Consider the following 93492-nt stretch of genomic DNA (forward strand, 5'->3'; position numbering starts at 1 on the left):
TGAAGAGTCTATCAACAAGTCGCCTAGCTTATTTTGCAGCTTGGACTTATTGGATTGTTCACGTTCCTTACTTGGCACAAAAACCACAAACAATTCTGATCGGATTTAGTTGGTTATTCCAAAACAATGGTGATTTCGTTAACCAAACTCCTTCATATATTGTTCAAGGATTGAGTTTAGTACTATTCCTTGTCTTTGTTTGGATGGCCTCTCGTGGTGTTGCAACTCTTAATAGAATTGCTAGTATCGCAGGAACTGGTATGTTCATCATGTCAATGCTCTTCATCGTATTAGGCGTGACTGCTCCTTTCATTACAAACACACCTTTTGCTACAGCTAACATGAACCAAGTTAGCACATATATTCCGAAATTTAATTTTAACTATTTCACAACAATTTCAATGTTAGTTTTCGCCGTTGGTGGTGCTGAAAAAATATCACCATACGTTAACAAGACTAAGAATCCTTCAAGAGAATTCCCTCTTGGTATGATTATGTTAGCAATCATGGTTGCTATTTCAGCTATTATGGGATCATTTGCAATGGGTATCTTATTTGATGCAAATAACATTCCTACTGATTTAATGGCTAATGGTGCCTATGAAGCTTTCCAAATGTTAGGTAACTATTTCCACATTGGTAACTTACTTGTTTGGCTATTCGCTATCTCTAACGTTCTTACAAGTGCTGCTGCGTTAGCTATTTCAATTGATGCTCCATTACGTATCTTCCTGAACGATGCTGATGATAATTACATTCCAAAAGCTCTATCATTTAAGAACTCACGTGATGTTGCCGTTAATGGTTACAAATTAACTGCTCTACTTGTATCAATCATTATCATCGTTCCTGCTCTTGGTATCGGTGGAATGAACGACTTGTACACATGGTTAATGAACCTTAACTCAATTGTTATGCCTATGCGTTATCTATGGGTATTTGCAGCTTACATGTTATTACAAAAACAAATTAAGAACTTCAAGTCTGATTATGTTTTTGTTAAGAACCCTAAAGTTGGATTCATGTTTGGTCTTTGGTGTTTCCTATTCACTGCCTTTGCATGTATTCTAGGAACAGTTCCTAAGATGGATTACTCAGCTAACCCAACAACATGGTGGTTCCAACTTATCATGAATATTGCTACACCTCTTATCTTCATTGCGTTAGGATTCATCCTTCCAATGATTGCAAGACGTCAAAAGAAAACAGCTTAATACATAATAAAAAGACCTCGCATTGCGAGGTCTTTTTTGATTGACTAATATTTATTACACTACCAAGCTCAAGGCTAAAACAATAACCAATCCAACTACGGAAATAATTGTTTCTAATACTGTCCAAGTTGATAATGTTTCTTTAACTGAAAGATCAAAGTATTCTTTGAACATCCAGAATCCAGCATCATTAACGTGTGATGCGGCTAAACTTCCGGCACCAATTGCTAGCACCATTAGTGATGGATCTACTCCAGCTGATTTCATAAGTGGTAATACTAATCCAGCGGCTGTAAGAGAAGCAACTGTGGCTGATCCTAAGGCAATTCTTAGAACAACTGCAATCAACCAACCTAGAATTAATGGAGACATGCTTACGCCACTAAATAGTTTAGTAACAGCATCACCAACTCCACCATCAATCAAGATTTGTTTGAATGCTCCACCACCACCAATTACTAGTAGTAACATGGCAATAGATTTAATAGCATCTTCTAAAGTCTTCATGATTTCTGGTGTTTGAATACGACGAGCCCAGCCCATTGTATACATAGCTACAAATAATGAAATTGTCATTGAAATAGCGGGTGTACCGATGAAGGCAATAATACTATCTAAAGTTGATGGATTCTTTGGAAGTGCTCCACCGTTGAATGACATTTGATAAATAGTTGTAATTGCCATCAAAATTACAGGGAATAGTGATGTTAAAACACTAACACCAAATCCAGGTGTTTCTTCAAGTTTGAACTCTTTTTGTTTACCTAAGGCTTTTAGATTACCTTTACGATTAAATGCGTCAGGAACCAATTTACGCGCAACACGAGTGAATATTGGTCCAGCTACAATAACTGAAGGGATTGCTACGATAATTCCGTATAGCAATACGTGACCAGCATTAGCACCTAATGCAGCTGTAATAGCTGTTGGTGCTGGATGTGGAGGTAAGAATCCGTGAGTTACTGATAAAGCAGCAGCCATTGGAATACCTAGATACAAAATAGGAACTCCGGCTTCCATTGCGATAGCAAAGACGATTGGTACTAATAAAACCATACCTACTTCAAAGAACAAGGCAATACCAATAATGAATGAAGCTAGAACAATCGCCATTTGAAGACGTTTCTTCCCGAATTTTTCAATCAAAGTATGTGATATACGGTAAGCACCACCGGCATCGGCAACTAAACGACCAAGCATAGCACCAAAACCAAATACAATTGAAAGTTCACCCAATTGGCCACCAATACCTGCCTGAACACTGGTTGCTACATCAGGTAGCGGCATTCCTAAACCAATTCCGACAAGTATTGCAGTAATAACTAATGATACAAAAGTGTTAATTTTGAATTTAATAATCAAAACTAGTAGTAATATAATTCCCAACAATAATACTAATAAATCCATATTTATTCTCCCATCGGCGCTATGTCAGCGCTTGCATATGATATCTTATAAAAACTCGCTATTGCGAGTCTTTTTTGTTCCCAATATGTTTACGCTGAAAATCAGCAATATCACTATAGTGGCTCCCCAATGATTTAGTAAGTCTAATCCAAATTGGTAATAATTCACGATATACTTCGAAATTATCTTCGTTTGGTTTGTGAACGTTAGTAACACCAATCATATTCTTAACTTCTGATAAATCATCAATATAACCTAAGCTATACATTCCAAGAACGGCAGCTCCTAAACATGAGCTTTCAAAACTCTCTGGAATAGTAACGTCTTGTTCGAATACATCAGCTAACATTTGACGCCATAATTCTGATTGAGCAAAACCACCAGTAGCTTGGATACTCTTAGGCTTACCAGCTACTCCTTCAATCAATAGCATAACCATATATAAGTTATACACAATTCCTTCAAGAGCTGATCTAACCATGTGCGCTCTAGTATGTTGACGAGTAAGACCAAAGAATGATCCACGAGCGTCAGCATCCCAAATTGGTGCACGTTCGCCACCTAAGTAAGGATGGAATAATAATCCATCAGAACCAGCTGGAATTGTACCAGCAATCTGCGTCAATAAATCATAACTAGAGATCTTCATTTGATCAGCAGTGATTTTTTCTGGTTCGAATAATTGATCACGAACCCAACGGAAAACAATTCCCCCATTATTAACTGGTCCACCGACAACCCATTTGTCCTTAGTTAATGCATAACAGAATAATTTACCGTTAGGATCAACCATTGGTTTGTCGACAACCACACGTACCGCACCAGATGTACCAATAGTTACTGCTACAACACCAGGGTCAATAGCATTAACACCAAGATTTGAAAGAACTCCATCACTAGCACCAAAAACAAAAGGTGTATCCATTGGAATGCTAGTAACTTTGCTAGTTGTCATGTTCATATTAGTAATCTGATCAGTTGGTTCTACAAGATCAGGCAACTGATCTCTTGTAATACCAGCAACTTCAAGTGCTTGTTCATCCCAATCAAGATTAAAGATATTAAATAATCCTGTTGCTGAAGCAATTGAATATTCCATCTTATATTCTTGGAACATTCTGAAATAGATATAAGTCTTAATATCTATGAACTTCTTAGTTTTATCAAACAAGTCTTTATGTTCATTACGTAACCAAATAATTTTTGATAAGGGTGACATTGGATGAATTGGTGTTCCTGTATGAGAATAGATTTCTTGTCCAACGCCACTAGCTAATAATTCTTCACTATATTTAGCCGCTCTATTGTCAGCCCAAGTGATAACTCTTGTTAATGGACGATCATTTTCATCCATCAAAATTAAACTATGCATAGCTGAAGAGAAGCTAACCCCTTTTAATTCCCCAGGCTTTACGTTACCTTTACGCATTATTTGGAATAATGCATCTGTAACGGCATTAAAAATTTCTTCAGGATCTTCTTCTGCCATATCAGGAGTATCTTGATATAGTGGATATCCAATATTAGCGTACGCTTGTACGTTTCCTTTTAAATCATATAAAACGGCTTTGGTACTTGTAGTACCAATATCAGCCCCAATAAAGTATTCCATTACAAATATCTCCTACTATTTCTTATCTACGGCATGTCCACCGAATTCATTTCTCAAAGCAGCTACCACTTTACCAGTGAAAGTATCATCTTCCATTGAGCGATAACGCATCATAATTGAAGCTGAAATAACTGGTGTTGGCACCTGTAATTTCAACGCTTCTTCTAATGTCCATTTACCTTCACCTGATGAATGCATAACCCCTTTAATTTCATCAAGTTTTGCATCTTTAGAAAATGCTGATTGTGCTAATTCCATCAACCAACCGCGAATAACTGAACCATTACTCCAAACTTTAGCAACAGCTTCATTATCATAATCGAATTGACCGTGTTCTAGAACATCGAAACCTTCCGCAATAGCTTGCATCATTCCATATTCAATCCCATTATGTACCATCTTCAAGTAATGACCTGAACCAGCCTTACCTGTATATAGGTACCCATCTTTTTGAGCAATTCCTTCAAATACAGGTTTAAGATACTTATCAAAGACTTCTTTAGAATCTCCACCGATCATGAAGTTCCCATCTTTGTTAGCACCACTCATTCCACCAGATGTTCCAGCATCAAAGAAGTTAATGTTCTTTTCTTTCAATATTTCATTATGGCGAAGTGAATCTTCGAAGAATGAATTACCACCATCAATCAAAATATCTCCTGAGCTCATTTTTTGAGCTAGTGTATTGATTGTTTCATCAGTTGGCTTGCCAGCAGGTAACATACTCCAAACAATCTTAGGTGTATCTAGTTGATTCAATACATCATCTAAATCAGTTGCAGTTGCAGCACCTAATTGTCCAGCTTTAGCAACTGATTCCTTATTTAAGTCGAAGGCAACAACTTCATTATTATTTCTTAAAAGATTCTCTACAAGATTCAAACCCATCTTGCCTAAACCAATCATAGCTATTTTCATTAATATTTCCTCTTTGCATAATTCTTTTTAAGCACAAAAACATTATATGAAAAAGTTTTTCACATTGCAAGCGTTTACAGGAAAAAGTTTTTCATGTACTATATAACTATACTAATTAACGAATGGACAGAATAATGGTAGAAAAAATAGATTCCCTAATTAAGTCATATTACGACAGCTTAAACGGTAAATACTTACAGATAGCAGATTTCTTATTAAATAATCAGTTTGATGAGAATTTATCAATTCAACGTCTAGCCAAAGATTGTGATGTCTCTCCGGCAACGATTTCTCGCTTTGTAAAAATTTTGAACCTTAAGAACTTCCAATCATTGAAATTAGCGTTATTGAATCGAAAGATTAATTTCCCTATCTATCATGGGATTGATAAAGATGACTCATATCTAGAAATTGCTCAAAAAACTTTTTCAGCAAACATTGCGGCCCTTAACTCTACTATTGCCCTATTAGATGAAAAAAGTCTTGAACAAGCAGTTTCCTGCATTATTAATTCAAATGTTGTCGCTCTATTCGGTCTAGGTGCTTCTGAAATTGTAGCCCAAAACGGTTATCACAAATTATTGAGAACTGCTACAAATGTAACTCACGCAACTGACTACCATATGCAACTAATGCAGGCTACTCGACTTCAAGAACGAGATTGTGCAATTATCATTTCTCACTCGGGCGAGAATAAAGATATTTTAGAAATAGCAAAAGTATTACATGATAATTCAGTGCCAATGATTGTGATCACCAGTTTTGGAAATTCCGCTATTACTAAATATGCAACTTTCACTTTATTATCTATTTCAGAAGAAAAGAATTTCCGCGTTGATGCCCTACATGCATTAATTGCTCAAATGAGTATTATTGACAGTCTCTTCATGATGATTGCTGTTCGAAGTGGCAAAAAAACAGATGAAGTATATCAATCTATTCGTGCCGAGATTAATAAAACACGCAATAAAAAAGAAGCAGAATAATTTCTGCTTCTTTTTTTATATAACTTTATTCAAATCTGGTTCTTTTTTAGCATTCAATGCAATTCCAGCCACATCTTCTGCTCCATCATTTAAGATGAATTCATCTGTTGCTTTGCATCTTGGACAAGCTAGTTCAACTTTATATTTCTTTGAACCATCTTCATTTACTTCAAGTTCTTCTTTCTTGGTAATTAACATTGCCGGATGATCACATTTATAACAAGCAAATTTAAGCATCCTACGTTCCACAAATTCATCTGCAAAAGCCATACTTCACACCCCTTATATTTTTTTAATAACTTAATAATAGTACATTAAGCTAAAAAATCATAATAATATATTTCCCGGGTAATATAGTTTCACGTGAAACGACTAATTATCCCAAACATTTGCTTTCAATAATGTTTGAGAACGATTAGGTCCCACCGACACTGTTGCGATTCGAGCATTAGTAAGTTTCTCTAGTGTTTCTAAGTATTTCTTAGCGTTTATTGGTAAATCTTCGTAATTTTTAACATTAGTAATATCTTCTGTCCAACCAGGGACTTCAGTATATACAGGTTTACATTTAATTAATTCATCAACAGTAGCTGGATAATAGTTTATTTCTTTTCCATCTAGTTCATATGCAGTACATATTTTAATACTATCGATACCAGTTAAGACATCTAATACATTAAGCGCAATATCAGTAACCCCTGAAACACGGAATGCATGACGTAACACAACAGTATCTAACCAACCTACACGACGTGGACGTTTTGTAACAGTACCGTATTCATGACCACGCGTTCTGATGTAGTCACCGGTAGCATCATCTAGTTGTGTTGGGAATGGTCCATCACCAACTCGAGAAGTATAGGCTTTTACTACGCCGACAACTCGATCGATTTTATTGGGACCAACACCAGCTCCAATTGATACTCCGGCAGCAGGGTTTGAAGATGTAACGTATGGATATGTCCCTTGGTCAATATCCAACATTATTCCTTGGGCACCTTCAAATAATACGTTTTCTTTGTTATCGATGGCTTCATTTAAAACAACTGAAGTATCTACTACCATGTCTTTAATCAAAGCAGCATATTCACTGTATTTAGTATATATTTCATCAAAATCAAGCGGTTGACTTTGATATAGATCAATAAATTCTTTGTTTTTTCTATCTAAAGCTATTCTTAATTTCTCTTTAAAAATAGTAGGATTAATTAATTCAGCAACTCTGATACCAGTACGCGAAGCTTTGTCCATGTAAGCAGGACCTATTCCACGATTGGTTGTTCCAATCTTATCATCACCTTTAGCGGCTTCTTGTAATTCATCTTCCTTAATATGATAAGGGAAAATAACATGGGCACGGTTTGAAATCTTCAAATTAGAAGTATCAATTCCTTGCTCCTTTAATTTCTTCAATTCAACTACAAGTGATTCCGGATTGATAACAACACCATTTCCAATAACGGTTGTTTTGTCTTGATAAAGTATTCCTGAGGGAATCAAACGTAACTTATACACTTTCCCTTCTACTTCAAGCGTATGACCAGCATTATCCCCACCTTGGTAACGAGCAATAATATTAGCTTGTTCACCTAAAAAGTCTGTGATCTTACCTTTTCCTTCGTCTCCCCATTGACTACCTACAATAACAATTGAACTCATAAAATCCTCCTTTATATCCGAAATAACTTTACCATGAATAAATACTTTTCTCAATATTTCCGAACATTATTTTATTTAAAAATAAAAAAGCTATTTAAATGCGAATTATTCCGCATAAGTAGCTATGTTTGAGAATTTGTTATAAGACTTAACAAATAGTAACTTCACTGTTCCACGAGGACCTGAACGGTTCTTACTAATGATAACTTCAACTTCACCAACATCTTGGTTTCCAGATTGTTCTGGCTCATCATCGTCATCACCTTCTTTATCATCGTAATAATCATCACGATATAAGAAAGCAACAATATCAGCATCTTGCTCAATGGATCCAGATTCACGGATATCAGAAAGAACCGGTCTTTTATCTTGTCTTTGTTCAACTCCACGAGATAGTTGAGAAAGAGCAATAACAGGAACATGTAGCTCTTTAGCAAGTTGTTTCAAAGAACGAGAAATCGCTGAAACCTCTTGTTGTCTATTCTCTTGGCCTGTACCTTCAATTAATTGAAGGTAATCAATAATTATTAAATCTAAATTACCTGTTTCTTTAGCTAAACGACGACATTTTGCACGAATTTCAGCAATTTTAATACCTGGGGTATCATCAATATAAACATCTGTTTTTGATAAACTCCCCATGGCTACAATCAAATTCTTCCATTCATTCTCGTCAAGTTGACCAGTTCTCAAATGGTTAGCGTCAATGCTTCCTTCAGAGCAAAGCATACGATTAACTAATTGATCAGCACTCATTTCTAAAGAAAATACTGCAGCTGTCCCTTTGCTCTTGGTAGCAACATTTTGTACGATATTTAACGCAAATGCTGTTTTACCAACAGCAGGACGGGCAGCTAAAATAACAAGCTCATCATCATGTAGTCCTGTTGTTATCTTATCTAATTCCTTGAAACCTGTTGATAACCCAGTAACTTCAGATTTGTTATTAGCTAATTCTTCAATTTCAGTTAATGATTCACCAACAACATCAGCAATCTTCTTGAAACCACCCTGTTTAACATCTTCAGAAACATTCATAATGTTTCTTTCCGCGTTTTCTAAGATAGCATCAATGTCTTCGTTCTCATCAAACCCTTCAGTAACAATGTCTGAAGCTGTTTGAATAAGATTACGTAAGATGGCCTTATTTTTAACGATCTTGGCGTAATAAGCCACGTTAGATGCTGTAGGTACAGCTTCTGCTAATTCAGCAATGTAACTTGGTCCACCAACATCTTCTAATTCATTATTCTTATTTAATTCATTAACGATTGTTACTGTATCAATTGCTTCATCTTTTTCATTCAAAACCATCATAGCTTTGAATATAAGCTGATTAGCACGTTGATAGAAGTCTTCCGGGAGTAAATATTCAATAGCATCAATAAACGCCCCAGAACTCAAGAATATCGCACCTAGGACTGACTGTTCTGCAGCTTTGTCACTAGGTGGCATTCTATTACCAAAATCATTACTCATAGTAGGTATTCCCTCTTTATTATTACTCAGTTATCACATGCACACGAATTGTAGCCATTACATCATTATGTAATTTCACTTTAACGTTAGTATACCCCAAGACACGGATCGGTTCTTTCAATTCAATCTTTCTTTTATCGACTTCAAGATTAAACTGTTGTTTCAATGATTCAGCGATTTGTTTACTAGGAATTGAGCCAAACAATCTGCTGTCATCACCTGCTTTTGACTTGATTTCAACAATTGTTTTTTCATCTTCAATTTTATCTTTTAGATCTTTAGCTTCTTGTAAATCTTCAGCTTGTAACTTTGCTGCCTTTTTTTGTTTACCAGCAACTTCACTAATAGCCTGTGAATTAGCCACTTTGGCCTTACCATTCTTGATTAAAAAGTTTTGTGCATATCCATCAGCAACATCTTTAACTTGGCCTTTTTTTCCTTTGCCTTTAACATCTTCTAAGAAAATAACCTTCATTTTATTACCTTCCTACTTCTAATTATTTAGTATTTCTTTAAGTTGTTCTGCAACTTCTTTTGTATTAACACTCTCAATTTGAGTAGCAGCATTTGATAAATGGCCACCGCCACCCATCTTCTCCATCGTTACTTGAACATTAATTGATCCTAGACTACGTGCAGAAATCCCGACAACCTTGTCAGAACGACGAGCAACAACAAATGAAGCCTCAATATCACTTAATGATAGCAATGTATCTGCAGCTTGCGCAACAATAACTGAATCATAAATATCATCATCAGCAACACAAATTGCAACCTTATCATTAAACATTTCAACAGATTCGATTAATTTATTCTTTTTAATGAAATCATCGATATTTTCTTTAAGTAACTCTTGAACTTTAAGCTCACTAGCCCCAATTGAACGTAAGTAACTAGCTGCATCAAACGTTCTTGTACCAGTTCTTAATGAGAATGACTTGGTATCAACAGTAATACCTGCAAGCATTGCTGTTGCTTCTATTTTACTTATCTTAGTATTTTCTTTTGGTTGATACTCGAGCATTTCTGTAACTAATTCACATGTTGATGAAGCATATGGTTCAATGTAGGCAAGCATCATGTTAGCAGGGAACTCTTCTCCTCTACGATGGTGATCGACCAATACAATGCGACCGTTAGCTTTATCGATTAAATCAGGGTTTATCGACATACTTTGTTTTGAGTGATCCACAAGAATTAATAGACTGTTGTCATCGAACTGCTCATTAGCTTGTTCAATACTAATGATGCTCTTATCGATTTCTTTGTCCTCTCGTAGCTCCTCTCGCAACCTCTTAACGTCGGTATGAATATTAGATTCATTAAAAACGATCGAACATTCTTTACCATTCATTTCAGCAATCTTACGAATTCCTAAACTAGCACCAAAAGAATCCATATCTGATCGTTGATGTCCCATTACAAAAACTTTATCAGAATTAATAAGCACTTCTTGTAATGCCTGACTTATCATACGTGCACGAACTCGAGTACGTTTTTCAAGAGGATTAGATTTACCACCAAAGAAACGTGCTTTATCATCTTCAGACTTAATAACAACTTGATCACCACCACGTCCCAATGCAAGATCTAGATTACTTTGAGCTTGTCTTGCTAAGTCGATCAAGTCATCAGTACCGTAAGAAATACCAACACTTAATGTTAATGGTGAGTTTTGTTTTAATGTTTCTTCACGAATCGTATCTAGAATACTAAATCCATTATCTTCTACAGCCTTCAAATCTTTCATATATGAAATGAAGAAATAACGGTCTGCACTCAAACGCTTAAGATAGAAATTATATTTATTAGACCAATTGGTAAGTTGATTAGTAACGAAGTTATTTAAGTTTGATCTAGTACGATCAGACATATTTTGAGTAACTTCATCATAATTATCTATAAATATTTGTCCAATTGAAATACGTGTTGCTTCAAAATTCTTCGCAATTTTATTATATTTAGAAATACTATACAAATATACTGCTTTTAATTCTGAATTAACGAAAGCTTGATACCCTTCATCATTAATACTGATTTCTACAACATCGCCAAAGTCTTCTGAACTAGTCATTTCGCCAAGATCTGCACTTAGATCTTTTAATTTAACATCAATTAAATCTTGATCAGCGAAGAAGCTTTGAAATCTTGGATTGACCCATTGAATTTTTCCATAGTTATCGTATAAAGCAATTCCCAAAGGCATATTAACAACCGCTTCTTGTTCACCGCGACTTAAACGATACGATATATCAGAAGCTATATGTTTAATACTCTTCTCCATAAGGTAGTAGAAGTAGACACTAACAAAAGCCATTAAGAAACTAATAGCTGATAAAATAACTCCTATTAAATTATTAACAAATAATCCAATTACGGCAGAAATCACAGTTATACTAAAAATTATAATAACTGACCATAGTAATGACGGTGAATTTCTCAGTAAATTCAAATTATGTTTTTCTAAAAATTTATTCATGAGTGACCCCATTTTTTCCTATATATACTTTATAATTTTAACATAAATTGATATATCTGATGGCATATAAAAAGGATTGTACAAATGTACAATCCTTTTTAATATTTATAATTAACCTTCTGCAACGAATGGCAATAGTGCCATGATTCTAGCACGTTTGATAGCTGTAGTAAGTTTTCTTTGGTTCTTAGCACTTGTACCTGTTACACGACGAGGTAAGATCTTACCACTTTCAGAAATAAATCTTTGTAGTAATTCTGTATTCTTGTAGTCGATGTAATCAATGTGGTTAGCTGCGATGTAGTCTACCTTACGGCGTCTACGTCCACCACCGCCACGTCTTTGTTGTTGAGCCATGTGTTTATCCTCCTATAATAGAAGCACTGAAATTAAAATGGCAAATCATCATCAGAGATATCAATCGGTTGACTATTATCTGCAAATGGATCTGTCTTTTGTTCAAATGAATTTTCAGGCTTGCTTGTTGGTGTTGTTTGTCCATTATTATTGTTGAAAGAATTATTAGTGTTGTTTGCTGGTGCTGAAGGAGCTGAGGATGTTCTGTTCTCACTTGTTGAACGTGATTCAAGTAATGAGAAGTTATCGACAACTACTTCAGTAACATAAACTCTTTGACCTTGTTGGTTATCATAAGATCTAGATTGCAAACGTCCATCAATTCCAACTAATGAACCTTTTTTAGTAAAGTTGGCAAAATTTTCTGCAGCTTTTCTCCAAATGACACAGTTAATGAAGTCTGCTTCCCTTTCACCTTGGGCATTGGTAAATTGACGGTTTACAGCGATAGTAAAACTACCAACTGCTGCGCCACTGGCAGTATATCTTAGTTCAGGGTCACGTGTCAGACGACCAACTAATATTGTTCTATTAATCATAAATATCTGCCTCCTTAGTTAAATGTTTCATGTGAAACATTGTGTTATTTTTCGATTTTAACAATCATGTGACGAAGAACTGAATCATCGATTTTAGCTAGACGGTCAAATTCACTTGTAGCTTTTGTATCGTCAGCGTTGATGTTTGCAATGTGGTACAAACCTTCACTGTAGTTAGCGATATCGTAAGCTAGGTGACGTTTTTCCCAGTCTTTTGAATCAATAATTTCAGCACCGTTGTCTTTAAGAATCTTGTCGTACTTATCAACAACTGCAGTTTTAGCTGCATCATCAAGATCTGTCTTAATGATATATGTAATTTCGTAATGTGCTGCCATTTTGGCACCTCCTCTTGGTCTAATGGTTCTTAACTAAATAAGAACAAGGAGTACGAACCTTTAAGTTCTAATACTCACAGTAAAAAATGATACCATAGTTTTTACTTTTTTTCTACAAAAAAATCATAAATACGCTGACACGTGATACTAAATTAAGTACACATATCTATTTACGCATTTATGATTATTTTTTAACTATTATTTGTCGTCTTCTGATGTATTAACATTTTCAACTGTTTCAGTTGTTGTTTCTACTTCTTCTGGTTCTTCTTCGGCTGCAACTTTGGCCATTGTAGATACCACAGCATCGTCATCGACTCTGATTAATCTAACACCTAAAGTAGCACGTCCCGTTTGTGATACGTTCTTAGCATGGAATCGAATCATAACACCCTTATTAGTAATAAGCATGATATCTTCATCACCTTCTACCACAGTTAATCCGGCAAGAGGACCATTTTTTTCTGTAACATTCACAGTCTTGATACCTTTACCACCACGACCCTTAACAGGATACTCAGAGGCTTTTGTACGTTTACCGTATCCATTTTCAGAGATAACCAATACTTCTGATTCAGGAGTCAAGATTGACGATCCAATAACATAATCGTTTTCTCTTAGACGAATACCACGGACACCTGAAGCAGTTCTACCCATAGCACGGACATCAGTCTCTTTAAATGTAACTGCATATCCTAAGTGTGTACCAATAAAGATTACTTGATTGCCATCTGTTAGGTAAACATCTTTCAATTCATCTTCATCTTTTAAGGTAATTGATCTCAATCCGTTAGTACGAATATTTTGGAATTCGTTAACTGAAGTTCTCTTAACTGTTCCTTGTTCTGTAACAAAGAATAAGAATTTCTCATCATTATCAGAATCCTTAGGAATATTGATAACAGTCTGAACTTTTTCATTAGAATCAACACCTAATAAGTTAATGATTGGGATACCTTTGGCTGTACGGCCATATTCTGGTATCTCATAACCTTTTGATTTATAAACCTTACCTGAGTTGGTAAAGAATAATAATTGATCATGTGTTGATGTATAAATCAAATGTTCAATGAAATCATCATCATGGATACCCATTCCTTGAATACCACGACCACCACGATTTTGTACTTTGAACTCATCCGCAGATAGACGTTTAATATATCCATTATGAGTAAGAACAATTAAGATGTTTTCTTCTTCAATTAGGTCTTCATCTTCAAGACTTAATACTTCACCAACTAATAATTCAGTACGTCTCTCGTCACCGAATTTTTCTTGGATTTCTAGAAGTTCCTCATAAATGATTTTGTCGATACGTTCTGGTTTTGCCAAAATATCTTTCAAATCAGCAATTTTCTTAACTAATTCATCATATTCAGCTTCAACCTTGTCTCTTTCAAGACCTGTCAAACGAACCAAACGCATATCAAGAATAGCTTGTGATTGTTTATCAGAAAGTTTGAATTGTTCCATCAAAGAATTCTTAGCAATCTCTGAAGTTTGTGAACCACGAATCACTTTGATAATGGCATCAATATGATCTAAGGCAATTCTTAAACCTTCTAAGATATGAGCACGAGCTTCAGCTTTTTTAAGATCAAATCTCGTTCTACGCTCAATAACTTCTTCTTGATGGGCAATATATTTTAATAGCATATCTTTAAGTGAAAGTAACTTAGGAGCACCTTCCACGATTGCTACCATATTGAACCCAAATGATGTTTGTAGTGATGTTTGTTTGAATAGATTATTCAGAACAACCGTTGCACTTGTATCTTTTCTAATTTCAATAACAATGCGCATACCTTCACGGTCTGACTCATCATTTAGATCAACAATTCCTTCAACTCGTTTGTCACGAGCTAATTCAGCAATTCTTTCAACTAAACGAGCTTTATTAACCATATATGGAAGTTCAGTAACAATAATTCTTTCACGTCCTGTTTTTGAAGTTTCCACTTCTGTTTTAGCACGTAAAATTATTGAACCTTTTCCAGTTTCGTAGGCTTTTCTTATTCCTGATTTACCCATAACCAAACCACCCGTTGGGAAGTCTGGTCCTGGTACTGCATTCATCAAGTCAGCAGTTGTAGCTTCAGGATTATCCATCAAAATATGAATAGCATCGATAATTTCATTTAAATTATGTGGTGGAATATTAGTCGTCATACCAACAGCAATACCTGTAGCACCATTAACTAATAAATTAGGAAATCTTGCTGGTAGCACACGTGGTTCACGTTCTGATCCATCATAGTTTTCTTGGAAATCAATTGTATCTTTGTTGATGTCTCGTAACATTTCTAGCGTAATCTTACTCATACGAGCTTCGGTATAACGCATAGCAGCTGCAGGGTCACCATCAATTGAACCGAAGTTACCATGACCATCTACAAGTAGATAGCGGTAACTAAAATCTTGAGCCATACGAACCATTGATTCATAAATGGCACTATCACCGTGGGGGTGATACTTACCCATAACATCACCAACAATACGGGCTGATTTCTTATAAGGTTTATCTGGTGTCACACCTAATTCATTCATTCCGTACAAAATACGACGATGAACAGGTTTCATACCATCTCGAACATCAGGCAAGGCACGAGCAACAATAACACTCATGGCATAGTCCAAGAATGAGGTACGCATGGTTTTTGATAATTCAATTGTATTAATTCGTTGATCTAATTCATCACTCATTACTATTCCCCTCCTATATGTCCAAGTTAGCTACGAATACAGCATTTTCTTCAATAAATTCTTTTCTTGGTTCTACTTTGTCACCCATTAACATTGAAAATACTTTGTCAGCTTCAACAGCGTCTTTAATTTCAACTCTATCTAAGCGACGTCTTTCTGGATCCATAGTTGTTTCCCATAATTGTTCAGCGTCCATTTCACCAAGACCTTTGTAACGTTGAATTACAGGTTTAGGACTCGGTTGTAAGCTACCAACAACTTCATCAAGTTCTTCATCAGAATCAATATATTTCATCATCTTACCTTGGCGAACTTGATACAAAGGTGGTTTAGCAACGTAAACATATCCCGCTTCTACAACTGGACGCATATATCTGTATAGAAGTGTCAATAGAAGTGTTCTGATATGAGCACCATCGACATCGGCATCGGTCATTAGAATCAATTTGTGGTAACGAGCTTTTTCAACATTGAACTCTTCACCAAAACCGGTACCCATAGCAGTAAATAATGAACGAATTTCTTCGTTAGCGAGGATTTTATCCATACTTGCTTTTTCAACGTTCAAAATCTTACCTCGAATAGGCAAAATAGCTTGAGTTAATCGTGAACGACCAGACTTAGCTGATCCTCCAGCGGAATCACCCTCAACGATGAATAATTCTGAAATTTCTGGATCTTTACTTGAATTATCAGCCAATTTACCAGGTAAATTACTAATTTCAAGTCCTGATTTTTTACGAGTTACTTCACGAGCACGTTTAGCAGCTAAACGTGCTTTTGAAGCTAAGCTACCCTTATCAACAATTTGTCTAGCAACTGTAGGATTTTCCATCATGAAACGCATGAAAGTATCACTAAATGTCTTATCAGTTACTGAACGAGCATCAGAATTTCCAAGTTTTGTTTTAGTTTGACCTTCAAATTGTGGATCAGGATGTTTAACAGAAACAACTGCAGTCATTCCTTCACGAACATCATCACCAGACAACTTCTCATCACCTTTAAGAATTGAATTCTTTTTGGCATAGTCATTGATTACACGAGTTAAGGCAGTCTTAAATCCTGATTCGTGTGTTCCACCTTCATAAGTGTGGATATTGTTAGCAAAAGTCATTAGATTTGAATGATAATCATTAGTATATTGAAGTGCTACTTCAACATTAATACCGTCTTGTTGTCCTTCAACATAAATTGGTTCAAGAAATAGTACTTCCTTGTTCTCATTCATGAATTCAACATAACTCTTAATCCCACCTTCATAGTGGAATTCAGTTAGTTCTGGATTTTCTTGACGCATATCTTTAAAGGTAATCTTTAGACCTTTATTTAAGAATGCTAATTCTCTAATTCTTGTAACTAAGACTTTATCATCATAAACAGTTGTTTCTGTAAAGATATCTTCATCAGGAACGAAATGCACCTTAGTACCATGTACGTGTTCGGGAGCATCACCAATAACCTTCATTGGTGTCTTAACTTTTCCTAATTCAAAATCAATGTAATATTGTTTTCCATCTTTAGTAACAACGGCATCAAGTGTTTTAGATAAAGCATTAACAACTGAGGCCCCAACCCCATGAAGTCCACCAGAAACCTTATAACCGCCACCGCCGAATTTACCACCGGCATGAAGCACAGTAAAAACAGTTTCAAAAGCTGGTTTACCAGTTTTTGCTTGGATATCAACTGGAATACCACGACCATCATCAGTAACAGTTATACTGTTATCTTTTTCAACTACTACATCAATTCTAGAAGCAAAACCTGCTAAGGCTTCATCAATACCATTATCGATAATTTCCCATACTAAATGATGTAGTCCTTGTGAAGCAGTAGTACCAATGTACATACCTGGACGCTTACGAACAGCTTCAAGTCCTTCTAGGACTTGAATTTGACTGGCATCATATTCTTTAGCTTTTTCTTCTTTTTCTTCAATTAATTCTTCATCAGAAATATTTGATTTATCTTCAGCCATTTTATCTTCCCTCTTCTAGTTTTTTTACAATTTGACCATTTTCAACGTTATAAATTTTGGGATTTTTCACTATTTCGCGATTAATTCCCTCAATGCTAGTTGTCGTAATAAAAGTTTGAATATTATCTTCAATTGCCTTTAAGAGCTTTGTTTGTCGAATTTCATCAAGTTCAGACAATACATCATCTAGTAATAAGACTGGATAATCCCCAATTACACCTTTTATTAATTCAACTTCCGCAAGTTTGATACTTAAAACAACCGTTCTTTGTTGTCCTTGTGAGCCAAAATCAGCTACATTATGATTATTAATAAGAAAAGCAATATCATCTCTTTGTGGTCCAAATAATGTTGTCCCAGCTCTTATTTCCTTATCATAATTTTGTTGATAATTAGCTTTTAGGTTTTCATAAATATCATTCTTTTCTGTTAAAGAATCATCAAAACTAGTTGTTAAATAAGTTATTCGTAATGCTTCTTCATTATTAGTAAGACCTATATGAACTTTTTGCATGTAGGCTTCTAGTTTTTTCAAAAAGCTTTGTCGCTCAACAATAATTTCTGTGCCTAGTTTTGCTAATTGTTCAGTCAATACGTCTAAATATATTTTGTCATCCGTTTTTCTTTTTTGAAGTTGCTTCAAATAATTATTACGTTGACGCAATATTTTCTTGAACTGACTGAAGTTAGCTAAGTAACTTCGACTAATCTGCCCTATTTCCATATCTAAGAATCGTCTTCTTTGAGTAGGGTTACCTTTGATCAAATTAAGATCTTCTGGAGCAAATAAAACTATGTTCAAATTACCAACATAATTAGAAAGTTTCTTTTGTTCTAGTTTATTGATACGAGCGCGTTTACCGGCTTTACTAACAACTAATTCTAGTTTTTCATTGCCCAATTCTTTAACAACTTTAGCGTTGATTTTAGCAAAATCTTGATCCCACCTAATTAAGTCTTTATCGTCAGTAGTTCGATGGCTTCTAGCCAAAGCTAAAACAAAAAATGCTTCTAACAAGTTAGTTTTTCCTTGCGCATTTTTTCCGATAAAAACATTCACATTTGGTGAGAACTCAACAAGTAAAGATTCGTAATTACGAAAATTATGTAAAGCAACACTTTGGATGAACATGATTATTGACTAACAATCTTAATTGTTTTGTCCAAAACCTTCACTTCATCGTTAACTCTGATTTTTTTTCCACGACGATTTTCGAGCTCACCATTGAAAAAAACTTCATTTTCTTGTAAGAAATATTTTGCTTGTCCACCAGTTGAAATAGCTCCAACTTCTTTTAGTAATTGACCAAGCGTAATAAATTCTTTATTAAGTGCGAATTCTTGCATTTTTTACCTCATTTTTTTGGTCGAAATAGTAAATAACGTTCTCTTATATTATAGTCGTTTTCAATTATAAAAACAATCTTATAAGGGACATATAAGCTTTTTAAGGCAATTAATAGTATTTTGGGGTAAATATACTTAGAAACAAAAAAACTGCTGAAATCAGCAGTTTTTTTTATTTAATTAAATTAGTATGTACGAACTGGTGTAATTAATTGAATGAAATCTTCATCATTATTTAGAGGTTCGATTGTAAATGGATGTAATGGTGAAGTGAATTTCATAGTAATTTCAGTTGAGCCTAACACCTTAAGTGAATCTTTTAAGTAATCAGGATTGAAAGAAATTTCTAAATCTTCACCAGTAATATTTGTAAATGGCACATTTTCTTCAACAGTACCAACTTCTGGAGAATTACCGTAAATAGTAATTAGATTATTGTTTGAACTAATTTGAAGACGGATAACATTATTACGACTTTCATGTGAAAGTAATGATGCACGTTCAACCGAAGCTAATAAAGCAGAAGCATCAAAAGTTACTGTCGTATTAGATGTTTCAGGAATTAAACGATCTGTTTCTGGATAATTTCCTTCTAGTAAACGTGAGTAAAATAATGTATCACCAAAACTAAATAATACTTGGTTTTCTGAAATTGACATTTTAACTTCAGAGATATTTTCATTAATTGTTCTAGTTAATTCAAGCAAGCTCTTACCTGGAATAATGAAATCATAGTCACTAGAACTATCAATTTTAACATTACGTTGTGATAATCGATGACTATCAGTAGCAACAGCTTTTAAGTTACCTTCTTTGATATTTAAGTTAACACCTGTAAGAATTGGACGACTTTCTTGATTAGAAACCGCAATTACTGTTTGATTAACAACTTCTTTTAATAATTCTGTTGATAGAGTAATTTGACTGTCAGTAGCAACTTCAGGTAAATGTGGGTAATTAACTGCATCAATACCGTTAATTGTAAATTCTGATTTACCAGCAGAAATAATAGTTTGTTTATTATCTAAAACATTAATTGATAATGTATCACCTGGTAATTTTTTAATAATTTCACTAAAGAAGCGAGCTGTTAAAACAATTGAACCAGTTGATTCAATTGTTAGATTATTGTCAGCATCACTTTGATCAATGAAAGTTGTGATAGAAATATCAGCATCGCTACCAGAAATTGTTAATCCTTCAGATTTAAGATCTAAGTAAATACCTGAAAGTATTGGAATAGTTGTTTTAGAACTAATAGCTCTTAAGACTGTATTTATATTGTTTACAAATTTTGATTTATCAATTGAAAATTTCATAAGGAAACTCCTTTATATATATATTAATAATAAAACCTAGTAATAGTAGTAGGCCCTGTTAATTCTGTTGAAAAGTAGGCCAAGCCAAGTGGTAAAAAGAAAAAATGGTGTTAATAACCAATGTGGATAACTAGTGGAAAACTGAACTCTTATCCACAACTAGTTTTTTAAATCATTCTTCAAGTCGTTAATTGTTCGTTGCAAATCATTGTTGATTTTTAACTCTTCATTTATCTTCTCAAAAGAATGCATAACCGTTGTATGATCTTTGCCACCAAATTCTTGACCAATTTGAGGTAAGGACTTTTCTGTGAGTTCTCTTGCTAGATACATTGCAATTTGTCTTGGGATTACAATAGAGTGAACTCTTTTTTTACCCTTAATATCCTCAACAGAAATCTTATAGTATTTAGCAACACGATCTTGAATCCTACTAATAGTAAGACCTTTTTTCTTTTTAGATAATTTCAAGCCTTTCATAGCTTCAGCAGCTAGAGTGGTATTGATATCAGACTTATTCATTGCTGAGTAAGCTTGAACTCTAACCAATGCCCCTTCAAGCTCACGAACATTACTATCAATTTGAGCCGCAATATAAGAAAGTGTTTCGTCAGGAATTTCTAGATTTTCGTAATCAGCTTTGTTGCGAAGGATTGCGATTCTAGTTTCTAAATCAGGGGCCGTAATGTCAACTGAAAGTCCCCATTTGAAACGAGAAACCAAACGTTCTTCTAGTTTAGGTATATCATTTGGCAGACGATCTGATGTAAGAACAATTTGTTTCTTATTATTAAAGAGTTCGTTGAAAGTATGGAAGAATTCTTCTTGTGTACCTTCTTTATCAGCGAAGAATTGAATATCGTCAACCATCAATAGATCTACGGTTCGATAAGCATTTCTGAATTCATTTTGTGTTTGATTTTGAATAGAACTGATGAAATCATTGGCAAATGTTTCTGAAGTTACGTATTTTACATTTGCATCTGGATTTTTTTTGAGCAATTGATGACCGATAGCTTGCATCAAATGGGTTTTACCTAAACCAACGCCACCATAGATGAATAACGGATTATATAAAACTCCTGGTTCTTCAGAAACAACTAATGCAGCAGCATGTGCCATTTGGTTTCCAGATCCAGTAACAAATTTTTCAAATGTGTATTTATTATTAAGAGCCGCAGGTTTTCGGTCAGAAATATTTGGAGAATTATCATTTGTTTGAGTAGCTGGAATTACTTCCGACTCGAGTTTAATTACTGGAGTTATGTCTGTTGAGTAATGTTCAAAAGCGACTTCAACAACTTTTTGAGCAATATTTTTTTCCCAATAATTTTGAGCAACAGCATTGTTAACTTCGATGATAATACGATTATCTTCAAGAGCTACAGGCTTAGCAGACTTTACCCAAGTATCGTAACTAACAGCTTCAAATGTAGATTTAAGTTTTTCTTCTATAAAAGACCAAAACTCATTTAAGTCAATATTTTGATTATCTTGCACAAGGTTCCTCCGAATTGTTTAAGAGAATATTAAGATTTGTAGCAATAAGTACTCTTTATTCTAGCATTCAGTAAAAAGGTTTTCCACAGATTTCAGAAATAATTATTAACAAAAAACACAGGTAGGTGAATAAATAAAGAAAAAAGAGTGTTTATACTGTGGATAATTTATTTTTTGAAAAGATATTAACAAGGATAAGTGAACAAAAAGCTTAGAAATAATAATAATTAACATAGATATCCACAATAATTCATTATGTGTGGAAAAAATAATTCACAGCTTGTTGTTTTGTGGAAAAGGTGGGGATAACATTGTGTATTCTTCTCAAAAATATTGATCAAATGAAAAGTTATGCACAGAAGTTACTTTTAAAAAGTGAATAACTTGTTGATACAACGCTGATTTTTTTGAAATTTTTGTTTAACTTTGATTACTTTCGTGATAATATATATCAGTAATTGTCTTAGAGATTAATTTACGTAACAATTAATTATTAAAAGATAAATAGGTAATGGAGGCAAACAGATGAAAACTAAAAGAACATTCCAACCAAAGAAACGCCATCGTGAACGTGTACATGGCTTCATGAAAAGAATGAGTACTAGCAACGGTCGTAAAGTTTTAGCACGTCGCCGTAAAAAAGGTAGAAAAGTTCTATCAGCATAGACTACTGATAATCAGTGGTCTTTTTTTATAATTTCATTTTGAGTATGGTGATTATTTAATGAAAAAAAGTTACCGAATTAAAAAAGAAGATGAATTTCAAAAAGTTTTCTTCGGTGGAAATTCAGTAGCCAATAAGAACTTTGTACTTTATCAATTGGAAAAACCAGGACAAAAGCATTTTCGAGTGGGACTTTCAGTTGGTAAAAAAGTTGCTTTAAGAGCTAACAAAAGAAATCGAATTAAAAGATATGTTCGACAATCTTTGTTTGAATTGAAAGAACAGATACCAGCCGAAGTAGATTTTTTGATAATTGCGAGAAAGCCTTCTATCGACTTAGATATGTTTGAAACTAAAAAAAATATCCAACATGTTCTCAAATTAGGTAAGATAATAGAAGAAACTGAGTAAGGATTGGTTTGAAAAGTGAAAAATATTAAGAAGAATAAATGGTTACTACTGGGATTATTACTAGTATTTATGGTTGTTTTAACTGGTTGTTCACAAAACTATTACAATGAACCAATTACTAGTTCTACTCCAGGATTTTGGAGTCACTATGTTGTTTATAGTTTTTCAAGATTTATCCTTTGGTTAGCTAGTCTAGTTGGTAATAGTTATGGTTGGGCAATTGTCTTGTTCACTATAATTATTAGAATTGTTTTACTTCCTTTGAATTACTATCAAATTAAAAGTATGAACAAACAACAAGCTCTACAACCTCAAATTAAAGAATTACAAAAGAAATATCCTGGCAAGGATATGGAATCTCGTCAAAAAATGTCTGAAGAACAACAAAAATTATATTCAGATGCTGGGATCAATCCATTTGCTAGCTTATTGCCAATGTTAATTCAATTACCAGTTATGTTTGCTTTGTATCAAGCAATTTTCAAGACACAAGAATTGCGTACAGGTAGTTTCTTGTGGATGCAACTTGGTAAGCCAGATCCATATTACATTATGGCTATCTTAGCTGCCCTATTTACATTGTTGAGTACTTATATTTCAAGTATTTCTCAACCAAATCAAACGGGTATTACTAAGATTATGATGTTTACAATGCCATTAATAATATTCTTCCCGGCATTGACATTTGCAAGTGCAATCACAATTTATTGGGTTGTTACAAATGCATTCCAAGTGTTACAAACTTTGATTTTACAAAACCCCTTCAAATTCCGTCGTGAACAACGTGAAAAAGAAGAGGCAGAAAAAGAGAAACAAAAAGCTATTCGTAAAGCTAAAAAGAAAGCTTTTAAGAAGAAATAATTGACGAATAGTCAATAAGTGGTTATTATCTAATTAATTAAATATACAAAAGCGGTGAAAGTGCTTTGAATCTATGTAGACAATTACGTCTATTGTGATTTAATTGCGCTTTTTTTATTGGATTACATTAGAAGGAGTAATTATGAGTATGGTAACTGATTACGATACAATTGCGGCAGTTTCAACACCACCAGGTGAAGGAGCAATCTCAATTGTGCGTCTATCTGGAGAACAAAGTATTGAAATTGCTAATAAAATATTTAAAGGTAAGAATTTAGCAACAGTAGATAGTCACACAATCAACTACGGCCATATTATTGATGATGATAAAACAATCGATGAAGTTATGGTTAGTGTAATGCGTGCGCCTAGAACCTTTACTATGGAAGATGTGGTTGAGATTAATACTCATGGTGGAATTGTAGCTACTAATGAAGTATTACAGCTATTAATAGAACAAGGTGCTCGCCTTGCAGAACCCGGAGAATTCACAAAACGCGCTTATTTAAATGGACGTATTGATTTAACTCAAGCTGAGTCTGTAATGGATGTAATTCGAGCAAAAACAGATAAAGCAATGCAAGTTGCAGTTAATCAATTAGAAGGTAACTTATCAAAATTAATTAAAAATTTGCGTCAAGAAATCTTAGATGTTTTAGCTAATGTTGAAGTTAACATCGACTATCCAGAATACGATACGGATGAATTAACGACAAAAATGTTGTTAGAAAAAGCTAAGCAAGTAAAAACAAGTATCAACGGATTACTAAAGACATCACAAAACGGTGAGATTCTTCGTGAAGGATTAGCGACAGCAATTGTTGGAAAACCTAACGTTGGAAAATCTAGTATTTTAAATACATTATTAGATGAAGATCGAGCTATTGTTACTGATGTGGCCGGAACTACACGTGATGTAATTGAACAATTTGTTAATCTTGATGGAATTCCTTTACGATTGATAGATACCGCCGGAATCCGTGAAACAGATGATAAAGTCGAAAAAATTGGTGTTGATCGAAGTAAGAATGCTATTGATACCGCCGATTTAATCGTTTTGGTGCTTGACGGTAGTCGTGAAATTATACAAGAAGATACAGACTTATTAGAGCTAACAAGCAGTAAGAAACGTATCATTATTATTAATAAAAACGACCTAAGTGAAAAAACTGATAAAGCATCACTATCCAGTTATATCACCGGTTCAGACGTGTTGATTTCGACGTCAGCAATTACTAATGACGGTATTGATGATATCAAAGAAGCTGTTAAAAAGTTATTTATGCTAGGTATTGAAGATAGTAGAAATGATGTACTAGTAACAAATGCCAGACAAGCAGGACTACTGCGTCAGGCACGAGTTTCATTAGATGAAGTTATTAATGGGATTGAAAATGAAATGCCAATTGATTTAGTTCAAATAGACATGACTAATTGTTGGGAAAAACTCGGTGAAATCACCGGTGAGAGCTATCCTGATGAATTAATTACACAGTTGTTTAGCCAATTTTGTTTAGGGAAGTAAGAAAATGAAAGAATACGAATCAAATAATTATGATGTAATTGTAGTTGGTGCAGGACATGCTGGATCAGAAGCAGCATTAGCAGCTTCTCGCATGGGTGAAAAAACTCTCTTGCTTACAATTAATCTAGATATGGTTGCCTTTATGCCTTGTAACCCATCATTAGGTGGACCGGCAAAAGGTATTGTTGTCCGAGAAATTGATGCCTTAGGCGGACAAATGGGTAAAGCAATTGATGCTACCTATATTCAGATGAGAATGTTAAATACTGGTAAAGGCCCTGCTGTTCGTGCTCTACGTGCGCAAGCAGACAAGGAACTTTATCACAGTGTTATGAAAAATACCTTAGAGAATCAACCTAACTTAACACTAAGACAAGGAATTGTTGAAGAGTTAATTGTTGAAGATGGAGTATGTGTTGGTGTAGTTACTAACACAGGAGCTCGTTATCGTGCAAAAAGCGTCGTTTTAACAGCTGGAACTTCTTCTAGAGGGAAAATCATCATAGGTGAATTAATGTACTCCTCAGGTCCTAATAATTCGATTCCTTCAATTAAGTTATCTGAAGATTTGGAAAACCAAGGATTTAAATTAACACGTTTTAAGACGGGAACTCCACCACGTGTCAATAAACATACGATTGATTTTGATAAGACAGAAGAACAACCTGGTGATGAAGAACCTAATCATTTTTCATTTGAAACACCTGATGAGAATTATTTGAAATTAAAAGAACAACTCTCATGTTGGATGACTTATACAAATGCAAAAACTCATGAAATCATTCAAAATAACTTAGATCGTGCTCCTATGTTTTCCGGCGTCATAGAAGGAGTTGGCCCACGTTACTGCCCTTCTATTGAAGATAAAATAGTTAGATTTGCTGATAAGCCAAGACACCAAATATTCTTAGAACCAGAAGGTCGTAATACACAAGAATATTATGTTGGTGATTTTTCTACATCAATGCCAGAAGAAGTTCAGCTTGATATGATCCATTCTGTTGAAGGACTAGAGAACGCTGAAATGATGAGACCTGGTTATGCCATTGAATATGATGTTATTGAGCCATGGCAATTGAAATCTACTCTTGAAACAAAAATCATTGATAATTTATTTACAGCTGGACAAATGAATGGAACATCTGGTTACGAGGAAGCAGCCGGACAAGGATTGATAGCGGGAATTAATGCGGCATTGAAAAACCAAGATAAAGATCCATTTATCTTAGGTCGTGATGATGCCTATATCGGTGTTTTAATAGACGATTTGGTTACTAAGGGAACTAATGAACCTTACCGTTTGTTGACTAGTCGCGCAGAGTACCGCTTAATCTTAAGACATGACAATGCTGACATGCGTTTAACTGAAAAAGGTCATGACTTAGGATTGATAAATGAAGAACGTTATAACGCTTTTGTTAACAAGCGAAACGATATAGAAAACGAATTTAATCGATTAAGCAAAACAATGATAAAACCAAATGATGATGTACAATCATTCATGGTTGAGAACAACTTTAAACCACTACAAGATGGAATTCTTGCTGCTGACTTATTGAAACGACCAGAAGTACATTACGGTGATATTGAGAAGTTCATCGGTGTTGTTAATGTAGATCGACGAGTAAAAGAACAAGTAGAAATTATCATTAAGTACGAAGGATATATTAGAAAGGAAAAAGCTAATATTGAACATCTACGTAAAATGGAATCAAAAATGATTCCTGAAAATATTGATTATCGTCAAGTTACTAACTTAGCAACTGAAGCCATTGAAAAATTAGAAAAAATAAATCCTCGAACAGTTGCACAAGCAAGCCGCATTAGTGGGGTTAATCCAGCTGATATTGGAATATTAAGTGTTTATATTGAACGTGGAAGAATAGCAAAAAAGGAAGCTCATTAAGAGCTTCCTTTTTTATTTAGTCCTTTAATATCACCGGTTATTAGAGTTTTGCAGCAGCAGCTTCATCAACAATAATTGTTACATCTGGATGGTTTTGTAATGCTGATGCTGGAACATCTTCAGTAACAGGCCCATTAACCATATTACTAATTGCTTCAGCTTTTGCGTCTCCATAAGCTACTAATAAGATCTTTTTAGATTTCAAAATTGAGCCAATTCCCATTGAGTAAGCAAACTTGGGAACATCTTCTTCTTTATCAAAGAAACGTGTATTAGCTTCGATAGTTGATTGTGTAAGTGAAACCTTTGATGTAAGAGCATCAAAAGATGATCCTGGCTCATTGAAGCCAATGTGGGCATTACGACCTAGGCCAAGTAATTGAAGACCGATAGGATTTTCTTCAATAATCTTATCGTAGTCTGAAGTTGCTTTATTAGCATCTGGATTTGAACCATCAGGAACATAAGACTTTTTGAAAGGCTTAGCATCGAAAAGATTTTTTTGCATAAAGTAGTGATAACTTTGTTCGTTATCGGCTGTTAGACCAACATATTCATCTAAGTTTACTGATACTCTATCAGAAAAATCTAGATCACTTTTGGCAAGATTTTGATATAAGGTAATTGGTGAAGAACCAGTAGCCAAACCGAAAACTTGAGTTCCGTTGTTTAATGCTTCTTTGAAGATTTCAAATGCTTTTAGGCCACCTTCATTGGCATCTTTTACTTTTATAATTTTCATCGTAAAGCCTCCATAAATTTTCTTTTGGTATAGTCCAATTTATAGTAAAAACATGTTTTTGTCAAGAAATGACAACAAAAAAAGCTTATCTTTTTAAGATAAGCTTTTTTATTATAATTTTCCTTTTGCAAGAGCAATTTTTAGATTACTTACTTCTAGTATTGACTTGTCTTTTGAGAAGTTCTTAGCGTGAGCTGCCATACCACCTTTGGTCTTGAAGTGGCGACCACCGATAATCATATCAGCGATACCAGTATGTTGACCAAGAGAAGCAATAGTACCTAATGATTTGTATACAAATTTCTCAGGGTTTGTATTTTTGATTGAAGCAACAATATTTTTAGCGGCAACATCAGCTTGAGCAATAGCTAGTTGAGCTGTTGTTGGGTATGGGCGATTTGATTCAGGATCCATAGATGCTGATACATCACCGAGAACGTAGATTTCAGGGTTAGATTCAAGATTTAAGTAATCTGTAACAACAGCACGATTTCTCTTAACATCGAAACCAGATTCTGTCATAACATCACTACCACTTACACCAACTGTCCAAATGATTGTATTTGCTTCATCCTTATGTTCATTACCTTCAGTATCATCATAAAGAACACCATCTTTTTGGATTTCTTTAATTTTTGATCCTGTTTTTAGGTTAATGTTGTTTTTCTTTAAGTATTCAACAGCATAATCAGCTAATTCTTCATCAAACATTGGCAAGATACGAGTTGCCATTTCTAAACATGTAACGTTAATTTCTGGTGTACCATATTTCTCTTGTAGTTTCTTAGTTGAATCAATTAATTCTCCAAGAATTTCTACACCTGTAAAACCGGCACCACAGACAACAATGTTTAAATCTTTTGGATCATTTGATGTCTTGTAGTTAGCAACATTTTTTTCAATAGTTTCGAATATTTTTTCGGCTGTTGGAATATCTTGAAGTACTAATGAGAATTCATCAGCACCAGGTAGACCAAAGTTTTCAGAACGGAAACCAAGACCGATAATTAGATAGTCGTAAGACATATCTTCATGATCTGAGAATGAAACAGTTTTTTCGTCTTTGTTAATTTTTGTAACAGTTGCTTGAATGAAGTTAACCTTATCAGTATTGATTGAATCTTTAATAGGAAAACTCATTGATTTAACCGTTGATGTACCTGCAGCAATTTCGTGTAGAGACATCTTTTCAACGTGATCTGTGTTTTTATCAACTAAGTCAATAGTTGTATCCCCAGGAACTAGTTTGCTAAGTTTCTTAGCACTTCTGATACCAGCATAACCAGCACCTAAAATAAGAATATGAGTCATAAATATAAAACCTCCCAAATAATTGTGAATAATGGCTACAAGCCTATTATACATTTGATTTGGTAAATCACAATCATAAAAGAAAACGGTTTATTTATGATTGGATTTTCTTAATATTGCATGACGTAAGATTAAAGGCGCTAGAAGCGTCGTTAAGACAACTGCAAAGATAATGGCAGAATAATACTCTCTACTCATTAAATTGGCTGAGAAGCCTGCTTGGGCGATAATTAGGGCCATTTCACCACGAGAGATCATTCCAGAACCAATTATGTATGAATCATCAAGTGAAAAGCCTGATAGTTTGGCACCGAATCCAGAACCTAATAGTTTTCCTAAAATACCGATAACGGTTAATGAAATAATTAAGAATAGATCTTTACCTAGACTATCAAATGAAATGTTAAGTCCGATACTAACGAAGAAAATAGGAATAAAAATTGAATAACCAATAGTTTGAATTGAGTTATTAATCTCTTCTTTATTCTTAACTTCCGAATACGCAATACCAGCTAAGAATGCGCCTAATACAGCATCAAGACGAACCCAATCAGCTAAGAAAGCCATTAAGAAACAAATTGATAAGGCGGTAATAATGGTAGATTGAGAAGCAATCATTTTAGATCCAACATGATTTAAATATGGAATGAGTTTGACGATGGCAAAATATGAGAGTACGAAAAATACTACCCAAGATAAGACCATGATAATCATTCCGGTAACGGATAATGTTCCTGTTAGGCTACCAGTCATTACACTTAGTAGGAAGATAGCCATAATATCATCAGCAACGGCAGCACCTAAAATAGTTGTGGCTGCAATAGTTGATAGATAATTTAAACTCTTTAAAACTTCAACAGAAATTGAAACGGAAGTTGCGGCAAAAACTATTGCAACAAAAATGTTCTCTTTTAATGAGAAACCGAAGAAGTAGTTAAAAATAAATACACTACCAAGCGGTATAACAACCCCTAAAATAGCAACAATCATGCTAGGTCGGAAATATTTCTTTAAAAGTTTAAGATCACTTTCGAGTCCGGCGATAAACATCAGTAAAATAACACCGATTTCGGCAAAGACTTCGATTAAGTGTGTTGGTTTAATAATATTAGTGACACCAGGTCCTAATATGACACCTAAGACTAGAATTCCTAGAACTGCAGGAACACCAATCTTATTGAATATGTGACTAATAAGTAGAGATGCGATCAAAATAATAATAATTGGAATAAGTGTTTCCATGGTACCTCCTATATTGAAAAAGGATACACATTGATTAAATCAACAAGTATCCTCATTAATTAAATTAAAGCTTTTGGTAATTTTTCACTGTTACTTTCATAAGCAGTTTCAGTTATAACTGAAACATTAATATCACGATCAGTAATATCTTCAATAGATTGTAAGTCATCTTGATTAGTTACTAAAATATCATAAATTAAAGGTTTACTGTGTAATAAAGCTCGGATACGACCGATATTGCTATGAACGTTGTCCAAGTATACCAATGTTTGTGCATTTAATTCTTTATCACTTGATAAATTCTTAAATACTTCATCGGTTGGATCCCCAATTAGAACAATATTTTTGAATTGCTTAGTGGTGTTTTCAAACCACCATTTGATTAATTGGAGTTCGCTACTGAAGACATTAGTTTGTAACCCATCTTCGTCAAATAATTGAATAGATGTTAATTGTTCACTTTCGAACTGTTTAGTTAAAACTGTACTACCATCGGTACGATAGTAAGTTTCTTCAGTGATAGATTCTTTATCATTGAAGAACTTTGTAAGTGAAAGAATACCATCTTTGTTATAAAAATTAGTTTTATTTAATTTGTCGTCAGTGAAGTAATTGATAGATGAAATTAATTGATTGTCGAAGAAAACAGTCATAAGTAACTTGTCGCTATCGTCATATATTTTTGTAACGCCTTCTTCTTTGACTGTTTTCCAACCTTCCTTGTCTTGGATAGAGACACGTTTGTTAGTTGGCTTAGAACTTTGTTGAAGATCATGATATAAATCAATTACATCAGAAATGTTAGACAAGTTATTAAAAGGTTGACTAGTTAGAGTGAGAACCTTGTTAGAAGATTTATCTGAAACAAAGTCATATATATCACCGGTTAGATTACCTGTTGTATCATTACTTGATTGTAAAATAGCGTAAGTTTTTTCTTGGTCAAATTCAACATCACGAACCAAATGATTAGAGTTGAAAGTAGTTTGAATCTTATTATCCAAGTTTTTAATGTTTTTATTCGTAGTTGTTAAATGATTGTTAGCTGCAATCAATTCATTTTCAACGTTTGATAATTGTCCAGTAAGTTGTGAGATTGTTTGAGTACGTTTTTGTGAATTATCATGAATTTGACGTTCTAATTGAGAAATTTGAGCTTTAATTTGTGATGCTGTGGAATTAGTCTCATTAATATTAGAAAGTAATTGTTCGTTTTCTTCTGACAATTCTGCTTTTTTAGATAATAAAGAATCACGTTGATGATTAAGTTGTTCGCGTTCTTCATATAAGTTAGCCACGGCCTTTTTTTGGTTATCCATTAAGGCGTACATTTTTTTCAAATCAGTTTCATTCTTGATTTCTTCAGAAAGACTATCTTCGGCTTGCTTATTACTATCTAAAGATGAGTTAACTTTAGTTAATGCTGCTTCATTAAGTTGTAACTCTTCTTCTACACCGTTATTTTGTTCTTTATATTTCTCGGCTAATTCAATCTGGTTTTCTAATTGTTGCTTATCGCCAGCAAGTTGATTTTTAAGATTAGAGTCATCTTGAGTAGACAATTCGTTTTTTTGTTCAGTGTATTGAGATTGACGGTTGGTTAAGTCGGCTATATGTTGTTCTGTCTTCTCTTTATCAGTTACAAGAGTATCGCGTTCTGAGAAAAGACTGAACTTTAATGAAGAACGTAATTTACTGTATTCAGTAGCAAGCTCTGTCATTTTTTTCTCAATAACTATGCTATTTGCATGATTATCTTCTGGTTTATTGTTGTTCATTTTAATTTGTGTTTCCTCGTTATTATTTTTCTCGTCAACGGTGATATTACTAGGTTTATCACTATTCTTTTCGTCGACAAAGAATTTATTTAAAAAATTCATAAAGGCCCTCCATGTGAACCAAACTAATAACTAAATACTAACATTATGGATTAACTCTGTCAAAGCTTGTAATAACACCGATTACACAGGTTTTTGTGTTTAAAAAATAACTAAATTAATAAACTGTTTATTAAAGTAAATTAGAAAATGTTATAATGTAATCGCTAACAATCAAGAATGATATGGAGTATAACGATGGTAAAAATAATTTCAATTAATGCAGGTAGTAGCACTTTGAAATGGCAGCTATTTAATATGCCGGAAAAACAATTGATTGCTAAAGGTATGATCGATCGATTGGGCAAAAAGAATGCTGTTTTCACTGCGAAATTTGGTGATGGTAAAAAATTCAAACAAGAAGAACCGATTGAAACTAATGAAGTTGCTGCAACTTTGATACTTACTCGATTAAAAGAATTAAAAATTGTTGATAAGTTTGAAGATATAAAAGCCGTTGGTCATCGTGTTGTGGCCGGAGGAGAAATTTTCAAAAAATCTTCAATCATCACGTCTAGTTCATTAGACGATATTAAACGACTTAGTGAATATGCTCCACTACATAATCCAGTTGAAGCGTACTATATTGATGTATTTAGCAAACTGTTACCAGAAGCAATTCAGGTTGCGGTATTTGACTCATCATTTTTCAGTACATTGAGTGAAGTTAACTACTTATATAGCATAGATAAGAAATATTATGATAAATATGGTGTAAGAAAATATGGTGCACATGGAACTAGCCATCGCTTTGTAAGTCAAAGAGCTGGGCAATTATTAAGTGAAGAATCTCAAAAACGTGTAATTACATTGCATTTGGGAAGTGGTGCATCAATTAGTGCAATTAAAAACGGCCAAGCAATTGATACTTCAATGGGCTTTACTCCGCTAGCAGGAATTACTATGAGTACACGTAGCGGTGATATAGATGTGTCATTAATCCCGTATATGATGAAAAAACTTAATATCTATAATGTTGACGAATTCATAGATATTCTTAATAAGAAATCTGGTTTACTTGGTATCTCAGGAGTTTCAAATGATATGCGTGATTTAGAAGAAATTGAAGATACTAATGATAGAGCTCAATTAGCATTGGATATTTTTGTTAATCGTGTAGTTAAGTACGTTGGAGCTTACGTTGCTGAACTTGGTGGTCTTGATGCGTTAGTATTCACCGCTGGAGTTGGTGAAAATGGTGTAGAAATGCGTGAAAGAATTTGTCAAAGACTTGGGTTCTTAGGCATAAAAATAGACCCCGAAAAAAATAATGTTCGAGGTCAAGAAGTCAAAGTTAACGCAGACAATGCTCCTGTTGATATATTTGTTATTCCAACTAATGAAGAATTAATGATTGCTATGGATACTTACGATTTATTAGGAAAAGTTACAAATCAAAAAGATCAATTAATTGAAGAGTAGTCCAATAGCAAAGCTAAGAACTTGGGCAATCATAATAACTCCTAAATTTTGAGCGATACGGGGAAAAGCCGTTCGCTTATTTTGATTATGGAAGATAAATTTGGTATTCCTATAAACAAGAGGAATTATTAAAAGAGTTAATAATAGAGATGCTGGCATAAAATTCAAAATAACAGCCACGATTAAAAATGCAAAACCGGTGATATAACTGAATGCTAGGAGTTTTAATGCGGCAGGTTTTCCAATGAAGTAGACTAATGTTTTTCTCTCTAATTCAATATCTTCTTGTTCATCACAAATTGTGTTTGCAAGCAACATATTCGAGATAGCAAACATAGTTAATCCAGATGAGATAAAAATAGGCCAAACAAATTGCCAAGATAAAGAATATGAATGATAAGTATTAACATAAACGGCAATTAAAAAGATAATAAATCCCATTGTGAATCCGGAAACCGGCTCTGCAAAAGGAGTTCTGTTGATTGGATAAGGGCCAGACGCATAAAAATAACCAATTAAAAATGAAAAGACCCCTAAGGCTAATAATGGCCATCCAGTATTAATAACAAGAATTATTCCTAAAACGGTAGAAATTAAAAACAAAATGATATTAATTGTTAAGACTAATTTTGTATCTAGTTTGTTGACACCAACTACGTTAGTTTTAGTTCTGAAGGTTTCAGATTTGTCGGCGTTCAAATAATCTTGGAGGTTATCATGCACGTTAACTGCCATATGAAAAAGTACCGATGCTATTAAAAAAATAATGAAGTTCTTCCAGTCAATTAGACCATAACGGAAATAAGAATAAAAACTTCCAAGAATTACTGGTAAAATTGAGGCTGTTAAAGATTGAACTTCAATTAATTCTAAAAATACTGGCAAACGCATAAACATAATTTCCCTTTATAATTTATTTATATTATTATTAAAATAATAACAGACTTACGAGGTTTTATAACTGTGGTAAATAACATTTGGCAACCATATCCCAAATTAAGACGAAGTTTAGAAGAGACTCAAGCCTTTGTTTTGTCTAAAGTTGATGTGCGTAACAAGGAAATAGCTGATTTAATAGCAGATTTAGTTAAAGCTGGTGGTAAGATGACTAGACCGGCTTTTTTCTATTTATTCAGTGAGTTTGGTGATTCTAAGGTTGATCTAGTTGAAGGTTCGGCAACGTTAGAGATTTTACACTTAGCAACTTTGATTCATGATGATGTCATTGATAACTCGCCATTACGCCGTGGTGCGCAAACTATCCATACGAAGTATGGAATGCGAAACGCAATATATGCAGGTGATTTGTTATTTACTATTTATTTTGAACTATTAACACAAATCGCACCAAATAGAACAGATATTTTAATGAATTCCCGCAGTATGCATAGGATTCTGCTGGGTGAACTCGATCAAATGCTAATTAATGATAATCCCGATGCAACAGTGAAGATGTATCTTCGTGAAATTAGTGGTAAGACAGCTGAACTTTTTTCTTTAAGTGCTATATTCGGTGCTGTAATGGGAAAAGCTGATGAAAGTATCATTAAAAAAGCAAAATATATTGGACATGATATTGGTATGGCTTTTCAGATTATTGATGATTTGTTAGATTATTCCACATCTAAAAAAACAGGAAAACCTGTGTTAGAAGATTTGTCCAATAAGATATATTCACTGCCAATAATTCTCGCTTTAAAAAATGATTCAGGTGAATTACGAGAGCTATTAGAAGAAGAAGTATTAAACAACGAACAAAAGAAACGAGCTGTTGAATTAATCGAACAAAATAATGGTCTTGTTGAAACAAAGAAAATAGCTGATCATTATACAATTCGTGCTTTAGATCGTATTAAAACATTGCCGGATAATGAAGCAAAAAAAATTCTAATTAATATAACCAAGCAAATGCTAAAAAGAGGTAAATAAAAAAAAGACGTCTTAGACGTCTTTTTTATTTACCTTGATCCATTTTGTATAGTTCTTGGAAATGTTTATTTGTTTTATATAATTCAACCGGATTACCTTGCATCTCAATTTGTGAATCTGACAAGAAAATGACTTTATCAGCGTGATTAATGCTATGTAGATGGTGAGTTACCCAAATTATAGTTTTGTCGCTTAAAACGTCAAATAGCGTCTCTAAGAGTTTGTTCTCTGTAATTGGATCTAAACCAACTGTTGGTTCGTCTAACAAGACGATTGGAGTGTCTTGCAAGAGAATACGAGCTAAGGATAGACGTTGTTTCTCTCCACCAGAGAAACGCTGACCTGATTCCTCAACCAAAGTGTCATACTTTTGTGGAAGTTTTTCGATTGTTTCTTTCATGCCGACTCGTTGAATGGCTTCTTTGACTTGTTCTTCAGTAGCGTGTTCGTTACCTAGTCGAATATTATTCATAACTGAGGTATTGAATAAGAATGGATCTTGATTCAATACCGAAAAGAGTTCTGTACGCTGGTCTTGCAACTGTAAGACATCAACGTCATTAATAGTTATTTTACCCTTAATGGCTTGTAAGTCTCCCATTAACAACTGCAAAATAGTTGTTTTTCCAGAACCACTAGGGCCAATGATTGCTAATTTATTACCATTAGGAATAACTTGGCTGAAATCAGTAATTAATTCTTTAGATTCTGATGAGTAATTGAAAGAAACATTATCTATTTTTATATCAGTTTTATCTAAGTCAATTGTTGTTTGTGCAGGTAATTGTTGATCTACAGTTTGGATACCATTTAGTCGTTGTATAGAATCTTTATATTCAGGCCATTCTTCAAAACCTTGACTCACTGGGATCAATGAATCTGACAATGGAAGTAATCCCAAAGCAAATGCAGCTACCCAGTTTGCTTGTTCTTGGTTTCCAGTGAAATATAAGTTTGTAAAGATTAGTAGAGTTACTATCATTATTCCAAAAACGACATTCAATAAGAAATCTCGACTTTGAGTAAATGACATGCTTTGTATTTTAGAAACATTCAATTGATGAATGTTATCGTTTGTTAGATTCTTAAAATCAGCTTGTCGATTAGCAATTATCCAGTCATTAGCGCCCAAGATATTATCCGTTAGTTCGGTATATAACTGTGCCTTGATTTGTTTCTGGTGAGCCTTACGAGCTGACTCGACAGCAACCGATACTAAAGGAACTAAGACTGTTTCAACTACAAGCAATAACAAGATTAATAAGCCGAACCAAATGTTGAAGAAGCCAATTCCTAAACTAACAAGAATGACTACGATATAGCCAATAATGGCTGGAAATACGGTACGAAGAAAGAGATTTTGGATATGGTTAATATCTTCTGCCAATAAACCAAGGATTTCACCTGATTTATGTTCTTCGTTAAAATAACTAGCATCTTTTTCTAACGTCTTATATAACCTAGTTCGTAAATCAGAAGTAACTTTAAGCACCCAGTTATGGCTACGAAGTCTTTCTAAGTAACGAAATACAGGACGACCAATACCAAATGCTCTTGTGAGTAGGACTGGCACATAAATTAAAAGAATGTTATAAGGGCGAGTTGCTGACTTATCAATAGTGTAGCCAGATGTAAACATCAAAGCGCCACCACAAAAGACAGTTAGAGTTCCTAAAATAAATATCATTCTCAATAGAGGTTTATATTTTTTTAAGTAAGGTTTCACCCAAGTGTCATTTTTTATCATAGGTTCTCACCTCGCATTTGATTGATCAGTTGAACATAATAACCATTGCTGGCCGTTAAATCATCAGGAGTTCCCTGTTCCACAATGGCTCCGTCTTTCATAACCAAGACATAATCCATTTCGTTAATCCAATGTAATCGATGAGTTGCAAAGACAACTAAATGATCTTTGAAAGCTTGATTGAAGGTTTTCTTCAATTCGTATTCAGTTTCAATGTCTAAATGAGCAGTAGGCTCATCAAGGAGGATAATCTTTCTTGAATTATCTAATACAGCTCTTGCAATCATAATACGTTGAGCTTGCCCACCTGAGATACCACGACCACCTTCACCGACAACAGTATCCAACCCGTTAGGGAGTGAATCTATGAAGCTAGTTAAGTTAGCGGTAGCAACGGCAGAATTAATCTCTTCAAGAGAAGCTTCTGGTTTATAAAAGACAATATTATCTTTTATAGTTCCAGAGAATAAATAGGGTTTTTGTGGAATATATGAAAACAGTTTTTGCCAGTTTTTTTGTGCGAAGTTCGGTATTTGATGATTATTAACTGTGATATTTTGTCCGCTAGATGAGTTAAGAAAACCACCCAGTAAATTAATTAAGGTTGTTTTACCTGACCCAGATTCACCGATAACACCAATCTTATTAAAACCGGATAATTCAAAGTTTACGTCATGCAGATCTGCATCAGGTTGAGTATCATCATAGTTGAAATTTAAGTTCTGTACTTTTACTGTACTTGATATTTCCCAGGAAATAGCCGGAAGCTCGTTGTTATCTTCGTTATCAGGAACTTCAAGAATATTAAGTAGATTATTCATAGCATTTTTACCATCTAATGTTGCATGATAGTCGTTAGAAAAATCTCTTAATGGTAAGAAATATTCAGGAGCTAAGATAAGACTAATTAAAGCAGGATATAGTGTGATATTCCCGTTGATCAAACCTAACCCAAGAAAGACAGCAAGTATGGCAATTGATAAAGTAGTAATCCAATCAAGAGCAAAGGTTGAAAGAATGGCTACTCTTAGTGTACTAATTGTACTCTTACGATAGTCTTCACTGACCTTATAAATATTCTTAGTATATCGCTTGCTTAAACCAAGCATTTTTAGAGTTGGAAGTCCACGAAGTGAATCTAAGAAATGATTTGATAATACAGTGTATTGAGCATACTGACGATCAGCCTTGTCTTGAGCAGCATAGCCTAGAATAATCATAAAGAGAATAATTAAAGGAACCAAAATAGTTAAGATTATTCCAGATTTAATATCTTGGAAATACACATAGACTAGTAATACTGGCGGAATGATGGACATATTCATCATTTTTTCTAGTACTAGATTAATATAATTTTCAGCTTCATCCATTCCATCAAGAGCGGTAGTAACAAGGTTACCAGTTCCTCTTTTACCGATCATTTTGGGGCCAGTAGTGTATATCTTATCAAGTAATGATGAACGTAAATCATCAGCTATTTTTTGAGCGTGAACATGCAAGTAACGACGCTTGATAAGTGTCGTTAAATGTCTAATTAAAAACACCACAAAGAAAAGTGTCGTTGGAAGAATTATAGTATTAAGTGATTTTTGCTCCCAGGAATTCACAAGCGCACGCGATAAGAACGTAGCTTGTAATAAAATAACAAATGCTTGCAAGACTGTTAGCCCTGCAAGCATCGTAAGCAACTGTTTAATTCCTGGTAAGCGCATGAGACGCTTATCAATCATTTATTTCACAGCTTTCTAATATTTATTTTCGCCTTCAGTACTTACACGTTTTCTAAAAATGTAGTATGACCAAATGAAGTATCCCAACATAATTGGTAATAATACACAGGTTACAACTGTCATAATAGTTAATGTATAAGGTGAGGCAGCAGCATCTTTAATTAAGATACTGTGTGCAGGGTTTGTAGCTATCATAACACGTGGGAACAAACCATTGAATAGTAAGATCACGACAAAAGCTAATGACAAACCACTGCCAATAAGAGATATTCCTTCTTTATTTTTCAATGTTCCGAAGTATCCTAGTAGACTCGATACTACTATCAATAATGTGATAATTAATGAAGATACGAATCTTTCAGTGAAGAAGTCTGTTTGGAAGTAAACCAATACTGCAAAAACAACTTCACCAGCGAATAGTACGGGATAAAGAATTTTATTTAAATCTAAAGCGCGTTTTCTTAAAACACCGGTAGTTTTTAGACGGATAAAGTTAAGTCCGTGCACAAGTGATAATAAGGTACCGGCAACTCCTCCAACAATTGATAGAGGATTAACAACTTGACTAAAAGTAACAAAAGCATTACCTTGCGCGTCCATTGTAACGCCTTGAACCATGCTTAAGAACATCATGCATAGTAAGAAAGGAGCAGCTGTACTTCCGATAAATAACATCCATAACCAGAAGTTTTTGCCTCTTTTTGTTTCAGCGTGAGCAGTGAATTCGAATGAAACACCACGCAAAATTAAAGCAGTTAAAAATAGTAGTAAAAGAATATAGTAGCCTGAAAATAGTGAAGCATACCACATTGGTAGTGAAGCAAACATTGCTCCACCAGCAGTTACTAACCAAGTTTCATTACCGTCCCAATGAGGTCCGATTGATGACATTAAAGCCAATCTTTCTTCTTGGTTTTTTGCGATTAAGCGAGTTGACATTCCGACTCCGTAGTCGAATCCTTCTAAGAAGAAGAAACCTACGAATAATACACAAATCAGAATGAACCATAATAGTTGTAAGGCTGTCATTATTTAAATGCCTCCTTATTTAAAGGATCAACATTCAAAGTCTCAGATTCTCCATCAAAACTTGGTCCGTGATTAAGAGTTTTCTTAGAATACCAAATCATCACGCCACCTAGTAAAGTGAAGAGTGAGAAGTAAAGAATGTTACTAAATAGTAATTGACCGGCAGTTGATGTTGGTGAAACTGCATCGGCAATTGTATACAATCCGTAAACAATCCAAGGATATCTGCCTAGTTCGGTAACTAACCAACCAGCTGTATTACCAATAAATGGAAGCCAGATAGTGAATCCAAGAACGTAAAGCCACCAACGTTTAGTTTCAACATTATCAGTTTTTTTACGGTTGAAGTATAGACCTAGAATTGATAGTAAGAAGAATAGAGAACCAATTCCAGTCATAACACGGAAACTCCAGAATAGAGTCTTTGGTGGTACGTAGTAGTCTTTTATTTTGTGACCAAACTTAGCATCAAACTTTTCGTGTAGTTCTTTATTAATAGTATTCATACCTTTAACTGAACCTGATGGTTTGTGATAAGTAAGAATACTTAATACGTAAGGAACTTCAATTTTTGCGCCAACTTTATGATTCTTTGAGTCTATTGTTTGTACAATAGCCCAAGGTGCAGGGTCACTGGTATCTTCGTAGATACCTTCTGTAGCAGCGAATTTCATTGGTTGATCTTTGATAACTTGTTGCATCTGAAGATCACCAGTTATTAAAGTGATTGCTGAAGCAAACATAGCAACCCACATAGCAACGCGCATTGATTTCTTATAGAAAGGAACTTCTTGTTTCTTCAAGATTCCCCATGCACTCATACCAGCGATTACAAAAGCTGCTGTAGCAAAAGCCGCAATAATCAAATGCGGAAAGACATTCCATAATTGTGGATTTTTAAGAACTGCTGAGAAATCTAGTAGCTTAACTCTTTGGGTAACTGTATTAATAGCGTAACCAGTTGGATGTTGCATAAAACTATTAGCAGCTAAAATCCAAATAGCTGATAACATTGTTCCAATTGATGTTAGCCAGATAAATGATAAATGAAGACCTGGTTTCACACGATCCCAAGTAAACATCCATAAACCTATAAAAACAGATTCCATAAAGAAAGCTAATAAAGCTTCAATGGCTAAAGGAGCCCCAAAAATATCCCCCATAAAACGTGAATAATTTGACCAATTCATACCGAATTGGAATTCTTGAATAATACCAGTAACAATACCGACAGCAAAACTAAGTAGGAAGATTTTTCCCCAAAATTTTGTCATCTTTTTATAAACATCATCTTTTTTGACTACATACAGTGTTTCCATGATAGCGATGATGAATCCCATTCCGATTGAAAACGGAACAAAGAAGAAATGGAAAATCGTTGTCATCGCAAATTGGAAACGAGCCAAATTGAGAATGCTAAGTCCAAGACCAAACATTATTTATATCCTCCTTTTTTATACTTTCAATAGTAAGTTTACGAGTGACAATGTATATAATCAAGGGGTTAACAGAATTTATACAGTAAAAAAAAGAATTCGACGAAGTTCGACCACAAAAGGTATGTAAACGTGTACAAAAATAAGTTTTCATCGTTAACTTTATGCGCGAAAATCTGATGTTTTCTTCATATATATGCTTGTTTAAAATAATAAAAAAAGCAATGAGTTTATACTCATTGCTGAAGATGTGATTATAATTTTACAAAATGGTTAATTGGACCAAACTTATGACCAACAGCTATTTCATTTTTAATGGCTGCATGTGTGAATTTTTTAGCAGTAGCAACACTATCAGCAATTGAATTACCTTTAGCAATTTCTGACACGATACAAGCTGCTAAAGTATCGCCGGTTCCATTAACGCGATCTGTTTTAATGTATCCTTCAGAAAGCCAAGTTGTTTCGCCATTTTCTAATAGAAGTAAGTCACGGACCTCAGTTTGTGAGTCGTCATTATGACTACCTTTTAGTAGGACGTTCTTAACTCCCATAGCTTGCAACTTCTTGGCAGCGATTAACATATCTTCATCGTTAGTTATTTTCATGTCAGCTAATTTTTGAGCTTCAAAGAAATTAGGAGTAATCATATCGGCTAATGGAAGCAGTTGATTTACAAGTGTTTGATAAGCAGATTCCTCTAATAACATATTACCGTGTTTAGTGATGATAACAGGATCTAATACAAAGAAACCGAAATCATACTTTTGAATATTTTCGACAACTGATTCAATAGTAGCTGTGTCAGCTAACATTCCAGTTTTAAAAGCTGAAATTGTAAAATCTTCAGCTAAGGCAGCACATTGAGCGTTGATAAATTCAACGGGCATTACATGGCTGGCAGATATTTGATAAGAATTACCAGCAACAGCTGCAGTTAGTACCGACATACCGTAGGTATCGCGTGCCATGAAAGTTTTTAAGTCAGCCTGTGCTCCGGCGCTTCCATCACAGTCAGAACCAGCAATTGTGAGAACCTGAGGATATGAAATCATAAAGTTACTCCTTTTAATTGTATTTACAAGTTGAATAATACCACAATTACGAGTAATAGTTTATAGTAATAAAAAAGGTAAGTTAGGAGCAAGTGATGAAAGTCGGATTTATTGGTGCCGGTAGTATCGGCGGAGCTATGATTAAAGGGTTAATTAATTCTGGTGTGGACCCTGAAGACGTATTAGTTAAAGGTGGGCATTCAAATCGCGCGCAAGAATTACAAAAAGAGTTGCAATTTAATTTAATAACTAATTACGATGAACTTAAAGTAACAGATATAATTATTGTGGCAGTTGGTAGCCCAGCTTTAGATGGTGTTTTCTCAGAATTGAAGAAGATAGTAAAAGACCAACCAGTAGTGTCAGTTTCGGGTGGATCAACTATTGAATTTATGCATAATTACCTTCCTAACTATTCGGTTGCTCTCGCTATTCCGAATACTCCAGTAAGTATTGGTGAAGGTGTGACAGGAATTTCTTATGCTGAAGAATTTACGCAAGAACAACGCGACATTGTGAAATCGGTTTTTGAGAAAATGGGACAATTGATTGAAGTTCCAGAATCACAATTAGGAATTTTTGGTACAGTTGCTGGATGTTCACCCGCGTTTATTGATGTATTAATAGAAGCACTAAGTGATGCAGGTGTGTTAAATGGATTACCTAGACAATTGTCGTATGATGCGGTTATTCAAATGTTGATTGGTTCAGCTAAGCTTGCTCAACAACACAACGGTCATGTTGCTGAATTAAAAGATCAAGTAACAAGTCCCGGTGGTAGCACTATTCGAGGAGTTGCGGCATTAGAAGAAAATGGATTTAGAAATGCTTTGATCAAAGCGGTAGATGCAGCGCAAAATGGATAACAAAAAAGGTCGCCAGATGGCGACCTTTTTTGTTTGGCTAGAGCCTATTTCATAATGACAATTAAAGGTATAAGAGCGGCAATAATAATTATTATGATAGGTAATATTATATAAATTGATGATAAAGTTTTAATATTTAAATCTTTAATAATTAGTTTATTAAACGAAACAAAAGTTATTAAGGTGCAAATAAGAGCAGCGAATTGCATCACAGTTTGAAAAGTAGTGATTGGTTTGAAAAGTGTAACTACATAATTTACTGTTATTAAAGTTAGACAATTCAATATTAAAAAGTATTTTTTCATGTTAAGTTCCTCATCTATATTAATTTACGTGGCATCACTTTCATATTATTAGATAAAGAACGTTAAAAATAAAAGAAATAATTGATTGCTTTTATTGTTGCGAAACTAACAACGTGAATAACCGTTGCTATATGTGTCTTATGGGCATTGTAAAAATACTGAATGTAAATTATTTATTACGTAGTACTTAATCAATTATAGATAATAAATTGGTAGTTAAATAATTGAAATCGTACTAAATCCTAAAAATTCAGTAATAAAAATATATATAACAAAACAATTATACAAAATAGCACAGATACAGATTATATTTATTAATTTATAAAACGTGTTATTTTTTTTATTTTTAAGTAATAAAAACGGAACTATAACAAGACCTAAAGGAGCGACCAGAAATTGTATACATGCAAGTAAAAGTAGAAAAAAACTCTCATCGTTTCTCTCAGGAACAATATTTTTGGATTTTGGTAATCTTGAAGTTGTCTTAATCTTAGGTGTCAAAATTAATTGTTGAATATCACAATGATATAGCTCACTTAGTTCGCTTAAGATATCAAGATTGGGAGTGATTTTACCGATTTCCCATTGGGAAATAGTTTGTCTAGTTACGTGTAAGTGTTCAGCAACGAATTCTTGTGTGAGTTTTGATTTTTTACGATACTTTTTTAAGTTCTCTGAAATTTCCATTACATACCTCTTATATTTCGCATTAATAGCATACAAAAAGACTAGTCGAATGACTAGCCTACTTCTTTGTATCTTTTTTATCGGAGTCGGAATTCTTTGTTTGTTTATTTGTTTCTTTTTCAAGCTTGTTGTCAATATACTGATCAATGTATTTAGTGGCATCACGACTATCTAACTCATTTAAGTTAGGTAACTGTTTGATAGTCAACTTAGTATCTTTTAATCCAAACTCAGGTAAATCATTTTCAATTTTTGATATTTCCTTTTTTGAAAGGCGTTCACCGGATACTGTGAGTGTAAGTGATTTTTTATCTTCATTATATTTTTGATTTAAGACAATATAATCTGAGAAATCATTGTCTATCAATTGATTAATTGCTGTAGTACGAATGCTTTCTTGTACCAAATTTGATGCGGAGAAAACACTTGGAATAACAATTAATAAGCTGATAATAACAAGAAGCTTTGTTAATTTTTTGTTTTCGTCGGCACTGATTTTTTGATGTAGGGGAAAGCGCATGAATCTAACCCCGATAAATGTGGCGGTAACGATGAAAGCACAGTTAATAATAAATAAGTAAGAAGATCCTAGAAAATATGACAAGTTTCTTGTGGCAATAGAATATCCAATCGTACAAACTGGTGGCATTAATGCGGTGGCAATAGCAACGCCAGGGACAATGTTATTACTACCTTTTTGTCTGGCACCGATAATTCCGGCTAATCCACCAGCAAAGGCAATGATTACGTCCCAGATAGTAGGGTAAGTTCTCGCGATGATCTCACTACTTGCGTAAGTGATAGGTGAGATGGCGAAATACAACGAAGAAACTATTAAGCTGAAAAAAACTTCGACTCCTAATAGACTTAATGCTTTACGCAAAGTTGAAGAATCAAACGTTGATAGTCCATAACCAATCCCTAAAAGTGGAGTCATCAACGGGGATATTAACATAGCACCAATGATCACCGGAATTGAGTTCATATTTAAACCAATTGAGGCAATTAAAATGGCACACATTAAAATAACTGAATCACTAGCTTTTAATTTTAAGTCAGCTCTAATTTTTTCTCTGAATTCAGATGCTGAGAAGTTATAATCTTTTTGCATACGGTTTCCCCTTTATATAGTTATTAATAATGAATGAAAATTAAAATTATTTCAATATTAATAACAAATAAAAAGCCCACTGAATAGTGGGACTAGTCTATTAAGGACGTCTATAAATATCATGTGCAAGAAATAAAAGTAATATCCCAACTAAAAGGTCAGACAATTTATGTAATAAATCGCAATTATCAGTTAATGAAAAAAAGCAGAGCATAATACCTATAACAACGTTAAAAACAATAGTGAATTTTTTAATCATATTAAGTTATTTCAATATCCTCCATAGATTTATACTTAGTATGACGTAACTAAATCTCGGTTGTAAGCAACTAAGTGTTTGCTAGCTAGGAGGACAACGGTTTGGGACATAAATGTAAGGCTATTGTTGCGTAAAAATAGGTCTATTTATCAGGTTTTTCTATTTTGTACTTATACACGGTCATGAAAGTTCCATCTACTGATGAAGTTTCATCCCACTTCTCTACAAAGTGCATACCCATTTTTTGCATTACTTTTCCTGAATTAGGATTGTTTTCGGCATGGTATCCGTATAATTGCGTAACTTGTAAATTTTCAAAGGCGTATTTAATTAGGGGGATTCCGGCTTCAGATGCGTAACCTTTTCCCCATGCTACTTGTCTAAGGGCATAAGTTATATTTGGCTCATCGCTATCGAAATGAAATTCAAAAAATCCAATAAGTTCGTTGGTTTGTTTTTCAGCGATTGCAAAAACTTCTGAGTTATTTAAAAAATGATTTTGAAAAGCCTCATCAAAATCTTCATCTGTGTTAATCATCCTATATCTGACGTAAGCCATGGCTGTTTTATCATATACCAGTTGTTTTAGTTCAGGTTTATCTGAATTTTCAATTGGTCGTAATATTAATCTATCTGTTGTGATTGTTGTCATGTAAGAATCTCCAATATTTAACTAAGTCAAAATATTTTACAACTATAAGAGAAAATAAAAAAGCATAGCGCTCACTATGCTTTTTTGTGTGTATTTAGTATTTTATTTAAGATAATTACTGCGATTAATGAAATTACCGCATAGATTGTGCTACCAAAACCGATGCTTGTAAGTCCTAAGTTGCTAACAATTAGGCTACCTGTTGCCGATCCAATTGAGATACCTAGGTTAAAGAACACAGGATTAAATGATGCAGCTAAGACCATTGATTGAGGATAAGATTCTTCAGCAACGTCGAAGAAATGAACGGTAATTGAGGCACCTAACAATCCGGTAACTAATTCAAAAGTTAATATTACACCGACACTGAAAACAGAATTATGATACGAAAACGGCATGAGCATAAACAAGATAATTTCTGCGGTTAAAATATAAGGAAATAATTTCAATCCACCATGAGTAGCAACGACTGCTGCTAATTGACTACTTATTATAGAGATAACTCCAATTATGAATAGAATAAAACTTAATTCCATGTTATTAAAATCGATGAGTCTGGTAAAAATAGGTGCCATGAAAGTATTGAAAACGTGTGTGGCAGAAGCTACAAAAACTGGAATTAATAATCCAATAATGATTCTTTTATCTTTGAAGATAGCCAACTGATTACTACCATTTTTTGAAGGAGCAGATTTCAAATCCTGAGGCAAGGATAGAATAGCTAAGGTTAAGGTCACAGTTGATAAAGCAATAATCACCCAAAAAGCAATATGCCAACTAGAGATTGTACTGATATAAGTACCAACAGGAACTCCCACTACTGTTGCGATGCTAAACCCAGAAAAAATCCAGGCAATAACTACGGGCCTTTTTTGCGGAGTGGAAATTGCGTTTCCGTAAGTAAGAGCAATTGAAATCAAAGATCCAGAAACAGCGGCAGTGATGACACGTGAAATCACAAGCATTGAATAGTTAATTGAAGTGGCGCTTAAAATGTTGCCGAGGATATAAATTAACAAAAGAACAATCATTGCATGATAATATTTGAACTTGCTAATTAACATTGTGATTAAAGGCGTACAAATTGCGTAAACAAAAGCAAAAATAGTTACTAATAGTCCAATAGTAGAAACAGGCTTAGAAAATTCGAGAGCAAGGTCGTTAAGAATACCAACAATTAGGAATTCACTACAACCAAGAGTAAAAGCAATTAAGATGAGTACCGCAAACCGTACATTAAATGATTTCATATATTAATCCTCGTTTATTCAATTTAAATAGATTATCAAACTGAGCTAATAAGTAAAGCAATTAAGTTTATCATTAGATAGATGGTAGAGTTTAGTGAAATTTGGTAAGATTGAAGATAAATTTAAAAGGAGATTACTGATGGACAAATCAAAATCATATAAAATCGCTATTCGTGGAATATTAATCGCAATTATTATTGTTCAATCTTTAGTCCCTTTGCTAGGTTATTTACCGTTAGGATTTGTAAATGTCACAATTATTCATATTACAGTAATTATAGCGGCAATAGTTTTAGGCCCGGCTGATGGGGCTTTGATTGGATTGATTTGGGGAATTGCGACTGTGATTAGAGCAGCTACTGCCCCCACATCACCACTAGATCCAATTGTTTTTGTTAATCCGATTATTTCAATATTACCAAGAATTTTGGTTGGATTATTTGCGGGCTGGACATATCGAGGATTGAAAAAATATTCGAACAAAATCTTTGCAATGGGAGCTGCAGGTGCTGTTGGCTCGATAACTAATACTGTTTTGGTATTAGCATTGATGAGAATAATGTACGAAGGATTACTTGCTAGCACTTATAAAGTTAGTACCGGAGCTTTAAACGGAGTATTAATGGGTATTGTTGGTGCTAATGGTATTCCAGAAATGATTGCTGCGATTATCTTGGTACCATTAATTGCTATGGCAATTTTAAGAACTAATAAATTCTTAGATAAATAAAAAAAGCATTCACGGGAGTTAAACGTGAATGCTTTTTTATTATAAGGAAGATTGGATTCATTAATCCATCACCAATTAGTTGTGTTTAACTGGTGATAAAAGATATTACGCAAGGTTAGTGAAAAGTGGCTTTTTAATTATACAATTCAACAGACAGTAGTAAAGCTAATTTGTCTCTAGAGTTATTTATTTCTAACCCAGTCAATCTTGTAATTTTTTTTAAGTTGTATCTGAGAGTATTTTCGTGGATAAAAAGTTCTTTAGCAGTATCTTTAACGGATTCGTTATTTTTAAAATAAACTATTAAAAAATTAAATAAATTGTTAGTTATTAATTTGTGTTTTGTTTTAATGATATACTCATACGCATAACTATCAACATTAACATTATTAGATAAATCTAAAAATAGTATTTCTAAAACTGAGGGTAAGTAATTTTTATATTTATGAGATTTCATATATTCTGACAATTTTGATACTTGAATAAAATTGTAATAAGAATCATTTGGATTGCCGGCATTAATAGTTGACCCATAAATAGTTATATTTCTGATTAAAAATGATTTTAAAATATCGTTAAATAATGAATTCACATCTTGTTCTGAAGATTTATTTTCTAGTTGATTTTTGGAAAAGAATATAAAGTAGATTATTTTTTTACCTAAGTTCACATTGAAATGATATTTTATTCTATTTTGATTTTTAAAAATTTCTAAGTTTTTGTAGGTATTTTGAATAAATTCAAATTGTTTTAGTTGAGGGTCACTATCATCAAATTCAAATGAATATTCTTTCATTAAGGTGTCGTTTAAATCAATATCAGCTAATGTTGATAATATATTAACTCCTTGATTGTCATTATTTAAAAGCATATTTGTTAGTTCATATTTGATTAAATTACTTTTGCTTTTTGAATCAAATAGAACTGTGTTTACATCATTCATAAGTTTGGTGTAATTTATGTCGTTTCTTATTTTTAAAATAGGAATATCAAATTGAATAGAAAATTTTTTAACATTATCGTTTAATTTATAATCAGTAGCTGTTGGCTTTGTTGCCAGAGCTGCTATTTTTTTATCTGAAAAGATACCAAAATAATACTCTAAATGTTTGACGTTTATTTTATCTAGGATTTTGTTATCTATTAAAATTATTTCACCACCTTGAACCCAATCATTAAAATTAAACGTTTCAATAATAGTAATTGAGGAAACAACCCTATATTCAGTATTTATTGTGGTTAAATTTTCCAATTCATTATCAATGGCGGTTAATAGATTGTTTAAGTATATCATTGTTTAAACACACAACTTTCTAGATTAATAATTGTTTGTTTCTACATAACAATTAATGTTAATTTATCATAAAATAAAAGCGCTTACAAATATTAATTTAGCAACTTTTTAGAAGGAGATTTATTATGGTGAAGAAAGAAAATGCCACTAACGGGATTGTAATTCCCGCTGAAGGTACAGAGGAATTTGCGAAGCTGAATAAAATGGCAAAAAAAGCAATTCCGCTTGTACTTATTATTTTTATTTTTGGTATTTTAGAGCAACAAGCTTTTGGTATGATTTTTGTTAATATTGGAAAGGAGTTAGGGCAACCTGCTCTTTCATCTTTAATTACATCGCTTCCAGGAATTGTATTGGGAGTGATTTCTGTGATTTATGGTTCACTTGGAGACTTCGTTTCATTAAAAAGAATGACATTAATTGGTATTGGTATTTTTGCAATTGGATCAATTATCGGGTTTATGTTTTCTGGTAATATTTGGGCAGTAATCATTGCACGAATACTACAATCAGCAGGTGGTCAAGTGCCGGGTTCAGTGTTCTTAGTCCTTGTGTCGAAATATATTGAGAGTAAAAATAGAGTGGTTTATTATAGTATTTTTACTGCGGTGTTTAGGTTGTCAGCAGCCGTTGGAGTTTTAGCAGCTGGATATATTATGAAGTTAGATTGGCGTTGGTTATTTTTAATTCCATTAATCTCACTTTTATTTATTCCGTCTTTGTCAAAAACTCTACCAGATATGAAGGCGTCAGGAACTCGTGTTGACGTAAGCGGATTAGTTATCGCTGCCTTATTTGTAGGTTCATTAACCATGTACTTCACAAATATGAATTGGATATGGTTGATATGTGCTGCGGTATTCTTAATTTCTTTTGTTCTATACATCAATAAAGCTAAAGATCCATTTATTACTCCAAAATTCTTTATGAATCCTGCTTTTGTTATGACTATGGTTGTTATATTTGTTGGATACTTCTTTAGTTATACATTGAATGCTGGAGTTAATGCTATTGGTTTGAATGTATTCCACATCGATTCTGCAGAAGTTTCAAATTTATTGGTATGGTCTGTACTATTAGCGTGTGTGCTTGGTTTTGTAAGTGGAGCAATTATTAAAAAAATCGGCAAGACAGCTTCAATTATTGGAGCCCTAACATTTATGGGGCTAGGATTAATTGCAATAGCTGTATTGATACCGTATGGTAAAGTTATGACATTAGCAATTGCACCATGTATTTATTACTTTGGGACAGCATTTTTCTATTCTCCAATAGTTGATACTGCAGCGAAAACTGTACCCGCAGAAGAATCTGGACGTGTTCTTGGTTTTAATGATTTAATCCAAGCAATGACAGGATCAATTGGAGTTTCAATTTTTGGTAATATGATGGCAAATAATGCTTTTAGTGGTGGAAGTATAGTTAATACCACAAAGGGTGCTACATCAACGTATGCAAACATTTTCTTAATTGGTGGGCTAATTGTCTTAGCTGCAATGGTAATTTTTGTTGTATTCAAAAAAACAATATATAGTAAAGAAAGAAGATAAAAGGTGTAGAAATGGAAAAAGTTATTTATGATTGTGACCCTGGTCATGATGACGCTGTTGCGTTAGCGATTGCAATTGAATCAAAAAATATTGACTTATTAGCTATTACTACAGCTGCTGGTAATCAATTACAAGAAAGAACATTTAACAATGCTCGATCACTATTAAAGTTATTTAAAAGGACAGATATTCCTGTTTATAAAGGAGCTCCTAAACCTTTGTTAAGAGATTTGATTATTGCTGATTATGTACATGGCAAAACTGGAATTGACGGTACAACTTTACCATCTAATGAAGATATACCTAAAACTACTGATAGTGCTAATGATGCAATGTTTAATATCATTTCTAATTCAAAAGAAAAAATCACTATAGTTGCTACAGGTCCTTTAACGAATGTTGCAATTTTGTTGCTTTCGCATCCAGAAATAAAATCAAACATTAAACAGATTGTATTTATGGGAGGCGCTGCATTTGGGGGAAACTATACACCTAATGCTGAGTTCAACATTTACGTTGATCCAGAAGCGGCTGAAATTGTTATGCAATCTGGAATACCAGTTTATATGTTTGGATTAGATACAACAATGAAAGCACAATTTTACACTAAAGATATTGAAGACCTTGATAAAGCAGGCTATGTGTCTAAGAAATTTGCTGACTTGTTGAACTTTTTTAAAAAGAGTAATACAGTCCCAATTTTTAATGAGGGTGAAGAAGAAGGAATTCATATGCACGATCCTTGTGCTATGGCTTTTCTAGATAATCCTGATATATTTAAAATGTATAAATTATATGTTTCGATAGATAGAGATGCAGGACAGTCGTTAGGAATGACTGTGGTTGATTACAATCAAACAACAGGTAAGGAACCTAATGTTCATGTTTCGTTTGGTTTAAAGAATGAATTGCTAATAGATTTAATTAAAAAATCTATGTTTGAGTTGGATAAAGAATATTAGATAGAGAAAATGATGAAAAAAATAAAAAAAGATTTCACATTACTTGCCATATTACTTATTCCTGTCTCAGTTGCTATTAATATAGTGGGGTTTCAAATTTGTCAGCTGTTGAGACTACCTATTTTTTTGGATTCTATAGGAACAATCCTAGCCGGAGCAATTGCAGGCCCATGGGTAGGAATGGCAACAGGTATATTAACTAATTTAGTTAATGGAATTTTTAATCCTATATTTCTAGCATATATGCCAACGTCTATTTTTATTGGTTTGATAACAGGGTTTCTGGCAAGAAATAACTTTTTCAAAAACATTTTTACATTACTTATTTTAGGATTGGTATTGTCGGTTGTATCTGCCGTTTCATCAGGAATTATAACAGCTATTGTATTTGCGGGAGCTACTGGGACTACTGGATCTATTGCAACGGGAGTTTTGCTTGCTGCCGGTAATAATATAATGGTTAGTGTTTTCTCAGTTCAAATAATACAAGAACTAGCTGATAAATTTTTAGCGGTCATAATTGTTAAGTTGGTTATTTCCAGTATGAGTATTAGATATCTTTCAAAAATGAAGAATGGTATGAAGTTCATTAAGAAGGAAGACTTATATGAGTAAAATTAAATCATTATATCCAAGCACTAAATTAGTATTACTTTTAACAATAGGAGTGAGTCCTTTTATAATTGAAAATCCATTCGTTGGGTTTATAACTTTTGGATTGATAACAATAATTTCTATTTATAATGGTATTGGTATTAGGTTTTTAAGAATAATTAGGAATACACTTTTAATATTGGCTATATTTATGTTAATTATGCGTTCATTATTTATTGTTGGGGATGATCTTCACTATGTATATCAAATAGCATCATTAAAGATATCAATTGAAGGTATAGTTTCAGGACTATACATGAGCGGAAGGATGTTATCGCTAGGAAGCTCCTTAATATTGTTTTTTGAAATAACATCAACCCAAGATATTGTTGCGAATTTGAAGAATACCGGAGTAAATCCTAAGGTAACATATGTGATGTTAGCCTCATTACAAATGATACCTGAAATGAAAAAACAGTCGAATACTATTATGGAAGCACAACAATCAAGAGGTATAGAAACTACAGGGAATATTATAACTAGACTGAAGGCATTGATACCAAGCGTAACACCACTAGTTTTATCTTCTATTTTGAATACGGAAGAAAAGGCTTTAACTTTAGAAGCAAGGGCTTTTACTATAAAAGGTCCAAAGACAAGTTTGCATAAAATCTATAAAAAGAGATCCGATAAAAATATTTTTTGGATATGCTTATTGATTATTTTGATTTTAATAATAATGAAGGTGTTTATATGGTGAATGTAAGATTAGAAGGTGTTAGTTTTAGGTACTTAATAGCAAAGAACGATGTCTTAAAGAATATCTCATTGGAGTTGCATTCTGGTAAATTAACATCGATTATAGGCCCTAATGGGGCTGGCAAAACAACACTTGCAGAAATTATTCGAGGGTTTATTCCCGCTTATTTTCAAGGAGATTTGAGAGGTAAACTTTATTTTGATGAAAATGTAATTTCTATTAATGAAGAAAATGTAGCTGAGTATTCTAAAAAAATAGGTTTTATTTTTCAAAATCCTTTTACACAAATTACAGGATCTACTGATTCAGTGTTCGAAGAAATAGCTTTTGGTTTGGAAAATATTGGTATTGCTGAAGAAAGAATAATTGATAGAGTAAGTGAAATTCTAAGGCTAACAAACTTATCTGAATTAAAAGACAGAAATCCGATGGATTTATCTGGTGGGCAAAAGCAAAGAGTGGCATTTGCCAGTATACTCGCTATGGATCCCGATATTTATATTATAGATGAACCAACTTCTCAGTTAGATCCTGCATCAACTGAAGAAATATTTATGATAATTTCTGCTCTAAAAAAAATGCATAAAACAATATTGTTAATAGAAAACAAGATAGAATTAGTGGCAGAGTATTCTGATTATGTTGTTGCAATGAATGAGGGTGAAGTAATTGCTTATGGGACACCTCAGTCTGTTTTTTCTTCAGAAAGGATTAAAGATACGGATGTTGAAATTCCCGTTTATACTAAATTATTTAAAGAAATGGGAAAAACTGAGGGATTACCTGTCACAAAGAAGGAATCTATATCGAAATTAAAAGGTGATTAATATGAATTTCATTTCAATCGATTCAGTTTTTTTTGAATATGATAATGGTTATGAAGCACTAAAAAATATAAATATGGAATTTAATCTAGGTGAAAAAGTAGCTATAATTGGACAAAATGGGGCCGGAAAAACTACGTTGTTAAAACTTATTAATGGACTTAATAAACCGTCTAAAGGGAATATAATTATTAACAAAGTTAACATTAAAGATAAAACAACGGCTGAAGTCTCTAAAGATGTTAGTTATGTCTTTCAAAATCCAGATGATCAAATTTTTAATAATGACGTATATTCTGAAATAGCATTCGGACCGAAAAAAAATGGAGTAAAAGGTAATTCTCTTAAAAAAATTGTTTATGAAGCTGCAGAATTGTGTGGTTTAACCGATGATTTGAAGAAGAATCCATATGATCTACCATATGCAACAAGGAAATTTGTTTCTATTGCATCTGTATTAGTAATGCAGTCAAATGTATTCTTACTTGATGAACCTACGGCAGGTCAGGATAAGATAGGGATTGAAAAATTACAGAAAATAATTGACTATTTAATTAAAAAGAACAAGATTGTAATTACAATTACTCATGATATGGAATTTGTTGTTAATAATTTTGATAGAATTATTGTAATGGCTAATGGTCAGAAGATTATTGATTCAAATAAAAAAGAAATTTTTTGGGATGAAGAAATTCTAAATGTTGCACGTTTAAAACAACCATATATTAGTTCTTTGGCTAAAGATTTAGGGGTGCCAGGACAGCCTATAACTATTAAGGAATTTATTAAACAAAAAAGTTCAGACCTTTATGCCTGAACTTTTTTGTTTTCTAGAATTTTATCAGCAAGTGCATTAGCGATGTTCATGTTTTTGAGAAGTGGTCCATGAGAATAACTACCAATAGTTGACTTGTACATCATGCCTTCATGGCCTTCGTCAGGATTATTTCCGTAGCCTTCAACCATCTTACCGAAGAATGAAAGTTTATCCTTGTCATCGAAGTAAGTACGGCCACTATGGTTTTCGAAAGCTTCAACAGTACCCCACTTTGTTTCATATTTAGTATCGCCAATCATACGACTATCAGCTTTAAATACTGTATGGAACGGAAGAATATTTAGGCCTTGTATCTTCTCACCGGCACTTGTTAAATAATATTCACCAAGAAGTTGATAACCACCACAGATACCAAGCATTGGCTTATCAGCTTCGATATATTCAGATAATGTTTTTTTGTGACGTTGTAGGTCGACAGCAACAACAGATTGTTCAAAATCTTGTCCGCCACCAAAGAAAACAAAGTCATAATCAAAAGCATTGAACTGATCGTCAATACTTATGGTGTCGACAGTAGTTGTGAAACCACGTTGTTTAAAAATGTATGACAGTATCTTGATATCGCCACTATCGCCGTAAGTGTTCATTAAGTCTTCATATAAGTATGCAATTTTTACGTTTTGAGTTGTCATGACTATCCCCGAAAATGTTTTTATTGTATTCTAATATATAGTAAAAGATGGAGTAATGCTATGAATAAAGAAATTAATAACCAAAACTTATCAAAATTCAAATCAGATTTACAACAAACAGCTCAAAACGAAGTTTTGAAGAATGCAGTTAATAATCTTGGAGTGAAAAAAGTTGCTCAACAATTTAGTGACTCTCATTTAGATGACACATTTTCTTTAGAATTAGAAACAGGAAGTGTTAGTAATCAAAAAAGATCAGGACGTTGTTGGTTATTTTCAACACTAACCAATCTTCGTACTGAGTTTGCTAAAGAATATAAGGTCAAAGATTTTGAATTATCACAAAATTACTTGTCATTTTATGACCGACTAGAAAAAGCAAACTTCTTCTTTAAGAATGTAATTGAAACAGCTCATTTACCAAAAACAGATCGCAAAGTTGCTTTGGTATTTCAGTATGCTAATGATGACGGTGGACAATGGCAATACTCAGCTAATTTAGTTAAAAAATATGGTGTAGTTCCATCATACGTAATGCCAGAAACTTATAACTCAGAGAACACTAGTGAATTCAGTTCAGTAATTAGTACATTCTTAAGAAAAAAAGGAATTGAATTACGCAGTTTAATAGCTAACAAAGCTAATGACGAAGAGATTAGTAATTTTATTGCTGAGAATATGAGCGAGGTTTATCGTATTTGTGTATATGCCTTTGGTGAACCTGTACAGAATTTTGATTTGATGATTCGTGATGACGACAAGAAGATAATTGAAGAAAAAAATCTTACACCAAAATCATTCTTTGAAAAATACTTTGATATGAATCTTGATGATTATGTATCAATTATGAACACTTCACAAGAAGGCAAGGAATTCAATAAAACATACACTATTGAAACTCAAGGTAATATCGTTGGAATGACCGATGAGAAGTTCTTGAATAAGCCAATTGAGCGATTGAAAGAACTAGCAATTAAGCAAATGCAAGCAGGCGAAACAGTCTGGTTTGGCAACGATGTTGGAGCACAATCACTTCGCAAAGAAGGGGTGTTAGCTGGCGAACTGTTTAATTATGATGCTGTTTTTGATATTGACACTAATATGAACAAAGCTAATCGTTTAGATACCCGTGAAGGTGAAGTTAGTCATGCGATGGTGCTAACTGGAGTTAATATTGATAACGAAAAACCTACTAAATGGAAAGTAGAAAACTCTTGGGGTGAAAAAGTAGGGAACAAAGGTTACTTTGTAATGGATGATAAATGGTTTGAAGAATTCGTCTACGAAGTTGTTATCAATAAAAAATATCTTACTGATGAAGAAATTGAACAATTTAATGAAGAACCTATTGTGTTACCAGGATGGGATGCAATGGCATAATGAATTTACAAGAATGAATAACATTTTTAGACAATATATTTAAATTAACGCGTAGAAGAAGGGCTTATTTAAAAGAGCCCTTCTTTTTATTTACAAAAAAAATAAAAAAATCTTGTAATTTTATTACAGATATAATAGATTATAAATGTAACCGGTTACATGGAGAGTGATAATGAATATATTGACGGATAAGGAACGAGTAAAAAGATTTGAAAATTATGGATTGGGACTATTTATTCATTGGGGGTTATATTCAATTATAGGTGCCGGTGAGTGGGTTCAAGAAATTCACAATGTTCCCGTTCAAAAATATCAATCGCTAACAACAGAATTTGATGCTAATAAGTTCAATGCAAAAGAAATAGTGAAAGCTGCGAAAGATATGGGTGCAAACTATATTGTATTTACAGCAAAACATCATGATGGATTTTGCTTGTTTGATACTCAAGGAATTACCAAATATGATTCTGTACACTCCCAATCAAATCGAGATTTTATTAAAGAATTATCAGATGAATGCCATAAATCAAATATTCAATTATTTATTTATATGGCATTATACGATTGGCACGATTCTGATTACGATAATGATTTTTCGAAATATCTCAGTAATTTGAGGAAAATGATTAAAATTCTTTCAACAAACTATGGAGAAATTGGTGGCTTTTGGTTTGATGGAGCTTGGGATAAACCAAATGCCAATTGGGAATGGACTGAATTAGTTAACGTAATTCGAGAAAATCAACCAAATAGTATTATTACAAACAATACTGGGCTTGAAAATCGTGGCAAATTAGACAATCCAGGTATTGATGTTGTTACTTTTGAACGTGGAATGCCTGATAAGGTTAACCACAATATACTTCCTGACAAATATAATGCCGGAGAAATATCTCTAACTTTGAATAAACATTGGGGATCAGCTGTTAATGATTTTGATTATATTTCTATGCGAGAAGTAATTGAATCATTGACGAGTGCTAAAAAGGCAGAAGCTAATATTTTAATTAATATTGGATTAGAGGGTTCAGGAAATATTAACTCATTTCAACATGAGATGATGAAGATGGTTGGTAATTGGATTTCATATACGAAAGAAGCCTTTTTTAATTCTGAGGTACTCTCTCAAAACGGAAAAGACTTTATAGTTCGCTCTAATGTCTCTAATCTAAAATATGCTTTTATTCATGATTTGAAAATCGCTGGTAATAAGAATGTTGTTCTCGGTGGTGAAGAAGAACAAGAAAAAGTTTTTGATAACATCGTTACTGAACCTCATTCAATTTACTGGCTAGATACTAACGAACCTATCAAGTTCAAATATGATTCATTAAATCAACAAGTAACCTTATTAACCAAAGGCTTTGACTATGGTAGTGATTATGTAGTTAGGGTTTGTGCTTTTAATTAATTAAAAAGGAGATTTTACTATGAATGTTTTACTTTCTTGTAGTGGTGGTATGAGTTCTTCATTGATTGCAGAAGCTATTAAAGATGAAGCAGAAAAAAATGGAATTACTGCGGTTGTTGATGCAACAGGTACTGAAGAAGTTGGTGATGATTTAAATAATGGATCATACGATGTCGTATTATTAGCTCCGCAGGCAGTTTATAGAAAAGATGCCATCGAAGCAGAAGCTAAAGACCATGGTGTACCCTTTATTATGATTCCTAGAGATTTATATAATCCACTAGGTGGTCCAAAGTTATTGGAACTGATTCAAGCAGAACTTAATTAATAAGTTGAAAGGATATATAAATTATGAAATTTAATTCAGATGCAATGGCTGGTAAAATGGCCAGTTTAGCAGGTAACAGATATTTAACAGCTATTCGTGACGGTATGTCAATTATTATTCCTGTCTCAATTGTAGGTTCATTTTTTACTATTATTTCTCAACTACCAATTGAAGCGTGGACAAAGTTTATTGCACCATTTACAGAAGCTTTAGCAGTTCCTGTTAGTTTTTCTATTGGGTTTATGTCTTTATATGCTTGTTATGGAATTGCTGCAAGCTTAGCAAATACATATAAGCTCGACAAAATTTCTAGTGGTACTGTTGCAACAATGGTTTATTTAATCCTTGCTATTTCACCAAGTACGATTACTCCAGCTGGTGCAAAAGCAACAGGACTTTTAGCTGGTTCGGCATTCCCTGGAGCTAATTTTGGTGCCAAAGGATTATTCACTGCGATGTTTGCCGCAATTATTACAGTTGAAGTTATTCGTTTCTTTAAAGAAAGAAATATTGTTATTAAAATGCCGAAAGGTGTTCCTTCAGCTGTTTCTAACTCATTTGTGGCTTTGATTCCAGCGGCAGTATTAATCATTGCAGCTTGGTTACTTAAAGAAGTAGCCAATTTCGATGTAAATGCTGGATTACAAACATTGTTTACTCCATTGGGATATTTTGCCAAAGATAATTTTGGGTCGGTTGTTGTTCCTATTTTAGTAAATTCTGTTTTCTGGATATTTGGTGTTCACGGGGCAGCTATTGCGACTCCAATTTTCTGGCCATACTGGTATCCAAACTTAACTGCAAATATGACAGCTATTTCTCATGGTGCCACAGCTGCCACAGTACCTCACTTTATGACAGAACAATTTTTCCAATGGTTTGTATATATCGGTGGTGCTGGTAGTACATTAGCAATTTGTATTTTATTAACATTCTTTTCAAAATCTTCACTTGGTAAAACAATGGGGAAAGTTACTATTATCCCAGGTATCTTTAACATTAATGAGCCTATTATGTTTGGATTGCCAATTGTTTTGAATCCTTACTTTGTAATTCCATTTATTCTTGCACCACTTGCTGAAGGGGTTATTACATATTTGGCAACAATTATGAATCTTGTTAACAAAACTGTGGCTCTTGTTCCATGGACCTTACCTGCACCAATTGGAGCTTTCATGGCTACTGGATTCGACTGGCGAGCAATTGTATTAGTTCTAATTAACATAGGAGTATCATTAGCTATTTACTGGCCATTCTTCAAAGCATGGGATAAAAACCAAGTTACTAAAGAAAAAAATGCAGAATTAGAAGAGGCATAATTAATGTTAGGAATTTCGATTTATCCAACTAAGTCTTCTATAGAAGACACTATAAATTATATTGATTTAGCAAGTAGCCTAGGGTATAGACGTATTTTTACAAGTATGCTTGAAGTTACTAAAGAAAATAAAAATGAAATGATAGATACATTTACTAAAGTAATTCATCACGCGAAAGATAAGGGAATGTATGTCAGCTTGGATGTTAATCCTCGATCGTTTGATGTTTTAGGAATTGATTATTTCCATTTACAGTTGTTAGAAGACATGGGAGCTTCTGCGATTAGACTAGATGCAAACTTTGATGGTATGACAGAATCGCTTATTAGTTTTGGAGATACTAATTTAAATATCGAATTGAATATCAGTTCTGATACAAAAATTATAGAAAATATTATTTCATTTAAATCAAACATGAGAAAACTTTCAGGATGTCATAATTTTTATCCCCAAAGGTATACAGGATTAGATTTTGATTTCTTTATAAAATGTTCAAAAATGTATAAAGATATGGGATTGAAAAATGCTGCATTTGTAAACTCTCAAGCGGCTAATATTGGCCCACATGCATATGATGAGGGATTACCGACCTTAGAGATGCATCGTGATTGGGATATCGTCACTCAAGCTAAGCACTTATTTGCCACAGGACTAATTGATGATGTAATTATTGGTAATGCTTTTGCAAGTGAAGAAGAATTAAAAGCACTGGCTAAAGTTAACGCTGATCAAATTGAATTTAATGCTATATATGAAGAATTAACGGAATATGAATCGGATATTTTGTTTAATCACCAACATTTTAATCGTGGAGATATTAATTCATACAGTATTCGTTCAACCTTTGTAAAGCTTGAATATAAAGATAAGTCAATTCCGGCACATTTAACTCCAACTGAACTACATCGTGGTGACATTACTATTGGAAATGATAGTTTTGGGCAGTATAAAGGTGAAGTTAATATTGTTAAGAAAGATATACCTAACAATGGTGGGCTTAAGAATGTTGTTGGCCATATATCTGATGAAGAATTATTCTTAATTGACTATATTAAACCTTGGTCAAAATTCAAATTTAATAAATAGTATGGAGATGAAAGTCAATGGATGGTTTAGAAAAAGTAGCTTTTGATATTATTAGTAATACTGGAGAAGCCAGATCAATATTAATGAATATCATTAAAGAAGTTGAAAAGGGTAATTTTGATAGCTACGAAGAAGAATATAAAAAAGCTAACGACTGTTTAAAAACAGCATCTAAAGTCCATTTGCAATTAATTAGTTCTGAAGCACAACAAAAAGAGGTGCCATTTAATTTGTTATTGGTGCACGCTGAAGATCAAATGATGGCTGCGGAACTCGTTAGAGATTTAACAGAACATATAGTTCATTTAAACAAAGAACTATATGCGTTAAAGGAGGATAAAAAGTAGCCGGTTGGCTGCTTTTTTCTTTGAAATGGAAAATAAAAATTGTGTGATTGGTTTGGACTGTGGAGGAACTCATACAGAAGGATATTTGTATGATGATAAGGGGAATTCACTCCAAAAAATTAGTGGAAATAGTGGGAATGTATTAGTTGACTATAGAAATTCTGTCAAAAATATAAATAGTGTAGTTAGCAAACTAATTGGACTTGCAGATGCTAATGAACTAGAAGTGAAGTTCATTATGTTGGGAATTGCTGGGCTTAGTTTTATAGATGATAAAGAACGATTAGCTCGAGATATTGGTATTGATAGTTATAATTGTAAATTGGTAAATGATGCAGAATTAGGATTATTCAGTGAATTTGGTGATGATGATGGATGTATTGTTATTGCAGGTACTGGATCAACTATTTTATCTAAAAAAGATGATCAAATCTTTCGGGTAGGCGGTTGGGGTCATATGCTTGGAGATGAAGGAGGAGCTTATTTTATTGGAAAACAAGCGTTTAAAGTGGCTCTAGATGAATATGACAAAGGAGTAAATGGAATCTTTAAAAATAATTTATTGGATTATTTAAAGATAGAAAATATTTTTGAACTAGTTAATTATTTTTATAAAGCAAATAAGAAAGAGATTGCATTAATAGCCGAATTTGTTTTTAGGCAAGCAGATAAAGAGAATAATATAACTGCTCAAAAAATTATTAATATTGCGGCTGAAGAATTAACAAAACAAATAAGAATAAGCCTTGAAAAATCCCGCCTTGATGAGACTCAACACGTCAAAGTTGCTTTTTCTGGAACACCTATAGAAAAAAACGAAAACTACCGTAATTTAATTATAAAGAAGTTGGATATGAGAAATATAAGTTTCAGTCTGAAAAAATCTGAAAATAATGCCGTTGCAGCCTATAAATATTATTTCGGTATGGAGAGAAAAAATGGAAAGTAGCAAACTAACAACAGAGCAAAGAAATGAAGCGTCAATGAATTTGGATGAAATGAGTGTTATTGATATTGTTTCACTGATGAACAGCGAAACCACAAATATAATGACCGCTATTGAAGAAGTTAAGCATAATATTGTAGATGCAGTCGACCTAATTATTTTGAAAATGAAAGAAGGCGGAAAACTTTATTATGTTGGAGCTGGAACAAGTGGCAGATTAGGGATTCTCGATGCATCTGAGTGTGTCCCTACATTTGGGACTGATCCTACGGAAATTCAGGGAATAATAGCGGGAGGAAAAACCGCAATTATTGATGCTGTAGAAGGTGCTGAAGATTCAGTAGAATTAGCAGATGAAGATTTTGATAAGTTAAAAATCACAGATTCCGATGTAGTAGTAGGAATAGCCGCAAGTGGAAGAACACCATATGTAATAGAATTTCTAAAAAGAGCAAAAGAAGTTTCAGCGGCGACTGTGGCAATTTCCAACAACAAAAAATCTCAAATTGGAGATATTGCAAATGTAAAAATTGAGGTTGAAGTAGGTCCTGAAGTATTAACAGGCTCTACTCGATTGAAATCTGGTACAGCACAGAAGATGGTATTGAATATGCTTTCAACCATTTCACTAGTGAAAATGGGTAAAGTCTTTGAAAATTTAATGATAGATGTACAACCTACTAATGAAAAATTAGTAAATCGTGCAATTAATATGGTAGACACTGTTACTAATATAGGTAAAGAAAAAGCCACTCAACTGTTTACTGAATCCGGAAAACAAGTCAAAGTGGCTATCGTTATGAATGCTTTACATATAAGTCGTAATGAAGCTGAAGATAAATTGAAAAAGAACAAAGGTTATGTGAGAGAAGCTATTCAAAATTATTAAACCAATTAAAAACTAGGCAGATATCTTTAGACCATGAGGACCATGTGTGATCACCGCTAGTAATTTCATAAATATTTGTGGAGTTGGAAATGCTGGAATATAAAAAATCATTTTTTCCAACCGTAATTTTTATGTTGGAATGAACTTTAGATAGTGAAATACTTCTTTCCTCAGCTATTTTAAGATTATTGAAAATAGCAAAAAATTCACTCTCTGACATGGGTGATTGAGGATTATTAATGAAATCAACAAGATTCATAACGGGAGATAAAGCAGCAACAGCTTTAAATTTTTCTTCGTTATTTAAATAGAAATTGAGCACCCCATACCCACCCATTGAGGCGCCGCATAAAAAGTTTCTTTTGGATGAGCTTGAAAGATTAAATAGATTTTGTATATAAGGGATAAATTCGGACATAAAAAAAGTGTAATAATTATATATAGGTGAGTCAGTATAAAAACTGTGCATTCCTTCGGGCATAATGATAATATAACTATGCTCATTTGCGAGAGCTTCAATAGTGGTATTGCGTAACCAAGAGCTTTCATCGCCGCCATAACCGTGAAGCAACCAAACTATTGGTGCTTTGCTACGATCAACAATATCATCAGGAATAATAACATTTGCTTTATGATTAATTTTCAATATTTCTGAGTAGTGATTAATGGTTATAATTGCCATGAATTCTCCTTATACAAATTACTGTAGTTATTATTTTACAGTTCAAATAAAGGGATAACAAATAATATTTGCTTGGGGTAAGTAATTTGAATATCAAACTTTTAATATTAAATTCATTAAATATGTTTTCTAATTCAGAAAAGATTGTTGCTAATTTTGTGATGGAAAATCTAATCGAAATTCCCAATATGTCAACTAATGAATTAGCAGAAAAAGCCAATGTAAGTGTAGCTACTGTTAATAGATTTTCTAAAAAACTATACCCGACAGGTGGATTCCCACAATTGAAGTTAGAAATAGCGATGGATAGCAGTTCAAATGGCAATTCAATATTGAATGAATTTGAACCGGAAGATAATTTATCAGAAATCAAAGAGAAATTAGCAAGTAGATTTTCGTATACAATTCAAAGAACTAAAAAACTAGTTGAAGAAGATAATATCCAAGCGGTTATAGACTGTATGAAACAAGAAAAAATTATTTTTACGTTTGGTTCAGGGTCTTCAGAATTAGTAGCAAATGATATTCGACAAAAATTTTCGCGCATTGGTAGAAATATTGTTCAAATTCATGATCCCCACCAATTGGTTGTAGGTATGAGTACGCATAAAAAATCGATTTTGATTGCTATTTCTAATTCAGGAGAAACTAAGACCGCTTTAGATATGGCGAGCGTTGCTAAAGAGTTTGATTTTGAAATCATTGCATTAACCAGTAATAAAAATAGTACATTGGCAAAAAAATCAGACTATGTCTTACAATCAGATAGTACTGGTGAAGGAGCTTTATTGAGAAGTTCAGCTACAACTTCTCTGATTTCTCAATTATTCTTAGTTGATTGTTTATATTATGCTGCAATTAAAAACAACTTTAAAGAAAGTGTAGAATTGATTAAAACCACAAAAGAAATAACGGACGGATTGTACAACCAAAAGAAAAAATAAAAACATCTTCGATTTTTGAAGATGTTTTTATTTTGAATCTTAATCAAATGCGGATAGAGAATAAATTTAAACTATCTAATTTTTAATATTCTTCTTCATTCGGACGCTTAAAATTCTTTGGAAAATCTTTAGGATACCCAATTATCTCATTTCCTGGAAGAGGAATTGATGCTAGAGAGCCTGATTTCATAGGGATATTATAGTCTTTTCCACATGACTGGAGTTCGGTTAAGAGACCGAGTTTTTTAAAAATCACTTGTTGATATGCAATTTTTGCATTCCATTCTAATGTTTCTAAAATTCTAGCTGCGACATGTAAATCTGTGGAAGTTATTACTATACCGTGACTATTTAATAAAAAGACATTTTCCATAGCTTTATCACCTATTTTAGACAAAGCGTTCTTTACGATATCTGCTAATTCTTCACTAGTTGCAGGAGCAAATGGCAAATTTTTGATTTCTCCTAATTCACGAGTTGCTTCTGTGACATTCGGCATGTCAAGTCCGCTAGTTGCCCAAAACATAGAATTTTCAGCGTGTGAATGATATACACAGCGAATTCCAGGATGAGTGGTGTATGCTCTCTCATGGAGATTAATTTCCCTAGTTAAGTCTCCGACACCATCAATCTTGTCATAAGTTGTTCCGTCAATTACTAATATTTGCGCCGGATGAAGTTCTGAGTAATAGGTTTCTGACATAAATGTTGGAGTCATTAAAATAAAAGGATTTCCATTCTTGTCAAAGACTTTGGTGGACATATTACCGCCAGCTAAGTTTGTATTTTTCCGATCAAACATCTTTTGAACCGTATGAGCTAAATCGGCTCTTTCTGTTTCGAACATCATGCGCATGTTTTTTTCCTCCTGGATATGGGCTATAATTTGAGTCAAATTAAGTATAAAGCGTTTTCAATTAAAAATTAATTACCTTCATTAAACGTGAATAAAATTCAAAAAAAGGTGAACAATATGGAATTAAATGAAAGACTGAATGTAATAATTAATATCCTTAAAAGAAAAAAACATATTAGTATTAAGGAATTGCAAAAATTAACTTATGAGAGTGAGTCAACTTTAAGAAGAGATTTAATAAAGTTAGAATCTGATAATAAAATTATTAGATCTTCAGGCCGTGTAGAATTGGCAAAAAACAATATAACAGAATTTGGTTATGATATTAGGAAAAGCAATCAATGTGATCAAAAAAAATATATATCGGAAATAGCCAATGACTTTATAGGAAATGGACAGGCGTTGTTTATTGATTCTAGTACTACTGCATCGTATTTAGATCGGTATATAAAAGAAAAAAAACAGATAGTAGTTGTCACAAATGGTATTCATATCGCTTCTTCCCTAAATCTAAGCAAAAATGTAAGGACCTTTTTACCGGGGGGGTTTTTAAAACATTCTTCTGGTTCAATTGTTGGTTCAACGAGCGAAGCGTTTTTTAAAGAGTTTAAAGCGGATATAGCTTTCGTTTCGTGTGAGGCAATTGATATAAACGGCATATATATGGCAAGTGACAATCAATCGAGCGTAAAAAAACAAATGTTAAAAAATGCAGAGCAAAACATTTTATTAGTAGACAGCTCTAAGTTTATGATGAAAAACTTTTATGTATTAAGTGACTTTTCGAATATTAATGTCGTCATTACAGATAAAAAACCACCACAAGCAATTATTGAGAGGTTGGAAGATATGAATATTGAATTACTATACTAGATTTGAATGAAATTCAAAAAACGTGAATACTATTTTCTTTGCTGTGAAATCAAACTAATATAAGTTATGAAAACGCTTAATATTTTATTTTACCCGGAGGTAGAAAAATGTTAGATATGAAATTTCCAAAGATAGGTATTCGCCCAACTATAGATGGTAGAAGAAATGGAATTAGAGAATCATTGGAAGACCAGACGATGCAAATGGCAAAATCTGCAGCTAAGTTAATTGAATCGACACTAAAATATCCAGATGGAACTCCAGTTCAAACTGTAATTGCAGATAGAACTATTGGTGGTGTCAGAGAAGCGGCAGAGGCAAAAGAGAAATTTGATAAAGAGAATGTTTGTGGAACTTTGACTGTTACTCCTTGTTGGTGCTACGGAAGTGAAACAATGGATATGACAAAGGATATTCCACATGCTATTTGGGGATTTAACGGAACTGAAAGACCTGGAGCAGTGTATCTTGCAGCAGTTTTAGCAGCACATACACAAAAAGGAATTCCAGCCTTTGGAATATATGGTAACGATGTACAAGACGGGGATGACACAGAGATTCCTGAAGATGTTAAAGAAAAAATTATTCGTTATGCAAAATCAGCATTAGCAGTTGGAATTATGAAGAATAAAGCATATTTGTCAGTGGGTAGTGTGGCTATGGGGATTGGTGGATCTATCGTTGATTCCAATTTCTTTGAAGACTATCTAGGTATGAGAAATGAGTATGTTGATATGAGTGAAATTGTTCGTCGTTGGGACGAGACAATTTATGACGAGAAAGAATTTAAAGAAGCGTTAGATTGGGCTCATAAAAATACCCCTATTGGGCCTGATATTTACAATGAAGATAATCCTGAAAAATTCACGGATGAACAAAAAGAAGAACAATTAAAAAATGCTGTTAAGATGACAATCATTATGCGTGACTTGATGGAAGGTAACCCAGAATTAGAAAAATTGGGGTTCAAAGAAGAGTCTGAAGGACATTACGCATTAGCTGCTGGATTCCAAGGGCAAAGACAATGGACAGACCATTTTCCTAACGGAGACTACATGGAAGCTATTTTGAATTCTCAGTATGATTGGAAAGGGATACATGCACCTAGTATTCTCGCAACTGAGAATGATAGTTTAAACGGGGCAACTATGTTATTTAATTATTTGCTAACCAATACTCCACAGATTTTTGCGGATGTTCGTACATATTGGAGTGCAGATGCAGTTAAAAGAGTGACAGGGACAAAATTAGAAGGTAAGTTAGCAAATGGATTCTTACATCTTTCAAATTCTGGTGCCCAAACAGTTGATGCAACAGGTAAAGAAAAGATAAATGGAAAACCGGGGATTAAACCATTCTATGAATTAAATCAAGAAGAAGCACAAGCCAATCTAGATAATACACGTTGGATTCCAGCTAACATTGGTTATTTTAGAGGTGGTGGTTTCTCCAGTAACTACGTAACAGAAGGCGGAAAAGATGGAATGCCAGTAACTATGGCAAGAATAAACTTAGTGAAAGATCAAGGGCCTGTCCTCCAAATAGCTGAAGGATATGCAGTTGATTTGCCAGAAAATGTATTTAATGCTGTGAATGATAGAACTGACCCAGGGTGGCCATCAACATTCTTTGTTCCAACGCTAACCGGTAAAGGATCGTTCAAATCGGTTTATGATGTTATGAATAACTGGGGAGCAAATCATGGAGCTATTAGTTATGGGCATATTGGAGCTGACCTAATTACCCTAGCTTCAATATTAAGAATTCCGGTTAATATGCATAATGTTAAAGAAGAAAGAATTTTTAGACCAAAAACATGGTCATCATTTGGAACTGAGGATTTAGAATCTACAGATTATAGAGCATGCAGTACATTAGGACCTCTATATAAATAAAAGGGGATATGAATATGAAATCAATAAATGTAATTGCTATTGATTTAGGTGCAAGCTCAGGGAGAGTAGTTTCTGGATCTTATAATGGGTCAGAAATTAAAGTTAAAGAACAGTTTAGATTTTCTAATCAACCAATTGAAATAAATGGTTCATTATTTTGGGATTATTTAAAAATATTTCAAGAAATAAAATATGGATTATCGTTAGCAAAAAATGGTTTAGGCGCAATCTCAAGTATGAGCGTTGATACTTGGGGAGTAGATTACGGGCTTCTTGATAAAAACGGAGATTTATTAACTACACCACATAGCTATAGAGATGCGAGGGTGGATAAATTTTCAACAAAATTATCAAGCCAAATAAACGATTTAAATTTGTATAAAGAGACTGGAACAATTCCAGCTTTCATTAACACGATTTTACAACTTTATTCAGATTTACAAATACATCCGTATTTAGAAAAAGAAATTTCTAAAGTGCTCTTTATGCCTGACTTAATTGAGTATTTCTTCAGTGGGGTTGCAGTTAACGAGTTCACGATTAGTTCTACAAGTGGATTATTAAATGCAAAGACTAGGAAATTCGATAGAAATTTGATGGATAAATTAGGAATGAAGGAGAAGTGGTTTTCGGAACCATTTGTTGGTGGGAAAGTTTTAGGTAATATTTCTCCTAAAATTGTTGATGAAGTTAAACTAAATAGTGATATTAAAATAATTAGTGGAGTTGGACACGACACAGCTGCGGCAATTCGTGCTATCCCAGGCTACTATCTTAATCAAGAAAATAGTTTATTTATAAGTTGCGGTACATGGTCAATAATTGGGGCAATAACAGATGGCGTTATTACTAGTGAAAAAGCATTCCGACAAAATCTTACTAATGAGGGATGTTTTGATGGAAAAAATAGGCTCTTAAAAAACGTTACTGGACTTTGGATTTTACAAGAGCTACAAAAAGAATGGTCTTACGGTGGTGAAATGGTCACCTATCCCAAAATGGTAGAAGAAGCACAGGTCTCAAATTCATTGAATAGTTTTATAGATGTTGATGATGAGTCATTTGCAACACCTAACAACATGTCTAAAAAAGTAATTGACTATTTAGAAAACACTAAACAAAAAATTCCATCAACAAGAGGAGAGTTGATTTTAGTCGTAATAGAGAGCCTAGCACTTAAATATATGCAGGTAGTTGAAAGTATTGAAGAAGTTACAGGAAAAACATTTGGTTCTATCAATATGATTGGTGGAGGTATTCAAAATGAAATGTTGGTGCAACTTACGGCTAATTTTACAGGTAAATCAGTGAGTGCGGGTCCTATTGAGTCAAGTGTTATTGGAAATTTGATAACACAGTTACAGATTCTTGGTGATATAGAACAAGAACAAATACCTAGTTTGCTTGTAAATTCTTTTGATATTAAAACGATTAAGCCACAAAAAGAAATCGATCGTGAAAAATACAATAAGTTTTTAAGTGTAACTAAGTAAAATTTGATCTTTGAAGGAGTTTGGATTAATGGAAAACAAGATTGAAATACATAAAACAGCACCAATTGTTTACTTGTTTGCTATTTTGGGAGGATTCGCTGGATTACTATATGGCTATGACTCAGGAGCTATTTCACTGGCATTGCCCTCAATTACCAAACAATTTGGATTAGATGCTGGTCAAAGGGGAATGGTAGTTAGTTTTCTTTTATTTGGTGCATTGCCGTCAATTGTTGTATTTACAGCACTTGAGAAAAAAATTGAACGTAGAAATGTTTTAATTCTAGGTGGAATAATTTTTATTGCTGGTAGTATTTTGTCGGCGATATCAAATTCTACAGCTATCTTGATGTTTTCAAGACTTGTACTAGGGGTTGCAGCAGGAATAGCAAATATGTATGGACTGATTTATTTATCTGAATTAGCTCCAGCACATATAAGAGGACTTATGTCTTCGTTATATCAATTAAGTGTAAATGTTGGAATTTTATGCGCATATGCTGTAGGAGCTTATAATTTACCGACAGATGATTGGCGTTGGACTTTAGGGCTTGGAGTAGTACCAGCTGCAATATTTACAATTGGAATGATGGTAAGTCCTCAGAGTCCTCGGTGGTTGATTCGAGATGGAAGAATTCAAAAAGCACGTGAAATTTTAATAAAAACAAGAACATCTAAAGATGAAGTTGAAGCAGAAATCACTGATATCAATAATGGTTTGAAAAATCAAGAGGCGGGATTGAAAGAGTTATTTGGTAAATTTAGACCCGCTATGATGATGTTATTCGTATTAACTTTCTTACAAGTGTTCACGGGAATTAATGCGGCTGTATATTATGCGCCAGAGATTTTTCATAATTTAGGAATGCCGAATGCTAGTATAATTGCCGACTTTGGTGTCGGGATTGCGTTAGTTGTGTCAACATTAATTTCGTTACCTTTTATAGATAGAATGGGACGAAAAAAATTATTAGAAATTAGTTTAGCAGGGCAAGCACTTCCAGCGATTGTGTTATGTATATGGTCTAATAATGCAACGATTGCTATTATTGCAATCTTCTTATATGTGTTTATGTTTGGTTTTGGTTTAGGACCAGTATTTTGGTCATATGTACCTGAAATATTACCTCTTAAAGCAAGAGCTATGGGAATGGGTGTGATTACATTTACACAATATTTATTAAATGCGATTCTCTCATTAATATTCCCGATTGTTCTTGAAAAAATTGGTATTAATGTTTTCTATATTTTTGCTTTCTTATCATTAGTGGGGGCATGGTATATTCGTAAATTTGTTCTAGAGACTAAAGGAAGGTCTTTAGAAGATATTGAGAGGTATTGGATAGAAAAGGCGGACAAGAAAAATGCTTAATAAAATTCCTAAAATATTATCATCAGATATAGTGAAGTTTCTCATGGAAATGGGACATGGTGATGAAGTCCTGATTTGTGATGCTAATTATCCAGCTAATACAAATAATAATACAGTTATACATGCAGATGGAATTGATTCTACAACCCTTTTGAGAGCTATTTTAGAGTTAATGCCACTGGATAATTATTCGGAATATCAAGGAATACTTATGGAAGTAGTTCCGGGTGATCCTTCTGAGCCCGAAGTTTGGACAGAATATAAAAGTGAAATAGATACAGTATTTCCGGGTGCTGAGATTAAATTAATAGAGAGGCAAGAGTTTTATGAATACTCAAGAAATTGCTTAGGTATTATACAATCAGGTGAAGAAAGATTATATGGTAATTTAATTATTAAAAAAGGTGTTGTAAAGTAAAAAACACGACCAAATGTGGTCGTGTTTTTGTTATTTATTACTAATCATATATAATAGTGGGGACTTTTAAGAAAAAGTATTAATTGAAGCTTGGTGGGGGATTAAATGGGAATTTCAGATGATATAAGTAACTCAGTTCTTGCTGGATTTATTGATAATCAAAAATATGATTCACAAACTGAATTTGCACCAAAATTGTTAATTAATTCAAAATCAGAAAAAGTTAAGACACATATTGAAGAAGAACTAACAACTTGTGTGGGATTTACATTTGCCGTGGCCTTTATATCAGAGGCAATAGTAACTGACCTAAAAGTGAAATTTGCTGACCTTGTTAAAAGGGGTGTAAAAGGAAGAATACTTACTTCAACATATTTAGGTTTTAATAAGCCAAAAGTTTTCCAAGAACTAATGAAAATTCCCAACATTGAAGTTAGAGTCCTAAAACAGAGCGCCGACTTCCATGCCAAAGGATACCTGTTTGATAAAAAGGGTTATCAATCACTTATTATCGGTAGCTCCAATTTAACGAGTGGAGCATTAGTTAAGAATTATGAGTGGAATTTACGACTTACATCAATGGATAATTCTGACTTAACTAAACAAGTTTCTGATCAAATTAATCAACAATGGGAACAAGCTAGACCACTAACTAGCAATTGGATAGAACAATATACGAAGTATTATGTAGATAAAACAACCTCTATTCCAACATTTGTAGAAGATAGTATAGATCAAACAGCAGAAAAAGAAATCGTGCCTAATTCTATGCAATTAGAGGCTCTTAATTCACTTCAAAAAATACGTGAAGATAACAAAAGCAAAGCATTAATAATATCTGCTACGGGAACTGGAAAAACTTATCTAGGAGCTTTTGATGTTAAGCAAGCTAATCCGCAGAGATTCTTATTTATAGTGCATCGTGAACAAATTCTTAACAAAGCTTTAGACAGTTTTCATAAAGTAATTGGTGGGTCGTTAGATGATTACGGTATTTTGTCTGGTAATTCAAAAGATGTAGATAAGAAATACCTATTTGCTACTATTCAATCAATTTCAAAAGAAGATAATTTGAAAGAATTTGATCGACAAGAATTCGATTATATTTTAATAGATGAAGCCCATAAATCAGGAGCTGATAGTTATCGCCGAGTGGTTGATTATTTTGAGCCTGAGTTTTTACTGGGAATGACCGCAACTCCTGAAAGAACCGACGATTTTAATATTTATCAATTATTTGATTACAATATTGCTTATGAAATCCGTCTGCAAAGTGCGATTGAAGAGGATATGCTTAGTCAATTTCATTATATTGGAGTTACAGATTATGAATATAATGGTGAAGAAATTAATGAGCTGACAGAATTGAAGAACTTGGTTTCTGAAGAAAGAATGAACTATGTTGAACAGCAAATTAATTATTATGGACACTCTGGCAGCCAAACTTCGGGATTAATTTTTTGTAGTCGAAAAGATGAAGCTAAAGAAATAGCTGTAATTATGAATAATCATGGATATAAAGCTGTTGCACTTACAAATGAAGATTCGATTTCTGTACGTGAGGCTACTATTAAAAGGTTCGAACAGGGTGATCTAGAATATATTGTTACTGTCGATATTTTTAATGAGGGTATTGATATTCCTAGAGTTAATCAGATAATTATGCTGAGAAACACGCAATCTAGCATTGTGTTTATCCAACAATTAGGACGAGGTTTACGGAAGTATAAAGGGAAAGAATTCGTTACAATTATTGACTTCATTGGTAACTATAAGAACAATTATTTAATTCCAATTGCACTAACTGGAGATAAATCACGCAACAAGAATAGTCTTCGCAGTAAATTGGCAACTAATCAGTTAATAGGATTATCCGCGATTAATTTTAGCGAGATTGCTAAACAAAAAATATATGACTCTATCAATAGTGTTAATCTTACGGCGTTTAAGCAGTTACGAGATGAATACTATATTCTAAAAGATAAGCTTGGCAGAATTCCAAATCTGTCTGACTTTTTATTATGGGGCTCAATAGATCCACAGGTGATTGTTGATAAATATAATAATTACTATGGTTTTCTCCGTGCAGTAAAAGAAAATATTTATGTCAAAATTGAAGATGAAGTGTTTCTTAACTTGATATCGAAAGAATTCATGAATGGAAAAAGAGTACATGAACTGCTTCTCTTACAGAAATTGTTCAAAAATAATGGTAGATATAGCAAAAATATTTTTATAGAAGATCTTAAAAATTATGGGACTTATACGGATGGTTTAACAATTACTTCATATGAGAATAATCTGAACTTATCGTATTTTAGTGAATCTGATCAGAATAAGTATGGTTCAACTGAATATGTGGACATTAAAGATGATAATTATGTTCTTGACGAAGGTTTATTGAATAAAGAAGATTTTGTTAAAGATTTGATTATGGATGTAATTGAAATAGGATTAGAAAAATCGAAATCATATAAGAGCTCTGATAAGTTAACGATAGGTATGAAATATACTCGTAGAGATGTTAATCGATTACTTGGATGGGACCGTGAAAAATCATCATCAATTTATGGATATAAGCAAGATTCAAACACTTGTCCAATATTTGTGACTTATAAGAAATCGGACAAGATAGTGGGTAAAGCTAAGTACGATAATACTTTTTACAACGCTTCGATAATGAAATGGTTCACTAGAGCGCCAAGAAAACTAAATTCTAAAGAAGTGAGATCAATAGTCGACGGAAATAAGGCAGGCACGATGGAGATGTTTGTATTTATTAAAAAAAGCGACGATGAAGGAACTGATTTTTACTGCTTAGGTAATGCTGATATTATTCAAGAATCAGTTGAACAAACTACAATGCCAATAAAAGGTATCCAAAAAGATATCGTAGCGATGAATTTAAAATTACGAACTCCGATGGATTATAGTTTGTACTTAAATATCATAGGATAGTAAAGATTTAAAAGAGAACAAGTGTATGCTTGCTCTCTTTTTTCTTAGCTTGGTATCCTTTCTCATCCCTTGAATTTCACCCCAAAATCAGATACTATTAATAGAGTGTGAAACACAAAAATGTTTCATAAATTAGGTTAGGTGAACAATGAATCCAGAGCAATTTAGACAAGAACTTTTAAAAAATGATATTGATCTAAGTGATAAGCAAATGATACAGTTTGCAACTTATTTCAATTTTTTAGTTATTGAAAACAAGAAAATGAATTTAACGGCAATTACTGAAGAAACTCAAGTATATTTGAAGCATTTTTATGATTCTATTACTTTAGGATTTGAATATACTGATTTATTGAAGGAAGACATCAGTGTGTGTGATGTCGGATCTGGTGCAGGTTTTCCAATTATTCCTTTGAAAATTGTGAATCCTAAGTTGAAGATAACTATTATCGATTCGTTAGGCAAAAGAATTAACTTCTTAAATGAACTAGCAGAGAAACTAGACTTGCAAGAATTTGATTTTGTACATATGCGAGCTGAAGATGCCGGAAGAGATTCTAAATATCGTGCTCAATTTGATTTGGTTACAGCTAGAGCTGTTGCTAAGTTGAATGTTTTATCTGAATTTTGTTTACCGCTAACAAAAATTGATGGTGAGTTCCTTGCTATGAAAACAGAAAGCGCCGAACAAGAAGTTGATGATGCTAAAAAAGCAATTGCGGTTCTTGGTGGTAAGTTAATAGGAACAAAAGAATTTGTTCTGTCAGCAGATGCCGGAAAGCGTGTAATTGTAGAAATCCAAAAGAAAAAAGTAACACCAAATCAGTATCCAAGAAAAGCGGGTACACCAAGCAAAAAACCAATTCATTAGGAGGTAGCTATGGCATTATTTGATCGTTTCTCAGGGAAGTCAGAAGAAGAAATCCCGGAAGCAAAGGAAGATATGCAAAAAGTCCAATCGATTTCTATGGATAGTATAATCGCTAACCGTTATCAACCAAGAACGGAATTTGATAATGATGCAATTGTTGAACTTTCAAAAACTATTCAAGAACATGGACTGTTACAACCAATTGTTGTTCGTGAATACGAAAATCAAAAATACGAAATCATTGCGGGAGAACGTCGTTTCAGAGCTACTAAGTTGTTGGGCTGGACGGAAATAAAAGCCATTGTTAACAATCTAACAGATAGTGAAACGGCTTCGATGGCATTAATTGAGAATCTTCAACGTGAGAATTTGAATCCAATTGAAGAAGCGGTTGCTTATCAAGAGCTGATGCGAGTGAATGATTTAACGCAAAGCGAACTATCAGAACAATTGGGAAAAAGTCAATCGTATGTGGCTAACAAATTAAGATTATTAAAGTTAGATACACAAATAACGAATGCAATTGCTAATAATAAAATCACACAACGTCATGGGCGTGCATTGTTAGCATTAGATAAAGAACAACAAATTCCGGCATTTAACCAAATACAAGCTGAAGATATGAATGTTAAGCAAACAGAAGTTTTAATTAATAAATTATTGACTGTTAATGGTAAACCGAAAAGCAACAACAAGCGTAAACCAGTAACGTTAACAAAAAATATGAAACTTTCTGTTAATACTATTAAAAAATCAGTTTCAATGATTAAAGATACAGGGATGAAAGTTGAAACTGTTGAAAATGATAATGACGATGAATATGAGATTATTATTCGAATTAAGAAGTAATGGGAGCAAATAAATGGCAAAAATAATTTCAATTGCTAATCAAAAAGGTGGAGTTGGGAAGACTACCACAACCATCAATTTAGGTGCTAGTTTAACTGAACTTGGACAACGAGTACTGTTGGTAGACATCGATCCACAAGGTAATGCTACAAGTGGATTAGGCATCAAGAAGCCAGAAGTTGAAAAAGATGTTTATGATGTTTTAGTTAATGAATATCCATTGACTGAGACAATTATTCATACGCAACGTAAAAATTTGGATATTGTACCAGCGACAATTCAACTTGCCGGAGCAGAAATGGAATTAACTTCTATGATTGCTCGCGAAACTCGCTTGAAAGCAGGAATTGAAACAGTACAAGATGACTATGATTTTATTTTGCTTGATTGCCCACCTTCATTAGGTCAATTATCAATCAATGCTTTTACTGCAAGTAATTCAATTGTGATTCCTGTACAAACTGAATACTATGCACTTGAAGGATTGAGCCAATTATTGAATACAGTGCGTCTAGTTCAAAAACACTTCAATAAAGATTTAACTATTGAAGGTGTTTTATTAACAATGTTAGACGGTCGTACGAACTTGGGAGCTCAAGTTGTAGAAGAAGTTCAAAGTTACTTTGGTGATCGTGTATATGAAACAATTATTCCGCGTAATACTAAGTTAGCCCAAGCTCCTAGTTATGGATTACCAATTATAGACTTTGATAAGAATTCAACTGGGTCTAAGTTATATATGGATTTAGCAAAGGAAGTGATAGCTGATGCCAAGTAGTAAAAATTCAAAAGGATTGGGAAAAGGAATTGATGCAATTTTTTCTGATTTTGAAGGGCAAGAAGTCATTTCTTCTGAAGAAAATGTTATCGATGTTCAATTAGAAAACGTACGCCCTAATCCTTATCAACCAAGAACACAATTTGATGAAGAAGCATTACAAGATCTAGCTGATTCAATTAAAGAAAATGGTGTATTCCAACCAATTATTGTTCGTCAAAGCGTTAATGGTTACGAAATTATCGCTGGAGAACGCCGTTTCCGTGCTAGCAAATTAGCCGGAGAAAAAACCATTCCCGCAATTGTTAGGGATCTTGACGAACGACAAATGCTAGAAATAGCAGTATTAGAAAACCTACAACGGGAAGATCTTTCGCCTCTAGAAGAAGCAGAAGCATATGATACTTTAATTAAAAAATTAAAAATCACGCAAGAAGAAGTTTCTAAGCGTCTTGGTAAAAGTCGTCCATATATTGCCAACTACTTGCGTCTTTTGAATTTGCCACCTATGTCTAAGAAATATTTAAAAGATGGCAAGTTATCAATGGGGCAAGCTCGTACTTTGTTAGGCTTGAAAGATAAAGAAAAAATCGACTTCATTGCTAAACAAGTTGTACAACGCGGAATTACTGTTCGTGAATTAGAAAAAATGGTGAATGAAGCTAACAATGCTAAACCACGCCCACTAAAACGTGTGCCAGCTAAATCACCATTTATTAAAGCCAGCCAAGAAGAATTGATTTCTAAATTTGATGCGCCTATTGAAATTTCAGAAAATAAAGATGGTCACGGTAAAATCCAAATCGATTTTAAATCAACAGATGATTTGAACAGAATCTTAGATATTATCGGAATTGATATTGACTAGGAGGTTTTTATGTACGACTTAGGCGATATTGTAGTTATGAAAAAACCACATGCCTGTGGTGAGAATCGTTGGGAAATTATTCGTGTAGGAGCCGACTTCAAGATTAAATGTTTGAATTGTGCTCATATAGTAATGATCTCACGTAAAGATTTTGAGAAAAAAGTAAAAAGTATAAAAACTAAAGCGATTGATGTTACAACAGATATCGATAATTATGTGAAGTTTGAAAATTAAGGAGATATAAGTATATGTCACTAACAGCCGGAATTGTTGGTTTACCAAACGTCGGTAAGTCTACATTATTTAACGCCATTACTAAAGCGGGAGCGGAGATGGCTAACTATCCTTTCGCCACAATCGAACCAAACGTTGGAATGGTGGAAGTTCCCGATTCACGCCTAGCAAGAATTGATGAATTAATCCCCGCTGATAAAATAATTCATACAACTTTTGAATTTACTGATATTGCTGGAATTGTTAAAGGTGCTAGTAAAGGTGAAGGACTAGGTAATAAATTCTTAGAAAACATTCGCCAAGTTGATGCAATTATTCATGTGGTACGTGCATTTGATGATGATGAAATCACTAGTGTTACCGGAACTGTTGATCCACTTGATGATATCGAAACTATTAATCTAGAATTGAGTCTTGCTGATCTTGATAGTATTAGTAAGCGATATGATCGAGTAGCAAAAATTGCACGTGCAAGTAAAGATAAAGAAGTACAAGCTGAATTTGCGCTTCTTGAAAAAATAAAACCAGTTCTTGAAGAAGGTGGCTCAGTTCGCTCAATTGATTTCACTAATGAAGAGAAAAAAGCTGTTAAAGGGCTATTCTTACTAACTTCAAAACCAGTTATTTATGTAGCTAACATTGCAGAAGATGATATGGCTAATCCAGAAGCTTCAAAATATTATCAACAAATCGCTGAATTTGCTGCCAAAGAAAACGCTGAAGTTATTGGAATTTCAGCTCGCGCAGAAGAAGAAATTGCTGAGCTAGATGATGCCGACAAACAAGAATTCTTAGAAGCAGCTGGAGTTTCTGAGTCAGGACTTGATCGTTTAATTAAATCTAGTTATAAACTATTAGGATTAAGAACATTCTTTACAGCTGGCGGCAAAGAAACACGTGCTTGGACTTTCCACGAAGGAATGAAAGCACCACAAGTTGCCGGTGTTATCCATGGTGATTTTGAACGAGGATTCATTCGAGCAGAAACAATTTCATTTGAGGACCTAGATAAGTACGGTAGTGAACAAGCAGTAAAAGAAGCCGGAAGATTAAGATCTGAAGGTAAAGAATACGTTGTAAATGATGGAGATATCATCGAATTCAGATTCAATGTGTAAGAAAAGAGCGTGACACAACTTGGGAGTAAATGAGCACTAACAAAAATAAATTGAAAATTCTGCTAAGGATTTTAGATTTATGATGTTAGGCGAAATTTACTGAGTTGTGGAACGCGTTTCAACACAACATCTATCAAAGAACCGAAAAAGGAGAATTAACTTGGCCGAAGATGCAAGAGCAAAAAATGCAAAAGCAATAAAAAAACAAGAAAAAGTTGAAGCAAAAAAAGCTGTCGCACCAGTAGAAATTGACGAAACAACAGCGGTAAATAAACTAAGTAAACGTAATGAAGATTACCTATTTAAATTACGTAAAGAATTAGTTTTAAAAGGAAAAACTGAAGCAGAAGCTCAAGCAATGAGTGATGAACTTGTTGTTGAGATATATGAAAATCAAATCAAAGGAATCCCTGCTACTAAGTTATATGGAACCCCTACACTAAAAGCAGATTCATTAATTAACCCGACAAAAGAACCAGTTAAACATCCATTTTGGAAGATAGCAACTGATACTTCATTGCTATTCTTTGTAATCTTTGGTGCATTGTACGGAGTATTAGGAATGACTGGAACAAACGATAAACAAGGTCAAACCGGAATAATTACCTTGATAACAATTGCCGTTTTATGGGGAGTGCTTCTTTCTTGGTTTAATATTCAAACAAAACTTGATCGTGGACAACGTCCTGGACTTTTGAAGACTTTGATTTATATGGCAACAGGATTAGCTATTATGGTAGGGGTGTTATTCATCACAACATCATTACCAACATTTGTTAATCCTGTACTACCAGGAACGGTATATTTAGTAATTGCCATAGTAGCATTTATTGCTAGATATATTTTTAGAAAAACAAATAACATTACAGGTTCATCATTTATTTAAAAACATCTGAAAAGATGTTTTTTTGTTAGCCTAAAATGCTTGTACTGACATTGTTTTCAACGTATACTAGAAAATAAAAATTTAGGAGGATTCAGCTGTGTCAAATTGGGATAATAAGTTTAAGAAAAAAGGTTTTACTTTTGATGATGTGCTTTTAATACCAGCAGAAAGCCACGTCTTGCCAAATGATACTGATTTATCTACTAAGCTAGGTAAAAATTTAAATTTGAAAACTCCAATCCTTAGTGCAGGAATGGATACTGTTACTGAATCCAATATGGCGATTGCAATGGCTCGCCAAGGTGGTATGGGAATTGTTCATAAGAATATGTCAATTGCTCGTCAAGCAGAAGAAGTTCAAAAAGTTAAACGTTCAGAAAGTGGCGTTATTACAAACCCATTCTTCTTAACTGCTGATCGTTTAGTTTCAGAAGCTGATAAATTAATGGGTCAATACCGTATTTCTGGTGTGCCTATTGTTGATTCTCCGGAATCAAAGAAGTTAGTCGGTGTAATTACTAACCGCGATTTACGTTTCATTAGTGATTATAATGTTCCAATTTCTACAGCTATGACTTCAGAAAAACTAGTTACAGCACCTGCAGGAACTAGCTTACAAGAAGCAGAAGTAATACTACAAAATAACCGCATTGAGAAGTTACCTTTGGTTGATGACGAAGGTAAATTGTCAGGTTTAATTACTATTAAAGATATTGAAAATGTTTTGCAATATCCTAATTCAGCAAAAGATGCAAACGGTCGCTTACTTGTTGGTGCCGCTGTAGGTGTAACAAGTGATACTTTCGAACGCGCACATGCTTTGATCGAAGCTGGAGTTGATGCAATTGTTGTTGATACAGCTCACGGACATTCAGCGGGAGTTCTACGTAAGATTTCTGAAATCAGAAGTGAATTCCCTGAAATTACTTTAATTGCTGGTAATGTTGCAACAGCTGAAGGAACACGTGCATTATTTGAAGCTGGAGTAGATGTTGTGAAGGTCGGAATTGGACCAGGATCAATTTGTACAACTCGTGTTGTTGCTGGAGTTGGTGTCCCACAAGTAACTGCAATTTATGACGCAGCTAATGTAGCTAAAGAGTATGGCAAACAAATTATTGCTGATGGTGGAATTAAGTATTCAGGTGATATCGTTAAGGCTTTGGCAGCTGGTGGTAATGCCGTAATGTTAGGTAGCATGCTAGCTGGAACAGATGAAACACCAGGTGAATTTGAAATATTCCACGGTCGTCGTTTCAAGACATATCGTGGCATGGGTAGCTTGTCGGCCATGTCTCACGGCTCAGCAGATCGTTACTTCCAAGACGGAAAGAATGAAGCTAACAAATTAGTTCCGGAAGGAATTGAAGGACGTGTTGCTTACAAAGGAACTCTTGCAGATACAATATTCCAACAAGTTGGAGGAATTCGTTCAGGTATGGGTTATGTTGGAGCCGCTAATTTAGAAGAACTACGTGAAAATGCTCAATTTGTTGAAATCACTGGTGCTGGTTTAGTTGAATCACATCCACATGATGTACAAATTACAAAAGAAGCTCCTAACTATAGTGTAGAAAATTAAAAAAAGACCTTTGAGGGTCTTTTTTATTTCACTCTAAAACATTGAACGATACCGTAGATTAAATAACCACCACTCAAAATTTTTAGAAGATTAAATACGAATCCAACTCTTCCTGCATGACTGATAGCGAAATCAGTATTCATGAAGGTAAATATTAAGACTGCAGATGAGAATAGAATAATAATTATGAAACGTGCGCGTTTTCTGATGAAATTCATGTGTCTGTTTACCTTGCCTACTTATATAGGAAATATCTTTCTGTTTTGGTATAATAATACCATATAGAAAAAATTACTTCGTCAACTTAAGGGGAAATATTCATGAAGATTTTAGTTGTAGATGACGACAAAGAAATAGTTGAACTACTTAGCATATATGTTAAAAATGAGGGTTATGAGCCAATAATTGCATATTCTGGCCAAGAAGCAATTGCTAAATTAGAAGAAAATTCTGATATTGCATTGATGATTCTTGATGTTATGATGCCAAACATGACTGGTATTGAAGTTATCAAGCAAGTGAGAAAAGACTCGCAAATTCCAATTATTGTGGTGTCTGCTAAGACAGCTGACATGGACAAAATTCAAGGATTAATTACTGGGGCTGACGATTATGTATCAAAACCATTCAATCCACTTGAAGTTATGGCGCGAGTTAAGTCTCTTCTTAGAAGAAGTGAACAACAAGCATCATCTGATGTACCTGACAAATTAGAAGTTGGTCCTGTGACTATCAACAAAGATTCGCATGAGGTTATGACTTCTGATGGTAAAAAAGTTCAGTTAACAGCATTAGAGTTTGGTGTTTTATATTTACTTGCTAGCCACCCAAACCGTGTATTTTCAGCGGATGAAATCTTTGAACGTGTCTGGAAGCAAGAAAGTGTTATTTCTGCTAAGACGGTTATGGTGCACGTTAGTCATTTAAGAGATAAATTAGAAGAAGCTACCGACGGAGAAAAAGTAATTGAAACTGTCTGGGGTGTAGGTTACAAGGTGGAGGCCTAATTTTTGAAAATCAAAAAAATTAAACTTACAGGTCGACAAAGAAGTGTCTTAACCCTGCTTGGGATAGGCACTTTTTTGTTATTGAGTACAGTAGAATACCTAATAATGAGCGATCTATTAACTTATGATATTTCAATAGTTGCTACATTAGATTATTCAAACATTAGCTGGTTACGAGCAATGTCTCAGTGGGTATTTTTTCTAGGGCTAAATATATTAATCACTAGTTTAATAGTTTCCAGGCATTATCGAAAATATCAAGTTCGTTACCTAACTAATGTTATCCATCAAAAAATGGATGGCAATATGGATAAGATTAATATTAAGGTGAATCCCACATTACAAGGGACTGTTAATGCAATTAATTTATTGTTAGCTAATACCACTAAGTTGATTAATGATGAACGCGAACTAGAGAATAGCAAAGATGAATTGATTACTAATGTTAGTCACGATATTAGAACTCCATTAACTTCGATTATTGGATACTTAGGATTAATTGAAAACGCCGAGAATCTTTCAACAGAAGATATCTTTAGATACACTCATATTGCCTATTCTAAATCGCAACAAATGCAGACTTTAGTTAATGATTTGTTTGATTATACAAACACACAACAATCTGATGCGGTGTTAAATGTTACTGAGTTTGATATGGGACAATTATTAGAACAATTTGCGGCTGAATATGAATTGGAAGCCAAGCGTCGAGGAATTGAAATTATTTCGAGAACTAATCCAATTGTTTTCAAAATGAGTGCGGATACTGATAAACTAGGAAGAGTATTTAACAATTTGATTTCTAACGCTTTTAAATATGGCGAAGGTGCTAAACATCTTTGGTTAGAAGCAATTGAAAAAGATAATGTGGCTGTTATTCGAATATCTAATGATGGAAAACAAATTCCGCAAGATGCACTAGATCAATTATTTGAAAGATTTTATCGAGTCGAAGAATCAAGGTCTAAAGAGACCGGTGGGACCGGTTTAGGACTTGCTATTGCGCAAAGCATGGTACAAATACATGGTGGTAAGATAACGGTTGAGTCAAATGAAGAACGTACTAGTTTTATTATTTATTTACCCCTAACAGCTACGAATTAACGAGGATTAATTATGATTACATTGCAAGATTGCCTAGAGTTACTAGATGAACACGATTTATTAGTAGATTCAACTATTGTAGATAAAACTCAAAAAATTAATTATATTAGTTACAATTCTCGTGATATTAATGAGAATACAATGTTTTTTTGCAAAGGTATTTCTTTTAAGAAAGAATATTTAGTTGATGCAATAAAAGATGGGGTCACTAGTTATATATCAGAAACCAACTATAATCTTGATATTGACTCGATAATAGTTACTAATGTACAAAAAGCAATGTCATTAATTAGTGCTTTATATTTTGATAATCCCCAAGACAAATTATTTATCATTGCTTACACTGGGACAAAAGGTAAAACAACGTCTTCATATCTGACTTATACAATTCTAGAACAAATGAACAATCAGAAAACAGCGCTTTTTTCTACGATGGATCGTGTAGTTGGTAAAGAAGAAGGAATGAAATTTAAGTCTGATTTAACTACACCGGAGTCGCTAGACTTATTCCGTGATATGAAGAGATCAGTTGATAACGGTATGACACATCTAGTCATGGAAGTATCTTCTCAAGCTTATAAGAAAAACCGGGTCTATAATCTGAAATATGATGTTGGTATTTTTCTGAACATTTCACCTGATCATATTGGTAAAAATGAACATCCAACATTTGAAGACTATTTATATTGTAAGAAACAATTAATGGCTAACTCTAAAGCTTGCGTTATAAACCGTGATACAGAATACTTTGATACAGTGCTAAAAGAAGCTCAGAAGCATGTATCATCAGATAATATTTATACATATTCACAAATTGAGGACTCAGTTGATTTTAAATTTATTGATCGTGAGACAAAACCAACAAAAGGACAATTTGATTTAGTTTCTAAGAGTGCAAAAGCATCTGCTATGGATATAAATGGAGACTACATTGTTAACTTACCTGGAGTTTTCAATGAAAGTAATTCAACAGCTGCAGCTATTGCTACTTCTATAGCAGGCGCAAGTAAAAATCAAATTGCTCAAGGGCTAAGTACGACGGTAGTTCCCGGAAGAATGGAAGCTATTGAAACTAGAAACCACGGCTATATCTATATTGATTACGCTCATAATTATGCAAGTATGCATGCATTATTGGGATTTGCTAATAGTAATCACCCGGATTCAAAAATAATTGTTATTGTTGGAAGTACGGGAGACAAAGGAATTTCTAGACGTGAAGGATTTGCAAAAGCATTGAGCGAAAATGCTAATGTTGCGATATTAACAACTGATGATCCAGGATTTGAAGATCCACAAGATATATGTGAAGAAATTGATGCAAAGATTGATCACAACAAGGTGGATACACATATTATTTTAGACAGAATTGCAGCGATTAGTAGGGCAATTGAGATAAGTGATAATAACAGTGTCGTTGTTATCGCGGGTAAGGGTGCAGATCCTTATCAAAAGATTAACGGAGTGGATACACCTTATCCAACGGATTCGGTAGTAGCTCGTACAATTTTAGATGAAATTGATTAAAAAGAACAAAGTATAAATTTTGATAACGTTTAGTAAAATAAATAGAACTCTACTTGGTCTATTTTGATTAATGAATTATAATATGGATATTTAGAGGAGGAATGAGATATGTTTAAGAAATTTTCAATTATTTCACTTAGTGTGATGGGGATTATGTTGATGGCTGGGTGCAGTAATCAATCAAGTAACACCGATACAAAGCCAAAAACTGAAACAACTACAAAGAAAAGCTCATCAAATAAGGAAAAAGACGAATCTAATACATCAAGTACAGATGATAAAACATCAGCAGAAGATCAATCTCAAAAAGATAACAGTTCTAATGATGCAGTAACTAACAATAATAATGTAACAAATGACAATCAAACAGATACTAATACAGACAACAACACAAATAACCAACAAACCAATATTACAACAGGTACAGATGCAGTAACCTATTTATTAGGTAAGTTAACTAACGTTGATAAGACAAAAGTTTCAGCTTTATATAATGGTACAATTACTGATGATGCCGGTAAGTCAACATATCGTATCAACCTATATAATAAGGGTGAATCTTCACCGTTTGCAGCATATAATGTTTATGCTGACGGAACATACACACAAGTTTGGTAGTAGTTTAAATAGATAAGTACTTGTTACTTGTCTATTTTTTAATTAGAGGATAATAAATGAAAAAAATATTTAAGTATAGTTTAGTAGTTTTAATGATGGCAATTGTTGCTGGTTGTGGCAAACAAGCAAGTGATAGTAATAAAGTAAAAATTGTCTCTTCAATTGGAACGTATGAAGATATTGCTAAAAATATCGTAAAAGACCATGGAGATGTTACTGCAATTATACGTTCATCTAACGTTGACCCACATGACTTTAACTCGGATACAAATACAGCTAAATCCGTAGCCAATGCTGACATAGTTATTGCTAATGGATTAGGATATGATGATTGGATGTTAAAACTAAAATCTGATAAGAGTCTTATTAATGTCAGTGAAGATGTGGCTAAATTAAAAGATGGGCAAAATGAACATGTTTGGTTTGATGTTCACTATATGAAGGATTTAGTAAAAGAAATCACTAAAGAAGCATCATCTCAAGATAAAAAACATGCTGCCGATTTCAAGAAAAATGAAACTAAATATTTGGCTAAATTACGTAATTTAGAAAATCAAGAAGCTACATTGAAGAAGAGCCTCAATGGTAAAAAAGCTTATATTAGTGAACCGGTATTCTCTTACTTATTAAAAGATGTTGGTGTTAGTGTAGAAAATGCCAAATTTGCTAAAGCAATTGAAGATGGCATTGATCCATCAGTATCTGATATGAAAGATATGGAGAATGGTTTACAAAATCATGAGGTAGATTTCTTAGTTGTTAATAAGCAAGTTAAAAGTAACGTTGTTAATAAAATCAAAAAAGTTGCACAAGATAATAACGTTCCGATAATATATGTAACAGAAACTTTGCCGGCTAAGACATCTTATGTTGAGTGGATTAACGGGTATTTAAAAGATTTAGCTGAGATAAGCAAATAAAGAGGCATCAATGATTGAATTTATTAATTTAAGTAAAGCATTCCCTGATAAAACCCTGTTTAAAAACGTCAACTTCACATTAGAAGATGGCGATTTTTTGAGTATTATAGGTAAGAATGGAACAGGGAAAACAACACTAGTTAAAATTCTGATGGGCTTAGAAAAACCAACGTCGGGCCATATTAAATTTAATAAAAGTAAATTGAAGTTTGGATATGTGCCGCAGTTTAGGAATATAGAGACTGATTATCCGTTAAGTATCCAAAGCTTTGTTGAATTAAACTTAAAAAAGACGGGATTTATCTTTAAAAATAAAAAAGATAGATTACGATTACGTGATGCTCTTCAAAAAACGGGTTTGTGGGACTTAAGAGGTTTGAGGTTAGGGTTGGCCTCAGGTGGTGAGAAGCAGAAAGCTTACTTAGCGCAGGCGATTGTTAATAATCCTGATGTATTGATTTTGGATGAATCAACAGCCAGTTTAGATGGTTCGGCAAAAGAAAAATTGATGGAATTAGTTAAATCATTAAATGAAGAACAGGGTTTAACTATTATTTTTGTAACTCATGATTATTTGTTAGCGAAAAAATTTGCTCATAAGTATCTACTATTTGATCAAAAACAAATAGAAATGAAAGAAGATATTGCTAGTTTAGATGAAAGGGTGTTTGAAGACTAATGTTTCAATATGAATTTATGCGCCAAGCTTTTATTGCTAGTACTTTCATCGCTATTACTTGTGGAGTAATCGGAGTTTTTGTAGTTGCTCGTAATATGTCTTTTTTATCTCATACTTTATCTGAAATTGGATTTGCTGGAGCAGCATTCGGAGTATTAGTTGGAATATCCCCCTTGTTTGGGATGATTTTATTTACTTTGGTTAGCTCGATATTAGTAGGTTCACTGAGTTCAAAAAAAGAACGAAGTGAGTCATCGACTAGTGCAATATCTTCGCTGTTTATTGGAGCGGGGATCTTATTCTTGGCATTGTCTTCAAAAACTAGTAGTTATGCTACCAATATCTTATTTGGAAGCATTGTCGGAATTAGTCGCGAAAACTTAATTGAACTAGTAGCTTTAGCGATAGTTATCTTAGTTACGGTAATTATTTTCTTCCGTAAGTTAAGTTTTGACTCATTTGACTCAATTGGAGCAAAAGCTGCTGGATTACCAACGGTCTTTTTATCTGTCATTTTTCTAACAATGGTTGCACTAAGCGTTAGTATTGGTGCTCAAGTAGTGGGTTCTTTATTAGTTTTTGTATTATTAACTCTACCAGGAGCAACGGCTAAGTTCTTTGCTAACTCAGTAGGTAAATTATTTGCAGTTTCAATTGGATTATCTTTAGCTGGCGTTTGGGTAGGGTTAATTCTTGGGTACTATACAAATTGGCCAGTAACGTTCTTTATCTCAATTTTTGAAGTATTAAGTTATTTTATAGGTTTGTTAAAAAATAAAATCAAAACAAACTAACAGTGATATAATTCACTAAAGAATTTTGAGAGGAACAACTATGAGTAACCAATTTAATGATAATGGTAATCGACCATCACAACCGACTAGGATGGATCGCAGACGAGTTCAAGCCGAAAAAGAAACGCTTCTTAAAAAGAAACATCCAATCACTAAAGTTTTTGCTTTAGTATTAGTAATGCTGACGATTATAGGTAGTGCTTATGCATTACGATTATTATCGCAAACAAAAAATGCTTTAAATACGACATACAGTCCAATAGCGGGTAAAAAAGCATCGGGGGAAATTGGAAAACGAGAATCATTCAGCATCCTGTTGATGGGAGCTGATACTGGTGGTGAAGGGCGAACGTATAAGGGTAACTCAGACACTATGATTGTAGCGACAGTTAATCCCAAAGATAAAAAAGTTCAGCTGTTTAGTATCCCACGTGACACTTTTGCTTCTATTGAGGTTCCTAAATCCTACAAGAATTATGACTCAGTAACAGGGACTAATAATACGGTATTACAAAAAATTAATTCAGCCTATAGCATGGGTAGTGAAGCGTTAGCGATTAGTACGATTAAAAAACAATTAGATATTCCGATTGATTATTATATGAGAGTTGATTTTAAATCATTAACTAAGATAGTTGATAGTGTTGGTGGGATTGATGTTGATGTGCCGTTTACTTTTACAAGTGCATATACAGGCGGACAAACTTTCACGAAAGGTGAAATGCATTTAAATGGGGAGAATGCATTGGCATATTCTCGTATGCGACATGAGGATCCTGAAGGAGACTATGGCCGTCAAAAGCGCCAACGTCAAGTTATTCAAGCTATTTTAAAAAAGCTATTATCAACTGAGACATTAGCTAATTATCAAAAAGTCTTAAATAGTTTATCAGGATCTCTAAAAACAGATGTAACATATGAAGATATGACTGTGTTAGCTAGTGATTATCGTACGGCTGCCAAGAATATTGATTCAGATTATTTGCATGGTTATAGCACAAGAGTTGTATATAGTAATTTTCCTAATGGTCTAAGTGTTGAAGTCCCTTCAACTGAAGAATTACAGCGTATTTCAGATAAAATTCGCAAGAATCTAGGGATGGATATAAAAACCCTTGACACACCAGTAACAAGACAAAACACACTAAATGAAGAAAATGGATTTGTGTTCGGCAGTGGCTCAGAGCAGACGTACCATATCTATTCCACAACAACTGAAAGAAAAACATATCCCAAATTTGTATAGATAAGTTTATGATCAGGGCGGACAATTAGCTCTGATTTTTTTATAGAAAGAAGTAATAATGAGTATTTTAACAGTGGAACATTTAAGTCATCAGTTCCTAGACAAAAAATTATATGATGACACGCGATTACAATTGAATAAAGAAGACCACATGGGAATTGTTGGCCAAAATGGTGTCGGGAAAAGTACACTAATCAAAATTTTAACTGGTGAGCAAGATGCTGATGAGGCAGAAATTCACTGGCAAAAGAATATTTCGATTGGTTATCTTGATCAATACGCCAAACTAACGAAAGGATTATCGATACGTGATTTCTTAAGAACTGCATTTGACGATTTATATGAAGATCAAAATAAGATGTTAGCTATATATAATGAATCCCCTACTGATGAAGATCTAGAAAAGGCCGGTCAAATACAAGAAAAACTAGATATTTCCGGTTTCTATGATATTGATACTAGAATTGAACAGGTGGCTACAGGTTTAGGAATAGATGCTTTGGGCTATGATAATGATGTTTCTGAGCTTAGTGGGGGGCAGCGTTCCAAAATAATTTTGGCCAAATTACTTTTACAGCGACCAGATGCATTGTTTTTGGATGAGCCGACTAACTATTTAGATACAAATCATATTGAATGGTTAGAGAATTATTTAAATTCTTTTGAAGGTGCATTTATTGTAATTTCCCATGATTATGATTTTCTTGAGCGAATTACTAATGTAATAAGTGATATTGAGTTCGGGAAAATTACTCGTTACAAAGGAAATTTGAAACAAGCTTTTCGACAAAAGGAAGAAAATAGAAAAACATATTTAAAAGCTTATGCAGCTCAGCAACAAAAAATTGCGAAAGAAAAGGCATATATTGCTAAGTTTAAGGCAGGATCTCGTTCCAAAAGTGCAAAAAGTAGAGAGAAGCAACTAAATAGGATGGAAGTCATTGGACCTCCTGAAAGTCATCCTATTCCTAAAATTGATTTTCCGTACGCACAAACAGCCAATAGTCAAATGTTGATTGAGACTAATGAGTTGGTGATTGGTTATACAAATCCAATTGTGGATGCTAAATTCAACTTTACAGTCATTGCAGGAGAAAAAATTGTAATCAAAGGATTTAATGGGATTGGTAAATCAACTTTAATTAAAACTTTAATTAGTGAAATCAAACCAATTGAGGGTGATTTTGCAATTTCTCCAGTAACAAAAATGGGTTACTTTAAGCAAGATTTAAAATGGGACAATAAATTTGCGACACCATTTCAAATCTTGGCCGATTTACATCCAGAAGCTGACCAAAAGACTGTAAGACGAAACTTAGCAAAAACAGGTTTAACAACACAACAAGCAATGTCTCAGATTCACACATTGTCTGGTGGAGAACAATCGAAGGTTAAGATTGCTGATTTGATGTTTAATGATTACAACCTTTTATTTATGGATGAACCAACGAATCATTTGGATGATGCAAGTAAGAATTCATTGAAATATGCATTATCACACTTTGAGGGAGCGATTGTTTTGGTTACTCACGAAGATGGATTCTATGATAGTAGTTGGATTGATAAAATTATTGATATTGAAAATTTAAAATAATTATAAAAAAAGACTTCAATTTAGATTGAAGTCTTTTACTTTTTCTAAGATAGTCAATATAATGAGTTAACTAGCCGTTATATGGAGAAAAGCTTATGGAAAACGAAAAAAACGTGCAAGAAGTTATCACAACTTGCCTATTAGCCGGCAAGATAATGATTGAGAGTGGATCGGAAATGTATCGTGTCGAAGATACTATGTTTCGTATTGCTAAAAAAATGGGCATGAATAACATTAATGTTTTCGGAACACCTACGGCGATTGGAATTGGATTTGATGATGAATCTAGTTTTCAATTGAAACAAATTAAGAGTCGTTCGATTAACTTAGAAAAAGTTAGTCGTGTGAATGATGTTTCGCGTAAGTTTACGCAAGATATTATTGATTCGAGTGAATTATATACTCGCTTAAAAGTGATTGACCGTGATACGTTAGAATTCCCTGTTTGGCTACAGGCAATCTCGGCTGCGGTAGTGAGTTCAACCTTGATGATTTTGTTTACTCGTGAGTATGATTGGATTGATTTTCCAATATCAGCAGTAATAGGGATGCTTGGATTTTTCTTGTTCGCGTATATTAATGAAAAAACCAAGTTAAAATTCATCTCTGAATTTCTTTCTTCTATAATAGTCGGTAGTTTAGCGGTTATCAGTGTGAAAATAGGATTAGGTGTGAAGCTTGATAATATTTTAATAGGAGCTATTATGCCATTAGTTCCTGGAGTTCCTTTGACTAATTCTCTTCGAGATTTACTAGAATCACATTTATTAGCTGGAATTGCTCGTGGTGTTGAGGCGATTTTAAGTGCTTTGGCCATCGGTATTGGTATTGCGGTTATTTTGAAAGCTTTTGGATGAGGTGAATGATGAATATATATTTACAAGTAATAATTCAAATTGTATTTGCTTTCTTATCTACAATTGGATTTGCAATCATTATTAATAATCCAAAACGAGCATTATTAGCTTGTGGGGTTGTAGGCGCTGCTGGTTGGATTGTATATTGGATTTTATACAATTTACAATTCGGAAGAGTGTTGTCGAATTTCACGGGGGCATTTGTAGCGGGATTTTTAGGTTTAATATTTGCAAGGGTTAAAAAGATGCCAGCTATTTTATTTAATATTCCAGCGTTAGTTCCATTAGTTCCGGGTGCCACTGCTTATCAAGCTGTACGTACTATGGTAATAGGTGATATGGACAAAGCAATCCAGTTAATTGTTATTGTGGCGCTTGTTACAGGGGCTATAGCGATGGGGTATATGATGGCGCAACTGGTTAACGATTTGATTATAAAACTTAAGAAAACATTAAGTTGAATATATGTGTTGACACAGGTAGGTAAATGATGCTATTCTAATTAAGCTGTTTCGCAAGGGACAGTAAGTGTTGAGAAAAATAAAATTTAAATTTATTTTGTAAATCTGTTGACAATGATTTGTTAACGAGGTATGATATAAAAGTTGTTTATTTGGAACAACACATAACGTAGACCTTTGAAAACTGAACAAAGTTTTAACATGCAATATTGTGTAGGGCTTCTGCTTTAAGCGGAAGTAAAACAAAATTGCGAAGTCAATTC

87 protein-coding genes (1 of these 87 only partly in view) are annotated in these 93492 nt (G+C 33.5%); 51 read left to right on the forward strand and 36 right to left on the reverse strand.

Features of this window, described 5'->3' with window-relative positions:
- A protein-coding gene (locus tag RD055328_RS06805; protein ID WP_244088041.1) for an APC family permease crosses the window boundary here: on the forward strand, positions 1–1214 show its 3' portion. Its footprint begins 229 nt before the window's first position; only the last 1214 of its 1443 coding nucleotides appear in the window; the start codon falls outside the window, past its left edge; the stop codon is at positions 1212–1214.
- A 54-nt stretch (positions 1215–1268) separates the two neighbouring features.
- Here the strand turns inward: RD055328_RS06805 and RD055328_RS06810 are convergent, their stop codons facing one another.
- From RD055328_RS06810 to gnd, 3 genes are read right to left on the reverse strand one after another with little or no spacing between them, the layout of a single operon-like run.
- Positions 1269–2621: a gluconate:H+ symporter gene (locus RD055328_RS06810; protein WP_244088042.1), complete on the reverse strand. Its 1353-nt coding sequence runs from the start codon at positions 2619–2621 to the stop codon at positions 1269–1271.
- 58 nt (positions 2622–2679) lie between these two features.
- Positions 2680–4233, reverse strand: coding sequence for a gluconokinase (gene gntK, locus RD055328_RS06815; protein ID WP_244088043.1), 1554 nt, complete (start codon positions 4231–4233; stop codon positions 2680–2682).
- 15 nt (positions 4234–4248) lie between these two features.
- Complete coding sequence (gene gnd, locus RD055328_RS06820) at positions 4249–5151, reverse strand: phosphogluconate dehydrogenase (NAD(+)-dependent, decarboxylating) (protein ID WP_244088044.1); 903 nt, start codon at positions 5149–5151, stop codon at positions 4249–4251.
- A 134-nt stretch (positions 5152–5285) separates the two neighbouring features.
- On the opposite strand from gnd, the gene RD055328_RS06825 reads away from it, so the two are divergent.
- Entirely contained in the window at positions 5286–6137 is an 852-nt protein-coding gene (locus RD055328_RS06825; protein ID WP_244088045.1) for a MurR/RpiR family transcriptional regulator, read from the forward strand.
- Between the two features lie 15 nt (positions 6138–6152).
- Here RD055328_RS06825 and RD055328_RS06830 read toward each other — a convergent pair whose 3' ends face one another.
- From RD055328_RS06830 to dnaA, 14 genes are all read right to left on the reverse strand, one after another.
- Positions 6153–6407 carry a hypothetical protein gene (locus RD055328_RS06830; protein WP_244088046.1) on the reverse strand — a complete coding sequence of 85 codons (255 nt, stop codon included), beginning with the start codon at positions 6405–6407 and terminating at the stop codon, positions 6153–6155.
- Positions 6408–6509: 102 nt separating this feature from the next.
- Positions 6510–7796, reverse strand: a complete 1287-nt coding sequence (locus tag RD055328_RS06835) for an adenylosuccinate synthase (protein ID WP_244088047.1) — start codon at positions 7794–7796, stop codon at positions 6510–6512.
- A gap of 105 nt (positions 7797–7901) precedes the next feature.
- Positions 7902–9275: a replicative DNA helicase gene (gene dnaB / locus RD055328_RS06840; protein WP_244088048.1), complete on the reverse strand. Its 1374-nt coding sequence runs from the start codon at positions 9273–9275 to the stop codon at positions 7902–7904.
- A 22-nt stretch (positions 9276–9297) separates the two neighbouring features.
- Positions 9298–9750 (reverse strand): 50S ribosomal protein L9, encoded by a 453-nt coding sequence (gene rplI, locus RD055328_RS06845; protein WP_244088049.1) that lies wholly within the window; start codon positions 9748–9750, stop codon positions 9298–9300.
- A gap of 18 nt (positions 9751–9768) precedes the next feature.
- Positions 9769–11754, reverse strand: coding sequence for a DHH family phosphoesterase (locus RD055328_RS06850; protein WP_244088050.1), 1986 nt, complete (start codon positions 11752–11754; stop codon positions 9769–9771).
- Between the two features lie 111 nt (positions 11755–11865).
- A complete protein-coding gene (gene rpsR / locus RD055328_RS06855; protein WP_244088051.1) occupies positions 11866–12111 on the reverse strand; it encodes a 30S ribosomal protein S18 in 246 nt (81 codons plus the stop codon).
- Positions 12112–12143: 32 nt separating this feature from the next.
- The gene (gene ssb / locus RD055328_RS06860; RefSeq protein ID WP_244088052.1) at positions 12144–12650 is read right to left on the reverse strand and encodes a single-stranded DNA-binding protein; all 507 of its coding nucleotides are present in this window, start codon (positions 12648–12650) and stop codon (positions 12144–12146) included.
- A 44-nt stretch (positions 12651–12694) separates the two neighbouring features.
- Positions 12695–12988 (reverse strand): 30S ribosomal protein S6, encoded by a 294-nt coding sequence (gene rpsF / locus RD055328_RS06865; RefSeq protein ID WP_244088053.1) that lies wholly within the window; start codon positions 12986–12988, stop codon positions 12695–12697.
- 198 nt (positions 12989–13186) lie between these two features.
- Positions 13187–15691: a DNA gyrase subunit A gene (gyrA, locus tag RD055328_RS06870; protein WP_244088054.1), complete on the reverse strand. Its 2505-nt coding sequence runs from the start codon at positions 15689–15691 to the stop codon at positions 13187–13189.
- A gap of 13 nt (positions 15692–15704) precedes the next feature.
- Entirely contained in the window at positions 15705–17672 is a 1968-nt protein-coding gene (gene gyrB, locus RD055328_RS06875) for a DNA topoisomerase subunit B (RefSeq protein ID WP_375708071.1), read from the reverse strand.
- A 1-nt stretch (position 17673) separates the two neighbouring features.
- A complete protein-coding gene (gene recF, locus RD055328_RS06880) occupies positions 17674–18804 on the reverse strand; it encodes a DNA replication/repair protein RecF (protein WP_244088055.1) in 1131 nt (376 codons plus the stop codon).
- A 2-nt stretch (positions 18805–18806) separates the two neighbouring features.
- A complete protein-coding gene (gene yaaA, locus RD055328_RS06885) occupies positions 18807–19019 on the reverse strand; it encodes a S4 domain-containing protein YaaA (protein WP_244088056.1) in 213 nt (70 codons plus the stop codon).
- 185 nt (positions 19020–19204) lie between these two features.
- Positions 19205–20338, reverse strand: a complete 1134-nt coding sequence (gene dnaN / locus RD055328_RS06890; RefSeq protein WP_244088057.1) for a DNA polymerase III subunit beta — start codon at positions 20336–20338, stop codon at positions 19205–19207.
- Between the two features lie 159 nt (positions 20339–20497).
- Positions 20498–21838, reverse strand: coding sequence for a chromosomal replication initiator protein DnaA (gene dnaA / locus RD055328_RS06895; protein WP_244088058.1), 1341 nt, complete (start codon positions 21836–21838; stop codon positions 20498–20500).
- Between the two features lie 525 nt (positions 21839–22363).
- On the opposite strand from dnaA, the gene rpmH reads away from it, so the two are divergent.
- From rpmH to mnmG, 5 genes are all read left to right on the forward strand, one after another.
- A complete protein-coding gene (gene rpmH / locus RD055328_RS06900; protein WP_244088059.1) occupies positions 22364–22504 on the forward strand; it encodes a 50S ribosomal protein L34 in 141 nt (46 codons plus the stop codon).
- Between the two features lie 58 nt (positions 22505–22562).
- Positions 22563–22913: a ribonuclease P protein component gene (rnpA, locus tag RD055328_RS06905; protein WP_244088060.1), complete on the forward strand. Its 351-nt coding sequence runs from the start codon at positions 22563–22565 to the stop codon at positions 22911–22913.
- A gap of 69 nt (positions 22914–22982) precedes the next feature.
- Positions 22983–23774 (forward strand): YidC/Oxa1 family membrane protein insertase, encoded by a 792-nt coding sequence (locus RD055328_RS06910; RefSeq protein ID WP_375708077.1) that lies wholly within the window; start codon positions 22983–22985, stop codon positions 23772–23774.
- Positions 23775–23913: 139 nt separating this feature from the next.
- Positions 23914–25299: a tRNA uridine-5-carboxymethylaminomethyl(34) synthesis GTPase MnmE gene (gene mnmE / locus RD055328_RS06915; protein ID WP_244088158.1), complete on the forward strand. Its 1386-nt coding sequence runs from the start codon at positions 23914–23916 to the stop codon at positions 25297–25299.
- A 4-nt stretch (positions 25300–25303) separates the two neighbouring features.
- On the forward strand, positions 25304–27205 hold the full coding sequence (gene mnmG, locus RD055328_RS06920) for a tRNA uridine-5-carboxymethylaminomethyl(34) synthesis enzyme MnmG (protein WP_244088062.1): 1902 nt from the start codon (positions 25304–25306) through the stop codon (positions 27203–27205).
- A 40-nt stretch (positions 27206–27245) separates the two neighbouring features.
- Here mnmG and RD055328_RS06925 read toward each other — a convergent pair whose 3' ends face one another.
- The 4 genes from RD055328_RS06925 to RD055328_RS06940 all read right to left on the reverse strand — a co-directional run bounded on the left by RD055328_RS06925 (position 27246) and on the right by RD055328_RS06940 (position 32380).
- On the reverse strand, positions 27246–27947 hold the full coding sequence (locus tag RD055328_RS06925) for a glucosamine-6-phosphate deaminase (protein WP_244088063.1): 702 nt from the start codon (positions 27945–27947) through the stop codon (positions 27246–27248).
- A 111-nt stretch (positions 27948–28058) separates the two neighbouring features.
- Positions 28059–29258, reverse strand: coding sequence for an NAD(P)/FAD-dependent oxidoreductase (locus RD055328_RS06930; RefSeq protein ID WP_244088064.1), 1200 nt, complete (start codon positions 29256–29258; stop codon positions 28059–28061).
- 90 nt (positions 29259–29348) lie between these two features.
- Positions 29349–30500: a cation:proton antiporter gene (locus RD055328_RS06935; RefSeq protein WP_244088065.1), complete on the reverse strand. Its 1152-nt coding sequence runs from the start codon at positions 30498–30500 to the stop codon at positions 29349–29351.
- A 59-nt stretch (positions 30501–30559) separates the two neighbouring features.
- Positions 30560–32380, reverse strand: a complete 1821-nt coding sequence (locus RD055328_RS06940) for a hypothetical protein (protein ID WP_244088066.1) — start codon at positions 32378–32380, stop codon at positions 30560–30562.
- 195 nt (positions 32381–32575) lie between these two features.
- Between RD055328_RS06940 and RD055328_RS06945 the strand changes: the two genes are divergently transcribed.
- Positions 32576–33799 (forward strand): acetate/propionate family kinase, encoded by a 1224-nt coding sequence (locus RD055328_RS06945; protein ID WP_244088067.1) that lies wholly within the window; start codon positions 32576–32578, stop codon positions 33797–33799.
- Here the strand turns inward: RD055328_RS06945 and RD055328_RS06950 are convergent.
- Positions 33785–34690 (reverse strand): 1,4-dihydroxy-2-naphthoate polyprenyltransferase, encoded by a 906-nt coding sequence (locus tag RD055328_RS06950; protein WP_244088068.1) that lies wholly within the window; start codon positions 34688–34690, stop codon positions 33785–33787. The two genes, RD055328_RS06945 and RD055328_RS06950, sit on opposite strands and share 15 nt — an antisense overlap.
- A 72-nt stretch (positions 34691–34762) precedes the next feature.
- Here RD055328_RS06950 and RD055328_RS06955 point away from each other — a divergent pair, with 72 nt between their 5' ends.
- Positions 34763–35728, forward strand: coding sequence for a polyprenyl synthetase family protein (locus RD055328_RS06955; protein WP_244088069.1), 966 nt, complete (start codon positions 34763–34765; stop codon positions 35726–35728).
- Between the two features lie 25 nt (positions 35729–35753).
- Here the strand turns inward: RD055328_RS06955 and cydC are convergent, their stop codons facing one another.
- The 5 genes from cydC to thiD form a co-directional block, all read right to left on the reverse strand.
- On the reverse strand, positions 35754–37475 hold the full coding sequence (gene cydC, locus RD055328_RS06960; protein WP_244088070.1) for a thiol reductant ABC exporter subunit CydC: 1722 nt from the start codon (positions 37473–37475) through the stop codon (positions 35754–35756).
- On the reverse strand, positions 37472–39205 hold the full coding sequence (gene cydD / locus RD055328_RS06965) for a thiol reductant ABC exporter subunit CydD (RefSeq protein ID WP_244088071.1): 1734 nt from the start codon (positions 39203–39205) through the stop codon (positions 37472–37474). The genes cydC and cydD overlap by 4 nt, the downstream gene beginning before the upstream one ends.
- A 15-nt stretch (positions 39206–39220) precedes the next feature.
- Positions 39221–40234 carry a cytochrome d ubiquinol oxidase subunit II gene (gene cydB, locus RD055328_RS06970; protein ID WP_244088072.1) on the reverse strand — a complete coding sequence of 338 codons (1014 nt, stop codon included), beginning with the start codon at positions 40232–40234 and terminating at the stop codon, positions 39221–39223.
- Positions 40234–41670, reverse strand: a complete 1437-nt coding sequence (locus tag RD055328_RS06975; protein WP_244088073.1) for a cytochrome ubiquinol oxidase subunit I — start codon at positions 41668–41670, stop codon at positions 40234–40236. The genes cydB and RD055328_RS06975 overlap by 1 nt, the downstream gene beginning before the upstream one ends.
- 254 nt (positions 41671–41924) lie before the next feature.
- The gene (gene thiD, locus RD055328_RS06980) at positions 41925–42725 is read right to left on the reverse strand and encodes a bifunctional hydroxymethylpyrimidine kinase/phosphomethylpyrimidine kinase (RefSeq protein WP_244088074.1); all 801 of its coding nucleotides are present in this window, start codon (positions 42723–42725) and stop codon (positions 41925–41927) included.
- Positions 42726–42820: 95 nt separating this feature from the next.
- On the opposite strand from thiD, the gene proC reads away from it, so the two are divergent.
- On the forward strand, positions 42821–43591 hold the full coding sequence (gene proC / locus RD055328_RS06985) for a pyrroline-5-carboxylate reductase (RefSeq protein ID WP_244088075.1): 771 nt from the start codon (positions 42821–42823) through the stop codon (positions 43589–43591).
- 521 nt (positions 43592–44112) lie between these two features.
- Here proC and RD055328_RS06990 read toward each other — a convergent pair.
- From RD055328_RS06990 to RD055328_RS07005, 4 genes are all read right to left on the reverse strand, one after another.
- A complete protein-coding gene (locus tag RD055328_RS06990; RefSeq protein WP_244088076.1) occupies positions 44113–44583 on the reverse strand; it encodes a helix-turn-helix domain-containing protein in 471 nt (156 codons plus the stop codon).
- A 58-nt stretch (positions 44584–44641) separates the two neighbouring features.
- A complete protein-coding gene (locus RD055328_RS06995) occupies positions 44642–45694 on the reverse strand; it encodes a DUF389 domain-containing protein (protein ID WP_244088077.1) in 1053 nt (350 codons plus the stop codon).
- Between the two features lie 401 nt (positions 45695–46095).
- Positions 46096–46605: a GNAT family N-acetyltransferase gene (locus RD055328_RS07000; RefSeq protein ID WP_244088078.1), complete on the reverse strand. Its 510-nt coding sequence runs from the start codon at positions 46603–46605 to the stop codon at positions 46096–46098.
- A 74-nt stretch (positions 46606–46679) separates the two neighbouring features.
- On the reverse strand, positions 46680–47855 hold the full coding sequence (locus RD055328_RS07005) for an MFS transporter (RefSeq protein ID WP_244088079.1): 1176 nt from the start codon (positions 47853–47855) through the stop codon (positions 46680–46682).
- Positions 47856–47994: 139 nt separating this feature from the next.
- Here RD055328_RS07005 and RD055328_RS07010 point away from each other — a divergent pair, with 139 nt between their 5' ends.
- Positions 47995–48585: an ECF transporter S component gene (locus RD055328_RS07010; RefSeq protein ID WP_375708072.1), complete on the forward strand. Its 591-nt coding sequence runs from the start codon at positions 47995–47997 to the stop codon at positions 48583–48585.
- A gap of 133 nt (positions 48586–48718) precedes the next feature.
- On the opposite strand, the gene RD055328_RS07015 is transcribed toward RD055328_RS07010, so the two are convergent.
- Positions 48719–49879: a PucR family transcriptional regulator gene (locus RD055328_RS07015; RefSeq protein ID WP_244088080.1), complete on the reverse strand. Its 1161-nt coding sequence runs from the start codon at positions 49877–49879 to the stop codon at positions 48719–48721.
- Between the two features lie 125 nt (positions 49880–50004).
- Between RD055328_RS07015 and RD055328_RS07020 the strand changes: the two genes are divergently transcribed.
- Genes RD055328_RS07020 through RD055328_RS07045 form a run of 6 tightly spaced genes read left to right on the forward strand, consistent with a single transcriptional unit; the run spans position 50005 to position 55386 of the window.
- Complete coding sequence (locus RD055328_RS07020) at positions 50005–51429, forward strand: MFS transporter (protein ID WP_244088081.1); 1425 nt, start codon at positions 50005–50007, stop codon at positions 51427–51429.
- 11 nt (positions 51430–51440) lie between these two features.
- Positions 51441–52391 (forward strand): nucleoside hydrolase, encoded by a 951-nt coding sequence (locus RD055328_RS07025; protein WP_244088082.1) that lies wholly within the window; start codon positions 51441–51443, stop codon positions 52389–52391.
- A gap of 12 nt (positions 52392–52403) precedes the next feature.
- A complete protein-coding gene (locus RD055328_RS07030; protein ID WP_244088083.1) occupies positions 52404–53006 on the forward strand; it encodes an ECF transporter S component in 603 nt (200 codons plus the stop codon).
- Positions 52999–53745 carry an energy-coupling factor transporter transmembrane component T gene (locus tag RD055328_RS07035; protein ID WP_244088084.1) on the forward strand — a complete coding sequence of 249 codons (747 nt, stop codon included), beginning with the start codon at positions 52999–53001 and terminating at the stop codon, positions 53743–53745. The genes RD055328_RS07030 and RD055328_RS07035 overlap by 8 nt, the downstream gene beginning before the upstream one ends.
- Complete coding sequence (locus RD055328_RS07040; protein WP_244088085.1) at positions 53739–54572, forward strand: energy-coupling factor ABC transporter ATP-binding protein; 834 nt, start codon at positions 53739–53741, stop codon at positions 54570–54572. Before RD055328_RS07035 ends, RD055328_RS07040 begins: the two co-directional genes overlap by 7 nt.
- 1 nt (position 54573) lies before the next feature.
- Positions 54574–55386, forward strand: coding sequence for an energy-coupling factor ABC transporter ATP-binding protein (locus RD055328_RS07045; RefSeq protein ID WP_244088086.1), 813 nt, complete (start codon positions 54574–54576; stop codon positions 55384–55386).
- Here the strand turns inward: RD055328_RS07045 and RD055328_RS07050 are convergent.
- Complete coding sequence (locus tag RD055328_RS07050; protein WP_244088087.1) at positions 55377–56039, reverse strand: type 1 glutamine amidotransferase; 663 nt, start codon at positions 56037–56039, stop codon at positions 55377–55379. The genes RD055328_RS07045 and RD055328_RS07050 overlap by 10 nt on opposite strands.
- 60 nt (positions 56040–56099) lie before the next feature.
- Here RD055328_RS07050 and RD055328_RS07055 point away from each other — a divergent pair, with 60 nt between their 5' ends.
- The 8 genes from RD055328_RS07055 (at position 56100) to murQ (ending at position 63745) form a co-directional block, all read left to right on the forward strand.
- Positions 56100–57419, forward strand: coding sequence for a C1 family peptidase (locus tag RD055328_RS07055; RefSeq protein WP_244088088.1), 1320 nt, complete (start codon positions 56100–56102; stop codon positions 57417–57419).
- A gap of 172 nt (positions 57420–57591) precedes the next feature.
- Positions 57592–58830: an alpha-L-fucosidase gene (locus RD055328_RS07060; protein ID WP_244088089.1), complete on the forward strand. Its 1239-nt coding sequence runs from the start codon at positions 57592–57594 to the stop codon at positions 58828–58830.
- Between the two features lie 19 nt (positions 58831–58849).
- On the forward strand, positions 58850–59158 hold the full coding sequence (locus tag RD055328_RS07065) for a PTS sugar transporter subunit IIB (protein WP_244088090.1): 309 nt from the start codon (positions 58850–58852) through the stop codon (positions 59156–59158).
- 23 nt (positions 59159–59181) lie between these two features.
- Positions 59182–60477 (forward strand): PTS sugar transporter subunit IIC, encoded by a 1296-nt coding sequence (locus RD055328_RS07070; protein ID WP_244088091.1) that lies wholly within the window; start codon positions 59182–59184, stop codon positions 60475–60477.
- A gap of 3 nt (positions 60478–60480) precedes the next feature.
- Positions 60481–61563: a DUF871 domain-containing protein gene (locus RD055328_RS07075; protein ID WP_244088092.1), complete on the forward strand. Its 1083-nt coding sequence runs from the start codon at positions 60481–60483 to the stop codon at positions 61561–61563.
- Positions 61564–61580: 17 nt separating this feature from the next.
- The gene (locus RD055328_RS07080; protein ID WP_244088093.1) at positions 61581–61910 is read left to right on the forward strand and encodes a PTS lactose/cellobiose transporter subunit IIA; all 330 of its coding nucleotides are present in this window, start codon (positions 61581–61583) and stop codon (positions 61908–61910) included.
- Positions 61911–61914: 4 nt separating this feature from the next.
- Positions 61915–62859, forward strand: coding sequence for a BadF/BadG/BcrA/BcrD ATPase family protein (locus RD055328_RS07085; RefSeq protein ID WP_244088094.1), 945 nt, complete (start codon positions 61915–61917; stop codon positions 62857–62859).
- Entirely contained in the window at positions 62849–63745 is an 897-nt protein-coding gene (murQ, locus tag RD055328_RS07090; protein ID WP_244088095.1) for an N-acetylmuramic acid 6-phosphate etherase, read from the forward strand. Before RD055328_RS07085 ends, murQ begins: the two co-directional genes overlap by 11 nt.
- Here the strand turns inward: murQ and RD055328_RS07095 are convergent.
- Positions 63729–64427, reverse strand: coding sequence for an alpha/beta hydrolase family protein (locus RD055328_RS07095; protein WP_244088096.1), 699 nt, complete (start codon positions 64425–64427; stop codon positions 63729–63731). The two genes, murQ and RD055328_RS07095, sit on opposite strands and share 17 nt — an antisense overlap.
- An 86-nt stretch (positions 64428–64513) precedes the next feature.
- Between RD055328_RS07095 and RD055328_RS07100 the strand changes: the two genes are divergently transcribed.
- A complete protein-coding gene (locus RD055328_RS07100; RefSeq protein WP_244088097.1) occupies positions 64514–65371 on the forward strand; it encodes a MurR/RpiR family transcriptional regulator in 858 nt (285 codons plus the stop codon).
- Between the two features lie 82 nt (positions 65372–65453).
- On the opposite strand, the gene RD055328_RS07105 is transcribed toward RD055328_RS07100, so the two are convergent.
- Positions 65454–66227, reverse strand: coding sequence for a class II aldolase/adducin family protein (locus RD055328_RS07105; RefSeq protein WP_244088098.1), 774 nt, complete (start codon positions 66225–66227; stop codon positions 65454–65456).
- 117 nt (positions 66228–66344) lie between these two features.
- On the opposite strand from RD055328_RS07105, the gene RD055328_RS07110 reads away from it, so the two are divergent.
- From RD055328_RS07110 to guaB, 14 genes are all read left to right on the forward strand, one after another.
- Positions 66345–67100, forward strand: a complete 756-nt coding sequence (locus RD055328_RS07110) for a DeoR/GlpR family DNA-binding transcription regulator (protein WP_244088099.1) — start codon at positions 66345–66347, stop codon at positions 67098–67100.
- 107 nt (positions 67101–67207) lie between these two features.
- Positions 67208–68995, forward strand: a complete 1788-nt coding sequence (locus RD055328_RS07115) for an L-fucose isomerase (RefSeq protein ID WP_244088100.1) — start codon at positions 67208–67210, stop codon at positions 68993–68995.
- Between the two features lie 14 nt (positions 68996–69009).
- Positions 69010–70488, forward strand: a complete 1479-nt coding sequence (locus RD055328_RS07120; protein ID WP_244088101.1) for a rhamnulokinase family protein — start codon at positions 69010–69012, stop codon at positions 70486–70488.
- A gap of 28 nt (positions 70489–70516) precedes the next feature.
- The gene (locus tag RD055328_RS07125; RefSeq protein WP_244088102.1) at positions 70517–71860 is read left to right on the forward strand and encodes a sugar porter family MFS transporter; all 1344 of its coding nucleotides are present in this window, start codon (positions 70517–70519) and stop codon (positions 71858–71860) included.
- Positions 71853–72278 carry an RbsD/FucU family protein gene (locus tag RD055328_RS07130; protein WP_244088103.1) on the forward strand — a complete coding sequence of 142 codons (426 nt, stop codon included), beginning with the start codon at positions 71853–71855 and terminating at the stop codon, positions 72276–72278. The genes RD055328_RS07125 and RD055328_RS07130 overlap by 8 nt, the downstream gene beginning before the upstream one ends.
- A gap of 105 nt (positions 72279–72383) precedes the next feature.
- Positions 72384–75236, forward strand: coding sequence for a DEAD/DEAH box helicase (locus tag RD055328_RS07135; protein WP_244088104.1), 2853 nt, complete (start codon positions 72384–72386; stop codon positions 75234–75236).
- Positions 75237–75384: 148 nt separating this feature from the next.
- Positions 75385–76107, forward strand: coding sequence for a 16S rRNA (guanine(527)-N(7))-methyltransferase RsmG (rsmG, locus tag RD055328_RS07140; protein WP_244088105.1), 723 nt, complete (start codon positions 75385–75387; stop codon positions 76105–76107).
- Positions 76108–76116: 9 nt separating this feature from the next.
- A complete protein-coding gene (gene noc / locus RD055328_RS07145) occupies positions 76117–76956 on the forward strand; it encodes a nucleoid occlusion protein (protein ID WP_244088106.1) in 840 nt (279 codons plus the stop codon).
- Positions 76957–76969: 13 nt separating this feature from the next.
- Positions 76970–77734: a ParA family protein gene (locus RD055328_RS07150; protein ID WP_244088107.1), complete on the forward strand. Its 765-nt coding sequence runs from the start codon at positions 76970–76972 to the stop codon at positions 77732–77734.
- Entirely contained in the window at positions 77721–78602 is an 882-nt protein-coding gene (locus RD055328_RS07155; RefSeq protein ID WP_279593988.1) for a ParB/RepB/Spo0J family partition protein, read from the forward strand. Before RD055328_RS07150 ends, RD055328_RS07155 begins: the two co-directional genes overlap by 14 nt.
- A gap of 9 nt (positions 78603–78611) precedes the next feature.
- Complete coding sequence (locus RD055328_RS07160) at positions 78612–78836, forward strand: DUF951 domain-containing protein (RefSeq protein WP_244088109.1); 225 nt, start codon at positions 78612–78614, stop codon at positions 78834–78836.
- A gap of 14 nt (positions 78837–78850) precedes the next feature.
- Entirely contained in the window at positions 78851–79954 is a 1104-nt protein-coding gene (ychF, locus tag RD055328_RS07165; RefSeq protein WP_244088110.1) for a redox-regulated ATPase YchF, read from the forward strand.
- Between the two features lie 160 nt (positions 79955–80114).
- On the forward strand, positions 80115–80840 hold the full coding sequence (locus RD055328_RS07170) for a DUF1129 family protein (protein ID WP_244088111.1): 726 nt from the start codon (positions 80115–80117) through the stop codon (positions 80838–80840).
- Between the two features lie 97 nt (positions 80841–80937).
- Positions 80938–82422, forward strand: coding sequence for an IMP dehydrogenase (gene guaB, locus RD055328_RS07175; protein WP_244088112.1), 1485 nt, complete (start codon positions 80938–80940; stop codon positions 82420–82422).
- A gap of 23 nt (positions 82423–82445) precedes the next feature.
- Here guaB and RD055328_RS07180 read toward each other — a convergent pair whose 3' ends face one another.
- Positions 82446–82640, reverse strand: a complete 195-nt coding sequence (locus RD055328_RS07180) for a hypothetical protein (RefSeq protein WP_244088113.1) — start codon at positions 82638–82640, stop codon at positions 82446–82448.
- Between the two features lie 102 nt (positions 82641–82742).
- Here RD055328_RS07180 and RD055328_RS07185 point away from each other — a divergent pair, with 102 nt between their 5' ends.
- From RD055328_RS07185 to RD055328_RS07235, 11 genes are all read left to right on the forward strand, one after another.
- Entirely contained in the window at positions 82743–83429 is a 687-nt protein-coding gene (locus tag RD055328_RS07185) for a response regulator transcription factor (protein WP_244088114.1), read from the forward strand.
- A gap of 3 nt (positions 83430–83432) precedes the next feature.
- Positions 83433–84533 carry a cell wall metabolism sensor histidine kinase WalK gene (locus RD055328_RS07190; protein WP_244088115.1) on the forward strand — a complete coding sequence of 367 codons (1101 nt, stop codon included), beginning with the start codon at positions 83433–83435 and terminating at the stop codon, positions 84531–84533.
- A gap of 9 nt (positions 84534–84542) precedes the next feature.
- Positions 84543–86060: a UDP-N-acetylmuramoyl-L-alanyl-D-glutamate--2,6-diaminopimelate ligase gene (locus RD055328_RS07195; RefSeq protein WP_375708078.1), complete on the forward strand. Its 1518-nt coding sequence runs from the start codon at positions 84543–84545 to the stop codon at positions 86058–86060.
- Positions 86061–86168: 108 nt separating this feature from the next.
- On the forward strand, positions 86169–86678 hold the full coding sequence (locus tag RD055328_RS07200; protein WP_244088117.1) for a hypothetical protein: 510 nt from the start codon (positions 86169–86171) through the stop codon (positions 86676–86678).
- 56 nt (positions 86679–86734) lie between these two features.
- Positions 86735–87598 (forward strand): metal ABC transporter solute-binding protein, Zn/Mn family, encoded by an 864-nt coding sequence (locus RD055328_RS07205; protein ID WP_244088118.1) that lies wholly within the window; start codon positions 86735–86737, stop codon positions 87596–87598.
- A gap of 10 nt (positions 87599–87608) precedes the next feature.
- On the forward strand, positions 87609–88277 hold the full coding sequence (locus RD055328_RS07210) for a metal ABC transporter ATP-binding protein (protein ID WP_244088119.1): 669 nt from the start codon (positions 87609–87611) through the stop codon (positions 88275–88277).
- Complete coding sequence (locus RD055328_RS07215) at positions 88277–89071, forward strand: metal ABC transporter permease (protein WP_244088120.1); 795 nt, start codon at positions 88277–88279, stop codon at positions 89069–89071. The genes RD055328_RS07210 and RD055328_RS07215 overlap by 1 nt, the downstream gene beginning before the upstream one ends.
- Positions 89072–89111: 40 nt before the next feature.
- Positions 89112–90317: an LCP family protein gene (locus RD055328_RS07220; protein ID WP_244088121.1), complete on the forward strand. Its 1206-nt coding sequence runs from the start codon at positions 89112–89114 to the stop codon at positions 90315–90317.
- A 58-nt stretch (positions 90318–90375) separates the two neighbouring features.
- Positions 90376–91911, forward strand: a complete 1536-nt coding sequence (locus RD055328_RS07225) for an ABC-F family ATP-binding cassette domain-containing protein (RefSeq protein WP_244088122.1) — start codon at positions 90376–90378, stop codon at positions 91909–91911.
- Positions 91912–92006: 95 nt separating this feature from the next.
- The gene (locus tag RD055328_RS07230) at positions 92007–92768 is read left to right on the forward strand and encodes a threonine/serine exporter family protein (RefSeq protein ID WP_244088123.1); all 762 of its coding nucleotides are present in this window, start codon (positions 92007–92009) and stop codon (positions 92766–92768) included.
- A gap of 8 nt (positions 92769–92776) precedes the next feature.
- The gene (locus RD055328_RS07235; protein ID WP_244088160.1) at positions 92777–93229 is read left to right on the forward strand and encodes a threonine/serine exporter family protein; all 453 of its coding nucleotides are present in this window, start codon (positions 92777–92779) and stop codon (positions 93227–93229) included.
- Positions 93230–93492: the final 263 nt, after the last annotated feature.

It is taken from the genome of Companilactobacillus sp. RD055328 (assembly GCF_022835675.1).
GTDB lineage: Bacteria > Bacillota > Bacilli > Lactobacillales > Lactobacillaceae > BQUT01.

Bases quoted from the DNA above. Each gene is read 5' to 3' on its own strand.
- RD055328_RS06810 (WP_244088042.1), bottom strand. From the start codon at position 2,621: ATGGATTTATTAGTATTATTGTTGGGAATTATATTACTACTAGTTTTG.
- gntK (WP_244088043.1), bottom strand. From the start codon at position 4,233: ATGGAATACTTTATTGGGGCTGATATTGGTACTACAAGTACCAAAGCC.
- gnd (WP_244088044.1), bottom strand. From the start codon at position 5,151: ATGAAAATAGCTATGATTGGTTTAGGCAAGATGGGTTTGAATCTTGTA.
- RD055328_RS06825 (WP_244088045.1), top strand. From the start codon at position 5,286: ATGGTAGAAAAAATAGATTCCCTAATTAAGTCATATTACGACAGCTTA.
- RD055328_RS06830 (WP_244088046.1), bottom strand. From the start codon at position 6,407: ATGGCTTTTGCAGATGAATTTGTGGAACGTAGGATGCTTAAATTTGCT.
- RD055328_RS06835 (WP_244088047.1), bottom strand. From the start codon at position 7,796: ATGAGTTCAATTGTTATTGTAGGTAGTCAATGGGGAGACGAAGGAAAA.
- dnaB (WP_244088048.1), bottom strand. From the start codon at position 9,275: ATGAGTAATGATTTTGGTAATAGAATGCCACCTAGTGACAAAGCTGCA.
- rplI (WP_244088049.1), bottom strand. From the start codon at position 9,750: ATGAAGGTTATTTTCTTAGAAGATGTTAAAGGCAAAGGAAAAAAAGGC.
- RD055328_RS06850 (WP_244088050.1), bottom strand. From the start codon at position 11,754: ATGAATAAATTTTTAGAAAAACATAATTTGAATTTACTGAGAAATTCA.
- rpsR (WP_244088051.1), bottom strand. From the start codon at position 12,111: ATGGCTCAACAACAAAGACGTGGCGGTGGTGGACGTAGACGCCGTAAG.
- ssb (WP_244088052.1), bottom strand. From the start codon at position 12,650: ATGATTAATAGAACAATATTAGTTGGTCGTCTGACACGTGACCCTGAA.
- rpsF (WP_244088053.1), bottom strand. From the start codon at position 12,988: ATGGCAGCACATTACGAAATTACATATATCATTAAGACAGATCTTGAT.
- gyrA (WP_244088054.1), bottom strand. From the start codon at position 15,691: ATGAGTGATGAATTAGATCAACGAATTAATACAATTGAATTATCAAAA.
- gyrB (WP_375708071.1), bottom strand. From the start codon at position 17,672: ATGGCTGAAGATAAATCAAATATTTCTGATGAAGAATTAATTGAAGAA.
- recF (WP_244088055.1), bottom strand. From the start codon at position 18,804: ATGTTCATCCAAAGTGTTGCTTTACATAATTTTCGTAATTACGAATCT.
- yaaA (WP_244088056.1), bottom strand. From the start codon at position 19,019: ATGCAAGAATTCGCACTTAATAAAGAATTTATTACGCTTGGTCAATTA.
- dnaN (WP_244088057.1), bottom strand. From the start codon at position 20,338: ATGAAATTTTCAATTGATAAATCAAAATTTGTAAACAATATAAATACA.
- rpmH (WP_244088059.1), top strand. From the start codon at position 22,364: ATGAAAACTAAAAGAACATTCCAACCAAAGAAACGCCATCGTGAACGT.
- rnpA (WP_244088060.1), top strand. From the start codon at position 22,563: ATGAAAAAAAGTTACCGAATTAAAAAAGAAGATGAATTTCAAAAAGTT.
- RD055328_RS06910 (WP_375708077.1), top strand. From the start codon at position 22,983: ATGGTTGTTTTAACTGGTTGTTCACAAAACTATTACAATGAACCAATT.
- mnmG (WP_244088062.1), top strand. From the start codon at position 25,304: ATGAAAGAATACGAATCAAATAATTATGATGTAATTGTAGTTGGTGCA.
- RD055328_RS06925 (WP_244088063.1), bottom strand. From the start codon at position 27,947: ATGAAAATTATAAAAGTAAAAGATGCCAATGAAGGTGGCCTAAAAGCA.
- RD055328_RS06930 (WP_244088064.1), bottom strand. From the start codon at position 29,258: ATGACTCATATTCTTATTTTAGGTGCTGGTTATGCTGGTATCAGAAGT.
- RD055328_RS06935 (WP_244088065.1), bottom strand. From the start codon at position 30,500: ATGGAAACACTTATTCCAATTATTATTATTTTGATCGCATCTCTACTT.
- RD055328_RS06940 (WP_244088066.1), bottom strand. From the start codon at position 32,380: ATGAATTTTTTAAATAAATTCTTTGTCGACGAAAAGAATAGTGATAAA.
- RD055328_RS06945 (WP_244088067.1), top strand. From the start codon at position 32,576: ATGGTAAAAATAATTTCAATTAATGCAGGTAGTAGCACTTTGAAATGG.
- RD055328_RS06950 (WP_244088068.1), bottom strand. From the start codon at position 34,690: ATGCGTTTGCCAGTATTTTTAGAATTAATTGAAGTTCAATCTTTAACA.
- cydC (WP_244088070.1), bottom strand. From the start codon at position 37,475: ATGATAAAAAATGACACTTGGGTGAAACCTTACTTAAAAAAATATAAA.
- cydD (WP_244088071.1), bottom strand. From the start codon at position 39,205: ATGATTGATAAGCGTCTCATGCGCTTACCAGGAATTAAACAGTTGCTT.
- cydB (WP_244088072.1), bottom strand. From the start codon at position 40,234: ATGACAGCCTTACAACTATTATGGTTCATTCTGATTTGTGTATTATTC.
- RD055328_RS06975 (WP_244088073.1), bottom strand. From the start codon at position 41,670: ATGTTTGGTCTTGGACTTAGCATTCTCAATTTGGCTCGTTTCCAATTT.
- thiD (WP_244088074.1), bottom strand. From the start codon at position 42,725: ATGATTTCATATCCTCAGGTTCTCACAATTGCTGGTTCTGACTGTGAT.
- proC (WP_244088075.1), top strand. From the start codon at position 42,821: ATGAAAGTCGGATTTATTGGTGCCGGTAGTATCGGCGGAGCTATGATT.
- RD055328_RS06990 (WP_244088076.1), bottom strand. From the start codon at position 44,583: ATGGAAATTTCAGAGAACTTAAAAAAGTATCGTAAAAAATCAAAACTC.
- RD055328_RS06995 (WP_244088077.1), bottom strand. From the start codon at position 45,694: ATGCAAAAAGATTATAACTTCTCAGCATCTGAATTCAGAGAAAAAATT.
- RD055328_RS07000 (WP_244088078.1), bottom strand. From the start codon at position 46,605: ATGACAACAATCACAACAGATAGATTAATATTACGACCAATTGAAAAT.
- RD055328_RS07005 (WP_244088079.1), bottom strand. From the start codon at position 47,855: ATGAAATCATTTAATGTACGGTTTGCGGTACTCATCTTAATTGCTTTT.
- RD055328_RS07010 (WP_375708072.1), top strand. From the start codon at position 47,995: ATGGACAAATCAAAATCATATAAAATCGCTATTCGTGGAATATTAATC.
- RD055328_RS07015 (WP_244088080.1), bottom strand. From the start codon at position 49,879: ATGATATACTTAAACAATCTATTAACCGCCATTGATAATGAATTGGAA.
- RD055328_RS07020 (WP_244088081.1), top strand. From the start codon at position 50,005: ATGGTGAAGAAAGAAAATGCCACTAACGGGATTGTAATTCCCGCTGAA.
- RD055328_RS07025 (WP_244088082.1), top strand. From the start codon at position 51,441: ATGGAAAAAGTTATTTATGATTGTGACCCTGGTCATGATGACGCTGTT.
- RD055328_RS07030 (WP_244088083.1), top strand. From the start codon at position 52,404: ATGAAAAAAATAAAAAAAGATTTCACATTACTTGCCATATTACTTATT.
- RD055328_RS07035 (WP_244088084.1), top strand. From the start codon at position 52,999: ATGAGTAAAATTAAATCATTATATCCAAGCACTAAATTAGTATTACTT.
- RD055328_RS07040 (WP_244088085.1), top strand. From the start codon at position 53,739: ATGGTGAATGTAAGATTAGAAGGTGTTAGTTTTAGGTACTTAATAGCA.
- RD055328_RS07045 (WP_244088086.1), top strand. From the start codon at position 54,574: ATGAATTTCATTTCAATCGATTCAGTTTTTTTTGAATATGATAATGGT.
- RD055328_RS07050 (WP_244088087.1), bottom strand. From the start codon at position 56,039: ATGACAACTCAAAACGTAAAAATTGCATACTTATATGAAGACTTAATG.
- RD055328_RS07055 (WP_244088088.1), top strand. From the start codon at position 56,100: ATGAATAAAGAAATTAATAACCAAAACTTATCAAAATTCAAATCAGAT.
- RD055328_RS07060 (WP_244088089.1), top strand. From the start codon at position 57,592: ATGAATATATTGACGGATAAGGAACGAGTAAAAAGATTTGAAAATTAT.
- RD055328_RS07065 (WP_244088090.1), top strand. From the start codon at position 58,850: ATGAATGTTTTACTTTCTTGTAGTGGTGGTATGAGTTCTTCATTGATT.
- RD055328_RS07070 (WP_244088091.1), top strand. From the start codon at position 59,182: ATGAAATTTAATTCAGATGCAATGGCTGGTAAAATGGCCAGTTTAGCA.
- RD055328_RS07075 (WP_244088092.1), top strand. From the start codon at position 60,481: ATGTTAGGAATTTCGATTTATCCAACTAAGTCTTCTATAGAAGACACT.
- RD055328_RS07080 (WP_244088093.1), top strand. From the start codon at position 61,581: ATGGATGGTTTAGAAAAAGTAGCTTTTGATATTATTAGTAATACTGGA.
- murQ (WP_244088095.1), top strand. From the start codon at position 62,849: ATGGAAAGTAGCAAACTAACAACAGAGCAAAGAAATGAAGCGTCAATG.
- RD055328_RS07095 (WP_244088096.1), bottom strand. From the start codon at position 64,427: ATGGCAATTATAACCATTAATCACTACTCAGAAATATTGAAAATTAAT.
- RD055328_RS07105 (WP_244088098.1), bottom strand. From the start codon at position 66,227: ATGCGCATGATGTTCGAAACAGAAAGAGCCGATTTAGCTCATACGGTT.
- RD055328_RS07110 (WP_244088099.1), top strand. From the start codon at position 66,345: ATGGAATTAAATGAAAGACTGAATGTAATAATTAATATCCTTAAAAGA.
- RD055328_RS07115 (WP_244088100.1), top strand. From the start codon at position 67,208: ATGTTAGATATGAAATTTCCAAAGATAGGTATTCGCCCAACTATAGAT.
- RD055328_RS07120 (WP_244088101.1), top strand. From the start codon at position 69,010: ATGAAATCAATAAATGTAATTGCTATTGATTTAGGTGCAAGCTCAGGG.
- RD055328_RS07125 (WP_244088102.1), top strand. From the start codon at position 70,517: ATGGAAAACAAGATTGAAATACATAAAACAGCACCAATTGTTTACTTG.
- RD055328_RS07130 (WP_244088103.1), top strand. From the start codon at position 71,853: ATGCTTAATAAAATTCCTAAAATATTATCATCAGATATAGTGAAGTTT.
- RD055328_RS07135 (WP_244088104.1), top strand. From the start codon at position 72,384: ATGGGAATTTCAGATGATATAAGTAACTCAGTTCTTGCTGGATTTATT.
- rsmG (WP_244088105.1), top strand. From the start codon at position 75,385: ATGAATCCAGAGCAATTTAGACAAGAACTTTTAAAAAATGATATTGAT.
- noc (WP_244088106.1), top strand. From the start codon at position 76,117: ATGGCATTATTTGATCGTTTCTCAGGGAAGTCAGAAGAAGAAATCCCG.
- RD055328_RS07150 (WP_244088107.1), top strand. From the start codon at position 76,970: ATGGCAAAAATAATTTCAATTGCTAATCAAAAAGGTGGAGTTGGGAAG.
- RD055328_RS07160 (WP_244088109.1), top strand. From the start codon at position 78,612: ATGTACGACTTAGGCGATATTGTAGTTATGAAAAAACCACATGCCTGT.
- ychF (WP_244088110.1), top strand. From the start codon at position 78,851: ATGTCACTAACAGCCGGAATTGTTGGTTTACCAAACGTCGGTAAGTCT.
- RD055328_RS07180 (WP_244088113.1), bottom strand. From the start codon at position 82,640: ATGAATTTCATCAGAAAACGCGCACGTTTCATAATTATTATTCTATTC.
- RD055328_RS07185 (WP_244088114.1), top strand. From the start codon at position 82,743: ATGAAGATTTTAGTTGTAGATGACGACAAAGAAATAGTTGAACTACTT.
- RD055328_RS07200 (WP_244088117.1), top strand. From the start codon at position 86,169: ATGTTTAAGAAATTTTCAATTATTTCACTTAGTGTGATGGGGATTATG.
- RD055328_RS07205 (WP_244088118.1), top strand. From the start codon at position 86,735: ATGAAAAAAATATTTAAGTATAGTTTAGTAGTTTTAATGATGGCAATT.
- RD055328_RS07210 (WP_244088119.1), top strand. From the start codon at position 87,609: ATGATTGAATTTATTAATTTAAGTAAAGCATTCCCTGATAAAACCCTG.
- RD055328_RS07215 (WP_244088120.1), top strand. From the start codon at position 88,277: ATGTTTCAATATGAATTTATGCGCCAAGCTTTTATTGCTAGTACTTTC.
- RD055328_RS07220 (WP_244088121.1), top strand. From the start codon at position 89,112: ATGAGTAACCAATTTAATGATAATGGTAATCGACCATCACAACCGACT.
- RD055328_RS07225 (WP_244088122.1), top strand. From the start codon at position 90,376: ATGAGTATTTTAACAGTGGAACATTTAAGTCATCAGTTCCTAGACAAA.
- RD055328_RS07230 (WP_244088123.1), top strand. From the start codon at position 92,007: ATGGAAAACGAAAAAAACGTGCAAGAAGTTATCACAACTTGCCTATTA.
- RD055328_RS07235 (WP_244088160.1), top strand. From the start codon at position 92,777: ATGAATATATATTTACAAGTAATAATTCAAATTGTATTTGCTTTCTTA.